The sequence below is a fragment of the Nonomuraea sp. NPDC003804 genome, from assembly GCF_040610675.1.
Classification (GTDB): Bacteria; Actinomycetota; Actinomycetes; order Streptosporangiales; family Streptosporangiaceae; genus Nonomuraea.
The window spans coordinates 56357-170303 of record NZ_JBEXMT010000015.1; the positions used below are offsets into that span (position 1 = coordinate 56357).

Below are 113947 nucleotides of genomic sequence, written 5' to 3' on the forward strand. Positions count from 1 at the left end.
CACAACGTGCGCGATGGCCTGCTCCAGATTCTCCCCGGCTGCGGCGCGCATCATGTCTGTGTCGGTGGCACCGGGGGACACGCTGTTGACCGTGATACCCCTGGGACCGAACTCGCGGGCGGCGACCGCGGTGATCGTCTGCAGTGCCGCCTTGCTGGCGAAGTACAAGGCCAGACCCGGCACCGCACCGGTAGAGGTGATGTTGACGATTCGCCCACCTTCGCCGAGCCTTTCGGCAGCGGCTTGCATGACGAAGAACGGCCCCTTGGTGTTGATGGCCATCACCTCGTCGAAGTCGCTCTCAGTGGCGTCGCAGATGTTCCCCATTGGATTGATCGCCGCGTTGTTGATCACCACGTCCAACCCGGCCAGGCTTCGGTCGGCCTCACCGAAGAGGTACTTCAGGTCCTCCAGGCGCCCCTGGTCCGCTCGTACCGCGATCGCCTGCCCGCCAAAGGCCGCCACTTCAGCCACCACGTCCTCAGCCGCCGCCTGGTCGCGGTTGAAGCTGAACATCACTGCCGCGCCCTCACGAGCCAGCCTCACCACGATCGCTCGCCCGATCCCCCGCGACCCGCCGGTCACCAGTGCCTTCTTCTTCTCCAACGTTCCCATGTCGACTCCTTGCCATCGGCCGCTCCCCTGATGGGAGCGCCTCACAGCAGAGTCGTAACAACAGCGTCAGTCTTGACATCCGCGCCGAAGAAAATCCAGGAAAGGGGACAGAGGCACCGGGCCCTGCCGCAACCGAGGGCGACCAGGGCATCGGTCGCGACAGGAAGACTCCGGGGCTGAGCAGCAACCGTGCGGCCAGTGGCGGGACGGTTCCGGTACTGCACCGCCGACCCCCGCGCAGGCAGGGTGGTGGCGGTAGCTGGTGTCCAGTGCGATGATCCGTCGGCTGGCGGGCAGCCATTGCGTGGCTCTTAAGCATCGCCCGTTTGGTCACACCTTGGCGGCAGTCATCCAGTTGCCCGACAAATCGGCGACCAGTACGCCTTCGCCGCCACTACCTTCGGCACCCGCGGCTCCGACGTCCCCCAGCCCGACACCCTCGAAGGGCTGCTGTCGGCCCTCCCTGACACTCGCACCGTCATCGATCCCGTCCGCCTCGCCGCCGTCCTCGACCGGAAGCCAACGCCCCGCGTCCCGGCCGACCACACATGTTCCCCCTCGACCCGGCCACCACCGACCAGACCGACGCCATCGTCTTCCTCAAGGAAATCTGAGCCACCCCTTGGCCAGGATGTCCACTCGCGGGTTGTTCCGTTAGGGGATCCCCCACCGGAACACCAGCCGCCCGGGCAACCGCCCCAGGTCAGAGTGTTCCGTACAGATGTTCCGCAAACTGTTCCGGTGAAGGCCCCCTATCCGGAACGCTTGAGCGAGTGAATGGAACCCGCGTCGGCTATGCCCGCTGCTCCACCGACGAACAAGACGTCGTGATCCAGACCGAGCAGCTGCTCTGCCGCCGCTGCTGCTCGACGACGAGGAGGCCGTGGCGGTGGCGATCAGCCTGCGTACGGCCGCGACGGGCAGCGTCGCCGGCCTGGAGGAGGGTGCGGTGCGGGCGCTGGCCAAGCTCCAGCAGCTCCTGCCCTCCCGGCTGCGGCACCGGGTGGAGGCGTTCCGCGCGGCGACCGTGGCGCTGCCCGGGGCGGCCGATCCGGAGGTCAGCGCCGATCTGCTGGCCGCGATCGCCACCGCGTGCCGCGACCGGCGCCGGGTGCGGCTGCGCTACCGGGGGCGCGACGGTGTCACCGCGCGCGAGGTCGAGCCGCACCGGCTGGTGCACACCCCGCGCCGGTGGTACCTGGTGGCGTGGGACGTGGCCAAGGACGACTGGCGTACCTTCCGGGTCGACCGGATCGAGGAGCCACTCGGGCCACCGGGGGCGCGCTTCACGCCGCGCATGCCGCCCGAGGAGGACGCGGCCGCCTACGTCTCGCACGCCATCACCTCGGCGCCGTACACGTACCAGGCCCGCGTCCTCTTCCACGCCCCGCTTGAGGCGGTGGCGCCGCGCACGTCGCCCGGCGCTGGACGGCTGGAGGCCGTGGACGCGCGCACCTGCCTGTTCACGGCCGGCTCGAACTCGCTGCGTGAGCTGGCGGTGCACGTGGCGGTGAAGGGGTTCGACTTCGAGGTGCTGGATCCGCCGGAGCTGGTCCCGGTGCTGCGCGAGGTCTGCGACCGCCTCGACCGGGCCGCGACCATGTCGGACCCGGGTTCCGGCTGAAGGAGGTTCCGGTAGCAACGGCGGAAAATCGAGACGCCCTCACATCAGGGCAGGTCAGGGGTACATCCGTTGGATTTTCCGCGATTACTACCGGGACCCCGGGCACGGCGACCAGGGTTTTCGGACTATTCGGGCCCCTCTATGCGCGGGCGCGCGTGGCGCCCCGGCCCGGCCGGCAGGCACTCGACTACGCTGCGAGATTCGTCGTGTCCCCGTGCCGTCGGGAACGGCCCGCTGCGGAGGCCGCTTCCCAGCCCAGCCAGTCGTGAGGGCCGGCGTGGAAAGGTCCGGCTCTCGCCCGGCTGGCTGGGGCACGGGCACGACGCACACCCCTGGCCTCTGGCACGTCGCTGGTGTCATGGGCCGCCGCTGACGCTGAGACGAGTGATGGGTTGATTCGCGGCCGGCGTGCGACGTGCAGTGTGGGCGTCGGTCCCAGCCGACCGCACCCGGGTGCCCTCCACGAGGGTCTGCCCGAAGGCGAAGGCGCTCCACTCTCTTCCACTGCCGTGATCATCGATCACCCCCCGAGCCGGTCGTTCCTCGGTCGGCCTGGTGGTCGTGCTTGTCGCGCAGCTGATGCTCGCCATGGACGCGACCATCGTCAATGTCGCCTCCCGCAGATCGCGTCCAACCTGGGCTTCACCCCGGCCGCGCTGTGGGTGCTCAACGCCTACACCTGGCCTTCGGGCCGCCTCCTTCTACTGGACGGCCGGCTGGGAGACACCTACGGCCGCCTGTGCGTCATGGAGCTCGGTCTGCCGTGTTCACGCTCGCCTCGCTGGCCGGCGGCTTCGCGTAGGAGCCCGCCTAACTGATCATCGCCCGCACGGTCCAGTGCTTGGGCGCCTCGCTGGCCGCGCCCGGCATCTCGCGCTGCTGACCACCAGCGTCTCCGATGGGACAGGCAGGCACTGCGCCCTCGCCCTCTTCTCGGCGGTGAGCATCAGTGGCGGCACACTCGGCCTCGTGCTCGGCGGTCTGGCCACCGAGCACGGCACCTGGCGCTGGACCATGTTCGAGGTCCCGATCGAGCTGGTGGTGCTGCTGCTGGCCCGCCGTACCGTGACCGAGACGCCGCGCCGTCCCGGGCGCCGCCATCGGCGCGGCCGGGACGATCGTTTGGGCACTCAGCGGCGCGCCCGATAACGGACGACCGACCCGCGCACGATCTTCGGCTTCGCCGCAGGCGCCGCCGGCTCCACTACGCGCCGTCCCGGATCCGATCATGATCCAGCCAGAGTGGCCAACCTCAACGTACGCCGACAAGAACGGCTCGGCGGAGCTCTGCACGAATACTCACATGTCGCTTGAACTGTATGAATGTAATTTTCGGCAGGCGCAGATCCCGCCGTATGCGCCGATCATCGACGCGTGACTGCAGGCCCAGATCCTGCTGAAGGGTCGGTGGTCCACAAGCGGCTGGTGGAGGAGTGCGGCTTCATCGGCAGCTGCCAACGGGTCATGCTCTGCCTGCGGCAATCGCGTGGTCAGCCGCTGCTTGCTCGAGCATGGGTTTCATGCAGTGGTGGTCTTCGGGTAGTACCGACGAAGGCCCGCTGCGAAGATGCGGTGTGTCCGGCACCCGGACGGCCACCCCGACGGGCGCGCCCGCGTCCGCCTCCCGCTGTTCCCGGCTGGCCCGCGGGAAGTCCGAGTGCAGAAATCAGCGGTATGAAACTCGACGCCGCACGTGCGCTCTACGCCACGGCAGGGCCGCACCAGCCGATCTGCGGCCCGCCGCCACCGTGAGGTGACGTGCCCGATCGTGGCGAACCTCTGCCTGATCCCGCCCACTCTCCGTCATCGTGCGCACGGAGCCCGTCCGGCCGCACGGCGCCGGTTATTCTCGCCGCACCACCGACGCCGTGAGGGACCTGTGGCCATAGTCGAACTCGTCGGCCGGGAGGCCGAACTGGAACAGCTTTCCCGCTTCCTCTCCGTCGTGGAGGGCCGGGGACGGGCACTGCTGCTGGGGGGCGATCCGGGAGTGGGCAAGTCCGCGCTGGTGGCCGCCGCGGCGGAGCTCGCGGGCGCGTCGGGCATGCGGGTGCTGCGCGCCGCCGGCTCCGAGTTCGAGGCCGACGTCAGCTACTCCTGTCTCAACCAGCTCCTCCTGCCGCTGCACGCCGACATGGAGCGGCTGCCGCCCCCGCTGCGCGAGGCGCTCTCGGTGGCGCTGGGGTTCGGCGTCGGAGCGCCCACGGACGCCCTGCTGGTCGGCAACGCGGCGCTCCTGCTCGTCAGGACGGTCGCCGCCGAGACGCCGCTCGCCCTGCTCGTGGACGACGTCCAGTGGATCGACCGCGCGAGCGCCGCCGCACTCGGCTTCCTCGCGCGCCGCGTGGAGGGGGCCGGGGCGGCGCTACTGCTCTCCGCGCGGACGGGCGCGGAGAGCCGGCTCGACCCGCGCGGGCTCGCCGAGACGGTCGTCGGACCGCTCGCCCACGAGGCTGCCGAGAAACTGGTGGAGGGCCGCTGCCCCGGCCTGCCTGCGCGGATCCGCGAGCGGCTGCTCGACCTGGCGCGGGGCAATCCGCTGGCGCTGACCGAGTTGCCTGCCACCATGCGGGGGACCGTGCGGCAGGCCGTGCCACACGCCGAGGTCGTCCCGCTGAGCGACCGGCTCCAGTCCGTGTTCGCCTCACGGATCGCGGACCTTCCGCAGGTGACCCGCGCCCTCCTGCTGCTGGCCGCCTTCGAAGGCGCGGGCGACGTGCGGGTGCTCAGAACGGCGCTCGGAGAAGCGGCAGGGCTGGCGGATCTCGCCCCCGCCGAACGTGCCCGGCTGGTGCGCGTCGACGACGGCGCGGCGCGGATCGAGTTCGGCCACCCGCTGATCCGCTCGGCCATCGTGGCGGGGTCCACGCACGAGGAGCGCAGGAAGGCGCACCTCGCCCTCGCCGCTGCCCTCCCTGACGACCAGGAGCGGCGCGCCTGGCACCTGGCCGCGGCGGCGACCGGCCCCGACGAGCCGGTGGCGCGCCTGCTCGAGGACTCCGCGCACCGGGTCATGCGGCGCGGCGACGCGTTCGCGGCGGTCGCGGCGCTGATCCGCGCCGCCGAGCTGAGCGCCACGAGCGCCGACCGCGGCCGCAGGCTGTCGGAGGCGGCCTACATCGGCGCGGAGGCGAGCGGCGCGACCGACGACGCGATGACGCTCCTCGCCAACGCCCGCCGCGCCGGCTCCGACCCGGCCGGTTCGCTGCACGCGGCCAACGCGGCCGCCTTCCTCATGCTCAACGGGGACGGCGACGTGGCCACCGCCCACCGGCTCCTGGTCGGCGCCATAGAGACCGCCGGGCACGGCTACCGGGCCGAGGACCCCGCGCTGGCCGAGGCGATGCACACGCTGATGCTCCTGAGCTGGTACGGCGGCGCCCCCGAGTACTGGGAGCCGTTCTACCGGGCGCTGCACAGGATGAAGCCGGAGCCGCCCGAAGTGCTGGCGCTGGTGAGCGCGACCTTCCCCGACCCCGTCCGCACGGGCGCACCGGCCCTGGCCACCGGCGAGGCGATCCTTGCCACGCTCGCCGACGAGACAGACCCGACCCGGATCATGCGCATCGGCACCGCCTCGGTCTACCTGGACCGCCTCGGCGACTGCCGCGAGTCCTCCTGGCGGCTGGTCCGGCAGGGCAGGGACGGCGGGGCCCCGCGCCGCCACCTCGGCGCCCTCATGCACCTGTGCCTGGACGACTATCTGACCGGCCGCTGGGACGAGGCGGAAGAGCTCGCCTTGGAGGGCCGCCGCGTCTGTGCCGCGAGCGGTTTCTCGTTCTTCGCTTGGTACTTCCTCTACAACGGCGCGATCGTCGCGGCCGGGCGCGGCCGCGCAGACGAGGCCGTCTCGCTGGCCGAGGAGATGGTTCACTGGGCGCTGCCGCGCGGCGTGACGGCCGCGACGCTGTTCGCACGCCATCCGCGGACGCTCGCCGCGATGGCGCAGGGCGACTTCGACGCCGCCTTCCGCCATGCGGCGGCGATGAGCCCGCCCGGGGTACTCGCCTCGCACGTCCCGCACTGCACGTGGGTGATGTTCGACCTGGTCGAGGCGGCCGTGCGCACAGGGCGGAGGGCCGAGGCCCGGGCGCACGCCGAGGCGATGCGCGCCGCGGACGTCGCCGCCCTGTCGGGCCGCATGGCGCTGCTGCAGGCCGGGGCCGACCTGCTGGCCTTCGACGACGACCGGGCGGTGGGACGGCTGGAGTCGCTGCTGACGCACCCCGACGGGGAGCGATGGCTGTGGGACGCCTCCCGGGTCCGGCTGGTCCTCGGCGAGAAGCTCCGCCGTACCGGCGCGGCCGCGGGGGCCCGACGTCACCTGCTTGCCGCACGCGACGGCTTCGCCGCCATGGCCGCGGAACCGTGGCTGGAACGCGTCCGCCGCGAGCTGCGCGCCGCGGGCCACCGCCAGGCCGACCCGCCCTTCGGCGGCCCCGACGCGCTGACCGCGCAGGAGCTGCAGATCGCGCGGCTGGCGGCGAGCGGGCTGACGAACAAGCAGATCGCCGCCCGGCTGTACCTGTCGCACCGGACGGTCGGCGCGCACCTGTACCGCGTCTTCCCCAAGCTGGGCATCACCTCCCGCGCCGAGCTCAGGGACGCCCTGCCTCAGTCATGAGCGGCTAAGTCACGGCCCCGCGCACCGGAGTCATCTGACTGATGTGACGGCGTGGCGCGCCGACGACAGTGGTGGAACCGACCCGCTCCACGAGTCAGGAGTCCCGATGACCACCATGTCCGCCCGGCCCGGGCTCGATCCCGAGGTGGGCGCGTTCCTCGCCGAACTGCCGCTGGCCGTCGAGCTCACGGCCGAGTCGCTCGCGCGGCTCCGCGCCATCCCGCCCACTCCGCTCGACGTCCTGCTCGACGGCCGCGACGCGGTGCACAGGGAGGTCGCCGCTCCCGTCCCGCTGTCACTCTTCAGCCCGCCCGCGCCCCGGCTGGCGCCGTGCGTCTACTGGATGCACGGCGGCGGGATGGTGATGGGCGACCGGTTCTCGCAGATCGACATCCCGCTCGAATGGCTCGACTCGTTCGGGGCCGTCGTCGTCTCCGTGGAGTACAGGCTCGCGCCGGAGGCCACCGGCACGGCCCTGGTCGAGGACTGCTACCGGGGCCTGCTGTGGGTGGCCGAGCACGCCGCCGACCTCGGCGTCGACCCGGAACGGATCGTCGTCGCGGGCGTCAGCGCAGGTGGCGGGCTCGCCGCCGGGGTCGCGCTTCTGGCACGCGACCGAGGCGGCCCGCCGATAGTCGCGCAGCTGCTGATCTGCCCCATGCTCGACCACCGCAACATCACCACCTCCAGCCACCAATACGCCGGGGAGCCCGGCGTATGGACCCGCGAGATGAACGAGTACGGGTGGCGGGCGGTGCTCGGCGACCTCGGGGCCGGGGCAGTGCCCGGATACGTCTCCCCCGCGGTCGCCGACGACCTGTCCGGGCTGCCGCCCGCCTACGTCGACGCCGGGTCCGCCGAGGTCTTCCGCGACGAGGACGTCGCCTACGCCACCCGGATCTGGGCCGCCGGTGGACAGGCCGACCTGCACGTGTGGGCGGGCGGGTGCCACGGCTTCGACGCGCTTCTCCCGCAGGCCGGGATCTCGGCGGCGGCTCGCCGTACCCGGCACGACTGGCTCGCGCGGATCCTGGAGGCGGGGCGATGAGCGAGCGCACCACGTTCCTGCGCGAGTTCCTGCGCGCCCCGCTGACCGTCGGCGCGGTCGCCCCCAGCGGCGGGCCGCTGGCCGAGCTGGTCACCTCGCCGGTCACGGGCGAGGGCGACCCGCTGGTCGTCGAGCTCGGACCCGGCACCGGCGCGTTCACCGAGGCCGTCCAGCGGCGGCTCGCGGGGCGCGGCAGGCATGTGGCCGTCGAGGTCAACGAGCGCTTCGCCGAACGGCTCGCCGCCCGCTTCCCGCAGGTCGAGGTGGTCTTGGCCGACGCGCGGGAGCTCGACAGGGTGCTGACCGAGCGCGGGTGCGGCCGAGCGGACGTGATCGTGAGCGGGCTGCCGTGGGTAGCGTTCAGGGCCGACGTGCAGGACGACCTCCTCGCCTCCGTCACCGGGGCGCTCGCCCCGCGCGGGGTGTTCACGACCTTCGGCTACTCCCACACCCGGTGGGCTCCCCCGGCGCGCAGGCTGCGCTCGGCCCTCGGCGGGAGGTTCGAGGAGTTCGTGGCCAGCCGTACGGTGTGGGCCAACCTGCCGCCTGCGTTCACCTACTTCTGCCGCCGGCCGCACGTCGCGGCGCCGGCCGTCTCCGGATAGGCGGCGTCGTGCGGCGGAAGGACGCGCGGCGGAAGGACCTCCGGTGGAAGGCGGAAAGCGTCCGCCCGACCGCCGAGGACCATCGGGCCACGCCGTTCGAGCTCTTCTTCGACCTCGTCTACGTCTTCGCGATCACCCAGGTGACCGGCTTCATGGCGGGCGAGCACGACGCGCGCGGCGAGCTGCGCGGACTGCTCGTGCTCGCCCTGCTGTGGGGCACCTGGTCCGGCTACACCTGGCTCGGCAACCACTCGCGGGCCGACGAGGGGCCGCTGCGGGCGTGGATGGTCGTGGCGATGGGCGCGATGTTCGTGGTCGCGCTGACCATCCCCGAGGCGTGGAACGGCGGGGCCGCGCCGCTCGTGCTCGTCGGCGCCTACCTGCTGGTCCGCTGGGTGCACCTCACGGCCTACTCCGTGGCCGCGGCGGGCGACGCGGGGCTGCGCCGCCAGATCGCCGTCACCGGGCTGCCGATGCTGGCCGGCGCGGTCCTGCTGGTGTCGGGGGCGCTGCTGGGCGGGTGGGCGCAGGTGGCGCTGTTCGCGCTGGCGCTCCTGGTGGACTGGGCCGGTATCTACCTGACCGCCAGGCGCGGCGCGTGGCGGCTGCACAGCCCATCCCACCTGGCCGAACGGCACGGTCTGTTCATGATCCTGGCCATCGGCGAGTCGGTGGTCGCGATCGGCGCCGGGGCCGCGGGCCGTCCCGTCGGCGCGACGCTGCTCCTGGCGGCCGTCCTCGGCATCGCGATCGCGGTCTGCCTGTGGTGGCTGTACTTCGACCAGGTCGCGGGGCCCGCCGAGCGGCGGCTCGGGGCGGCCGGGGGCGAGCGGCGGGTCCTGCTGGCGGTCGAGGCCTACACCTACGGCCACTTCCCGCTCGTCGCCGGGATCGTGCTCACCGCCCTCGGCGTCGAAGGCGTGGTCGCCCACGCGGACGTCGCCGACCCCCTCGGGACGTTCTCGGCGCTCGCCCTGTGCGGCGGCGTCGCCCTGTACCTGGCCGGGCACGTGCTCCTCGGGCTACGCCTGTACGGCACGCCGGACCGCCGGCGGCTCATCGCGGCCGCCGCGGCCCTGGCGCTCACCCCGGTCACCGCCGCCCTCCCACCCCTGGCCGGCCTGGCTGCCGTCGCCGCCCTCCTCATCGTCCTGATCGCCGTGGAATCGCGGCCGAGAAAGGAAACACCATGACCGATCCCACAAGCAGCACGATCTCGCTGCGGGTCGACGAAGTGACGCACGAACTCACCGTCGACAACAGACGGACGCTCCTCGACGCCCTGCGCGAGGACCTCGACCGCACCGGACCGAAGAAGGGCTGCGACCACGGCCAGTGCGGCGCCTGCACCGTCCTGCTCGACGGCTGCCTCACCCTCGCCGTCGCCGCCGAAGGCGCCGAAGTCACGACCGTCGCGGGCCTCGACCATCCGCTCCAGGCCGCCTTCGTGGCACACGACGGCTTCCAATGCGGCTACTGCACCTCGGGGCAGCTCTGCTCGGCCGTCGCGATGCTGGCCGAGCACGCGGCCGGCTGGCCCAGCGCGGTGAGCGGTGACGTCTCCCCCGACGGCCCTCCTGCCACGCTGGACGCGGCGGAGGTACGCGAGCGGATGAGCGGCAACCTGTGCCGCTGCGGCGCCTACCCGTCGATCGTGCGCGCCGTCCTGGAGGTGACGCGATGAGGGAGTTCGCCTACCGGCGCGCGAGCGACGTCCGCGACGCGCTCGTCGCCGGCAGCACCGGCGCCCGCTACCTGGGTGGCGGCACGAACCTCGTGGACCTGATGAAGAGCGGCGTGGAGATCCCCGACCGGCTGGTCGACGTACGGCGCCTGCCGCTCTCGGGGATCGGCGAACTACCGGACGGCGGGCTGTCCGTGGGTGCCACGACGACCAACAGCGACCTCGCCGCCCACCCCGAGGTACGGCGGCGCTACCCGGCGGTGAGCCAGGCGGTGCTGGCCGGAGCTTCCGGCCAGCTGCGCAACATGGCCACGGTCGGCGGCAACCTGCTGCAACGGACCCGGTGCGGCTACTTCGCCGACGTGTCGCAGCCATGCAACAAGCGGATGCCCGGCAGCGGGTGCCCCGCGCTCGCCGGGGAGCACCACAACCACGCCGTCCTCGGCCGCTCGCAACACTGCGCCGCCACCCACCCGTCGGACCTGGCGGTGGCGCTGGTCGCCTTCGACGCCGTCGTCCGGTACGAGACGCTCGACGGGGTGGGCGAGATCCCGCTCGAGGCGTTCTATCCGCCGGTGGGCCAGACGCCGCACCGGGAGACGGCGCTGCCGCCCGGCGCCTTGATCACGGCGGTACTCCTGCCTGGATCGGCGCTCTCGCCGCGCTCGCGCTACCGGAAGGTGCGCGAGCGCGCGTCCTACGCCTTCGCGACGGTCTCGATCGCCGCAGGTCTGGACGAAGCGACGGGTTCGGCGCGCATCGCCCTCGGCGGCGTCGCCTCTCGTCCCTGGCGCGCCCGGACCGCCGAGGCCGTCCTGCGGGACAACCCCGGCGACCGACCCGAGGCCGGAGGGCGCTTTTGGGACCCCGACCTGCTCCGGGCCGCCGCGGAAGCCGAGCTGGCCGCCGCCGACCCACTGCCCGGCAACGGCTACAAGGTGACGCTCGCCCGCAACTTGATCGTCGCCGCCCTCACCACCCTGTCCCGAGAGGAGACCCGCCGGTGAACACGACGACCGGCGCCGTCGGGGCGTCCCGCCCGCGCCTGGAGGGACAGGACAAGGTCACCGGCCGGGCCCGCTACGCCGCCGACGTGCCCGTGCCCGGCCTGCTCTTCGGCGCGCCCGTGCTGTCCACCGTGTCCCACGGGCGCATCCCGCGATCGACCCGACGACGGCCCGGACCATGCCCGGCGTGATCGGCGTGATCGACCACACCGATGCGCCGCGTCTGAGCCCAAAGGCGGGCGGCTTCTTCGGTCCCGACGGCAACCTCCAGCTCCTCCAGGACGCGGCGATCCCCTTCGCGGGCCGCCCGATCGCGCTCGTGATCCCGAGACCCCGGAGCAGGCCCAAGCGGCCGCCGCCGCCCTGACGGTCACCTACGATGCCGCACCGCACGACACAGCCTTCACCGCGTCCCACCCGGCCGCGAGACCCGCAGCGACGATCTTCGACGGCCCCGCAGACGTCGGCGACGTCGAAGCGGGACTCGCCGCCTCCGCGGTCGTGGTCGAAGAGCGCTACCGCACGCCTGAGGAACACTGCTGCGCCATGGAGCCGCACGCGGCCACCGCCTGGTGGGAGGACGGGGTTCTGCACGCGATCGACTCCAACCAGGGCCCGTTCGCCGTCGCCGCCACCCTGGCCGCGCTGTTCTCCCTCCGTCTCGACCAGGTGCGCGTCCGCACCGAGCACGTCGGCGGCGGCTTCGGGTCGAAAGGGCTGTGCGGGCCGCAGCTGATCCTGGCCGCGATGGCCGCCACGCGTTTCCAGCGGCCGGTCCGGGTCACGCTCACCCGCGCCCAGGTGTTCCTCGCAACCGCGATGCGCCCGGCGACCGACCAACGAGTCACGCTCGGAGCCGACACCGACGGCCGGCTGCGGGTGATCCGGCACGAGGCGGCATTCGAGATCTCGCCACTGGCCGAGTACATCGAGGGGTGCACCGAGCTCACCAAGACGCTCTACGCCGCTCCCGCGATCCGGACCCGGCTCAGCGCGGTGCCGCTCGACATCCTGCCGCCGTACTCGATGCGCGGGCCCGGCGCCGCGCCCGGCTCGTTCGCCCTCGAATCGGCCATGGATGAGCTGGCCGAGCGCCTCGGCATGGACCCTCTGGAGCTGCGGCTGCGCAACGAGCCGGAGGTCGGGCCCGTGTCCGGCCTGCCGTACAGCAGCAGGAACCTGGTGGCGTGCCTGACCGAAGGGGCGCGCCGGTTCGGCTGGGAGGGCCGCGACCACCGGCCGCGCCGGCGACGGGAGGGTGCGCTGCTGATCGGCACCGGGATGGCGGCCACGTCGTTCAGCGCGGGCGCCTTCCCGTCGTCGGCGTCGATCACCGCCGAACCCGACGGGACCTTCACCATCGCCATCGGGGCCACCGACCTCGGCACCGGGGCGCGCACCGCCCTGACCGCGATCGCAGCCGACGCGCTCGCCACCGGCCTCGAGCGGATCCGGCTGAGGATCTCTGACAGCGTCCTCGGCCCCGCCTGGGGTGCGGGCGGCTCCCGGGGGACGACCTCCTGGGCCTGGGCGATCACCGAGGCCGCGGCCACGCTGCGCGACCAGGGCCTGCGCGGGACCGCCACCGCCGACACGACCTTCTCGCTCGGCGCACTCGCCGCCCGCGAACGGCATGCTTTCAGCGCTGTCTTCGCTGAAGTGGGCGTCGACCCGGATACCGGTGAGGTGCGCGTGCGCCGCCTGCTCGGGATGTTCGCGATCGGACGGGTGGTCAACCCGCTCCTGGCCCGCAGCCAGGTCGTCGGCGGGATGATCGGCGGCCTGTCGATGGCCCTGCACGAGGAGGGACTGCGCGACCCCGTCTCAGGACGGCACGTCAACGCCGACTTCGCCGGCTACCACATCGCCGCGCACGCCGATGTGCCCGACATCGAGGCCGGGTTCGTCCCCGACCACGAGCCGGGCATGCCGATGGGTGTGAAGGGCGCCGGCGAGATCGGCAACGTCGGCACGGCAGCGGCCGTCGCCAACGCCGTCTGGCACGCCACCGGAGTGCGGCAGCGGACCCTGCCCATCCGCCTCGACCGGGTCATCGAAGAACCGCGTCCCGGCTGGGCGGAATCCCGAACTGGCGGCGGTACTCCCGGCTGAACTGCGACGGGCTGTCATACCCCACCCGCCGCCCGACCGCCGCGACGTCGGCCGGCGCCGCGGCGAGCTGCAACCTGGCCTGCTGGAGGCGGATCTGCTTCTGGAAGCGGATCGGGCTCATCGAGGTGACGGCCAGGAAGTTCCGGTGGAACGCCGAGACGCTCATGTTCGCCCGCCTGGCGAGGTCTTCGACGCGGAACGGCTCGGCGTAGTGGTCGCGGATCCACTGCACGGACCTGGCGATGTGGCTGAGGCTGCTGTCCGGCAGGCCGAACTGGCGCACGATCGCCCCCTGCTCGCCGGTGATCAGCCGCCAGATGATCTCCCGCTTGATCAGGGGCGCGAGGACCGCGATGTCGCGCTGCCGGTCGAGCAGGCGTAGCAGGCGGACGACGGCGTCCAGGAGGTCGGCGGGGGCGGTGCTGACGGCCAGGCCGGGCGGCGCCCCTTCGGGGAGCTCGGGCAGGTCACCGCCCGCCTGCAGCAGCACGTCGGCCACGTCCGTCCGGCGCAGCGTCAGCCCGAACCCCAGTCCGGGCAGCTCGGGGGCAGCCTCGGCGAAACAGGCCGTGACTGGCAGGTCGACGGAGGCCACCAGGTACTGACCCGCCCCGTACTCATGGACCCGGTCGCCGAGTGCAAAGCGTTTCGTCCCCTGGGCTACGACCGCCAGTACCTGGCCGTACGTCGTCGGCGTGGGCGGCCCGGGGCGCTCGGCTTTGAAGACGAGGACGTCCTCGATCGGTGTCCGCAGGTCGGGGCGGGCATGGCGGCCAAGAAGGTCACGCAGCTCGTCGAGTGCCATGATCTCCATCAAACCTCCCGGCGCTCCGCGCGGCAACGGCACGCCCGCGGGCGGCGGGAGGGCCTGCCCAGTGGCGCAGCGTCATTTCCGTGACGCTGCGCCTGGTCAACCCCGACGAGACGCCACGTCGCGTTCAGCCCCGTGGTGGTGGAGCCTTCCGACTCACCGTTCGCCCATTGGCTCGCCGAGGGCCGCGCAGCTGTACGTCTCCGCAGGCAGGGACGTCGGCGACGGTTGCTGAAAGTTTGCCGCCCGGTTTGTGGAAGCAGAGACAGGACGAGGGCCGCTGGAGGCGGCCGAAGAGATTCTGCTGGGGACTGTCACAGGTCGGCAGACTGCCCTGTCCTGGCGTGCGACCAGTTGGCAAGAGGTGCTTCGGGAACAGGAAGGTTTGTCATGAAGATCGTGGTCATCGGCGGGACTGGCCTGATCGGGTCGAAGCTCGTGACCAAGCTCGGTGAGCACGGTCACGAGGCGGTGGCGGCGGCACCGAGCACCGGCGTGAACACCCTCACCGGCGAAGGGCTGGCCGAGGCGCTGGCGGGCGCGTCGGTGGTGATCGATGTGTCGAACGCTCCCTCCTTTGAGGAGACGGCCGTGCTGGAGTTCTTCGAGACCTCCACCCGCAACCTGATCGCCGCGGAGGCGGCGGCCGGCGTCGGCCACCACGTCGCGCTGTCGGTCGTGGGAACGGAGCGGCCGCCCGGGAACGCCTACTTCCGGGCGAAGATCGCCCAGGAGCAGCTGATCGAGAAGTCGTCGATCCCGTTCTCGCTCGTGCACGCCACCCAGTTCTTCGAGTTCGTCTGGAGAATCGCCGACGCGGCCACGGACGGCGACACCGTGCGGATGGCGCCCGTGCTCTTCCAGCCCATCGCGGGAGATGACGTCGCGCAGGCGATCGGCAGGGTCGCGGTGGGGACGCCGTTGAACGGCAGAGTCGAGGTGGCCGGGCCCGAGCAGCTCAGGATGGACGAGTTCTTCCGCGACGCGCTGGCCTCCTGGGGTGATCCGCGCGAGGTGGTCACCGACCCGCACGCGCACTACTTCGGCGCGGAGCTGCTCGAGCGGTCGCTGGTGCCGGGTGACGGCGCCACCCTCGGCCAGATCCGCTACAGCGACTGGCTCAGCCGGAACGCCGCAGACAAGTAGCGCGCCCCGCCCAGGCTCCATTCCCATAGGTCACGGAGGTAGTTCCCATGCCCGATCACGAGTCGGCAACCGCTCAGCCCAAACCGAGATCGACCGCATGGCAGACGGCGATCACCATGCTGCAGGAAGCAGAACCGCCCTTCATCCCGCCGGGCGCGCACGCGATGACCGTCGTCGTCGAGTTCCCGCCGGGCGACCCCGGGACGCCGCCGCACCGGCACTCGGGGCCGGCGTTCGGCTATGTGGTGGAAGGCGAGATGCTGCTGGAGCTGGAAGGCGAGCCGGAGCGCGTCGTGCGCGCCGGTGAGGCGTTCTGGGCGCAGGGTGGCGATGTCATCCACTACCAGGACGGCAACAACCGCGACGACATCCCGGTTCGCTTCACCGTCACCATGCTGTGCGAACCCGGCAAGCCGATGCTCACCTTGGTCGACGACGAAGAACTCGCCCAACGCCAGGACCGCCGCGCCCCTCGCCCGTCCTGAGCACGGGATGCTTCCCAGATCGAGGCAGGTGACACAGCTCTCAGCACCCACACGTGCTCACCGCGCTGGTGTGGAGATCATCGCCCTTGCCGGAGTGGTCTCAGAGAGTCGTGACCAGGCCGCCATCGATGTGGAAGTCGCTGCCGGTGATGTTCGCCGCCACGTCCCCGGCCAGGTAAAGGACCAGGTCGGCGACCTCTACCGGGCTGATGAAGCGACCCACGGCGGAGGTCGCGGCGACGTGCTCGGCGACATCACCGGGGGTGCCGCCGGTGGCGCCCGCCACGGTTTCCGCGACCCCGCCCGCTCCCATCCACAGGTCCGTCGCGACCGGGCCTGGGCTGATCGTGTTGACCCGTACGCCCCGGTCGGCGACCTCCTTGGACAGGGCCTTGCCGAAGTTGGCCAGGGCGGCCTTGGCGCATGACACTAGGCGGTGCCGCCGCGCAGGAAGAGCCGGCCGACGTCGCGCAGGTAGTGGCGGAATTCGGGCGGATCGATGACGTCGAATTCCGCGCCTACGGCGGCCAGAACGAGCACCGGCCAGTCGAAGGCGTCCACCTGCAGGCGCAGGCGGCAGGAGTCGTCGTCAACGGCCTCGACCCACCCACCGGTGACGGCGACGACCGGCTCCACCGTGCTGGCCGGCGTGTGGAGGAGGACGGTGACCTCGTACCGGGTGGGACGGGAGCCGAGCCGTTCGGCGACGAACGCGGCGGCGTCCTCGGCGGGCAGGTCGCGCGGGCGGAAGCGGGCTCCGGTGGCGGCCGGGCCGGTGAGGCGGTCGAGGCGGAAGATGCGCCAGTCGGCGCGGTCGAGGTCCCAGGCGACCAGGTACCAGCGGCGCTTGAGCGAGACGAGCCGGTGTGGCTCGACCAGCCGGGTGGCCGGCTCGCCGGATGGGGCGGCGTAGGTGAAGGTGAGCCGTTCGTCATCCCGGCACGCCTGGGCGATCGCGGTGAGCGTGGTGGCGTCGATGTGAGGACCGCCCGCCGGGGCGGTGACCGTATAGGTGCGCAGCGCGTCCACGCGGCGGCGCAATCGGGGAGGCATGACCTGGACGACCTTGGTCAGCGCGCGCAGCGAGGACTCCTCGACGCCTTCGACGGTGCCGCCGGCGGCCGTGCGCAGGCCGACGGCGATGGCGACGGCCTCCTCGTCGTCGAGCAGCAGGGGCGGCATCGCGGCGCCGGACCTGAGCTGGTAGCCGCCGGCGGAGCCGCGGCCGGAGTGGACCGGGTAGCCGAGCTCGCGCAGCCGGTCGATGTCGCGGCGCAAGGTGCGCTCGCTGACGGCGAGCCGGTCGGCCAGTTCCAGGCCGGGCCAGTGGCGGTGGGTTTGCAGCAGGGACAGCAGTCGCAGCATGCGCGCGCTCGTGTTCGCCATGTTTCCAGGTTCTCTCACCTTCCGGTCAGGAAGTGACCGGAAGCCGCTCTAGCGTTGCCTTCGTGAACGACACAGCGGAAGGAACGCAGATGAAGATCCTGGTGACCGGGGCGACGGGGATCGTCGGCCGCCACGTGGTGGACCAGCTCGTGCGGGCGGGCGCGGAGGTGCGGGCGCTGACCCGCAACCCCGCTGCGGCCAAGCTGCCGCCGCAGGTGGAGGTCGTCCAGGGCGACCTCACCGAGCCCGCGAGCGTGGCCGCCGCACTTGACGGCGTGGAGCGCATGTACCTGTTTCCCGTGGAGGAGCGCGCCCGCGAGGTCGTCGCGCTGGCCCGTCAGGCCGGTGTACGGCGCGTCGTGGTGTTGTCGGCGGCATCGGTGACCGCCGGCCTGCACGTCAACCCGGTGGAGCAGGCGGTGGAGGAGTCCGGGCTGGAATGGACGCATGTGCGGCCGTGCGGGTTTATGACGAACATGCTGCAACTGTGGGCGCCGTCCATCAGGGCCGAGCGGGTGGTGCGCTATCCCTTCGCGGACGAGCCGATGAACCTGATCCACGAGGCCGACATCGCCACGGTCGCCGTCGCCGCGCTGCTGCGGGACGGCCATCACGGTAAGGCGTACACCTTGACCGGGCCCGGCTTGGTCACCGTGCGCGAGCAGGTCGCGGCGATCGGCGACGCGCTCGGCGAACCCGTCCGCTACGAGGAGGTCACCCGCGAGCGCGCCCGCGAGCTGATGAAGGCACAAGGCGGGTTCGCCGCCGCGTCGGCCGACCTCATGCTGGGCTTCGTCGAGTACGGCGGCGACGACCCCGACGGCGGCGGCTACGCCGACCAGGACTGGTCGGCGCTGATGCGGGTCTGGCCGGACGTGGAACAGGTCACCGGACGCCCCCCGCGCGGCTATGCCGAATGGGCACGCGACCATGTCGCGGACTTCCGCTGACCGGCACCGGCCTGCCTGGGCGTCCTCTCCCACCTCGAACGGGACGCCCCACCTCCGCGCAGAATGAGGAAACCCATCAAATGGCCGACGCCCTGATACCGCCGACAACATCCGCGGCGACACCATCAGCGCCACCGCCCCCGGCCGCATCTACGTCCTACCGGTGGCGGTGGCCGGCCCTGGCGGTGATCCTCACCGGCTCGGTGATGGAGATGCTGGACTCCACCGTCACCAGCATCGCAGGCCCGGCCATCCGCGCCGACCTCGGCGGCGGCACCTCCCTGATTCAATGGCTCGGGGTGGCCTACACCCTGGCCATGAGCGCCGGCCTGCTGGTCGGCGGCAGGCTCGGCGACATCGCCGGCCGCAAGCGCATGTTCCTCATCGGCGTCGGCGGTTTCGTGGCAGGCTCCCTGCTGTGCGCGATCGCGACCGGGCCGGAGATGATGATCACCGCTCGTGCGATACAGGGCCTGTTCGGCGCCTGCATGATCCCCCAGGGGCTCGGCATGCTGAAGGAAATGTTCCCGCCCCGGGAACTGCAGGCGGCCTTCGGCGCGATGGGCCCGGTCATGGGATTGTCGGCGGTGGGCGGCCCCACCCTGGCGGGGTGGCTGGTCGACACCGACTTCCTCGGCATCGGCTGGCGCATGATCTTCTTGATCAATCTGCCCATTGGGCTGGCTGTCCTGGTCGCCGCGATCATGTTCCTGCACGCGGGCCAGCCGGTTTCAGAAGTTCGGCTCGACCTGCCCGGCGCGGTCCTCGCCTCGTGCGGAGCACTGCTGTTGCTCTTCCCGCTGGTGCAAGGCCGCGAGCATGGCTGGCCGGCCTGGACCTTCGCGATGGTGGCGGCCTCCGTCGCGGTGTTCGCCGCCTTCGGATGGCACGAGGTCCGCAAGAGTCGTAGCGGCGGCGATCCGCTGATCCTGCCCAGTTTGTTCCGCAAGCGGGCGTTCCTCGGCGGTATGGCCACCGGGACGATCTACTTCGCCGCCTTCTCGGGGTTCGGCCTGATCTTCAACCTGCACCTTCAGCTGGGCCTCGGCTACAGCCCGCTACGGGCCGCGGTGGCGGGCATTCCCTTGTCCATCGGCATGGTGGTCGGCATGGGCGTGGTCCAGGTGGTCATGCGTCATGGCCGCAAGGTCCTGTACGCCGGGGCCGTGACGATGACGGCCGGTGTCCTGGCCCTGGTGCCGATGCTCGGCTCGGAGGCCGGATTCTGGCGGCTCGCTCCTGCTCTGCTCATCACCGGGATGGGATCCGGGCTGATCATGGGGCCCTACTTCGACATCGTACTGGCCGGTGTCGAGCCGCACGAGACCGGCTCGGCTTCCGGCACGCTCACCACGCTGCAGCAGGTCGGCGGCGCTCTGGGGACAGCCGTGCTCGGGACGGTGTTCTTCAGCGGGCTCAGCGCCGGGCCCGCCGCAGGAGCCGACACGTTGTGGATCGTCGCCGCGATGATCGCGCTGACCCTCCTGGCCAGCTTCCTGCTGCCCAGAAAGGCCCGCGAGGCAGAACCCGCCCTGTGACTCGAGCCTGAGGCGCGATGCCGTCATCACGGGCTACTAGTCGTATCGGCTGCTCGCACCGGCCGAGGCCTGCAGCGCGCAAGCGGCGGTGCAGGCGGTCACCGACAGCATCGGGGATCCGGGCAACGTGCGCATGCTGCTGGTGGTGGACGCCGGCCAGCTTGACCCGCACGACGACGCTGAGGCGCTGACGGAGCTCCGGCGGGCCGAGCTCGAACGCCGCCTGGGCCACGCCAACGACCGCTACCTGCGCCTGTACGCCAACCCGCCCGACGACATCGCGGCCGGCTACATCGAGGACCTGGTGACCCGGCGTTGATTCCCAGCGGACCACGCCCTGGGGCGAGCCAACCGCGGCCGGTGCAGGCTACTGGGGAGGATCGGGTGCCAGGCTCCCGTCGGGGGCGATGTGATCGAAGATCTGCCGAATCAGCGTGATCACATGCGGGTCCTCCACCGCGTACAGGGTCCGGCGGCCGTCCCGGCGTGCGCTGATCAGGCCGGCCAGGCGGAGCTTGGCCAGGTGCTGGGAGACCGTGGCGATGCTGCTGCCCGCGTGTGTGGCCAGCGTGCTGACGTCGTAGGAGGCGTGGGTGATCAGCCACATCAGGTGCAGCCGTACCGGGCTGGCCAGCAGGGCGAAGGTCTCGGCCGCCGCCCTCAGTTGCGCAGGGGTCGGCGGTGGGTGCTCGGCGCCGGGTGAACCCGGAGCTGGGGAGGTCGACATCGTCTGTCCATTGTCTCGCGCCGAGGGCCTGCCGCTCACCCTATGTTTCGACACTTGCGCGATTTCCGAAACATGTGGAAGATGGAGGGCACTCCGAAGGGGAGTAGTCCGCAACGCCCGCACGTCGACACGCTGAGAACCTCGCGTTCTCCGGCAGCGGGGACCGGTCACCGGCCGGTGGACGAGACCTTCGGCCACGCAGTCATGCCTGGCCGAGTCCTCCCCGTGGGTGCCCGGCCGGGTTGTCCACCGCCCGGGAAGGACTTCTCCACGTGGTTGCCACCAAGCTGCTACGCCCGCTGCTGACCTGCGCGCTGCTCACCCTGCCCGCGCTCAGCGCCCGCATGGCGGGCGTCCATCTGCCGCCGCCGGTCCCAGGTGCCTGCCCTCGCCGCGCCGTTCCGCCCGGCCACTGAGCGCAGCGCCGGCTCAACCCGCGCCCGGTAGACGCCCGGGGCACCGACACCGTGACTCCTGCCGGGCCTTGCCTGCGCCAGGCCACGCCTGCTGGGCCTGTCTGTCGCGCCACGCCTGCCCCATGATCACCACCGCCCAGCGGCGCCGCGGCGCCGCCGACCATGAAGGGACACCACAGCACCATGAACACCTCGACGTTGCGGCTGCTGGCCGACGCCCGTTCCGCCAAGGCGGGCGGCGAGCAGGCGATGGCCGCCCGGCAGCGGGCCCGCCTGACCGAGCTCGCGGCCTGGGCGCGCACCCGCTCCCCCTACTACCAGCACCTGTACCGGGACCTGCCGGCCGGAGTTGCCGACCTGGCCCTGCTGCCGCCCACCAGCAAGCGCGAGCTGATGGCCGCCTTCGACGACTGGGTCACTGATCCCGCCGTCACCATCGCCGAGGCCAGGGCGTTCGCCGACGACCCGGCGCGCATCGGGCAGCCGTTCGCCGGCCGCTACACGCTGTCCACCACCTCCGGCACCACCGGCACGCACGGCATCTTCCTACAAGACGCCCGCGCGACGGCGGTGACCTCCGCGATGATGGCGCGGATGCTGGCCGGCTGGCTGAGCGTGCGGGACGTGGCCCGCATCGCGCGCGGCGGCGCCCGGATCGCGATGGTGATACCCGAGGGCGGGCATTTCGCCTCCACCGTGGCCGCCGCACGGCTGCGCGGCCGATCCCGCGTGGCCGCCTTCAGCGTGCACCAGCCGCTGCAGGACCTGGTGGCCGAGCTCAACGCCTTCCGCCCGGCGGTGCTGGCCCCCTACGCCAGCGTCGGCGCGCTGCTGGCCGGCGAGGCCGAAGCCGGACGGCTGCACATCAACCCCGCCCTGGTGATGCTCACCGCCGAAGGCCTGCCCGTCGGCGAGTACGCGCGCATCGCGGCCGCGCTGGGGGCGAAGGTGCGCACCAGCTACGCCTGCAACGAGTGCCCGTTCCTGTCCTACGGCTGTTCGGAGAGCTGGATGCACCTCAACGCCGACTGGGCCGTCCTCGAACCCGTCGACGAGCAGTACCGGCCGGTGGCGCCGGGCGAGCCCTCGCACACCGTGTTGCTGACCAACCTGGCCAACCGCGTGCAACCGATCCTGCGCTACGACCTCGGCGACAGCGTCCTGCTGCGGCCCGATCCGTGCCCGTGCGGCAGCCCGGGCCCGGCCGTCCGCGTCCAGGGCCGCGCCGCCGACCTGCTCACCTTTCCCGGCCCCGGACCGGAGGGGGAACAGGCGCCCGTCACCCTCGCCCCGTTGCCGCTGGCCACCCTGCTGGAAGCGGTGCCCGGCCTGGAGCTGTTCCAGATCGTCCAGACCGCGCCGGCCACGCTACGCATCCGGCTGCACCCCGCTCCCGGCAGCGACCCCGCAACCCTCTGGCATCGGGTCGAGACCCGGATGCGCGACCTGCTGTCCCGCCACGGCCTCGGCCATGTGCGCCTCGAACGCGGCAGCGAACCGATCCAGCACAGCGCGGGCGGCAAGGTACGCGCCGTCATCCCGCTGCCCGCCACCGGCAGGGACCCGGCCGGTTCCGCACGCCCCTGACCACCTCACACCACCCCACCGGGGCCGTGGCCGCCCACCACTGTCGTTCCCCCAGGCTCGCATCGAAGGGCGGGCCGATCGCCCCCGCCCTTCCCCACCCGCCTCCCCTTCCACCGAACGGAGACGTCTTCGTGCTGTCCGACCTCCTGGCCTACAGGGTCCGGATCCTGCCTGGCCTGCTGGTCGCCAGCGGCGGGCGAACTCGATCTCCGCCGGTGTGGCGCCAGGCTGCTGGTCGGCGGTCGGCCAGTAGGAGCTCATCGTCTCCCCCAATTGCGCCCGTACAGCGCCAGGCCGGTCACCCCACCCGGTCGGACCACCACTGGAACAGCTCGTCGTTCGGTACGCTCCAGCCGAGGTCGTCGCCGGGCGCGGCGACGTAGCCGTCCAGGCTCAGGTTCATGACGAAGGTAAGTTTCCGCATGGCGTCATGCCTCCTGTGAGTCGATACTCGGCGTACAGACCAGCACGGCGCGGAAAAATCATCGGTCAGACCATGCCAAGGGCCGGTTCACCACCACGCCAGTCCGCCGCGAGAACACCAGCCGGTGCCTGCCTGACGGGCGCAGGCCATGAACACCCGGAACCCGGCTCGGGCCGCCGTCGTTATCTTGGGCTGTTGTCCTCTTTCCGCAGGCCAACGTTCGACGATCTTGTCTGGGACGTCAGGCACGTTCAAGAGGTGACAAGGTCGTGACGTGCGCCGTGTCGCCGGGCGTGCTCGGTCGGGTGAAGCGGATCAACAAGGGGCACCACCTGTAGATAGCGCGCGATGACCGCCGCCTTCGCATTGCGCACCAGATGAGGCGAAAGGGCGTGCACGATGATGGCGGCTTGTACCCTGATCAACTGTTCGTGCCAAGCGCGATGGCGGGAGACGGGGCATGACTTCGAGGCTGGCCGGTGACGTGGTCGGCGGGCGCTACCGGCTGGCCGCCGAGCTGGGGTCCGGTGGTTTCGGGCGGGTCTGGCGGGCCCGCGACCAGACCCTCGACGTGGACGTTGCGATCAAGGAACTGCAGCTGCCGACAGGACTGCCGGAAACCGAACGAGCTGAGCGGCTGGCGCGGGCCACGCGCGAGGCCCGCAATGCCGCCCGGTTACGCAAGCACGACGGCATCGTCGCGATCCACGACGTCGTCATCGACGACGGCCTTCCCTGGATCGTCATGGAACTGGTCGACGGCTGCTCGCTGGACGAGCACATGCAGGAGCACGGACCTCTTCCGGTGGGCAGGGCCATCGCAGTCGCCGTGGCACTGCTGACGGCGATCGGCGCAGCACACCGGGAAGGTGTCGTGCACCGCGACATCAAACCGGCCAACGTCATGCTCGCCGAGAACGGGAAGGTCCTGCTCACCGACTTCGGGACCGCGATCCATTCCACCGACACCGCACTGACCGCCACCGGAATGCTCATCGGCTCGGCGGAGTACACGGCGCCCGAGCGGCTGCGCGGCACCGACGGCCTTCCCGCCGGGGATCTGTTCTCCCTCGGCGTGACCCTTTACCAGGCCGTCGAGGGCGTCTCACCGTTCCGCCGCGATACCCAGGAAGCGACGTTGGCCGCAGTGCTACTGGAGAAGGCCCCGGCGCCGCGACGAACCGGGCCGCTCACGCAGCTCATCACCCGGCTACTGGACAAGGACCCGGACCGCAGGCCGACGGTCGACGAAGCGCTGGCCATGGCAGGCGATATCGCCGGTGAGCAGCCCGCAACCACAGTCCACGTGCGGCGCGACACCAAGATCCTGCCGGCTTGGTCGAAGAAGCGGCCGCCCGTTGGTGTTGCCGCGCCGGTGGTGTTCATGTTGGCGATGGCGGTCCTGACGGCGCTCGGCGTCGCCGGACTCCCTGATGCCGGCGGAACGTGGGAGCAGTTCGAGAAATACGGGGACAATGACGTGCTCGGCGTCGCCATAATGATCGCCGCCGTTGCCGATGTCGTTCTCGTCGGCTTGCTTTGCGCCAGTTTCGCGCGGTTCCTGCCGGCGAACGTCGGCAAGATCGTCACCGCTGTCGTCGGTGTCGCCGGGCTCGTCTTCGGCTGTGGCGCGACCGCTTTCGCCTTCCATGGCGCCGGTGAGATCTTGGGGAACGCGATGGAGCTCTCCGGGCGGGAGTCCGCGGAAGCGCCGCTGGCCTTGATCAGCATCGTCGTCCTCGTCGCTGTCGGGTCGGCCTGGCGCTCACAGCACGCAGACCGACGCGAAACGATCAGAGGTCGAACATGATCATGACCGCCCGCCCGATCCCATCAGCGTCGGATGCCGGGATGATCCGGCCGATAGACCCCGGCAGCATCCACGATTGATGTGCCTGGCCGCTTGCCGGGGCTGCGACCCGGCCGGCCCAGCGGGCCGCGAGCCGCGCCAGCGCGCCCGTCACGGCAGGACCACGCCCGGTGATGGTGTTCACGACGGCGCTCACGGCGGTCAGTTCCCACGAACAAAATCACGAAGACCTGATCGCCGCATGGCGGGCCTACAACGAGGCCGACGCCCGCGTGCAGGAGGTCACCGCGGCGCTCCCCTCGTCGGTGGCGGTGCTCGACGGCAAGGCAGAATTCACCGATGAGCAACGGGCTGAACTGGCCGAGGCCCGAGCGGCACGACTGGCCTGCCTGGAGGCTTTGATCGATCACCCTGAGTGGCAGAGCGTCGACAACAAGCTCGCCGCCCAGAAGGAACTCCGGCTCGCTGCTCGCACCGGCGAGTGATCTTCCGGCGCGGCCGCGCGTCAGCTAAGGTCGCCTGACCGGCCGGGGCAGGACCCCGAGCAGATCACCGACTGCTCGGGCTGGTCGCGGGCCCGCCAGACCCGCCCGAAGCTACCGGACCCCAGCTCGGCGGCCAGCCGGTAGCGCCCGCCGACCACGTCACCGGCCAGCCTCGAAGTCATGCCCCGTCTCCCGCCATCGCGCCTGGCACGAACAGTTGATCAGGGTACAAGCCACTACTGACGGCGCGTTCCTGAGCAAGCAGCGCATCACGCAACGCATCGTGGAGCTGGGGATCGACGCGGTGTCGGTGTCGCTGGATTCGGCCGACGCCGTTTACGACGACACCTGGCCTCCCCCGCTGAACAAGCGCGACGGCTGGCAGCGCGTCGTCGACGGCGTGCGCACACTGCCGACCGCGCGCGATCCCTCCATAGGGCCGCGGGTGGGCCTGTACACCGTGGTCACCCGTCTGAACCTGCCGGACATCGTCGCCATCCCTCGCCTTGCGGCTGAGCTCGGCTGCGACTACGCCGTGCCGCAGCCCGTCTCCCTCGACGACGACCACGCCCTGTCTCCCACCCTGGCCCTGACCCGACAGGAGCTGCCGGAGCTGCGCTCGCAGTTCGAGCGGCTCTATGCGGCCGACCTTGCCGGCGTGCGGCTTCCTGCCGCTGACTATCCCGGGCGGGTCGCCGCCGCCAGCGAGCGCCCCACCGCTTTGGTGCGCGGATGCTTCAGCGGGCACACCCAGTTCTTCATTGAGCCGGACGGATCGGTCTGGGACTGCCCGTCCTCCCTTGGCCCGCGACCAGACCGCCACCGGTCCACCCGATCGCCGCGGCGAGGTGACCGGCGGCACGTCGGCGGGTAGCAGACGATGATGAGAGCGCCGGCGTCTCCTCGCGTCGCCTACCCGGTGATGTACCACCACTGGTCGACGATGACCTTCCTGCACTGGCGGTACCCGCCCGCCGTCGTCCGGCCCCTGGTGCCCGACGGGCTGACGGTCGAGACCTTCGACGGCACGGCGTGGGTCGGGCTGACCCCGTTCCTCATGGAGGGGGTGCGGACGCCGGGACTGCCCGCGCTGCCGTGGCTGTCGCGCTTTCCCGAGACGAACCTGCGCACCTACGTCCGTGACGAGCGGGGCCGCGGCGGGATCTGGTTCCTGTCGCTGGATGCGGGACGGCTTCCCGCCGTCCTCGGCGGCCGGGCAGGCTACGGCCTGCCGTACTTCTGGTCGGACATGTCCGTCCGCGCCGACGAGGCGCGCGTGCGGTACCGGTGTCGCCGCCAGTGGCCCGAGCCGAGCGGGGCGCGCTGCGACGTGGACGTGGCGCCGGGCACGGAGCTGGCCGAGCACGAGCGCGACGCGCTCGCCCACTTCCTGACCGCCCGGTTCCGGCTGTTCACCCTGATCGCGAACCGGGTGGCCGCGGCCGAGGTCGAGCATCCGCCGTGGCCGCTGCGCAGCGCCCACCTGGTGCGCCTGGAGCAGGATCTCGTCGAGGCGGCGGGGCTGCCCGCGCCGGACCACTCGCCCCTCGTGCACGCCTCGCCAGGGGTGCCGGTGCGGGTGGGGATGTGGGGCTGGTGAACCGCCGATTCTTCACTGTGTGACCTGTATCGCATACTTTGTCGGGTAATTTCGGCCAATCTTCCACTCAGTACATTTTTCGCGCTCCTGTTGTCCGGCCCGGCCCGGGACCGGCCCCCGGAGCTGCCCTACCGTCGTAGCCCCGAGACGAGGAGGCGGCACCGGTGAACTGGCACATCCATGACTACCGCGAGGACGATCTCGCGGCCGTGGTCCACCTGATCGACACCACGGCCGGGCTCGGCCAGGAGTCGGTGTTCTCCCTCGCCGAGTGCATCGGGGCGCTGACGTCGCGGCAGCCCGCCGTCGTGGCCGTCCACCGCGGCGTGCCCATCGGCGCGGCGCTCTCCCACGTGGCGGGCGAGCGGGCCTGGGTGATGCGGATCGCGATCGCCTCCGCCTGGCGCGGGCGCGGGCTGGCCAGCGCGTTGCTGCGGGAGCTGGAGCGGCGGCTGGTCGACGCGCGGGTCCGGCGCATCGCCTACGTCCTGCCGGAGGAGGAGCTGATCGGCGAGGGGCTGGTCAACGCCGGCTACACCCGGCGCCCCGCGGTGGCCTACTTCGAGAAGGCCGAGCCGGCCGGCGGCCTCGGCGCCCACTGGCTGGCCGAGCTCGGCGGCCGCTTCCTGCCGAGGGACCTGTGGGACAAGGTGGCCGGCATGGAGGTGGAGAAGGACCTGATCGAGCGGCGCGTCGTGCTGCCGCTGGCCGAACCCGAGCGGGCCGCCAGGCATGGCGTGCGCCCGCCCAGGGCGATCGCCCTGTTCGGCCCGCCCGGGACCGGCAAGACGACCTTCGCCCGCGCGATCGCCTCCCGGCTCGGCTGGCCGTTCGTGGAGCTGCTGCCGTCCCGGCTGGCCGGTGACGGCAACCTGGCCGAGGCGCTGCGCACCGCCTTCGCGCGGATCGCCGAGCTGGAGCGGGTGCTGGTCTTCATCGACGAGGTCGAGGAGATCGCCGCGGTGCGCGCCGAGCGCCCGGAGGCCGGCAGCCACGGCATCACCAACGAGCTGCTCAAGCTGATTCCCGGCTTCAGGGAGCGTGACGAGCGGCTGCTGGTCTGCGCCACCAACTCCATCCGGTCGCTGGACCCGGCGTTCCTGCGGCCGGGCCGTTTCGACTACGTGGTGCCGATCGGCACGCCCGACGCGGCCGCCCGCTCGGCCATCTGGACGCGGTACTCCGACGGGCGGCCCAACGTGGATCTGGACAGGCTGGTCGCGGCGAGCGAGCTGTTCACCCCGGCCGACATCGAGCACGCCGCCAGGACCGCGGCACAGGCCGCCTTCGAGCGGGACCTCGCCGGCGCCGCGCAGTCGGCGGACCTGCCCGCGGGCGCGGGTACGGCCGACTACCTGGTGGCGATCGGCCAGTGCAGGCCCACCGTCACCGCCGAGATGATCGAGGAGTTCGGCGCCGACATCACCACCCACGCCAGGCTCTGAACGGCGGGCGCCAACCGATCGCCACCGAATCGCCGCCCTGGGCGGACCGTGGCCGGAGGAAGGGTTAGCGCAAAGGCGCCCCTGGTGAGAACAGCTCCGCGGCGGCCGTCCCTGCCCGGGGCCGCCACGCCCGCGGAAGGAGATGAACTCATGCGCGCCGTCACCTACGACGCCTACGCCGCCGACAACTCGCGGCTCAGGGTCGGCGAGATCCCCGACCCCAAGCTGGGGCCGGGCGAGGTGCTCATCGAGGTGCGCGCGGCCGGGGTCAACCCGGTGGACTGGAAGGTCATGGCCGGTCTGCTGGACGGGATGATGCAGACGATCTTCCCGGTCGTGCCGGGCTGGGACGTCGCCGGGGTGGTGCGCGCGGTCGGCCCCGACACGCCGGAGTTCGCGCCCGGCGACCAGGTCATGGCCTATGCCCGCAAGAGCGTCGTGCAGGCCGGGACGTTCGCCGAGCTGGTCACGATGCCAGCCCCCGGGGTCGCGCGCAAGCCGTCCGCGCTCGACTGGAACCAGGCCGGAGGGCTGCCGCTGGCGGGGATGACCGCGCAGCGGACCCTTGACCGGCTGGAGGTCGGTCCCGGCGACGTCCTGCTGGTGCACGGGGCGGCGGGCGGCGTCGGCGGTCTCGGCGTGCAGATCGCCCGCGACCGGGGCGCCCGCGTCATCGGCACCGCCTCCGAGGCCAACCACGGCTACCTGCGCGAGCTGGGCGCCGAACCGGTGACCTACGGGGAGGGCCTGGCCGGGCGGGTACACGAGCTGGCCCCGGACGGTGTGACGGCGGTGGCCGACTTCGCCGGCGGCCAGCTCGCGGCGACCCTCGCCGTGCTGGCCGAGGGCGGCCGGCACGCGTCGATCGCCGACAACACCGTGGAGCGGCACGGCGGCCACTGGATCTGGGTCCGGCCGGACGGCGCCAAGCTGGCCGGGCTGGCCGCCCTGGCCGACCGGGGCGCGCTGACGGTCAAGGTGGCGCAGACCTTCCCGCTGGAGCAGGCCGACGCCGCCTTCGACGTCAGCCGCAGCGGCCACGGCCGCGGCAAGCTGGTGATCACACCCTGACCCGCCCGGCCGCCGGGGTTCCGGACGGCCGGGCGGATCAGGGGCGATCTACCGGAGTCCGGCGCCGGCCACGATGTCGGCGACGGTCGGGTCGTCGCCGAACGCCTCACCCTCCAGGGTGGTGTTGGCCGCGAGGATCACACCCTCCGGGGGCCGGCCGGGGTCGGCGTCCCAGACATTGCCGATGAAGGCCACGTGCTCCAGCGGCGGTGACACCTCCAGCACCACCGGCTTGTCGGCCTTGTGGACGACGTTGCCCTGGACGGTGACCCAGGTGGCGCCGTAGTCGGTGTAGAGGCCGAAGTTGTAGGGCGTGATCGTGTCGCGGACGACGTTGCCGCGGACCAGCGCGCCGGTGGCGTACGAGCCGCCCTGCCTGCCCGAGATGTAGATGCCGCCGCCGTCGGCCAGCACCTGCATGGTGTCGTGCACCAGGTTGTGCACCAGCTGGGCGCCGCTGCCCTCGTAGACGACGATGCCGTTGTGCGGCACGTCGTTGATCTGGTTGTGCGCCACGACGGTGTCGGTGGTGCCGGACACCAGCATGGCCGGCGAGCCGCTGTAGTCGCGGCCGATGTGGTGGATGTGGGTGTTCTCCACCCGGTGGCGACGCGCCCCCGCGCCGATCACCACGCCGCCGCCCGACACGTCGTCGACCACGCTGTCGCGCAGCACGTTGTCCTCGCCGTCGCCGCGGAACTCCAGCGCGACCCCGCCCAGCCGGGTGAACCGGCAGCCTTCGAGCGTGACCCGCGAGCAGCTCTCGAAGATCACGTTGCCGGACATGACGGCGCTCTCGCCGGGGATGGTCACCTGTGCCTGGCCGTCGGCGAAGGTGACCGTCTGGAGCGGGCCGCCGTCGTGGTAGCCGTTGCCGTGGTAGTGCAGGAACCCTTCGGGGGCGCTCGGGCGCAGCCAGGTCGCCTCCGCGAAGGTGATGCCGCGGAAGGCGACGTCGCGTACGTCGCGGGCGTGCACCAGGGTTTCCAGCACCGGCGCGACCACCTCGTCAAGCCGCTCGCCGGGCCGCGGCAGGTAGTGCAGGACGCCGTCGGCCAGCGCGAAGGCGCCCTCGGTCAGGAAGGCGGGGCTGTTCTCGGCCGAGGTGGGATTGTCGGCGCCGTTGGACTCCCCTGCGCCGGGGCCGTCCCAGGAGATGACCGAGTGGTAGAGCCGTACGGCCCAGCCGAAGGCCGGTTGCGCCATGGTGACGGCGCTCGACCGCTCGTCCCCGGTGATCCCGGCCACCTGGCAGCGGGCCTCGGACCAGGGGTAGACGCCCCGGTAGACGAACTCCACCTGGCCCGGCCACGACTGCGGCCGCAGGTCGCCGGTGACGTAGCCGGTCTCGGTCCTGGTCAGGCCGTGGTCGAGGGCGATGGCCGCCCGCGCGGCGCGGCGCCCCGAGACGTAGAGCTGGCGGGTGGCCAGGCCGGGGACGTCGGCCGTGACGGCTCCGTTCGCGTCCTCGCGCCAGCCGGTGATCCGCCGGCCGCCGCTGATCACCACCGTCTCCTGGGCCGCGGTGCCGTAGCCGTAGGCCTGGTAGACCACGCCAGAGTCGGCGGCCGACAGCCGCAACGGTTCGGCGAGGCGGTAGGTTCCGGCTCTGAGAGTGATCGCAGTGCCTGGGGAGGCCGCCGCGCGGGCTCGCTCGAGCGTGGCGAACGGGTGCTCGAGCGTGCCGGGGCCTGAGTCGTCGCCCGACGGATCGACGAAGAACATGACAGTGCTCCTCTCCGGTAATGTGTACAGCATATACACGGGAGAGATCATGACAGATCCGGAACGCAGCACCGAACTGCTGTGGGGCGCCAGGAGCCGGCTCAGCCTGGAGCGGATCGTGCGCGCCGCGGTCGAACTGGCCGACGCCGAGGGGCTGGCAGCGGTGTCCATGCGCAGGGTCGCCGAAAGCCTCGGCTTCACGACCATGTCGCTCTATCGTCACGTGCCCGGCAAGGGCGAGCTGGTCGACCTCATGCGCGACGAGGTGATAGGCGAGCAGGACGCCGCCGACCCCGATCCCGACCAGGGCTGGCGTGCGGAACTGGAGTCCTGGGCGCGCGGCATGCTGGCGCTCTACCGGCGGCACCCCTGGCTGCTGGAGTCGACCGGAGCGCGCCACGTGCCGGGGCCGAACGCGCTGGCCGGCTTCGAGCGGGCACTGGCCACGGTGGTGCGCACCGGCCTGGCGCCCGCGCAGGTGGTGGCGGCGGTGACCCTCGTCGGCGGGTTCGTCGAGAGCGCCGCCCGGCAGGTGGCGGCGGCCGAGCAGGCCGAGCGGCGCACCGGGGTCAGCGAGGAGGACTGGTGGGGGCAGCGCGACAGCCTCTTCCAGCACCTGGACCGGTATCCGACGCTGAGCCGGATCTATCTGGCGGGCGGGTACAACGAGCCGCTGGACCTGTTCGAGTTCGGTCTGGAGCGGGTGCTCGACGGCATCGAGACTTTGGTCCGTTACGAAATTCGTGATGAAAATCGGTGCTTGGTGTGCGGCCGGGCCGTGGAGGGCGCCACCAGGGGCCGGCCGCGGGCATACTGCTCGCCGGCCTGCCGGCAGCGCGCCTACCGAACCCGCCAGAGCTGATCGCGGTGGGGCTCAACCCCGACGGCACGCTGGACGCCTTCCCCACCCCTGCGCGGGTAAAGGGGCGCGCCATCCGCCCGGTCACCTGCGGCGGCGGCTTCGACCGCGCGTCCCGTCACTACCCATCACCTTCGGCCACCTGACGTCGATCAGCTGACCTGCGGCCACAGGCTCGCGGAGCTTCACGCGCTCCCCTTCAGGTCCAGGACGGGAGCGAACGGGTCGTCGAAGCGGTCCCACTGCCCGGCTCCCGGCAGGGCGTCGCCCTGGTCGATCAGGCAGGAGTCGAGCAGGGCGTGCAGGCGGTGCCGGTCGAGATCGGGGCCGGTGAACACCAGGTGCTGGACCCGGTCGCCGATGATGGGGTTCCAGTCCAGGGCGGCGGCCGTACGGCGGGCCGGCGCGACCAGTTCCCAGGCGGCCTCGGGCAGCGCGGCCAGCCAGGGCCCGGCGTCCTCCACGGAGACCACTCCGGCCACGGCGTCCCAGGCCAGCATCCGTTCGTGCCGGTTGGCCAGCCAGAACCGCCCGCGGGAGCGGACCGAGGTGGTGACCAGCTCGTCCATGGCCTCGAACAGGCGGCCCGGATGCAGCGGGCGCAGGCGGCGCCAGACGACCGTGGTGATCTCGCCGGTCCACGCGTCGCCGGGCAGCTGGGCGGTGGCCGGATCGACACGTTCGGCCAGCTCGTGCACGCACAGGGGGGAACCGGTGGCGTCGGGATCGACGGCGATCGGGGTGTGCGGTGCCAGATGGGCCAGGACGGCGGTCGAGAGCTCGACGTCCTCGTCGTCACCGCCGTGCAGGGACAGGGCGGTGGCGTATTCGATCTGCCGGGCCAGCACCTCCGCGAGATAGCGCTGGTCGCCGGCGGCGGCGGCCTGGTGGCCGGAGGCGGTCAGACGGTCGCCTCGGCAGATGTCCACGGGCATGCACTCCGCGTCCAGCGCCGTCAGGACACAGGTCAGGCGGAGCAGGTCGGCCGCCTCCCCGCCGGCCAGCGCCTCGGCCACCGAGCGCGGCTCCACCGAGTCCCACAGGTCGACCACCAGCAGGGGTGCGGTCGCGGCGTGCCGTACGAGCTCGGGGAGCAGGTCCTCGCGGACGGCGCAGGTGACGCAGCCGTGAGCCAGGCGCACCTCCGTCCGGTCCAGGACGCCGGAGCTGTCGCGGACCACGCGCTCGACCCGGCCGGCGGCGACGTCGCGCAGGTCGTGATGGATCGCGATGGCTCCGGGATGCCGGTGGAGCAGCCGCTCGACCGCGGCGGCCCGGGCGCCGCCGTACAGGCCCGCGACGAGGACGACGGGGGTGTGCACAGGACCTCCTGAATGCAGAATGAAAATGGTTGTCGTTATCATGGCACACGCCGTCAACCCCGAAAGGACTGAGGATGGCCAGAAACGAGCTACGCCCGGTGATCAAACTGCGCTCCATCGCGGGCACCGGCTACACGTACGTGACCACCAAGAACCGGCGTAACGACCCCGACCGGCTGACGTTGCGCAAGTACGACCCGACCGTCCGTCGGCACGTCGAGTTCCGGGAGGAGCGATGAGGAAGGGCATCCACCCCGTCCACACCGGCCGCAACCGGGTTCTCGACACGACCGGCCAGGTCGAGCGCTTCCGGCAGCGCTACGGGAGGACCTCGTGATCTGCCAGCTCACCGGAGTCAGGCCGGCCTTCGGCAACAACGTCTCCCACTCCCATCGGCGCACCCGGCGCCGCTGGAACCCCAACGTCCAGCGGCGGCGCTACTGGCTGCCGAGCGAGAACCGCCATGTCCGGCTCGCGCTCAGCGCCCGCGCCATCAAGACGGTGGACAAGATCGGCATCGAACGCGCCGTGGCCCGCATCAGGGCCCGGGGAGAGAAGGTCTGATGGCCAAGAAGAGCAAGATCGCCGCCAACGAGCGCAGGAAGGAGATCGTCGCCCGCTTCGCCATGCGGCGGGCCGAGCTGAAGGAGGTGATCCGCACCGGCACGCCGCAGGAGCGGGCCGCGGCCGTGCGAGAGCTGAACCGGCAGCCCCGCGACGCCAGCCGTACCCGCGTCCGCAACCGCGACGCCGTCGACGGCCGGCCGCGGGGACATCTGACCAGGTTCGGGCTGTCCCGGGTGCGCTTCCGCGAGATGGCGCACCGGGGCGAACTGCCCGGCGTCACGAAGGCGAGCTGGTAGGCATGGCCGTTCCCAAGCGGAAGACCTCGCGCGCCAACACCCGGCACCGGCGGTCGCAGTGGAAGGTGAGCGCGCCCGACCTGGTGCCGATCGTCGTGAACGGCAGGCAGGTGCTGGTCCCCCGCCGGCTCGTCCGGGCCTACCAGCGCGGCCTCCTCACCATCCGATGAGCTGATCGACGGTGGCCCGGTGAACGCGACCGGGCCACCGTCGCCGCCGCATGGGAGCCGCCCACCCACCTTGGACGCGGTCGCGCAATCTGGTCGAATGGTGCTTCGCCAAGCTAAGCAGTGGCGAGCCGTCGCCAGCCGCTTCGACAAGCTCGCCGGCCGCTACCTCGCAGGCGTCGCCATCGCGTCGATCATGCTCTGGCTTGGCCACACCGAATCAGCAGACAGGTCTTAGCGCAGCCACCGCAGAGCTGCGTCGGCGCAGTCCTCGGGGCTGCTGTTGAAGGCGATGGCCGCGTCGGGCGCGTGCTGCCGGACCAGGTTGACCACCTTCTCGAAGAATTCGAGCAACGGCTCGTGCTTGCGGATGCCGCCCCCGATCACCGCGCAGACGTAGTCTTCGCGGGTCAGCGCCTCCACGATCGCTTCTTCGGGGTTCTCGTCGAGTGCCACCAGGCACCAGTCGGCCTCGATACCATGATCGTCGAAACGGGCCTGACCGCGTGCTATCGCCGCCTGGACCGGCTCCGGGTCCCAGCCCTGGATCTTGGCCGGGTCGAGACCGACCACCAGTACTCGTGCCGCTGTCACGGGTCCTCCTCGCAGAACATCTCTCCGCCGGCGCGATGGTTGACGGTGGTGCCCGGGACCATCGGCATGTCGATCGCCTCTGGAGGGCGCCACGTTATCCCGATCTTGCCACGGGCGCTTCTTGATGTGCTCTCGTCAGAGTGACAGGACGTTGCGCCAAGGCCCGTAGCGTTCAGGAACCTCTCGCCAGGACGCGCCGGTCCGCAGCCTCCCACAAGATCCCGTTGATGACCTCGCGATGATCGCGCCAGGAGGTCCCCTGCCGGTCGGGTGGCGGGCCGGCGTCGTGGCCGGGCCGGCGGGCGGCGGGCGCCCCCCTGCCGGCCTTGCCCTGGACATACTCCGGTGCTCCCGGCGCGGAAGTGGGCTATGGTCGGCCTCATGGCGACCTTCTGGCGCACTCGCGGTTCGACCGCCTTCATGGCGGCGGTCGGCCTGCTTCTGCTTGCCTTGGGCCTGGTCGCCGTCACTCCCACCTGGGCCGGCGGCATCCACCATCGCGCCGCCTTCGCCATGGAAGTCGTGACGCCGGGGGCCGAGGTGTCGACGCTGTCGACGCTGCCAACGGCCGCGGTCAGAGGCACCGAACACCTGCCGCGCCTGTGGCCGGCAGGGAACCGGACGCAATCCGTTCCCGAGACGCCGGGTCTGACCTGGCCCGCCTCCGGCTCCGCGGCCATCTGCGACCCCCAGCAGTCCGGGCATCGCACCGCGGGGTCGCGTAGCCCGCCGCTGGTCTAGAGCCTCTCCTTTCTCTTCACGCGTCGTGTCCCGCGACGCTCTGCTCAGAGCGTGGCGGGACACGACGCGATGTCGCCGTGCCACGCGTCCCCGACGCGACGTCGCCATGTCGCCCATCTCACCCATGACGCATGTCGCATGTCGCATGTCGCTGTCGCATGTCCGCTGTGCCGCGCCCGGGATGCGGGCAGGCGTGTCCGCTCGCCCGCGGTTCGGCGCCGTTTGCCGGTGGTTCGGCGCCGCTTGGCCGCGGTTCGGCGCCGCGGCTCATGGGCCGCCGCCGCGCACTCCCGGCCTGGGCCCGTGGAGTCGGCGACCTGACCGCATGCGCGATGCCGCGCGCCCCGAGAGCAGCGACTGCGGCATCCGCGATCTGACCGACGGCGTCAGTGCCGTCCCCTCGACCCGTACAAGGAAGCACTCATGACTCACGACAACGAATCCGTCCTGCTCAGCGACGTCCAGGTCCAGGCCATCACCGAGGACCTGCGGGAGCAGCTGATGTGGCGCACGTCGCGGCTGGACGAGCTCAGGGTCCTGGCCGAGAACATCGACAAGGGCGACGGCTCCCTGCAGGGCGTGCTCGCCGATCTGGCCGCGACCGAGCGGAGCATCGCCGAGATCCAGCTGTGCCTGGAGCGGGTGTCCGGCCGGTCCTACGGGCAGTGCGCCGACTGCGGCACGGCCATCCCGTTCGAGCGGCTGAAGATCCGGCCGCTGACGCGGCACTGCGTGGCCTGCCGTCGGCGGCAGGAGACCCGCTGACCGGCAGCGCCCGGCAACCAAGGGGCTCCGGCGATCAAGGAGCCCGGTGACCCCGGTGACCACACGGGCCAGGCGACCAAGCGGGCCCGACAAACCGGGCCCGACAAACCGGGCCTCACGAAGCGGGCCTCACAAACCGGGCCTCACAAACCGGGCCTCACAAACCGGGCCTACGAAGCGGGCCTCACGAAGCGGGCCGATGACGGCCAAGCGGATCCGGTGAGGACCGATGAGGACCAAGGGGTCCGGTGAGGGCCAAGGGGTCCGGTGAGGGCCAAGGGGTCCGGTGAGGGCCAAGGGGTCCGGTGAGGGCCAAGGGGTCCGGTGAGGGCCAGCGGGTTCGGTGACCCCCGCTGGTCCGAAACCGGCCTGGGGGGCCAAACAGGTCCGGTGACCGAGCAGGCCCGGTGGCCCAGCGGATTCGGTGACCGGGCGGGCTCGGTGACGGCCGCCCGTCAACGTGGCGGCCGTCACCGCCGCCGTCGCCGTCGCCCGGACTGCCGTGGCCGTCACTATGGCCGGCCAGAGCACCTCGACGGCCGGCCAGACCACGTCGCTGGCCAGTCAGAACACCTGGACGCCGGTCAGACCACCTCGACGGCCGATCAGAGCACGTCGACGGGCGGTCAGAGCACCTCGACGGGCGGTCAGAGCACTTCGATGCCGATCAGGCAGGTGTCGTCGTCGGTGTCGGAGTTGCTGTGCGTGAGGAGCCGGTCGAGGCTGTGCTCCAGCGTGGTGCTCAGCTGCTCCAACGTGGCGAGCAGGTGTTCCTGCGAGCGTTCCAGGGTGACGTCGCGCCGTTCGATCAGGCCGTCGGTGTACATGAACAGGGTGTCGTCGCGCTCCAGCTGGACGACTCCCTCCTCGTAGTCGGCCTCCGAGATCACGCCGAGCATCAGCCCGTTGATCAACGGAAGCTCGGCCGCCCCGCCGTCGCGTACCAGCACCGGCGGCAGGTGGCCGGCCCTGGCCCAGCGGAGCACGCGGGTCTCCGGGTCGTACAGGCCGCAGATGGCCGTCGCGGTGACGCGTTCGGTCAGGTGGTGGGTGACCAGGTTGAGCCAGCCCATGAGCTGCGCCGGGCCCGCTCCGGTGGTGGCCAGGCCACGCAGCGCGTTGCGCAGGACGACCATGCCGGTGGCCGCCTCGATGCCGTGCCCGGCGACGTCGCCCACCGACAGCAGGACCTTCTTCGACGGCAGCACGACCGCGTCGTACCAGTCGCCGCCGACCAGGTGGCCTTCCTCCGCGGGCCGGTAGCGGACGGCGATGTTCAGGCCGAACGCCTCCACCGGCCCCTGGGCCGGCGGCATGATGGCGTGCTGGAGCTGCAGCGTGAGCCGGTTGCGTTCGGCCGCCTGCTGCTCGGAGTGGGCCAGCTGGTCGCGGGTGGCGGCCAGCGCGACCTCGGTCCAGTGCTGGGCGGAGATGTCCTGATAGGCCCCCCGTACGGCCAGCAGCCGGTCGTCGGCGTCGAAGACGGGTTCGGCGACGACGCGGATGTGCCGGGTGCTGCCGTCGGGACGCTGGAGCCTGAAGGTGGTGGAGGCGGGCCGCCGGTGGTGGAGCACGGTGCGCAGGAAGCGGCCGAGGGCGTTGGCGTCGTCCGGGTGGGCGTGCTCGCGCAGGTGCTCCAGCGGGATCGGCCGCTCGCCCGGCTCCAGTCCGTGCAGCTCGTGGAGTTGGCTGTTCCAGGTGATCTCGCCGGTCTGGGCGTCCTCCTCGAACCCGCCGATCCGGCCGAGCCGCTGGGCGTGCTGCAGCAGGCTGGCCAGGCGCAACGACTCGTCCCGCATCCGCCAGATCAGCAGCACGCAGTCGCCGTGCCGGGTGATGCTCACGCCGGCCACGCTGGTCAGCGGTACGTGCTCGATCAGCGCGGTGAGCGTCATCCGCTCGGTGCGGAAGGCCTCGCCGGTGGCGTGCACGTGCTCGATCTTCTCGAACAGGCCGTGTTCCTCGGCCGCCGTCGGGTAGGCCTCCAGCAGCAGGGCCCCGGCGACCACGGTGCGGGGCCGGCCCGCGGGGTCGGCGAAGCGCGGGTTGGCGTGGTGGATGCGGAAGTCGGTCAGCAGCCCGCCGGCGTCCAGTTCGGGGCGCAGCACGAGGGCCGGGTCGGCGAGCGCGTCGGCCAGTTCGACCAGTTCGGCCAGGTCGGGCGCCGGAGCGGGCGTGGCCGCGCGGTCTTCCAGGGTGCGCGCGCACAGCTCGGCCAGGGCCTCCACCTGGCGGTGGACCGGTGCCGGCTGCCGTTGCAGCGGCTGCGGCCAGCTGATCTCCAGGACGCCGAGGATGCGGCCGCCGGTGCCGGCGGGCACCACGACGCGGCCGGCCGGCACGGCCTGGCGGTGGCCGATGGACGGCAGGCCCGACTCGCCGAGGTCGGCGAACCACACCATGCGCCGTTCCATGAGCGCGCGCCGGGCCGGCGTGGCCACGCCGGGTGGCACGTAGCGCCACCTCCTGGCCTCCTCCACGCTGTGCCCGGCGAAGCCCACCAGGGTCAGCGAGGCGTCGGCGCCGGCCGACCACAGCGCGACCGCGGTGGCGCCCAGTGGCGTCAGCGCGTGTTCCAGCAGGGACTCGGCCACCATCTGGCTGTCGGCGGCGCCCAGCATGCCGCTTTCGGCCTCGCGCAGCTGCACCGCGACCGAGCCGCCGCCGTCACCGCCGCCGTCACCATCACCGCCGCCGTCACCATCACCGCCGTCATCATCTTCGTCGCCGCCGCCGTCGCCGCCGCCGCCGCGCCGCGGCCGCTCGGCGAGCAGCTCGCGCGCGACCTGCGTCAGCCGGTCCTGCGCGGCCTGGTCGATGAGGTCGGCGGCCAGCTCCAACTGGGACAGTCCGGCCTGCTCGGCGAGCGTCGCGAGCTGCAGGGCCGCCTCGGTGGGGCCGCAGTGCAGCCGCTCGACCAGGATGCCCTTGGCCAGCTCGATCAGCGCCCGCCCCTCGGCCGCGTGCTGGGCGCGCGCGATCTCGTCGCGCAGCCGCTCGATCGTGGCGGCCAGCCTGCCGACGGTGCCGGCGTGGCGCGGGGTCGGCTCATCGGGCCGGGTAGGGGTCGGCACGCTCTGCTCTGTTCCTTCCACGGGGACGGCCTCCACGGGCTAGCGTGCGATCCACTGCTGGATGCGGGCCAGCAGGCTGTCGGAGTCGACGGGTTTGGTGACGTGGCCGCTCGCCCCCGCCGCCAGGCTCTTCTCCTGGTCGCCCGGCATCGCCTTGGCGGTGACCGCGATGATCGGCAGTTCCGCGTACTGCGGCATGGCCCTGATCGCCGAGGTGGCCGTGTAGCCGTCCATCTCCGGCATCATCACGTCCATCAGCACGAGGTCAATCTCGGGGTGGGCGATCAGCGTGTCGATGCCCGCGCGCCCGTTCTCGGCGTGCAGCACCCGCATGCCGTGGATCTCCAGGATGCTGGTCAGCGCGAACAGGTTGCGCGCGTCGTCGTCGACCACCAGCACGGTACGGCCGGCCAGCGTGTCGTCCTGCTCCCGGCCGGCGGGCCGGCCCACCTTCTCCGAACGCACCAGCGGCAGCACGTCGCCCGGCTGGTCGGCGGTCAGGTGCAGGGCGATGCGCTCGCGCAGCTCGTCCAGGCTCGACAGCAGCTCCAGCGGCTGGCAGTCGGCGCGGGACCGCAGTTGCCGTTCCTGCGCCAGGTCCATGCGCCAGTTGTTGTAGGCCAGGATGGGCACCCCGCGCAGCGCGGTGTCGCCGTCGATGGCGTCCAGCAGCCCGAAGCCCGCCCTGCCCGGCATGTCGAGGTCGAGGACGATGCAGTGGCAGGGCTCGGCGGCCAGCGTGGCCGCGGCCTCCTGCGCGCCCGCGGCGGTCACCATCTCGATGGGGCCTTCCATGGGGGCGGTGCCGACGTCGCGGCCGGCCAGGTCCGCCAGGACGCTCTCGGCCACCAGCGACAGCAGGCCGCGCGGCCGTTCCTCCACCACCAGCAGCCTGCGCTGCGGGTGCGGCGGCTGCTGGGGCGGGGGCTGGTCCTGCTGCCGGCCGGCGAGGCGCTCGGCGTCGCCGCGGCCGGCGTGCGGCGCCGCGGGGTCGGCGGGCCGCTCGGTGAAGTCGGGTCTGGCGACCGGCAGGAACAGCGTGAACGTGCTGCCCTCGCCCTGCGCGCTCTGCGCGGTGATCGCGCCGCCGAGCAGGTAGGCGATCTCCCTGCTGATGGACAGGCCGAGCCCGGTGCCGCCGTACTTGCGGCTGGTGGTGCCGTCGGCCTGCTGGAAGGCGCCGAAGATGGCTTCCAGCTGCTGCTCGGCGATGCCGATGCCGGTGTCGATGACGCGGAAGGCGACGGCGGGGCCGTACGGTCTGACCGAGGCGGGGAGCTGTGCCCGGGGAACCGGTTCGATGCGCAGCTCGACGCTGCCGGTCTCGGTGAACTTGACCGCGTTGGACAGCAGGTTGCGCAGCACCTGGCGGAGCCTGGAGTCGTCGGTGAGCAGGCCCTCGGGCACCCCGGGCGCGGTCGTGACGCGGAACTCGAGGCTCTTGTCCGTGGTCATCGGCCGGAAGGTGGCCTCGACGTAGTCGAGCAACTGGCGCAGCGACACCCGTTCGGGGCTGATGTCCATCTTGCCGGCCTCCACCTTGGACAGGTCGAGGATGTCGTTGATGAGCTGCAGCAGGTCCGATCCGGCCGAGTGGATGACGCTGGCGTACTCGACCTGCTTGGGGGTCAGGTTGCGGGTGGGGTTCTGGGCCAGCAGCTGCGCGAGGATGAGCAGGGAGTTCAGCGGCGTCCGCAGCTCGTGGCTCATGTTGGCCAGGAACTCGCTCTTGTACGTGGAGGCCAGCGACAGCTGCTGGGCGCGGTCCTCCAGCTCCTGCCTGGCCTGCTCGATCTCCAGGTTCTTGGTCTCGATGTCCTGGTTCTGCGCGGCCAGCAGCGCCGCCTTCTCCTCCAGTTCGGCGTTGGAGCGCCGCAGCTCCTCCTGCTGGTTCTGCAGCTCCTCCGAGCGGGACTGAAGCTCGGCGGTCAGCCGCTGCGACTCCGCCAGCAGCTCGTCGGTGCGGGCGTTGGCGACGATGGTGTTGACGTTGGCCCCTATCGTCTCCATGAGCTGGTCGAGGAAGGCCCGGTGCACGGGGGTGAACGCGTACAGCGAGGCCAGCTCGATGACGCCGAGCACCTGCTCCTCGACCACGATGGGCAGGACGATCAGGGACGTGGGCACGGTCTGGCCGAGCCCGGAGGAGATCCTGACGTAGCCGGGCGGGATCTCCTCCATCGCGATCGTCCTGCGGGTGCGGGCGGCCTGGCCGACCAGCGACTCGCCCATCCTGAACCTCGTGACGGAGTCGCCCGCCGGGTGGCCGTAGGCGCTGATGAGCTGCAGCTCGGTGCCGGCGGGCGACTCCTCGGCCAGGTAGAAGGCGCCGACCTGGGCCGAGACCAGCGGCGCGAGCTCGTTCATCACCAGCTCGGCCACCGTGGACAGGTCCCGGTGCCCCTGCATGAGGCCCGACATCCGGGCCAGGTTGGACTTGAGCCAGTCCTGGTCCTGGTTGGCCCTGGTGGTCTCGCGCAGCGACTTCACCATCGAGTTGATGTTGTCCTTGAGCTCGGCCACCTCGCCGGAGGCGTCGACCGTGATGGAGCGGGTCAGGTCGCCCGAGGTGACGGCGCTGGTCACCTCGGCGATGGCGCGCACCTGGCGGGTCAGGTTGCCGGCCAGCTCGTTGACGTTCTCCGTCAGCCGCTTCCACGTGCCTGACACGCCCTCGACCTCGGCCTGGCCGCCCAGCCGTCCCTCGCTGCCGACCTCGCGGGCCACCCTGGTCACCTCGGCCGCGAAGGACGACAGCTGGTCGACCATCGTGTTGATCGTGGTCTTGAGCTCCAGGATCTCGCCGCGGGCGTCCACGTCGATCTTCCTGGTGAGGTCGCCCCTGGCCACGGCGGTGGTGACCTGGGCGATGCTGCGCACCTGGTTGGTCAGGTTGTCGGCCATGGAGTTGACGTTGTCGGTGAGGTCCTTCCAGGTGCCCGCGACGTTGGGCACGCGGGCCTGGCCGCCGAGCTGGCCTTCGGTGCCGACCTCGCGGGCCACCCTGGTCACCTCGTCGGCGAAGGCGGACAGCGTGCCGACCATCGTGTTGATCGTCTGCGCGAGCGCGGCCACCTCCCCCTTGGCCTCGACGATGATCTTCTGCGACAGGTCGCCCTTGGCCACCGCGGTCGCCACCTGGGCGATGCCGCGCACCTGGTCGGTCAGGTTGGAGGCCATGAAGTTGACGTTGTCGGTGAGGTCCTTCCAGGTGCCCGACACGCCCCGCACGGTGGCCTGTCCGCCGAGCTGGCCCTCGGTGCCGACCTCGCGGGCGACGCGTGTCACCTCGTCGGCGAAGGCGGACAGCTGGTCGACCATCGTGTTGATGGTCTCCTTGAGCTCGAGGATCTCGCCGCGGGCGTCCACCCTGATCTTCTGCGTCAGGTCGCCCTTCGCGACGGCGGTGGTGACCTCGGCGATGCTGCGCACCTGCGCGGTGAGGTTGTCGGCCATGACGTTGACCGACTCCGTCAGGGCCTTCCAGGTGCCGGAGACGCCCTTGACGTCGGCCTGGCCGCCCAGCCGTCCCTCGGTGCCCACCTCGCGGGCCACCCTGGTCACCTCGTCGGCGAACGACGACAGCTGGTCGACCATCGTGTTGAGCGTGTTCTTCAGCTCCAGGATCTCCCCGCGCGCCGAGACGGTGATCTTCTGGCTGAGGTCGCCGCGCGCCACCGCGGTCGCCACCTGCGAGATGTTGCGCACCTGGGCGGTCAGGTTGCCGGCCATGGCGTTCACGGAGTCGGTAAGATCTTTCCACGTGCCTGACACACCCGGCACATCGGCCTGACCGCCCAGCCGTCCCTCGGTGCCGACCTCCCTGGCCACCCTGGTGACCTCCGAGGTGAACAGCGACAGCTGGTCGACCATGCCGTTGAAGACGTGGGCGATCTCGCCCAGCAGGCCGTCGGCGTCGCCGGGCAGTCGCGTGCCGAAGTCTCCGTCCCTGACGGCGGTGAGCCCGGCCAGCAGCTGCCGCAGCTCGAGCTCTCCCGTCTGGCCGACCTGCCGCGCACCCGACCGGCTGCCGCTCACGCTGTCGCCCGCCCCCTCAATATCGTTGCCATGAGACAAATATTGACAGGAGGCTAGCGCAGAGGATCATGTATCGACAATCCGTAGCGGTGACCAACTATTTGCTATGGTGCAAAGAACCTCTCCATCCGCTAGGAATGGCACGTGGCACTCCGAAACGGCCTGAACGCCGTCTACCAAGCGATGCGCGCCGCTGCGCCGTACGCTCTGGCCGAAGCGGTCCGCGATGCGCTCATCGGGCACGGATCCGCGCGGAGCGTGGAGCTCCTGCTGGCCGACTACGCGCTCGTGGCACTGCGACCGGTGCTCGCCGACCCCGACCCGGCGACCCCCGAGATCCGCATCGACTCCAGCGCCGCCGGGCGCGCCTTCGCCTCCCAGCAGCCGCTCTGGGAGGACGCCCACAGCACCCTCTACCTGCCCGTCACGGCCTGCGGCGAACGGTTCGGCGTGCTCGGCGTCCGCCTGCCCGCCCCGCCCGAGCACGACGAGATGCCCGACTTCGGCGAGGTCGCCGCCGCGCTCGCGCACGGCCTGCTCGGCGCGGACCGGCTCACCGACCGCTACCAGCGGGCCCGCCGCCTGGCCCGGATGACGCTGGCCGCCGAGATGCAGTGGGGCCTGCTGCCCGGCTACGGCCACCGCGGTACCGGCTACCGGCTCGCGGGCCAGCTCGAACCGGCCTACGCCGTCTACGGCGACAACTTCGACTGGAGCTGCGGCCCCGGCTCACTGACCGTCTCGATCACCAACGGCATGGGCGAGGGCATGCGCGCGGCGCTGCTCACCACGCTGGCCGTCACCGCGCTGCGCAACGCCCGCCGTTCGGGGGCGAACCTGGAAGAGCAGGCCGGCCTCGCCGACGAGGCGGTCTACGCGCAGTACGGCGGGCGCGAGCACGTCTCGACCCTCCTGCTCCACTTCGACGCCGTCACGGGGCAGCTGTCCGCCGTCGACGCCGGCTCCCCGCGCATGATGCGCCTGCGCGGCACCGACGTCGAGACGATCAAGCTGGAGCAGCAGCTTCCCCTCGGCATGTTCGGCAATACCGCCTACACCGAGCAGAGTGTCACGCTCCAACCCGGCGACCGGCTCGTCGTCATGACCGACGGGGTGTACGACGCGCGGTCGCGGCAGGACGGCTCCTTCGGCGAGGCACTGCTGGAGTCCGCCGTCAGATCCACACGCCTCCAACCGGCCGACGAGGCGGTCCGTACCATGATTCGTGGCATGCTGACCTTCAGAGAAGGCGTGGACGTCTTCGACGACGCCGTCGTGGTCTGCCTTGACTGGACGGCCGAGCAGCAGGCTGATGACCTTCCCCCCGCCAGGGGCGACGTCATGTGACGGACGCGCCCTCGGCTCGAACCTGGATTGCCGCATGAACGACCATCACGAGCTCGGTCACCTCGACCCCGCCACCGGGGCCGCCGTCGAAAGCGCCGCCGCGGCGCTGATCGCGGTCTGGGCGTACTCCCGCCACTCCGCGGCCACCCAGGTCTCCTCCACCCAGCTCCAGGCGCTGCTGACCATCGAGCGCCACGGCGAGATCAACCTCGCCAGGCTGGGCGAGGCGCTGGGCGCGCTGCCGTCCTCCACCAGCAGGCTGTGCGATCGCCTGGAGGCGACGGGGTGGGTACGCCGCGCGGCCTCCCGCGACGACCGGCGCGAGCTGACCATCCGCCTGACCGCCTCGGGAAAGGCCCTGCTGGAGGAGCTGCGCAAGCGGCGCCGCGACGACCTGGCCCAGGTGATGGACCAGATGCCGCCCGCGGCCCGCAAAGCTCTCCTGCGCGGGCTGCGGGCCTTCACCGCGGCCGCCGACCGGGTCACCGACCAGCGGGTCGACCGTTCCGACGAGAACTGGACCCTCATCGCGGGACGGTTCCTGGCCTGACCGGGACGGCGTCAGCTCACTGGAGCAGCCGGGCCGAGCGGACGGCGGGGGCCAGCGGCCGCCCCACCCTGGCGGTGGATCCGCAGCCCCTCGGCCGCGATGCGGGAGTCGTCGAAGGCGAACACCGGCTCGTCGGGCACCGGGCAGATCCAGGTGTCGGACTCGAACCTGCGGAGGAAGGCGCCGCCTTTACAAAGTAGATCTCATGTGACGCCCGACCGGGCGACCGGTGCGCTCCAGGGCGTAAGGACTTCGTGAGAAATGCCGGCCGAGAGCGGCCTTACGGTGATCACGACCCCCTCCCGCCCCTCCCGAAGGGACCTTCAGCATGCGCCGATACCTCCGCCGTCTCACAGCGACGGCCGTGGCCCTGGCCGCGACCACGTCATTAGCCTCGATCACCTCTCCGCACGCCGCGGCGGCCGACACAGCGGCACCCCTGCGCGCCGTCCACCTCGGCACCCTCGGCGGCACGTGGAGCATCGCCCGCGGTATCAACAACCACGGCCACGTCGTCGGCGACAGCCCGGTGGAGTCCGGGCTCAGCCACGCGTTCCTCTGGAAGAACGGCAAGATGACCGACCTCGGCACGCTCGGCGGTGAGACCAGCTTCGCCTCCGACGTCGACGATGACGGCCGCGTCGTCGGCTGCAGCGAGTTGCCTTCGGGTGAGTGGAGTCCCTTCCTGTGGCAGAACGGCACGATGACCGATCTCGGGGCGCACGGCGCACCCGGCTTCTGCGGCGCGGACGTCGCCCGCGGGCACATCATCGGCACTTTCGCCCCCACCCCCGGCTTCGCCGAGCAGCGCGCCTTCCTGCTGTCCGGTGACATCAAGACCGTCATCGACCGCCGTCCCGGCCTGACGGCCAACGCCGTCAACGACAGCGGCCAGGTGGTGGGCGCCGACAACTACACCGTGGACGAGAGCGGCTTCCCGCTGTCGACGTACCGGGCGTACCTGTGGCACGACGGCACCGGCCGGGAGCTCGGCACGCTGGGCGGGATGAGCTCCCCCAGCTCGATCAACAACCTCGGCCAGGTGGTCGGCAACTCGGACACGGCCGACGGCCGCCGCCGCGGCTTCTTCTGGGACGGCTCCTCCATGACACCCCTTCCCCTGCCCGCCGACGCTTCAGGCGCCGGCGCCGAGGCCATCAACGACCGCGGCCAGATCGTCGGCTCCTCCATCAAGGTCGGCGAGGTGTACGGCTTCGCCACCCTGTGGGCCGGCCCCACCGCCCCGCCCCGGACCCTGCCGCTGCCCGCCGATGTGAGGGTGGACTCCTCCCAAGCTTTCGACATCAACAACCAGGGCTGGATCGCCGGCTTCATCGACTACCACTGGAACACCGGCCTCAACACGCAGGCCGTCATCTGGCGCTGACCCTGGCCTCCACGGTGGGCGGGTGGGTACCTCCGTGCCCGCCCACCCTGGTCGCCCTCCGTGACCTCGGGTCTTGGACGAATCGCCGCTTGGGTCTTGCGCGCGCGCCGGAAGGACCTTACCCTGCGGCGTTAGTTAGGAAGTCTTCCTAACTATCCCCCTGGAGGACCCGCGCATGACATCTCGTCTGAGAGCCGCCGCCCTGGCCGCCCTCCTCGTCCACCCCATCCTGTCAGCACCCCCGGCAGCGGCCGCCACCGCGCGGGCGGACGTCCTGCTGTCGCAGGGCAAGCCGGCCACCTCCTCCTCCGTGGAGGGCAGCGGTTTCGGCGCCGGCCTGGCGGTCGACGGCGACACCGGCACCCGCTGGGCCAGCGCCGAGGGCCACGACCCCGAATGGATCAGCGTCGACCTCGGCGCCGCCGCCACGATCAGCAGGGTGCGGCTCACCTGGGAGGCGGCCTACGCCAAGGCCTACCGGATCCAGACCTCCGCGGACGGCTCCACCTGGACCGACGCCTACTCCACCAGCACCGGCGACGGCGCCGTCGACGACCTGGCCGTCACCGGCACCGGCCGCTACATCCGCCTGTACGGCACGACCCGCGGCACGCCCTACGGCTACTCGCTGTGGGAGTTCGAGGTCTACGGCAGCACCGCCGGCGGCGACACCACCGCCCCGACCGCCCCCGGGAGCCTGCGCGCCACGGCCACCACCTCCAGCAGCGTCTCGCTCGCCTGGAACGCCGCCACCGACAACGTCGGCGTCACCGGGTACGACGTCTACCGGGACGGCACCCGGGTCGCCACCGCCACGGGCACCACCCACACCGACACCGGGCTGAGCGCCTCGACCGGCTACTCCTACACCGTCAAGGCCCGCGACGCCGCCGGGAACACCTCTCCGGCCAGCACCGCGATCACCGCGACCACCCAGGCGAGCCAGGGCGGACCCGCCGTCCCCTTCGGCAGCCACACCATCCCCTACGCCGCGGGGATGCTGCGCCCCTCGGGCGACCAGGCCGCGCTGGACCAGAAGGTGATCGACTACTACCGGCGGTGGAAGGCCGCCTTCGTCCGGCAGAACTGCGGCAACGGCTGGTACCAGGTCATCTCCCCCGACGCCGACCACCCCTACGTGGGTGAGGCCCAGGGCTACGGCATGGTGATCGCCGCGACGATGGCCGGAGCCGACCCCGACGCCAAGAAGATCTTCGACGGGCTGGTCAAGTGGATGCTGGACCACCCCTCGTCCATCAACCCCGACCTGCTGGCCGCCGAGCAGGACACCTCCTGCCAGAGCGTCGAGGGCGGGGACGCCGCCACCGACGGCGACATGGACGTCGCCTACGGCCTGCTCATGGCCGACCGCCAGTGGGGCAGCTCCGGCACCTACAACTACCGCAACCTCGCGATCAGGCACATCAACGCGATCAAGCGCGACGAGCTGAACCCGTCCACCAACCTCCTCAAGCTGGGCGACTGGGCCGATTCGGGCGACCAGCGGTACTACGTCTCCCGCGCCTCCGACTGGATGGTGGACCACTTCCGCGCCTTCCGGAAAGCGACCGGTGACGCCACCTGGGACACCGTGCGCACGGCGCACCAGAACCTGATCGCCTCGATGCAGGCGAACTACGCTTCGGCCACCGGCCTGCTGCCCGACTTCGTGGTCAACACCAACACCACGCCCAAGCCGGCCTCTGGCAAGGTCCTGGAGCACGTCAACGACGGCTACTACTGGTGGAACTCCTGCCGCGTCCCGTGGCGCATCGGCGCCGACGCGGTGACCAGCGGGGACGCCAAGTCGCTCGCGGCGGCCCGCAAGCTCAACTCCTGGGTCAGGAGCAAGACCGGCGGCGACCCCGGCAAGATCGCCATCGGCTACCGGCTCAACGGCGCGCAGATCTCCAGCGGCAGCGACGCCGCCTTCTTCGCCCCGTTCGCGGTGGCGGCGATGACCGACTCCGGCAGCCAGGCCTGGCTGGACGCCCTGTGGAACAAGATGGTCGCCACCCCGATCGACGCGGAGAGCTACTTCGCGGCCAGCATCCAGCTCCAGGTCATGATCACCGTGACCGGCAACCACTGGGTCCCCTGACGGCCGGCCCCGGCCGGTGTGGGTGACGCCGGACCCCACCCACGCCGGCCCCGGCCGGACTCGCCGTCAGTCGCCGGCTCCGGCCGGCGCCGCTGCCGACGCGGACGCCGCGGAGGTGAAGTCGACGATGGGCGCCCGGCGCCGACCGGATCCCACCGCAGCGCGTGCCCGTCCGGGAGGGCGGCCGGGTCGTGGAACGCGACCTGGCCGAGTTCCTGCGCGCCACCAGGACGACGGCCTTCATCGCGATCAAGGATGACACCATCCTGTTCGAGGGCTACTTCCAGGGCTACCGGCACGAGTCCGCGGTCCCCTCGTTCTCCGTGGCCAAGCCCTTCGTCTCGGCCCTCGTCGCGATCGCCCTCGACGAGGGCCTCATCGGCTCCCTCGACGACCCCGTCACGACCTACCTGCCCGAGCTGGCCGTGCGGGGGGCCGCCTTCGGCCCCATCACGCTGCGCCATCTGCTGACAATGTCGTCAGGGCTGGCCCACCAGAACCCCTACTACGACCTCGACCTGCGCGTGGCGGCCCTGGAGGAGACCGAGATCGCCGAGCCGCCCGGCCGCCGCTTCCACTACAACAACATCAACACGGTCCTGCTGGGCCTGGTGCTCGAACGGGTCACCGGTGGCCCGGTCTCCGCCTATCTGGAGCGCAAGCTGTGGGGCCCGCTGGGCATGGAGGCGGACAGCTTGTGGAGCATGGACGGCGAGCGGTCGGCCGTCGAGCGGATGCAGGCCGGGATCAACGCGCGGGCCGTCGACTTCGCCAAGTCCGCCACCCATGCACTTGGGATCCTGGCGGGGCGAGCAGCTGATCCCCGCGCATGGGTGGCGGACTCCACCCGGGTGGACACCCCGAGAACGTGTCAGGCGCCGTGCCACCGCGGCCGTGCAGGCGCCCTCGGTCACCACCACCTGATCGCCGACCTCGGACACCCGCCGCCCGGCCACCAGGAGGCACGGAGCCAACAGGACGCGAGCGAGTGCCGGCGGTACGGCAGGCTGCCGGTGAGATGGCGCCGCCCGCATCGGTGGAGGCGTCACCCGAGTCTGCCGTCGACCACACCGTCCGTGTCGCCGCCCCAGACGTCGTCATCCTCGAGAAGCCAGATACCGGATTCGCGGTCCTTCTCCTCCGGGCCGCCCATACCGCCCGCCCCGCCCATTGGCATGAAAGGTGAGCCCATGCCGTTCGAGGCGGTGGCCCCGCGGTTGACCGTTCCCGATCCGAGGCTCGCGCCGGTGCCGGGAACGCTGAAGGTGGTGGCCGGGGAGTGGTTCGGGTTCGTGGGGGTGGAGTGGATCGGGTTCGTCGGGGTGTAGGGGATCGAGGTGCCTTGCGAGTCGATGGAGCGCTGGAAGTCCGCCAGCTCGGTATGCGGGTCAGCGGGCTGGCCGAAGGCACGTGTCGGCTGATCCAGGGCAACGGTGGGATCGTTCGGGCCACGGGTGGAGTCGCTGGGCGATGAGGCGTCGCCGTTCGGGCCCTTGGCTCCCGGGTCGGCGCCAGGCAATGGCGTGTCCGGCTCTCGGCCGAGATCCGGCCCGCTCCGATCGTCGGGACGAGCAGGAATGTCAGGGCCTTCGTGATGCGGGAAGCTTGGGAAGGTGGAGTCCTTGACAGCAGGGCTGCCGCCCGAGAGGCCGGTCGGGCCGGTATGGTCGGGGCCTGTGCCGAAAGGATACGAGGTACCGGCGAACCGGGGTTTGCCGAAAGGAGAAAGGTCGAGCGAATTGCGTTTCTCGGACGGCTCCACCGGATAGGTGATGGCGGGCAGTTCCTTCTCCACCTTGTCGGGCATCCTGTCGTAGACCGCCTGAAGGTCCTCGCTGAACGTCTTGAGATGCAGTCCTGCCAGCTCATCCCGGGAACTGTCGAAGGGCGCGGCGAAGCTATGCCCGCCTTGCTTCATGACTCCGTCCTCGTATCGCGGCATGGCTCCATCGAAGGTGACGTAGCCGAACAACCGCGAGTGGTCGTCATCACTCCAGGGGGCCAGGCGCGCGTCGCCGTTCGCCGAGCCCTGAAGGTTGCCGTCGAGGAACTCCTGGTGTTGGCGCACCACATCGGCCAGAGTCACCAGCGGGTCGCCCATCTCGAGCAGCTTCTTGGCGAATTCGCCGAGCGCCACATAGAGGGTCCTCAGGGCCTTCTGCGCCGCTACGGAGGCTTTCCCCTCCCAGACCCTCGTGAGCGCCAGGGCTTCCTGAGCCAGCGCCCACTGGACGTCGGTGACGGCCCTGTACGCGTCCTTGTAGGCGGCTCCGGCAGCCTCGATCTCCTTGACCCTGATGCCGTTGATGAAGTCCCTGACCTCCGCCACGCTGCGATCGTCGTGTTCGACTGTCCACTCGCCGCGGGAGGGCTTGAGCACATGAGTCTTCTTGATGCTCTCCTCGACCATAATGCTAGACCCCGCCCATGTTCACGTCGTCGCTCACCGACCTGTAGTTGCCGGCCCCGGCGTCAATCAGCGCGATGGCGGTGTCGAAGGCCTTCTGGACATCCCGGTAAATCTGGACGAACTCCTGGTGGCTGGTCTCCAGCATCTGAGCGAAGGTGAGACCGCCCTCCCACCTGCGAACGCTCTGCAACTGCGTCCTGAGCTGATCGAGGGTGGTGTACTGAGTCAGATCGTCGATGGTGCCCTGGCCGGCGAGAGAGTCGCTCCTCTCGTTGCTCCCACCTTCGCCGGTCAAGCGCCTCAGCGCATCTCTCAGCGCCTGAGCGGATCCCGCGATCGCTTTCTCGTCGAAGACGACGCCATCTCGTTCCGCGTCCATGCCTGGCCAGTTGTCTTCGAGTGGTACCGGTTCTCGAGGCATGCTCGCCCTCCTCGGGGGTGTTCGATCATTCGAATGCTGAAATGCATGGGCGCGGACCGCTGACAGCCGTGTTCGGTGACGCCGCAGTGTTCGTTCACGGCCATCTGAACCGGGTGGACGCCGGGAAGTGCGTGACGCATGCCAGTGACGGCGGTGGCGTCCCTACGGGGTGTCGCTTTCGGGTGGTGATGAAGGCCTCCCGGTCACCGCCCAGGACGTGTTAACGCACTTCCCGGTGGGCGAGCGCGGCGACGCCGCGCGTTCCCAGACCGGCTCGATCGAGGGAATCGTGAGTTGACGCCGTGCGCCCGTGGCCACGTGGCTTTCGGTCCACCGTCGGCGACCCGTTCCCGCTTCAGTCACGGGCCTACAGCAGCGCATCTGGTGCGCGTGAGGCTGGACCTGGAAGCCCGGACTGAAACGGAAATTCAAGCATTTCCTTCGACCATGCCGAGGGCTTGAGTGACAGACTCCAGCAACCTTCGGGAACTTGATCGTGATCAAGTCCGATCAGCTGGTTACTGAGCGCACTTCCAGCTTGCTTGCTCAGCCTCCTTGTCTTCCTTGCCGAGGCCCTTGACGTCATCAATCGATTTGACAGAACCGTCGACGTAACCTTGAAGGCTCTTCTTGTCGCCGTACTTCAGTGCGACGTCCGCGATGCAGGACACAGTCGACTCGGGTATGCCCTGGATGTCCGGCTCGGTTTTCATCTTCTCAATGAGACTCGCCTTGTCCACGCCGCTGCCAGCGGTGTCACCACCTTGTTCGCCTCCGCGATCAGCGCCGCCGCAGGAGGCGAGGGCGAGAGTCAGAGCTAACGCCACACACCCCAGCGTGGCGGAATGAGCGATTTTAGAGAAACGCATGTCGTAACCTTTCGGACTGTAGGAGGGGTTGCGGAGATCGGCATCTGCCCGGCTGTTGACCTGCATGAGGAACAGCTTTCTGCTGAGCCTCTCGGGGTAAGCCCGCCGTGATCACGCCCGCGCCGCCAGTCGAAATTTGGCCGGTAGCCGCCTGGGTCAATCACCTGCAGGAGAGCGGGCCCAGACAAACCCGCCGGCCCCTGACGTTCGACGCAAGGGAGATACCGTTCTCCGGCGACCCCATCTGTTCAATTCCCTGCTTGAAGACACGCACGGAGAACCCTCATGATTACCTGTACGGCGAAGCCTCTCTACGCGCCGCCAACGGTGCCCCACACACGACAAACGGGCCCAACCTTCCGTGGGCCGGCCGTGAGCGCCGCGACAGTGGGGTCTGCGGCGTCGCCGCGACGCTGGTGACCACCATCCGTCGTTTCGCCCTGCCTGTCATGGCGGTTACGCCTACCGAATACAGATCGATCGGGCTTCGTGACCCCGACGAGCGCTTCACTGAACTCTCCTCCTGCAACGAGCACCGCCGGTGTAGCCGCCCTCGCCCGTGAGGTCGCGGGCGAGCCCGTGCAGCACCGATTCAAGTGATCGCTATGGTGGCCGTACAGATCATTCGAGTAGCATCGAAAGCCCAGTCATGATTCAGCTGCGTTTGAGCGCTGCGGCGCTGGAAGCCACCCGATTCGCGGTGTCACCGTTGATGGAGACCGCCATCGCGTTGCAGTACCGGTGGTTCGCACCGAGGATCTCCTGGCAGGAACCCGCGTGGGCGCGGATGGCCCGCGCCCCCCGCACATGGCAGCGATTTCCCCTGCTCTCGCTCCTGTGGGGCCACCGCGACCCAGCCGATCTACCTCTTGATCCCGTTCAGGACGGCGTGGCCGTACCAGCGATCACTCAGGAGCTGAAAGTCCTCCTGGAGGGTCTGAGCTGGTCGGCGTCGTCAGGCTCGAAGGTCGCGCGGGCCGCGAGAGACCTGATGACGTCGGAGGATCATCCGCTCAGGCGCCGCTTGGTCGATGAGACGGAGCGTTTCTACCGACTATGCCTCGCCCCCCACTGGCCAGACATCGAAGACTGGGTGCGGGCTGACATCCGCCGCAGGACGGCCACGCTGGCCGACGAAGGGCTGGGTCGAGGGCTGCGTTCACTGCATCCGACGGTCACCTACCGCGACCAGAGGTTGCGCATCGAACACGAGGACGAGTTGGACATCGCGTGGGATCAGCCGATCGTGCTCGTCCCCTCGACGTTGGCACACCGCTGTTTCCTGGAATTTCATGCTCCCGAGAACGGCGGGCTCCGCCTGGTCTACCCGGCGCTCAGGCCCGACGCCCTTGGGAATCCCGAACCGCTGCACCGCGCCGAGCAGAGCCTCGGTGAGGTGCTCGGGCACACCCGTCTCATGCTGCTCCGTAGCCTTGTGCGCCCACGTACGACCACCCAACTCGCGGCCACACACCATCTGAGCCCGTCCACCGTCTCCTACCACCTGACCCGCCTCTTCAAGGCGGGCCTGCTCGAGCGTTTCCGCGATGGGCACGCCGTCCGCTACCAGCTCTCTCTCCGGGCCAACCAACTCTTCTACGAAGACCACCTACTGATGTCGCGTACAGACAGTTGGAGACCCGGGGATTCCACAACCAGCGGCGGACCTGATGATGAGGGGAGCGACGCCCGATGACCGAAACCACCGTCGCGCCGTTGTCAGTGGAGGAGCCCGCGTCAAGACCTTCGCAAACCCGACGTCCCGCGCTGGGTCCAGCTGGCCGATGCGATCAAAAAGGCGGCCGACGGTGATGCCTCGGGGTTCGCCGACTACGTCGGACAGGCCTCGGGCAGCCCCAAGTTCCCTCACTCGCCTGGCAGAACATGACGCACCGCATGGACGGCGCGGGGTACGGGAGCTACGCCGCCTACCGCGAGGCGCTCCGGAGGGCGGAAGAGCTGTCGCCGAACTTCGCGGGGCAGCGGGCGTGGTGGCCGCTGGCCTGCGTCGGCTGGCCTGCGCCCGTCACCAACCCGTCCGCGCCGCTGCCCACCCGTGGGCTGGCGCCGTTTCTGGGGGTCGGCAGCTGGAAGGACTACGACGAGGTTGCGAGCATCATCCGCCATGTGCCGGGCTCGGTCATTGTGCCGGACAGCCTGTGGGAGCGGATTGAGCCGCTGTTACCGAAGGTGGAGCGGCGTCGACGCCATCCGGGCCGCAAACGTCTGGATGACCGGCTCGCCTTGCAGGGCATCTTGTTCGTGCTCTACACCGCGATCCCGTGGGAGTTCCTGCCTTAGGAACTGGGCTTCGACTCGGGCGCATGACCTGCTGGCGACGCCTGCGCGACTGGCACCAGGCCGGAGTGTGGGACAAACTGCACCAGCTCCTGCTCGCCGAACTGCACGCCGCCGGCCAGCTGGACTGGTCCAAGGCGGTGACTGACAGCTCGCATGTCCGGGCGCTCAAGGGCGGCCCAAAACCGGGCCGAGCCCGGTCGACCGTGCCAAGCCGGGCTCGAAACACCACGTCATCACCGACGGCAACGGGATACCCCTCGCCGTGTCCCTGACCGGCGGCAATCGCAACGACGTCACCCAGCTCCTGCCGCTGATCAAGGCGATCCCGCCGGTGCGGGGCCGAGTGGGACGGCCCCGCAAGCGGCCCGACTGGCTGTACGCCGACCGCGGATACGACCACGACAAGTACCGCCGCCTGGTCTGGCGCACCGGCATCAAACCGCACATCGCCCGCCGCGGCACCCCGCACGGCTCCGGCCTGGGCCGGTTGGGTGCCCGCCATAGCCATGGCGGGCGTGGCGTTGCCGTTCCTGTTGCTGATCATCCCAGGTTCACCGACCGCGACACGCCGCAGCCCCACTGATCTCAACTCCTTACCGCCCTTCGCCGACGCGCTTACGAGCTGACCGGAACTGCGATGGTGCCTTGCGCCACGGCACACAGGGTCTCGAGACCATCAGGGCCCACGGTCGACAGCTCGCACTGGCAGACGACGCGGGTCCGGCCGGCGCGGACGACATGCGCGCGTGCGCGCAACGTCGCGCCGACGGCGGGCCGCAGATAGTCGATGGTGAACCCGGAGGTGACCAGGTTCGCGCCGGCCACAGTGCCGGCGGCGAAGGTCAAGGCGTTGTCTGCGGCATAGGCCAGGACTCCACCGTGAAGGAAACCGTTCTGCTGGCGCAGGTCGTCGCGAATGTCCAGCTCCAAGGTTGCCTTTCCGTCGCCGAAGGCGACCAGCCGTGCGCCCAGTAGAGCGCTGAACGGCTGGGCCGCCAAGACCTTGCGGGCGATCTCTATGGAGGGCAATGCTTCTCCATTCTCAACGTCGGCCATAGGTACTAACGAGAGGCCAGAATAGGAGCGGTACGAATCGCCGCGGTCTGGCCCTGGCGCAGACCCTCGCGGTCGAGCAGTCCGGAGATCGACATCGTCCCGCCACGTGATCCCGACGGCCCTGACGGCCGAGCCTCTTCACCTACCGCCGTGACTCGGCATGGGTAGCCATGCTCCCGACTCCGGGACCTCTTGAGCCCGGAGCCCAGGATGCGTGTTGGCTCGGTGAAGGGGCCAGCGGTCCGCCAGCACGAAGCCAACCTCGAACAGCACCAACGAGACGCCGACGCCCAGCCCTGCGCTGTCGAAGCCCACGACCAGCTGGGCGATGACCCGAACCGCGCAGCCCGCGGTGGCGGCGTAGGCCGCCCCTTTCGCCCACCTCGGCGCGTGCTCGGCCCGCGCGACCTCCGGCGTGCGGCCACAGGCGAGGCAACCGCCGCGCAGGCGCCGCGCGTGCATCAAGGCCACAGCGGCTACCAGCGCTCCTCCCGTCAGGCACGCGGTACGGCTGAGGAAGCCCAACGGAAAGAACGCACGCCGATGCCGGGCAGCAGCCCACCGACCACGTCCAGCAGGAACAGGGCCGCGGCCACGATCAACGCCCCGCTCACGATCCACGCCCCGGCCAGCAGGACGCGACGGGCCACAATCGACCGCCGCAGCCGCGCGAGCCCGACCGTGACCGCCACCGCGGCCAGACAGAGCACGACCGCCTTCCACCCGGAGAAAGCGGTCAGATCGACGCCTACCGGAGACATCTGTGGCGGGCTGTCGACGAACGCCCAGTGCGCCTGGAGCGTGCCGTACAGCAGGGCCCAGGCAAGCACCGCGCGCGGCGCCCACGAGTTCCAGGCCGGCGCCGGCCCGTCCTCGGCGGAGGTCATCGGGGCACCGCCCGCAACGGGAGCTCGCGCGTCGGGCGGCGCTGCAGCTCGCGCGTGCTCAGGAACAGCAGGACGGCCCACACCGAACAGTAGCCGCCGAACAGCGCGCCGCCCCGGTCAGTGAACAGCCCGGTGACCAGCATGCCGACGCCGCCCACGGCTGCCATCGCCGTGACCAGCCAATGCAGCGCGAGCAGGATCCTGCGCGGCCACCGCCCCGGCAGGCTGAGCCGGCCAATGATCAGGACCGCGATGATGAGCAGCGCGCTCCCGGCGTTGGCCCACTGCGCCAGCGCCACCTCCCCAGGCCCGTACACCTGGTAGCTGTCAGGCGACACGCGCGGCCCGCCCGTGACGCCGAGCCGCCCATCCAGGGCGTACGACACCTTCGACGCCACGTACAGGCCCGTCCATGCCATCGCCGCATACGCGATCCTCATGACCCCTCCTCGGCTACCACTGTGCTGCGACGTCCACCAGACGGGTCTCCCCCGGCAAGGGGATCCGCCTCCCTCACGTGGGGGGCATCTCATCTGCACAGGGTGGGAATCCGCTCATGTGGGCAGATGAATCTGTACGGCACCAGGTCGGACGCGGTCACAACCATTGCGCCCAGTGAGCCAAGCATGCTCTTCTTGAACTCGATCCCGACGGGCGCCTGTCGTTGAGCACGCCGATCGGATGCCGATCAGCTCCTGAGTCGGCACGGCGGCGGAGGACAGGCTTCAAGTCAATCACCCGTCGAATGAGACCGCGCGGATACGGCCTTCCGCTCGCCGGGTAGGACCGCCGCGTTGCTGCGTCGACGTGACCCACACCGCCGACCGCGACAACTAAGCAGCCGATCTTCGGAGCTCGAGCGCTGCGCCGAGGCCGGTGCGCCGGGCGTGGGAAGGCCACGACTCCTTCCCGTCCTTCTGAACACCTCGTCGTGACGCGGTCTTTCGGCTACGCGACGACGAGCTCAGACCAGCGGAGAACGAACAGCACCCCGTCTTCGCCGCTGAACACCCCGCGGGCCGCCCCCTCCCCAGCGCGGTGCACGACGATCTCATCCTCGGGATCGAGGCTTCCGAGGATGCCGCGGAACGTCACGGCCACCTCGTCACTGGCATGGAGGCCCTGGTCTGGCAGGGCGAGCTGCACGGCATCCCGGAGGAGTCGTCGTCAGCAATACCTTATTTCATCTAGGTAAGATAGATCTATGGCGGGCGTTGAACGAGTCACACAGCCCACGTTGGACGTCCTCGAAGTGCTGGTTCAGGCCCAGCAACGGAGTGAGGAGATGCACGGCTGGGCCATCATGAAAGCCACCGGCCGCGCCGGTCCCACCGTCTACAAGGTCCTCGACCGGCTCGAAGACGCCCACTGGGTCAAGGGGAGATGGGAAGAACTCGCCGACGACCAGCCCGGCCCGCGTCGCCGGTTCTACGAGCTGACCGGCGAGGGTGTGCCCGCCGCCCGCGCTCTCCTGGCCCAGCGCCGCCCGTCCGCGCTCACGACCCGCCCGGCGCTCGGCTTCGCGCCGCTCGCCTGGCTGAACACGCTACTGGCCGGAGGAGCTCGTTGAGCGGCTGGGAGATCATATTCGCCTTCGTCGCGGGCCTGGTCGTCAACGAGATGTGCGACGTCTCGCCGTGGCTGGCGAAGAGGCTCGTCCGCTGGTCCGCTCACCTTCGGTATCGGGACTCCATACGCGCGCAGGTCCGCGCCGAGGAGTTGATCGCGCTGATCGACTCGCGGCCCGGCAAGCTGCTCAAGCTGTTCACGGCCATCGGATTCCTAGGTGCCGGCACGGGGGTTCGCGTCTGGGATCACCTCCGAGACCTACGAAGAGGCGCAAGGTTCCGGAGAAGCGACCCCGGGCTGGTTACTCTCACGCTCGAGAGAACGGTGAAACTAACCTGGGGCCGCCGCCGCAGCCCGTTTCCGTCGCGGAGGAGAGTTGGCGCCGTGCCATCAAGCGATTGAAGGCGTGAGATGAGGCGAGCAGATCTTCCCCAACCGGGCCGCGATCATCCGGCTGGTCGGGGCTGTGCTGGCCGAGCAGACCGACGAGTGGGTCGAAGCACGCCGCTACATGGGCCTGGACATCCTCGCCAAAGCCCGCGTTCGGGTGATTCCCGGCGACACACCAGCCCAGAACCGGAAGCACCGGCCCATGGTCGAACGCTCCATCGCCTGGCCGATTGGGCCTGCAGGCCGCTGCCGCCGTCTGCGCCATCGCGACACCGCCGCCGCCCACTGGTGGCTGCGCACCCGCATGGCCGCGCTCAACCTCCGCCGTCTGCTCAACCTTGGCCTGCGCCGAGTAGCCGGCAGCACCTGGATCCTGCCCACCTCCGCCTGACCCTCCAACCGAGGACAGCCCGGCCACGCCAGCGCGCTTGACCGCTCCTCTCGCGCACCCATTCCCAGGTCCAAACCCAGACGGCCGGTCCGGTCGGCCTGCAGGGGTGGAGCGCTCTCCAGGTTTGTCCTCCCTCGTCTTCACCACCAACGCCTTCGCGCTGCTGGGCCTGCGGGCGCTGTCCTTCGTGCTGCGCGGCGCGCTGGCCAAGCTGCGGCATCTCAACTACGGCCTGGCTGTCATCCTGGCGATCATCGGGGTCAAGCTGGTCCTGCACTGGGCGCACGGCATCTGGACGTGGGTCCCGGAGATCCCCACGCTGGCCGCGACCGGCCGGCCGAGCCGCCGCGCCGCCTCCAGCCCCACGAGCGTCTTGCCGGCTCCGGGCGGCAGCACCAGCCAGGCCCGACGGCGCCCCGCCGCCAAGAGGCGCTCCAGCTCGTCGAGGGCGTCACGCTGGTGACGGCGCAGCTCCCACGGGGGCCGCATGGCGGCGAAGTCGTGCTCGGCGGGGCGGGACATGGGGAGCCTCCTCAGGTCCGCGACCGCGGCCGGGGTGGGGTCCAGGCAAGGATAGACAACTCCCGCTTCGTCCGTTCCTTCACCGCGTACGGGCCGCGGCGATCACCTCCTGGACGGCGTCGAGGACCAGGCCGGGCCGCGCGATGTGCACGTAGTGGTCGGCCGTGTCGGCGACCACCAGCCGGCCGTGCGTCGACAGGGCGGCGAGGTCCGCGGCGCGTGCCGTAGCGGTCGTCTCCTGGCCGGACGGGGAGATCACCACGACCGGCAGGTCGCCCCACGCCCGCGGCCGGACCGTCGCGCGGACCTGCGCGGCGCCGTCGGCGGCCGCCCACGCCTCGGCCCGGGCGGCCGCCATGCTGCCGGAGCCGTAGACGACGACGGCGTGCTCGCGAGCCGCGCCGGTGGCCGAGGCCGGCACGAAGGCGTCGCCGAACAGCCGGAGCAGGCCCAGGCGGGCGGCGAGCTGGTAGGCGGTGAACTGGACGGCCAGCAGCGGCCGGGAGACCTCGATCGCCCCGGCGGCCGTCTCGTCGGTGACGTCGACCAGCACCAGGCCGGCGGTGAGTTCCGGCCGGCGGTCGGCGAAGATCCGCACGCTGTTGCCGCCGAAGGAGTGCGCGACCAGGACATAGGGACCCGCCTCGCCCGCGGCGGCCAGCAGCGCGTGCAGGTCCTCGGCGGCCCGCTCGGCGGTCGGCGGCGACGGGCTCTGCCGGCTCCACGCGTATCCGGCCCGGTCGTAGGAGCACACCCGGTTGCCCTCCGACAGCCGCCGCTGGATCGGCTCCCAGCTCGCGCTCGACTCGGCCAGGCCCGCCTCCAGGACGACGGTGGGCGCGCCGGTCCCTGTGCAGTGCAGATGCAGGCGGTGGCCGCCGACGTCGACCAGCCGTCCCGGCATCCGGTGGCGTGCGGCGTCGTCCTGCCGGGCGACCGTCTCGTACAGGAACCCCCCGCTCGCGGCCAGCGCGAGCAGGCCCGCGGCCCACAGGGCGCCCCGCCGCAGCAGCCGCCGCCGCGGCCGTGCCGCCGGCGCATCTCCACGCGTCATGCCTCGAACCTAGGGACGCGGCCCGCCCGTCACCTCCTCCGCGCAGACGGAGCCGCCGCTACGACCCGCGCCCCGGCCGCCGCCGCCCTCTCCTCCGGCAGGACGACGCAGCCGTGGGAGCGCGGTCCCACGGCCGGTCGCGACCGCGCCGGTCGCCGGTGCGGAGCGGCCGGCGGCTCTAGACGCAGCGTCCGGCCAGCCAGGCCCGGTAGTCCTTGGTGTAGTTGGTCATCACGCTCTTGGGAACCTGGTTTGAAGGGGGCCAGGACCGCGCTGACGTTCGGCGACCTGCGGCCCCTGACCGAGCGAACAGCCCGGTGAGCGTGGCCACCAGGGCCAGGGTGTGGCTGCTGCCCGCGCCGTGGACGCCGCGCGCGCCGTGGGCCGGCGAGTGGCTGGACCGTCCGCGCCCGGCCGGAGAGGAGGACCTGCTGGCGATCGCCTCGCAGTACCTCGCCGAGGCGCCCGGCAGGACCAAGGACGGCCTGCGCTACGCGGGTGACGCCGACTACGGGCCGCTGCTGCCCGACGGGACCCGTCAGGAGGGCTCCGACTTCAACGACTACCTCGGCGTCTCCTGGTCCTATCCCGGCAGGACGGACGCTCCGGAGGCGAAGCAGAAGGGCGCGCTGGACTGCTCCGGCTTCGTCCGCATGGTCTTCGGTTACCGCGGCGGGCTGCCGCTGGGCGTCGAGGGCGCGATGCCGGCGGGCGCGCTGCCACGCAGGGCGGTCGGCATGGCCGCCGGCACCGCCCCGGGCGTGACGGTCGTCGACGGAGGAGGCCGCAAGCCCGGCTCCTACGCCGACCTGCAGCCCGGCGACCTGCTGTTCTGGGACGCCGCCACCAACGACGGCACCGCCATTGACCATGTGGGGATCTACCTGGGCATCGACTCCACCACGGGCAAGCACCGGTTCGTCTCCAGCCGCAAGTCGGTCAACGGTCCCACGCTGGGCGACGTGGGCGGACCCTCGACGCTCGACGGCGACACACGCTGTACGACAGGTCGTGGCGCAAGGCCCGCCGGATCTGATCGACGCCCCGGCGGCGTGCGCCCGCGTGCTCAGGTGGCGGCCGTCATGGAGGAGGCGCCCTCCGCCGGCCGCAGGCGGCGCCGGGCCGGTTCGCGCCCGCGCGGCTGGCGGGGCGCGGCGGTCGCCGGCGGCGGCGCCGGAACGGGGCAGGTGACGGGCGAGCCGTGGGCGACCGTGATCGGCTTGCCGTGGTGCAGGAGGGGCAGCGGGTCGCCGTCGAGCAGCGTGTAGGTGGCGCTGCCCTGGTCCACCCGCACCGCCAGCCTGCTCCCCCGCATCACGATGGTGAAGCCGAGCCGCGACAACCCGTCGGGAAGGCGCGGCGCGAAGGTCAGCCCGCCGCGCCGGCTACGCATGCCGGCCAGGCCGTTGACCAGGGCCATCCAGCTGCCCGCCAGCGAGGCGATGTGGAGCCCGTCGCGGGTGTTGTGCTCCAGGTCGTCGAGGTCCATCAGCGCGGCCTCGGCCACGTAGTCGTAGGCCAGCCGCAGGTGCCCGACCTCGGCGGCGAGCACCGCCTGGACGCCCGCCGACAGGGAGGAGTCGCGGACGGTGAGCCGTTCGTAGTAGTCGAAGTTGCGGGCCTTCTGCTCGGGGGTGAAGGCGTCGCCGCGCCGGAACATGGCCAGCACCAGGTCGGCCTGCTTGACCACCTGCTTGCGGTACAGGTCGAAGTAGGGGAAGTGCAGCAGCAGCGGGTACTGCTCGTCGGTGGTGGCCGCGAAGTCCCACACCTCGTGGCCGGTGAACCCGGCCGCCTGGGGGTGGACGCCGAGCGTGGCGTCGTAGGGGACGTGTATCGCCTCCGCCGCGTCGCGCCAGCCGGCCATCTCCTCCTGGTCGACGCCGAGCTCGCGGGCGCGTTCGGGATGGCGGCCCGCGGCCTCGGCGGCGGCCACCAGGTTCTGCTGGGCCATCAGGTTGGTGTAGACGTTGTCGTCGGAGATGGCGCTGTACTCGTCGGGTCCGGTCACCCCGTCGATGTGGAAGCGGCCCTGGGCGTCGTGGTGCCCCAGCGACCGCCACAGCCGCGCGGTCTGCGCCAGCAGTTCGAGCCCGATTCCGCGGTCGAAGTCCTCGTCCGCCGTGCAGTCGACGTAGCGGACGACCGCGTCGGCGATGTCGGCGTTGATGTGGAAGGCCGCGGTGCCCGCCGGCCAGTACCCCGAGCACTCCTCGCCGTTGATCGTCCGCCACGGGAAGCCGGCGCCGCGCAGGCCGAGCTGGCGTGCCCGCTCCATGGCCAGCGGCAGGGTGGAGTGCCGCCAGCGCAGCGCGTGCGCGGCGCTGTCCGGCAGAACCTGGGTGAGCAGGGGCAGCACGTACGCCTCGGTGTCCCAGAAGCTGTGCCCGTCGTAGCCGGGCCCGGTCAGCCCCTTGGCCGGGATCGCCCTGCCCTCCGCCCGAGCGCCGGCCTGCAGCACGTGGAACATCGCGAAGCGCACCGCCTGCTGGACCTCGCCGTCCCCGTCGACCTGCACGTCCGCGTTGCCCCAGAACGTGTCGAGGTAGGCGCGCTGCTGGGCCAGCAGGCCGTCCCATCCGGTCTGCACCGCGCCGGTGAGCGCGGCGGCCGCCTGGTCGCGTACGGCAGGCTCCGACCGCACGGCCGACCAGCCGTACCCGACGAACTTGACCAGGCGCAGCCGCTCCCCCGGGCTGAGGAACACCGTCACCGTCACCCGGCCGAGGTCGGGCCCGCTCTCGGCGCTGACCAGCACGTTGTCCGGCCCCTCGACGACGTGGTCCATGCCCGCCGCGACGATCAGGCGGCTCTCCCTGGTGCGGTGCAGCAGCCCTGCGCGAGCGTCCTTGGCGCCGTGCTCCAGGCCGAGCAGCGGGGCCTGCAGCGCGGCGGCGACCCGTGGATCGCCGCCGGGCGGCGGGAGCGGCTCGTTGGCGACGAGCTCCGACTGCACCACCAGCCGCACCGGGCGGGCCAGGGTCTCCACGTCGTAGCAGATGGCCGCCACCGAGCGCTGCGTGAAGGACACCAGCCGGGCAGAGGACACGCGCACCACGTCGTCGGAGGGCGAGGCCCATTCGGCCCGGCGGTGCAGCACCCCGGCGCGCAGGTCGAGCAGCAGCTCGTGCGAGCGCAGCTCCCCGTAGCGGACGTCGAACGGCTCGTCGTCGACGAGCAGCCGGATCAGCTTGCCGTTCGTCACGTTGATGACGGTCTGGCCGGACTGCGGGTAGCCGTAGCCCGCCTCCGCGTACGGCAGCGGCCGCAGCTCGTAGACGCCGTTGAGGTAGCAGCCCGGCAGGCCGTGCGGCTCGCCCTCCTCGAGGTTGCCCCGCCAGCCGATGTGGCCGTTGGACAGCGCGAACAGCGACTCGTAGTGGGCCAGGACGTCCAGGTCGAGGTAGGTGGCGCGCAGGCACCACGGCTCGGTGGGGAAGGCGGCATGGCTGATCACCGGTGCTCCAGGAGCTCGGCCAGGTCCTTCACCACGACGTCGGCGCCGTGCGCCCTGAGCTCGGCCGCCTGGCCCGCCCGGTCGACGCCGACCACGAACCCGAAGCCGCCGGCCCGGCCCGCCGCCACTCCCGCGAGGGCGTCCTCGAACACCGCGCAGCCGGCCGGGTCCATCGCGAACGCCCGCGCGCCCGCCAGGTACATGTCCGGCGCCGGCTTTCCCGCCAGGTGCTCCCGCTCCGCGGTGAGCCCGTCGACACGCACCTCGAACAGGTCCTCGATGCCCGCGGCGACCAGCACGTCGCGGCAGTTGGCGCTGGAGGAGACCACGGCGCGGCGCAGCCCCGCCTCCCGCGCCGCCTTGACGTAGCGCACCGACCCCTCGTAGGGCCGCACGCCGTCCTGCTTCATCCTGCGCAGCAGGATCACGTTCTTCCTGTCGGCCAGCCCCTTCACGGTGTCGGCCCGCTGCGGGTCGTCGGGGCCGCCCTCGGGCAGTTCGATGCCGCGGGAGGCGAGGAAGGCGCGGACGCCGTCGGCGCGGGGCCTGCCGTCCACGTAGTCGTCGTAGTCGGCCACCGGGTCGAAGGGCACGTACGGCTCGCCGCGCGCCCTGGCCCGCTCTCTCAGGTAGCCGTCGAACATCTCCTCCCACGCGGCGGCGTGCACCGTGGCCGTCCGGGTGAGCACGCCGTCCAGGTCGAACAGGCACGCCCGCACGCCGCCGGGCAGTCCCAGGTCGTTTCCCTTCACCGCATTCCCCGTTTCCCCGCCCCCGGCCCCCGTGGCGTGATCCCCTTCCGCGCCGGGCGGCCGGTGGCTGCCCGGCCCGCTCAGAGCTGCTGCGACGGCAGGACCTGGTCGTAGTCGATCTCGACGTGGCGCGGCCCGCGCAGTACCGCGCTGGGGCGGTAGGGCGGCGGGTCGGTGACCAGCCGCGGGTTGACCAGCCGGCTCACCAGCTCGCGCAGGGCGATCTGGGCCTCGAGCCGGGCCAGCGGCGCGCCGAAGCACTGGTGGATGCCCCCGCCGAAGCCGAGGTGCTGGATGTAGGGGCGGTCCGGGTCGAAGCGGTCGGGATCGTGCACGTGCGCGGGGTCGCGGCTGCCCGAGGCGAGCGCCAGGATGATGGAGGAGCCCTTGGGGATGTCGACGCCCGCGACGGTGATGTCGTCGAAGGCGACGCGCTGCGGCAGGAAGTGCACGGGCGGCTCGAAGCGCAGCAACTCCTCGACGGTGTGGATGATCAGTTCGGGCTCCTTGCGGAGCCGGTCGATCATCCACGGGTTGCGCAGGATGGTGAGCATGCCGTTGGCGATGAGGTTGACCGTGGTCTCGTGCCCGGCGAGCAGCAGCAGCGCGCAGGTCGCCATCACGTCGACGTCCGACATCGAGCCCTCGGGACCGCTGTAGGTGACCAGGCCCGACATGAGGTCGTCACCCGGATCGCGGCGGTGGGCCTCGGCGAGCTCGCCGAGGTAGCGGCCGAGCTCGAGCCTGGCGGCCTGGTGTCGCCGTTCCCGCTCCTCCGCGTCCCCCTCGCCGGGGCCGATGCTCTCCACGATTGCCGTGGCCCAGGTGTGGAAGCGAGGCTCGTCCTCGCGCGGTACGCCGAGCAGGTGGCAGATCACCGTGACGGGGAAGGGGTAGGCGACGTCGTCGACGACGTCGGCCCGCGTGCGGCCGTCGAGGCCGTCGACCAGGCCCGTGACGATCCGCTGGAGGTCCCCGCGCAGGTTGTCGACCACGCGCGGCGAGTGCGGCGGTCCGAAATGGCGCATCGCCAGGCTCCGGAGCCGGTCGTGCTCGGGCGGATCGCGCATGATGAACGAGGGCGGCAGCCCGCCGGTGGGCGGCGGCTCGTTCAGGTTCTCGGCGTCGGAGCTGACCCGCGGGTCGTGCAGCAGCGCGACGATCGCGTCGTAGGTGCTGACGACGTAGCTGCCGTCCTCCTGGCGCGCCACGGGCGTCTTGCGGAGTTCGGTGTACAGCGTGTACGGGTCGGCCCGGTTGGCGAACTGGAGGATCTGCTCGTAAATGCTTGCCGGCGCCACGAAGGTGCCTCCCTGTCTTGTCGTTCGAGGGTGCTACTGCGAATGCCGTACGAGCGTGACGCGGCGTTCGGCCGGGTCGTGCCCGGTCACCACCACCGTCGCGCCCTCGGCCGGGGCCAGCCGCTGAGGGACCCCGGCGGGCACCGGCCGCACCTCCTGTGTCCGGCCGACCATGCGGGCCTCGGGCGGGAACGGCGCGGCCCGCTCGATCTGGTCCCGGTAGAAGTCCAGCCACATCGCCTGGTCGAAGGTGACCGCGGCGGTGATCCTGCCGCGGAAGCCGTAGACGGCGACGAACCTGCGCCGGTCCACCGAGCCCTGCACGATCGCGATCTCGTCGGCCACGGTCGGCACGCCGACCGACTTGATGTTGACGCCGAACTGGATGGACCAGAAGACCGGCAGCGACAGGTGCGGCCAGCGGTGGGCCTGGTCGCTGAGCATGTTGTGGGCGGCGATCTCGGCCTGGGCGACCGCGTTGCCCCAGTGCTCCAGCGCCATGAACTGGTAGTGGTAGACCGGGTGCGGGAAGCGCGCCACGTCACCGGCGACGAAGACGTCGTCGGTGACCAGGCCGTTGATGTCGAAGGCGCGGCAGCCCGCGTCGGTGGCCACACCCCAGGGTCCTGCCGCCAGCCCGGAGCCCTGCAGCCATTCGACGTTGCGGATGGCGCCGAGCGCGACCACCGCCACGTCGGCCTCGACCCGGCTGCCGTCGGACAGCTCCGCCCCCACCAGCCGGCCGGCGGCGTCTCCTTCGAGCGCCCTGACGGTGACCCCGCACCGCAGGTCGACGCCCGCCTCGCGCTGCATGTCGGCCGCGACGGCGCCGATCACCTCGCCCATCGAGCCGTGCAGCGGCGCCTGCCCGGCCTCGACGAGGGTGACGGGCAGATCGAGGTCGCGGCAGACCGAGGCCACCTCGCATCCGGTGAACCCGCCGCCGATGACCAGCACCCTGCCGACGCCGGCGGCCAGCCGGTCCCGCACCTGGCGTGCCTCTTCGAGGGTGCGCAGCACGTACACCCCGTCGAGCGCGGCCTCTTCCGGTTTCGGCCACGGCCTGGCCCGCGCGCCGGTGGCGATCAGCACCTTGTCGAAGTCGATCGTCCGGCCGTCGGCGAGGCGGACCTGCTTGGCGCCGAGGTCGAGCCCGGTCGCGGGGGTTCCCGCCACCCATTCGACGTCGATCTCCCGCAGGTGGGGCAGCATGGTGTGCTCGGCCTCGACCATGCCCTTGAGCACCTGCTTGGACAGCGGCGGCCGGTCGTACGGCTGGTACGGCTCGTCGCCGACCAGGGTCACGGTGCCCTTGAAGCCGTCCCTGCGCAGGACGCCCGCGGCGCGGCCGCCGGCCAGGGACGCGCCGACGATGACGATGTGCCCGCTGCGCTTGAACTTGCCGTCGCTGTCACTCGTCGGATGCGACAGCTCGGGGTCCACGGTCCGGTGCTGGGTGGCCATCCGGTCGAGGTGGATGGCCTGCACGGGACAGGCGGCCGCGGCCTGGAGCACCCGCTCGCGCTGGCCGTCATCGGGGTCGGTGTCGTAGAGAAGCGCTTCCTGGCCGAGCATGACGAACGCGTCCGGCGCCAGGAAGGCGCACTGCCCGTATCCCTGACAGCGTGTGAGGTCAACGACTACGCGCACGGCGACTCCCCCCGTCGTTCCAGGCGGGCATCCGCCGCCCAGGCCGATCTGACACCTCCTTACCCGGCGCTTCGTTGGCGGTAAGTGAAGAAAAGTCATCGTTTGGGCATTTTCGCCGCATCGATGCGCCCGGTGGGGATGGTCGACAGGGGCGGGCCCTCCGCGCCTGGAATCTTGAATGTGCGTTCCAGATATGGGGTAGAGTGAGCCGCGTGGCGAGAACGAGGGAGTTCGACACCGACGCGGTGGTCGAGGCGGCGATCGGCGTCTTCTGGAGCAAGGGCTACGCCGCCACCTCCATCCAGGACCTGGTGGAGGCGACGGGGATCGGCCGCGGCTCGTTGTACGCCGCCTTCGGCAGCAAGGAGGGGCTGTACGAGGCGGCGCTCACGCGCTACGCCGAGCGCTCCTCCGCCGACATCGCCACCCGCCTGGACAGCGCGGCACCCATCCGCGAGGTGCTAAGGGATGTGCTGATCGCGCTGGTGGAGGCCACGGTAACCGATCCCGGGCGGCGTGGCTGCCTGATCACCAACACCGTGACCGAGCGGCTGCCCGCCGACCCGGTCGCCGGCAGGGTGGCGGGCGGGGCGCTCGACCGCAACGCCACGGCCTTCACCGCCGTGCTGCGCCGCGCCAGGGAGCGCGGCGAGTTGCCGCCCGACGCCGACGTGACCGCGATGGCCGACCTCCTCGTGACCACGATCCAGGGCCTGCGCGTCCAGGGCAAGGCGGGCGCCGACCGGCGGCGGCTGGTGGCCGTCGTCGAACTGACGCTTTCTGTACTGTTCATTCACGATTGGAGTTCGATATGACCAGGGTCGCAGTGCTGGGCACGGGGATCATGGGCGCGGCCATGGCGCGCAATCTGGCGAGGGCGGGCCACGAGGTGGCGGTCTGGAACCGGACGAGGGAGAGGGCGCTGCCGCTGGAGGCCGACGGCGCGGTCGTCGCCGCCGGCCCGGCCGAGGCCGTGGCGGGCGCGGACGTCGTGATCACGATGCTGAACGACGGTGACGCGGTCCAGGAGGCGATGTCGGCGGCCGTGCCCGGGCTGCGCGCCGGGCAGGTGTGGGCGCAGATGAGCACCGTCGGCGTCGCCGCCATCGACCGGCTCGCCGATGTCGCCCGGTCACACGGGCTGGTGTTCGTGGACGCGCCGGTGCAGGGCACCCGGCAGCCCGCCGAGGCCGGGACACTGGTCATCCTCGCGGCGGGGCCCGCCGACGAGCGACTGGAGCCGGTCTTCTCCGTGATCGGCGCCAAGACCCTGTGGGTCGGCGAGGTGGGGGCGGCCACCCGGCTCAAGCTCACGACGGTCGGCTTCGGGATCTCGCTGACCTCGGTGGTCGCCGAGGCGCTGGCGCTGGCCAAGGGGCTCGGCGTGGATCCGGCGCTGTTCGGCGAGGTCATCACCGGCGGGCCGATGGACAACCCGTACCTGCAGGCGAAGGTGAAGGCCATCCTGGCCGGGGACTACACGCCCAGCTTCACCGTGCGCAACGCCGAGAAGGACACCCGGCTGATCGCCGAGGCGGCGGCGGGCGCGGGCGTCGCGGTGGACCTGGCCGAGGCCGCGGGCGAGCGGTTCAGGAGGGCGGAGGCTCAGGGACACGGGGACGACGACATGGCGGCGAGCTACTTCGCGAGCTTCGCCCCGAATGCATCCGATGACCAGGGGCCGCTCCCCGCAGGCGCGTGAAGTCGCGCGGCGAGGAGACCATCTGGCACAAGCCCGACCACCAGGTGGTGGAGGCCTCGATGGAGATGTCGGCCTGCTTCCTGGCCACCGGGTAACCGAGAGCGCCGCGATGCGCCTCCTCCGGTAGCCACCGCTCATCCGGTGGCCCCGCTCCTCCGGTGGCTCTCGCTCCTCCGGTGGCCCTCGCGCAGTCCGGAAGCCCGCGCCCGCAGGGCTTCCGTGCGCATTTGTCGGTGGATGCCGCTAGCGTTCCGCGCATCATCACAGCCGCGGGAGCTGCGTCCCGCGTCTTCGGCATGGGCGAAAGGCGGCAGCGTTGGGTTGGCTGGCGGCGGGCGACGGATATGAGGTCGCCCTCATCGAAGGCCGGGTGGCGGCGAGAGCCACCGCCGGCAGGGCGGCGGGACGTCAGCTGAAGTCGCTGCCGAAGGCGTTACGAGACCATCCCGAGGTGGACCGGCTGCGCCGCCTCGCCGAGTGGCTCGACCGGCACGCCGCCTCCTGCGTCGCCCAGGTCGACGCGTGGATGGTCTCGTCGCTGCCCGTCCCCACCGAGCTGCTGGCCCGCGTGTGGCCCGACGAGGCGTGGCAGTCGGCGCTGCGCGACCTGGTCGTGGTCGGCGACGATCCCGACGAGGTCGGCTTCCTGCGCGACGCCACCGACACGGGCGAGCTGCGGGTGGTCGACCTCGACGGCGAGACCGTACGGCTGTCGCCGCGGACGGTGACCCTGCCGCACCCGGTGCTCCTGCAGGACCTGGAGGAGCTGCGCGAGTTCGCCGCCGAGCTCGGCGTGGTCCAGAAGGTCGAGCAGATCCACCGCGCCACCTGGCGCAAGCCCGCCGAGCTGGGCGAGCGGGACAGCGCGGTGAAGGAGTTCGCCGGCGGCAGCTTCGACTCGCGCTTCGGGCTGGCCGCCCGCGCCACCTCGCTCGGCTACCGGGTGTCCGGCGGTTACGCCACCTGCAGGGTGCGCGACGCCGGGCGCATCACCGAGGCCGCGGTGTGGATCGGCGAGCCGTACTGGGACGACGACGTGGCGACGGGCGACCTGCGGTGGAGCGACCAGGACGGCCGCACGCTCGCGCTGCGCGAGGTCGGTCCGGTGGCCTGGTCGGAGGGGATGCGGATGGCGGCGGCGCTCTACGCGGGGCGGCGGGTCGAGGAGGGGAAGGGCGCGTGACCATGGAGATGTCGCCGGCGGAGGAGCTGCTGAAGGCGGGGGCGGTGCTGCCGCCGGACACCGAGGGGGCGGGCGAGCGGGCGGTGCCGCTCACCACCAGGGCCTACCGCCACCCCGGCCTGGACGACCGGGTGGTGGTCCGTCTGGTCGCCGCGGAGCTCGGCGCGGCCGAGGACCTGGCCGCGGGCTTCCTGGGCCTGATCCCCGACGGCGAGCCCGCCGTCGTCGGGCTCGGCTCGCGGCGGTCCCTCGGCTTCCCCGAATGGGTGCTGGTGCACCACCCGGAGGACGGGCAGCACGCGCTCGCCGTCGTGCCTGAGCTGGAGCGCGCGGCGCGGCAGGCGAAGTCCAAGCCCAAGGCCGCGCTGGAGGCCTACCACGAGCTGGCCGGCAGGCTGGCCGCCGCGGTCCCGCACTTCCTGCCCACGTTCTACGAGCAGGCCGGCCGGGTGTTCCTGGAGGTGGAGAACGCCACCTACGCCGCCCAGCTGTTCGGCCACGCCCGCAAGGCCGAGGCGCGGCACGGGCTCGCCATCGACGAGGACCGGCTCGACGCGGTGTTCCTCGAGTTCGCGCTGGCGGGCGCGCTGCCGGTGAAGGTGCTGTCCGGCTACGCGAAGGAGCTGGCCGCCCGTCTGCCGGCCGACGAGGCGCTGCGCAGGTTCGCGCGGCTGTGCGTGCGGCGCACCGCGGGCGGGCTGCCGCCCTCGACGCAGATGGCGACCGATCTGCGCCGGCTCGCCAAGGCGGCGGGCGCCGACGCCGACGCGGAGGAGCAGGCGTTCCTGGGCCGGCTGCTCGACCTGTCCGCGACCCTGCTGGCCCCGGCCGGCTGGTGGAAGGCGCACCGCGCGGCGATCGTCGCCCTGGGCCGGCGCGAGCCCGAGGTCCGCGGCAGGCTGCTGAACGTCGTGCCGCAGGCGAACGACCACGAGCTGCCGGCGGTGTGGCTGGACATCCTCGAGGCTTGCGGCGCCACCGCCGGCCTGGCCGGTGGCGAGGTGCCCGAGGGCGAGCGGCCCGGCGACGGCACCGCCGGCTGGCTCGAGCGCTTCCTGAAGGCCCGCGACGACGCCTGGGGCGTCCCGCCGCGGCTGCCCGCCCTCTACCTGCTGGTCGAGCGGCTGGCCGGCGTCGTGCGGGCCGAGCTGGCCAGCTCCGGCCGCGCGCTGCGGGTCCCCTACGACCTCGACCTGCTCGACCTGCTGCTCGCCCTCGACATCCCCGTGGCCGAGCCGAACTCTCTGCTGCTGGAGCAGTGGGCGCGCGGCGAGGGCCAGCGCGACCTGCTCGCCCTGGCCGCCGACGACCGCTTCCACCTGCCCTTCCAGCGGGCGGCCGACCGGTTCACCGACGACGAGGACGGCAGGCGCGCCGCCCGCCTGCTGGCGGCCTCGCCCGGCGGGCGGCCGCTGCTGGCCGCGTGGGTGCGCTCGGTGGCCGCCCGCTCCTCGGCCGCGGGGCTGCCGGAGCTGCCCGACGCCATGCGGCGGCTGTCCTGGCTGCCGGGTGAGGCGCTGGCCCTGGCCGAGGAGGAAGTGCGGCGGGCCGCGCGCGCCGACGTCGCCGAGGTGCTGGCCCGCACGCTGCGCGCGGGGCTGTTCGACGAGCTGGGCTGGCCGGCGTGGGAGGAGGCGGCCGCCGCACTCGTGCGCAAGGAGGACGTCGACGACCTGATCGTGGCCGACGCCTGGCCGCACCTGATCGTCGCCGGTTCCGCGCAGGCGCGGGTGCTGACGGCCGACGGCGCGGTGCTCACCCACGACCTGCGCCGCCCGGCCGACGACGACTGGGGCGACGCCGGATTCCACTACGTGGACGGCGAGCTGCTCGTGTATTGGCAGTCCCGCCAGCTTGACGGCGAGCTGCGCGGATACTGGCACACCTCACCCGGCCGGCTCCACCACGTGGAAGGCGATCACCCCCGCGGCACCCGGCTCGACTGGTACCGCGGCGACGATCCCTTCACCCTGCCGCTGCCCGGTGGCGGGCGCACGACCGGCCACGCGCCGCTGCGCAAGGGCGACACGGCGGTGCCGTCCGAGCGGTCGGTGATCACTGACGGCACCTCCCACTGGGTGTGGACGTGGGACGGCGGCGACGGCACCACCACCGGCTGGTACGAGTTCGACCCCGCCGACGGGCAGGTGGGCAGGAAGGCCATGCCCGGCTTCCTCGCCGACGCGTTGCGCGCCGCGCCGACCGGCAGCACGTTCGCCTCGGGCTGGCTGCTGCCGGCGCCCTCGGACGAGCCCACCCCCGCAGCCGTTCCGGTGCGCGGCCTGTACGGCTGGCGGGTGGTGGTGCTGCCCGACGGGTCGCTGCGCGGCGAGGACCTGTCCGGCCGTACCGTCACCGTGCCGCCCGGCACCGACGCCGTGCTGCGCGCCCTGACCTTCCCCGGCGACGACCGGCTTAGAGCCCTGGTGCGACCGAGCAGCTACCGCGTCGCCCTCTCCGACCCCGACGGTGTCGTCACGGCCGTGGCCAGGACCGACGCCGCTCCCGGCGTCTTCGCCGAGGGCACGCTCATCCTGCCGCCGGTGCGCTACTGGCACTGCCTGCGGCCACGGGACCCGGAGGGCTCGGCCGCCCTGCGCCGCCTCGACAGGGACACCGCGGCCGCCCTGCTGGCGGCGGGCGAGAGCCGCGACGTCGACCTGCCCGCGCGGATCCGCGCGGCGATACCGCAGGTCAGCCATGACGCGCTGGTCGCCGGCATCGCGGGGGTGGTGCGCTTCGCCGCCGTTCAGCAGGCCGCGCTGCGCGGTGTCGAGGCGCGGCTCACGGCGGTCCTCGACGGCCGTTCCCAGGACGAGGGGCCGGCCGGCCCCTCGGACGATCTGCTCGAAGCGGCGCTCAACGGGCTCATCGGCACCGTCAGGAACGTCTGGAACCGCCGGCACACCGACGCCGCCTACCGGCGGATGCGGGCCATCGGGGAGGCGGTGGCGGCGGGCGCCGAAGCCGCGGCCGCCGGCCGCCTGCACCTCGACCAGCCCGAGCTGGCCGTCACGGGCCTGCCGTGGGATCGCCTGCTCGACCACCTCGCCGCCGTGGCGTTCCGAGCCGCCGCGGAGGTGAGCGAGCCGGAGCACCGCGCGGTCCTGCGCGAGCTGCTGCGCCACTTCGGCGAGTTCGGGCTGCCCGTCGCGGCCGATCAGGCCCGCTGGCGCACGATGACGCTGCGCCTGGACCAGAGCCACCTGCTCGCCCCGGACGGCGACAGGCGCGAGATGCGGGACGCGCTGCTGCCGCTCGGCGGCGGCGCGGTGCTCGCCTTCCTGTTCTGCGAGTCGCTCGACGACACGGGCGCCTCGTGGTCGGCGCTGTTCCACGACCCCACGGGCCGGTTCGAGGTTCCCGCCCCGTACACCGTCGTCGCCTCCGGCCCGGTGGGCGAGGCGAGGCGGGCCGACTGGCTGGAGGCCTTCCTCGCCGAGCTCGACGCGCGCGGTCCCGCGCCGTGGCTGCCTGCGGCGGCGGAGGAGTTCGCCAGGCTCACCGGTGTCTCGCTGACGCTCGCCCGGCTGGTCGTGTCCGGCATGCCGTACGTGGACAGCTACGAGCGCAGCTTCCTCCCCAAGGACGCCCGCACCACGCTCGGGGTGAAGGTCGGCGACGCCGCCATCGCCAAGGAGGAACTGCGCGGGACGGACCACGGGCTGCGGCGGGCGGTCGTCTCGGCGCTCCTGCCCGACGACCCCGCCCGGCTCTGGACGGACGGACCCGACGTGGCCCGCGCGGCCGCGATCTGGAGCGGCGCCATGGGACGGCAGATGCCGATCCCCGAGTGGCTCACCGCCGACGCCAACCGCGACCTGCGGGGCGTCGGTGCGCCCGGCACGGCGCTGCGCACGCTGGCCGAGCCCGCCGCCGCGCCCGAGCTGACCCGCGACCTGGTCTGGACGGTGCGGGGCGACCGGGTCAGGCCCGCCGACGAGGAGGCCACCGGCTTCACCGGGCACACGCTCGCCATGGCCGTCACCACGGCGGGCTGGCTCGCCCACCGGCTGCCCGCGGGAGACCCCATCCGCGCGGCGCTGCCCGAGGCGCTGGCGGCGGTCAGGGCGCGGCTGGCCAACCCGGAGCTGATGCTCGACCTCGACCGGTACGTCGACCTGCCCGCGTTCAGGACGGCCGCCGGAGCGCCGACCGAGGTCGGCACGGGCTACGAGAGGTACGGCGCGCTCGTCATGGCGACCTACGACGAGCGGCCCGCGCCCGGCATCCGCACCTCGCTGCTCGACCCGTCCGGCGCCGACCCCTACCTGCGCGCCCTGCTCGGCATGGAGCAGCCGTTCCCCGTCGAGACCGCCCTGCGCACCGCCCTCGACCCGCGCTTCGCGGCGGTGCTGGCCGACCCCGGCGATCCGGTGGCCGGCACGCGTGACGCCGACGGCACGTGGTGGCCGCAGGACCCCACCCGCTCGGTGCCCGACCTGGTGGTCGAGGCGGCCAAGGAGTACGGCCTCGGCGAGGACGCCGCGGCCCTCTACCTGATGCTGCTGGCCATGCCCGACCCCACCGATCGCCACGTGGCCCGGTGGACGGGCTGGAAACCGGCCCGGTTCAAGGCGGCCCGCGCCGAGCTGGCCGCCACGGACCTGGTCGTCGAGGCCGCCAGGAACCGGGCGGGCCGCTCGCTGTTCCTGCCCGGCGGCTGGAACGAGCTGCGGTCCCCGTGCCTGCCGCTGGAGGAGTGGAAGGCACCGCTGTTCGGCACCACGGCCGGGCGCACCCCGCTCGTGCCCGCCGAGCCGGCCGCCGACCTGTACGCAGGGGCCTGGCGGCGGGTCAGGGACGGCGACGCCCCCAGGTTCGCCCAGCTCCAGATCAGGCGCGGCAAGCGCCGCTGACCGACATCCGTACCGACGAGGACGTGTATTCATGACCCTGACACAGGACCAGGCGACCGCGCCCAGGCAGGTGCTGCCCGCCGAGGAGCGTCACGCCGCCGAGCTCGCCTTTCTCGCCGCTCACGACGACGGCCCCCGGCCGCCCGGCTGGAGGCTGACACCCCGCGCGGTGGTGACGTTCATCTGCGGCAGCGGCGACGAGACGCTGGAGCTGCCGAAGAACCGGCGGCCCGCCGACGGCGCGCCGGCCCGGCTGAAGATCGCCGCCAAGTTCGTCGGCGAGCGGGCGCTGGTCGAACGATGCGTGGTGACGCTCGCCGGAGAGCGCGGCCTGCTGCTGGTCGGCGAGCCGGGCACCGCCAAGTCGATGCTGTCGGAGCTGCTGGCGGCCGCCGTGTGCGGCACCAGCGCGCTCACCGTGCAGGGCACCGCGGGCACCACCGAGGACGCCTTCCGCCACGGCTGGAACTACGCCCTGCTGCTCGCCCAGGGGCCGAGCCCCGCCGCGCTGGTCGACTCCCCCGTGCTCACGGCCATGCGCGCCGGGCGCGTCGCCAGGGTGGAGGAGATCACCCGCTGCCTGCCCGAGGTGCAGGACGCCCTGGTGTCGATCCTGTCCGACCGGCGGGTCAGCGTGCCCGAGCTGGCCGGCACCCCCGATGCCCAGGTGGCGGCCGCGCCGGGCTTCACCGTGATCGCCACGGCCAACCTGCGCGACCGCGGGGTCTCGGAGATGTCGGCCGCGTTGAAGCGGCGCTTCAACTTCGAGACCGTCGACCCCATCGCCGACGCCGCCGCGGAGACCTCGCTGGTGCGCCGGCAGGCCACCGCGGTCGTGCAGCGGGCCGGCGCCGCCTTCGCCGTCGACGACGCCGTGCTCGAGGCGCTGGTCACCGTCTTCCGCGACCTGCGCTCCGGCCGTTCGGACGAGGGCTGGGACGTGGAGCGGCCCGGCACCGTGATGTCCACCGCCGAGGCGGTGCAGGTCGCGGCCTCCCTCGGCGTCGCCACCGCCTACCTGCCCGGCGGGGACGTCCTCGACCTGGTGCCCGGACACCTGCTCGGGGTGGTCCGCAAGGACGACCCGGCCGACCACGGGCGGCTGCTCGGCTACTGGGACGGCCCGGTACGGCGCCGCGCCGAGGACGGCTCGGCGATGTGGCGGCGGCTGTGGGACCTGCGGGAGACCCTCCGGTGACCGTCCAGGACCACGACACCCAGGACCACGACACCCAGGACCACGACACGGTCGGCCCCGACCCCAGGGAGGCGGTCGCCGCGCTGGCCGCCTCGGCGGTGCCGTACGTGGTGGGGGTGCGCCACCACAGCCCCGCGCTGGCGGTGGCGCTGCCAGCGCTGCTCGACGCCGCCGACCCCGAGGTGGTGTGCGTCGAGCTGCCCGCCGACTTCCAGCCGTGGCTGCAGCACCTCGCCGACCCCGCGACCGTCGCGCCGGTCGCCCTCGCCGGGTCCGGCGAGGACGGGCGGCTCGGCTTCTACCCGTTCGCCGACTTCTCGCCCGAGCTGGTGGCCGTCCGCTGGGCGTGGAAGCGGGGAGCCGAGGTGCGCTGCTGCGACCTTCCGCTGTCGGACCCCGGCTGGCAGGCAGCCGACCCGCCCGGCCTGCCCGCTCCTGACCCGTCCACGCCCGGCCCGTCGAAGGCGGGTGTGGCCTTCGCCGACGCGCTGGCCGCCTCGGGCACCGGACGCGAGGGCGACGACCTGTGGGACAGGGCCGTGGAGGTCCTGGCGCCGGGCTGCGAGCCGGAGGCGGTGCGCCGTGCCGCGCTCGGCGTCGGCTGGGCGCTGCGGCGCGACGCCGAGACAGGCACGGAGTCGGCGGGCGGCGTCCCGGCCAGGGACCTGGCGCGGGAGGCGCACATGCGCCGCGTGCTCGCCGAAGCAGCGGCCGGCGGGCGCCGCGTCGCCGCGGTCGTCGGCGCCTTCCACGCCCCGGCCCTGCTCGGCCTCCAGCCCGGCACCCAGGTAGAGGCGCCGGCGGCGGCCGGCACGCCCGTCACCTCGCTGGTGCCGTACGCCTTCGACCTGCTCGACTCGAGGTCCGGATATCCCGCGGGCATCCGCGACCCCCGCTGGCAGCAGGCGGTGTTCGCGGCGGGCGGCGATCCCGGGCGGGTCAGGGACGGCGCCGCCCGCGCGATCACCGAGGTGTGCCGGCAACTGCGCGCCGCCGGGCACACCGCGGGCACCGGCGAGGCCGTCGAGACGCTCCGGATGGCCTGCGACCTGGCGCGGCTGCGCGGCCTGCCCGCCCCCGGGCGCGGCGAGCTGGTCGAGGCGGTGACGGCCGTGCTCGGCCAGGGCGAACCCCTGGGCAGAGGACGAGCCCTGGCGCAGGCCATGGAGACCGTCCTCGTCGGCGCGGAACGGGGCAGGATCGCCCCCGGCACGCCCCGTTCCGGCCTCGGCCCCGCCGTCGAGGCGGAGCTCGCCGCGCTGCGCCTGCCGTGCCCCGACGATCCCGACCATCGGGAGGTACGGCTCGACCCGCTCCGCTCCGAGCTGGACGCGCGCAGGGAAGTGGCCCTGCGACGCCTCCTGGTCTGCGGGGCGGGCTACGGCGAGCCGATCGAGGTGGCGGGAACGGGCGACGCCAGCGCGCTCACCACCAAATGGCGGCTGGCGTGGACGCCTGCCGTCCCGGCCCGGCTCGACCTGGCCGGCGTTCGCGGGGTGACCCTCGCCCAGGCCGCGGCGGGCACGCTGCGCGACAGGTTCCGCCGCGAGTCCGCCGACGGCGGGCCCACCTGCGCGCTGATCCTCGACGGCCTGCGCGCCGCGGCCCGCTGCGACCTGCCGGAGCTGGTGGCGGCTCGTCTCGACGACGCCGCGGTCACGCTTCCCGCCGCCGCCACGCTCGCCGAGCTGCTCGAGGCGCTCGACGTCTTGGAGGCACTGCGCCGCGAGCATCTGCCCGGCACCACCCCGCAGGGTCGCGAGCAGGCCGCCGAACTGGCGGGCACCCTGCTCGAAGCCGCCGTACGCGCGCTGCCCGGCCTGGCGGGCAGCGACCAGCCGGAGGACGCGGTCGCCCTGGTCGCCCTCGCCTCCAGGGCCGGGGAGGAACGCCTTGGCCTGCGGATGGACGACACGCTGGCGGGGCTCGCGCGCACCGCCTCGCCGCTGATCCAGGGGGCGGCCATGGCCGCACGCGTCCTGCTCGACCTGGACGGCCCGGACGCTCTCGGCGCCAGGGCGGCGGGGTGGGTCGACACCGCGACCGACCTCGACAGCCGCAGACGCCTCAGCCGCCTGCTGAGCGGCGTGCTCACGGCGGCGGCGCCGCTGCTGCAGTCGGCCCCGGAAGCCCTCGTGCCGCTCATGGACCGCATCGACGCGCTGGCCGACCAGGAGTTCCTCGATCGGCTGCCGGCGTTGCGGGGCGGGTTCGACACGCTCGCGCCCGCGGGCCGTACCCGGTTGCTGAGCGAGGTGTCCGCGCGCCTCGGCGGGCGGCTCGACGTGACGCTGGAGGCTCCGCCCGCGCTGCTCGCCCTGTGGGCCGCCGCCGACACGGCGGGGCTGGGCGCGCTGCGTGCGCTCGGGCTGCCGTTCGCACCGGACCAGGCGACCGGTGACCTCCTCGTGGCACGGCAGGACCGGACGACCCCCGGGCCCGCCGCCTCGGACGACGGAGCCCGGGCCCTGACGATCCCTGAATCCGCAGCCTCAGGCGACGCTTCGCGCAGGTTCGCGCCGACAGACCGGTGGCGGCTGCTGCTCGGGCGGGAGTCCGAGCAGCTCGCGGCGGGCGCCCGTTCCTACGCGCGAGCGCTGGACGAGCTGTACGGCACGGGCCGCGGCGAAGGCGCCGACGACTTCGGGGAAAGCGACGGGCCCGGCGGCACCGGCGACTCCTTCCCCACCGCACGCGAGTGGGCGGAGGAGCTGGAGGCCCTGTTCGGGGCGGACGTGCGGGAGGAGGTCCTGGCGCGAGCGGCCGAGGCCGGGAGGACCGACGTCCTCGACGTTCTGCGGCCCGGCGCGGTGCGGCCGTCGATCGAGCTGCTGACCTCGGTGCTGACGCTGGCGGGCGGCCTGCCCGAGCAGCGGCTGGCCACGTTGCGGCCGCTGGTCCGCCATCTGGTCGCGGAGCTCACCCGCGAGCTGGCCACCCGGCTCCGGCCGGCGCTGACCGGGGTGGCGAACCCGCGTCCGACCCGCCGTCCGGGTGGCAGGCTCGACCTGCCGCGCACGCTGCGGGCGAACCTGGCCCACACGCGCCGCATGGGCGACGGGCGGCTCGTGGTGGTCCCCGAACGGCCGGTGTTCAACAGCCGGGCCCGCCAGGAGGCCGACTGGCGGCTGATCCTCGTGGTGGACGTGTCCGGCTCGATGGAGGCCTCGGTGGTGTGGTCGGCGCTGACCGCCGCGGTCCTGGCGGGCGTGCCCACGCTCTCCACCCACTTCCTGGCGTTCTCCACGCAGGTGATCGACCTCACCGACAGGGTCGCCGACCCGCTTTCCCTCCTGCTCGAGGTGCAGGTCGGCGGGGGTACGCACATCGCGGCGGGGCTGTCTCACGCCCGCTCGCTGGTCACCGTGCCGAGCCGTACGCTCGTCGTGGTCGTCAGCGACTTCGAGGAGGGATACCCCCTGGGCGGCCTTCTCGGCGAGGTGCGTTCGCTCGTCGGGTCGGGCGTCCACCTGCTGGGCTGCGCCGCCCTCGACGACGAAGGCGTTCCCCGCTACTCGTTGCCCGTCGCCCAGCAGCTCGTCGCGGCCGGCATGCCGGTCGCCGCCCTCAGTCCGCTCGCCCTCGCCCGCTGGGTGGGCGACCGCCTCCGCGGAGAAGCCAGGTGAACTCCCCCACGCCAACCGTTCCCCCCGCCCTGCCGCCCGTGGCGCCGCACGTGGTGGCCGCGGCCGTCGAGGTCCTGACCTCCAGGCTGCGCAAGAAGCTGGACGCGGCGGTCGAGCAGTACGCCGCCGTGTCCCCCGTCGCCGACGGCGACGGCATCACGATCCGCTGCGGCGAGGACGCGGTCGTGACCCTCTCGCCGGGGACGTCGGGTGCGATCCTCGAGGAGGACCAGGCGCGGTGCAGCTGCCTGCTGTCGCCGCGGTGCCTGCACCGCGCGGCCGTTCTCAGCGCCTGCCCCGTGGCCGACGCCGCCGGAGAGACGGCCGGCACCGGAGAGACCGACACCGGAGAGGTCGCCGCCGGAGAGGTCGCCGCCGGAGAGATGGCCGACACCGGCACGGATGCCGACGCGAACTCCGGTGCGGTACCGGCCGGCGGCGCCCACTCCGGCCCGAGTCCGACCACCCACGCGGACTCCGGCACGGCACCGGCCACCCGTGCGGGCTCGGGCGCGGAGGCGACGGCCGGCGGGAGCGCGGGTTCCGGGCCCCCCACCGGGACGGACGGCTCCGCCCAGCCCGACGATCCATCCCGCGCGGGGCCGAGTGCGGCGCAGGTGGCCGCGGCGGCCGGGCTGTGGGCCGCCGCCGCGGCGGTGCTGTCCGCCGGGGTGCCCGCCGCGGGCGCGGTTCCGCAGGCCGAGTTGCTCAGGGCAGCGCACACCGCCCGGCTGGCCGGCCTGCCCAACGCCGAGGCCGCCGCCGTACGCGTCGTGCGCGGTCTGCGCGCGGCCCGCGAACGCCACGACGGTCACCGTCTCGCCGACCTGGTGTCCGCGCTGCGCGAGCTGCTGCTCACCGCCGGCCGGCTGGCTTTGGCGGACCCGGATCCCGCGCTGGTCGGCAGCGTTCGCCGGAGCTACCAGCAGGGCGGGAGCCTGCGGGCGCACGGCGTCTTCAGGGAGCCGGTGATCAGTGCCACCGGCTACGGCGGCGTGGTCACCCACCTCGTCGCGGAGGACGGCCGGTGGTTCTCGGTCGCCGACGTCAAACCGGGCGGGGCCGCTCGGGCGCGCGGGGCGGCCACCGCGACCGTGGCCATCGGCTCGGCCATGCTGAGCCATGCCCAGCTGGCGCGGGCGGGCCTGTTGATCGTCGGAGCGACCGTTTCGCCCGACGGCCGCCTCGGCGCGGGTCGCGGGGTGCGCGCCACCCCGCTCACCGGCATCCCGTGGACGGCCGGTCCGCTGGCCGCCCTGTTCGCGCGTCCGCTGGCCGAGTCCGCCACCGCCCGGCTGTCCGACGACGGGTGGAGCGAGGCGGAGGCGGCCCGCGAGCCGGTCGGCTGCGATCTGGTGATCGTCGGTACGGCCGGCGACGCCGTCCTGGCCCGCGAGCTGTGGCCCGCCGCCGCCGCGGGCGCGGATGCCGACGGTCCCACCCCTCAGGCACCACCCGGCGGCCCGGCGGACGGTGATCGGGTGTGGCGGGCCCCGTCGAGCGGCCTGGCCGGTGACGATGTCCGGCCGGCGCGGCCCGGCGGCCCGCTCATCCGGCTCGTCCCCGCCGGCCGGCACCCCGGCCTGGCCCACCTCGACAACCTGCGACGTCTCGCCTCGCGCCCCGGCATGCTGGTGCGCGTCGTGGGCCGGGTCGATCCGGACAGAGCGGCCACCCTGATCCCCTTGGCGGTGGGTCCGGTGCCGGGCGCCGAGGCGACCCTGCGCCTTCCCGCCGACTGGCACGATCGGGCCGACCTCGGCTACGACCGCCTGCAACGCTCGCACCTCCCTCCGGATGACGCCTGCCTGCCGTACCGGATGGAGGGGGCGGAGGACCGCGTCGATCCGGTGGCGGGCGCGCCGCTCTGGCGGGTACGCCGGCTGGTCGAGCTGGCCGTCGCCGGCGGCCGCAGGGCGGTGGCCGAACCCGCGCGCAACGGCGACGCCCGCGCGCAGGCGGCCGCCCTGCGTGGTGCGGGGTTCCTGGCCGCGGCGGACCTGGTGACCGCGCTCACCGCCGAGGCCGACCGCAGGGCTCGCGACGTGTTCGGCCGGTTGGCCGAGTCGGACACCGATCGTTACGCGTGGGCCTGGCTGGCCGCCGCGGCCCACCTGGCCGCGACCGAGCGGGCCCTGGTGCGGGCGTCCTGGCAGGCCGGTTGATCGCCGGACGGCATGGGCCGGGCCCGGAGCGCCCCAGCGGCTCCGGGCCCGGCCGTTCCTCCCCGTTCGTGCCGGTGCAGACCGAGGGGTCCTGGGTCATCGCCCCGGCGGGCGCTGCTGGTCGGGCGGCGCGGGTACGGGCGCCCGGTCACGACCGCTGGAGTTCGGCCTGCCGCCTCCAGGGGGCCTGGTAGGCCCACTGCCAGGCCAGCTCCAGCGGTCCGCGGTCGAAGCGGCGCAGCCAGAGGGCGGCCAGCGTCATGAACAGCAGGCAGATGGCCGCCCATGCGACGGGCACCCACCAGGGCCGCAGCCCGTCGAGCCGGACGGCCAGGCCGAGCCCCCAGCCGTAGCAGAGCACGCTCGCCGCCAGGTTCTGAAAGACGTAGCAGGACAGCGCGGTACGGCCGACGCCGGCCAGCCCCCTGCGCATGACGCCCGGCGCGCCCTTCATGCCGAGCACGATCGAGGTGAGCAGCGCGAGCAGGCCCAGCGCGACCAGCGGCGGCAGGATGTAGCGGTCCACGGCGAACCACGCGGGGCCCGCGAAGGACGTGACCAGGTTCAGCGGGGCGGCCACCCCGAGCCCGGCGAGAGCCAGCTTCCTGCGCAGGCCCGCGCCCCGCTCCTCGAACACCCCGGCTCGCAGCAGCCGCGAGCCGAGCAGGAACAGCACGACCCCCATGGGCACGATGAAGACCAGCTCCGCGCGCAGGAGAAGGACGTGCTCCAGGCGCGCGGCCACCTGGTCGGTCCAGCCGCCCCGGCTGTAGAGGGTGACGGCCCCTGAGCCGCCGGGGGCGTCCTCCGCGAGCAGGGCCAGCGTCAGCAGCGCGACCAGGGTGACGTGCACCGTACCCGCCGCGACCATCCAGATCCGCACCGTGCGCTCGCTTCTGCCGATCAGGTACGCGACGACCATGGAGGTGATCGCGTACCCCATGAGCACGTCGAACTCGAAGATCAGGATGTAGTGCAGCAGTCCCTCGGCGAAGAGCAGGGCGGCCCGCCACAGGTATCTTCCCGGCCAGGTGAGGCCCTTGCGCACGGCGCTGCGGTACTGGAGTTCGAGCCCGATGCCGAACAGCAGGGTCAGCAGCCCGAGGAACTTGCCGTTGGACAGGAACCGCAGGAGGGTCTCCGCCGTGCCCGGCGCGCCGCCCATGGCGAGTATTCCGGCGGGGCCCGCCGGAACGGTGAAGATCCAGATGTTCGTGCCGAGGGTGCCCATGATGGCGACACCCCGCAGCACGTCCAGCGCGTCGATACGTGTGGTCACGCATCAAGCCTTCCAGCGGCAGGAGACCGTGATCTCCTACCGCCAGACGAACCTGCGTGTACATCCATCGATGGACACGCGTCGCCTTCGGTCGTCTGGTGCTCGCCGCCGCTGGGCGGAACGAGCGGAACGAACGGAACGAGCCGAGCGGGCGAACGGGGGGACGGCGGAGCGGGCGAGCGGACGGAGCGGGTCGAGGTGAGTGATCGGCGCGCGCAGGGCGGATCAGGGATGCGCGCGCAGGGCGGCGGCGAGCCAGCCGTGGTCGTCGAGCCGGGAGGACGGCGCCGCCTCGCCGTTCACGGTCGCCAGGAGCTGCCGGTACCGCTCGACCCGCCTGTCCTGCCCGTCCTCCAGGCGCGCCAGCACCTGCGCGCGGTCGGCGGGGCCGAGCAGCCGATCCAGCACCTGGGCCGCTTCGGCCGAGCCGGGATCGATCCCCCGCTGCCGGGCCTCGCCGACCATTCCGGCGATCTTCTTGGCGAACCAGAGGAACGCCCCGGGCTCGCGGCCGGGGCCCTCCTGCCCGCGTCCGGCCGCGTGCTGCTCGGCCATGACGCGCATCCGCCGCCGGAAGTCCCTGTCCTGGACCAGTTCGGCCAGCTCGATCCAGGCCTCGAGCTGCTCGGGTGTGGGATCGGCGGGCAGTTCCACCGGGGTGTGGCGCAACCGCGCCTTCAGATGGGGGTCGGCGTCCAGACCGGCGAAGACCTCCTCGAGGAAGTCCTCGACGATCTGACGGCGCTCGTCGGCCGAAAGGCGTGCCAGCTTGTCCAAACGAATCAGCTCCTCTGGTCTGGGCCGTCGCCGGGCGAGGGCGCTCAGCACCGCCCGGCGCAGCCGCAGGACGCGGATCTGCGCGTCCAGTGCCATGACGTGGGTTTCCGCGACGTCCGCGATCGTGGTCCGCTGCTCCAGCACCCGGCGGACGTCGCTCAGCCCGAGCCCGAGCTCGCGCAGGGTGCGGATGAGGTCCAGCCTGACCACCGACCGGGCGTCGTAGAGCCGGTAGCCGCTCTCGCTCCGCCCGGCGGGCGGCAGCACCCCGATGTCGGACCAGTACCGGATCGTGCGCACCGGCATCCCGGTCCGCCGGGACAGCCGGCCGATCGTCAGCGGTTCCCCGCGGTCGTCGTCCATGACCACGAGTGTGGGGCTTCCAGCCGCTGGAGACTCAAGCCCTCCCGGCACAGCGATCAACGCGGCGTCCGCCCGCGTGGAGAATCGCCGGTCGTTCCGCTGACGGCCCATGCCGGGCGGGATTTCTCGGCGAACGTGGCGGAAGGTGGTTAGATCGGCCGCCGAGGGTGCATGGTGACGGTATGGGCATCACCACTCTCGCCGGGTGTGCACGATGAACGATCCGCACCGACGACGCCTGGTCGTCCTCGGCTCCCAGGACGCGGACGACACCGGAGAGCTGCTCGACAGCACGCCCGGCCTGTGGGTCGATGATCGCGACGATGACGACCCCAGGCTGTACCGCGCGGACGGCACGCAGGTCGACACCTGGCGCCAGCACTACCCCTATCCGGCACGCCTGCCGCGGCCGGCGTACGAGCACGACAAGCGCTTGCTGCAGATCGAGCTGCTGAAGCTGCAGTACTGGATCAAACGGACCGGCCTGCGACTCGTGGTGCTGTTCGAGGGGCGCGACGCCGCCGGTAAGGGCGGCACCATCAAGCGCTTCATGGAACACCTCAACCCGCGCGGCGCGACCGTGGTCGCGCTGGAGAAGCCCAGCGAACGCGAACGGAGCCAGTGGTACTTCCAGCGCTACATCGCCCACCTGCCGGCCGCGGGCGAGATCGTGCTGTTCGACCGGTCCTGGTACAACCGGGCGGGCGTCGAGCGGGTGATGGGCTTCTGCACCGAGGAGGAGTACCTGGAGTTCATCGAGCAGGCGCCGCGGCTCGAACGGCTCCTGGTCGAGTCGGGCCTGCATCTCATCAAGCTCTGGTTCTCGGTCTCGCGCGCCGAGCAGCGCACCAGGTTCATCATCCGCCAGGTCGACCCGGTCCGGCAGTGGAAGCTGTCGCCGATGGACCTGGCCTCGCTGAACAAGTGGGACGAGTACACCCGGGCCAAGGAGGACATGTTCCTGCACACCGACACCGACGCGGCGCCCTGGACCGTCATCAAGAGCAACGACAAGAAGCGCGCCCGGCTGGAGGCGATGCGTCACGTCCTGAGCCGGTTCGACTACGCCGACAAGGACGCCCACGTCGTGGGCACCCCCGATCCCCGGATCGTGATCTCCGCCGCCGACATCTTCGACGAGGATCACACCACCGACCAGGTACGGTGACCGGCCGGCACACCCGAACCCGGCCCAGCCCGCGCACGACGCCCGCACCACGGAGAGCGGCCCGACAACCCCGGCACCCCCCCGCAGCGGCGATTCCCGACAGCGAGTTTCTGCCCATCGAGGGAATGGGGCACGGGTTCCCGCCGCCGGTGATTCCTCGTATCTCCGCGGCGATCCTTCGGCACACCGGGCGATAGCCGACAACCGCGCCTCGACCACCTCCGGGTCCGGTGCTCACCGCTCTGGGGGTCGACAGCGCGGCGGTGTGCGGGCACTCCTACGGCGGATGGCTCGCGCTGACCCGCGCCCCGCACGCGCCCGCGCGGGTCCGGCAGCTGGCGCTTGAGCACCCCAGCTGGGACGACGCCGAGGGTCGCCGAGGGGCGCGCCGTTCGCCGAAATCCCGGGATCGGCTGACGGCAGGACGAGCGTTCACCGGTTGACGATCGGCTGTCCATGGCCGCGGTGAAGGCTGTCGTGACCCATAGCGACAGCACGGAGGAAAAGCCATGTCCTTGTCCAAACTCGCCCTGAGCGTCTCCGCTCTCCTGTTCCTGACCCTGAGTACGGCGGCCTGCGGCTCGGGAGGCGAGACTGCCGCCGTGGCCGACACCAAGGGCTGCAAGGAGATACGAACCATCATGGCGAGTACGGTGACCCAGCTCCAGAGCAAGGCCGAGGACCTGGAGGCGATGAAGCAGTTCTACGGCGACAGCGCACAGAAGATCAAGGAACTGGACGTCGACGAGAAGGTCAAGGAGGCCCAGGGCGCGGTCGTCTCCCTTTACGAGGAACTGGCGGGCATCAGCGCGCCAGAAGAGGCGGACCAGTACACCGACCAGGCCAGTGCGACCGTGTCGAAACTGAACTCGGCCTGCACCGCCTGAAGAACGACGTCGAGCAGGCTCAGGCCGGCGGTGAAGGTCACCGTACCGTTCCTGATGGACGGCCTTGAGCCGCACCTCATGGGGACTGCTGACCGACTGCCGCCGGTTGCCCGGCCCAGGCGGCCCGCCTAGGAGAAGAGCTGTGCGGTTATAGATCGTTCATCAACCGTCAAAGTCGGGTTCGTAGGCTCTGACGCCATGAAGAAGATTGTGATGACCATCGCCCTGATGACCGCCGTACCCTTCCTGACCAGTTGCGGCTCCGCCTCCGCCGACGCGTGCAACGCCGCGGCGGCGGCCAGTGCGACCTGGGAAAAGGAGCTCGGCTCCGCTCAAGGCGCGGAGGCGGTCAAGGGCGTCAACACCACGTACAAGGCGGTGCTGGTCGAGCAGGCAGGCAAGGTGGACGGCACGGTCAAGTCTGCCATGGACGAGATGGCCGCTTCGCTCGACGCTGCCAACGCCGCCATCGACGCAGGCGACGAGGCGGGCATCGACGCGGCGCAGAAGGGCACGGACGCGAAGACGACGGCGCTGAACACCGCCTGCCAGGCGGGCTGATCCCCTCCCACACGCATCGAGCGGGTACGCCCCGCCGTGGAAGTCCACGACGGGTCTGAGCATCTCCGGGGTCCGCGCCCACCCCGGAGACATCCTCGCCTGCCGGCCGACGCCGCCGGCTCCGCCGCGCTCGACCGCCTCACCGGCCGCCCCCGGCGCCCTCCGCCCCGTGAACGGCTGACGCTCCCGCAGCTCCTCGGCACCTCAGCGGCCTGCGTCGATCAGCGCGCTGATCGGGTTGTCGTCGACCGACGGCCACTTCAGATCGTCGAAGTCGACGACCTCGCCGGCCGGAGGCGCCGCGATCGCGACCTTCGCGCCCCAGCCGCTGTAGCGCGTGTCGACGATGTCGTGCTCCGTGGCCTTGACCAGCTTGCCGTTCTTGGGCACCTCGGTTCTCAGGGTGTATTCCGTGATCAGACGGACAGGCAGCCGGTCACGGTCGACGAAGAGCCTGAAGGAGATCTTGCCCACCTCGGAGTTGCCGTACTTCTCCTTGTACAGCTGCTTCCCGCTGAGAGTGCCGCGGTACTCGCCGGCCCTGGCGAACGTGCTCTTCGAGATCACCAGCTTCAGGATCGCCGGGTTCAGGACGTCGACACGCTGGTCGCCGCGCTGCCCGTCGTTGTTCCACGCGGAGCTGCCGCTGAACCGGACCCAGTGCTTGCCTTCGGGCATGTTCCCCCACTCGAAGCCCTTCACGTAGGTGGCGCGGCCCACCTTGACCGCACGGAGCGTGGCCGGTTCGTAGTCCTCGCCTAACCCGAGAGCCGCCTTCTGCTCGTCGGTGAGCGTCGTCTTCGACGTGAGGTCGTAGTCCACGGCCGCGGACTTTCCGAACCCGATCACTCCGCTGGTGCGGGTGAGGAAGACTCCCTTGATCCCGCTGACGGTGATCCGGTTCGCCTCGGACACCCGGACGCCACGCCCAGGGGCGAACTGCTTCTGCACGGCCGTGACCGGGTCCTCGGGCGCGGCGGCCTGAGCTTGTCCGCCACCCGCGACGAACGCGGTGACCACGGCCGTGACGGCAACGACTGCGACACGTTTCATGCGGAGGATCTTGTCGCTCCGGCGTCACGAAATGATCTCGAGCCGCGTGCCGGCGAGCAGGGCGGGCTGTCCGTGCGCGGCGAGCTGGGCCTCTGTTGTCGCACACCAGGTGGAGCCGGTACGACAGGTACGGACTCGGCGGCGCCATGGACGATGACGACGCCCGCCGGTTGCCCGAACTCGCTCCTCAGACCGTCTACCGCCGCATCGACGCCAGACATGTCATCCACGACGACAAGCCCAGGGAGTTCATCGCCGCCGTCACCGATTTCGCCGACACGCTCGTCCCGTGAGCTGACCCTCGGGCGGGATCCCGAGGTCTCCAGGGGAGGCAGGGTCGCTCCCTGGCCCGCCGCGCGGGACGCCCAGGGCCCGGAGAGCGCACGCATCTGCTGTGAGGAATCGATTGCAGCTACGCTTTCCCTCCAGAGGATCCGAAACGGGGACAGGATGACGACGATCTACGATGTGGCTCGCCACGCGGGGGTGTCCGCCGCGACGGTCTCGCGGGTGGTGAACGGCCGGCCGAACGTGGATCCGGTGCTGGCCGAGCGGGTCAGGCGGGCCCTGACCGAGCTCGAGTACCGCCCCAACGCCGTGGCGCGCAACCTGCGCAAGAGCCGGACCACGCTGTGGGCCGTCATCATCTCCGACGTGGGCAACCCGTTCTTCACCGCGATGGTCAGGGGCGTGGAGGACGTCGCCCAGAAAGCCGGTTTCTCGGTCGTGCTGTGCAACAGCGACGAGGACCCCGCCAAGGAGGGCAAGTACGTCACCGCCGCGCTGGACGACCAGATGGCCGGTGTGATCATCTCGCCGTCCGGGCGGGCCACGCATGTCAACCGGCTGGTCGACGCCCGGGTGCCGGTGGTGGTCATCGACCGGCAGCTGCGCGGCATCGCCGTCGACACCGTGCTGGTGGACAACGAGCACGGCGCGGAGCTGGCCACCGCTCACCTCATCGACTCGGGGTATGAGCGCATCGCGTGCATCACGGGGCCGCGCAGGCTGTCGACGGCCGTCCAGCGGCTGCGCGGCTACCAGCGTGCGCTGCGCGGGCACCGCCGTGCCGTACGGGAAGAGCTGGTCAGATATGCCGACTTCCGAGAGCAAGGCGGGTATGCGGCGATGGAGGCGTTGCTGCGGCAGGACTCCCCGCCGGACGCCGTGTTCGCCGCCAACAACCTGATGACGGTCGGCGCCGTGGAATGCCTGGTCGACCAGGGTGTGCGCATCCCCGAGGAGGTCGGCGTGGTCGGCTTCGACAACATCCCGTGGGCGCATCTGGTCAGGCCGTCGCTGACGACCGTGGGGCAGCCCACCTACGAGCTGGGCCGTACCGCCGCCCTGCTGCTGGCCGAGCGGATCGCCGAGCCGTCCCGCCCGGCCGGCAGCGTCACCCTGCACACCCAGCTGCACGTCCGCGAGAGCTCCCGCCGCTGACCCCATCGACTGTCGCCGCACCAGCGAACTGTCACTGACCCCAGCGAACCGCCGCCGACACCATTGACTCCGGTGTCTGCGTTCATTACGTTCTGGGCAATCAGCAATCGATTTCTCAGGGGTGCGCATGTCTGTGCCCGTCGTGCTCGGGGTCGACATCGGGACGTCCAGCAGCAAGGGAGTGCTGGTCGGCCTGGACGGCACGCTGATGCGGTCAGCGGTCCGCGAGCACGCGGTGGACTGCCCCGGCCCCGGGCGCTTCGAGATGGACGGGCGGCTCTGGTGGGAGGAGTTCCGCGAGCTGGCCCGCGAGCTCGGCCGGGACGCCGAGGTGGTCGCGGTCGGAGTGAGCGGGATGGGGCCCTGCGTCCTGCTCGCCGACTCCGCCGACCTGCCGGTGCGGCCCGCCATCCTCTACGGCGTCGACACCCGCTCCACCGCCCAGATCGCCAGGCTCGAACGCGAGCTCGGAGCGGAGGAGATCCGCCGCAGGGGCGGCTCCGACCTGTCGAGCCAGGCGGCGGGCGCGAAGATCGCATGGGTGGCCGACGAGGAGCCCGAGCTCTACGCGAGGGCGCGGCGGCTGTACATGCCCAGCTCGTGGCTGGTGCGCCGGCTCACCGGGGCGTACGTGCTCGACCACCACTCGGCCAGCCAGTGCACCCCGCTCTACGACGTCGGCCGCCTCGACTGGCACCGGCCGTGGGCGGACACGGTCGCGCCGGGCATCGAGCTGCCCCCGCTGCGCTGGCCGGGCGAGCCCGCGGGGACGCTCACCCGGCAGGCCGCCCGGGAAACCGATCTCCCGGAAGGCATCCCCATGATCACCGGGACGGTCGACGCCTGGGCCGAGGCGCTCAGCGTCGGCGCCCACCACCCCGGCGATCTCATGCTCATGTACGGCACGACCATGTTCCTGGTCCACACCACGCCGGAACACCGGACCTGGCCCGGTCTGTGGGGGACCGTCGGTGCCCTGCCGGGCACCTACAACCTGGCCGGCGGCATGGCCACCTCCGGCGCGATCACCACCTGGCTGCGCGACCTGTTCGGGGCCGCCTACCAGGAGCTGCTCCAGGAGGCCGACGCGTCCGGCATCGGCGCCAACGGGCTGCTGATGCTGCCCTACTTCGCCGGAGAGCGCACCCCGGTCATGGACCCTCAGGCCAGAGGCGTGATCGCCGGGCTCACTCTCTCCCACACCCGGGGCGACCTCTACCGGGCGGCGCTGGAGGCCACCGGCTTCGCCGTACGGCACAACATCGAGACCATGCGGGCGGCCGGCGGCGACATCCGGCGCATCGTCGCCGTCGGCGGCGGCACCCAGGGCGGCCTGTGGACGCAGATCGTCTCCGACGTCACCGGCGCACCCCAGGAGGTGCGTGCCACCTCGATCGGAGCCTCGTACGGCAGCGCCTTCCTGGCCGCCCGGCTCGTCGGTGAGGCGTCGATCGACGCGTGGAACCCCGTCCGGCACCTGGTGACCCCGCGGCCGGACGCGGTCACCCAGTACGACCAGCTCTACCGCCTCTACCAGCAGCTCTACCCGAGCACGGCCGGCATCGCGCACGCCCTGGCCGGCCGCCAGCATCGTTGATCCCCCCACGTGAAGGGCAGCCCATGTACCGATTCCCCGAGCTCAACGAACCGCCCGCGGCGGAGCCCGGCGTCGTCTACACCGTCGCCAGCGGCGACCTGCGTCAGAGCGCCAACCAGATCTGCTGGCCGGTGCAGGAGAAGCTGGAGAACGATCTCGCGGCCACGCTGCGCGACCTGGGCTGGTCGGTCCGGCGCGGCCACGACGTCGATCCCGACAAGGGACACGGCTTCATCGACAGCCAGCGTGCCGGCATCGAGGTGTTCAAGACCCTGCCGCCGGACGCGCCGCTGATCGTGGTGGAGGCGGTCTGGCAGTACAGCCACCACGTGCTGGCTGGGCTGCGCAGCCACCGCGGGCCGATCCTCATCGTGGCCAACTGGAGCGGTCAGTGGCCTGGCCTGGTCGGCCTGCTGAACCTGGCCGGCAGCCTGACCAAGGCGGGCAGGCCGTACTCGGTGCTGTGGAGCGAGGACTTCACCGACGAGTGGGCCAGGCACGGGCTGAAGACCTGGCTGGAGAACGGCGAGCTGACCCACGACACCAGCCACGTCACCAGGCTCGGCGAGCTGCCCCCGACCCCCGAGTCCGAGCTGGGCCGGGCGCTCGCCCGCCAGCTCGCCACGGAGAAGGCGATCATCGGCGTCTTCGACGAGGGCTGCATGGGGATGTACAACGCCATCATCGACGACGAGCAACTCAACCCGCTGGGCATCTACAAGGAGCGGCTGTCGCAGAGCGCGCTCGTCGCCGAGATGAACCGGGTCGGCGACGCCGAGGCGCTCGCGGTGCGCGCGTGGCTCGACGAGGCGGGCCTGACCTTCCACACCGGCGCCGACGAGGCCACCGAGCTGACCGAGTCGCAGCTGATCAGCCAGTTCAAGATGTACGTCGCGGCGCTGCGCATCGCCGACGACTTCGGCCTGGACGCCGTGGGCATCCAGTACCAGCAGGGGCTCAAGGACGTGGTACCGGCCAGCGACCTGGTGGAGGGGCTGCTCAACAACGTCGAGCGCCCGCCGGTGCGCAGCCGCGACGGCTTCCGCGAGCTCTACGCCGGCCGTCCGCTGCCGCACTTCAACGAGGTGGACGAGGGGGTCGCGGTCGACTCGCTGATCACCAACAGGGTGTGGAGCGCGATGGGCCTCGACCCGGCCACCACGCTGCACGACATTCGATGGGGCGAGGAGTACGAGGGGCGGTTCGTCTGGGTTCTGGAGATTTCGGGGTCGGTGCCGGCGTCGCACAACGGCGGTTACGACAAGTCGTGGAGCATGCGGCAGCCGCCGATGTACTTCCCCCTCGGCGGCGGCACGCTGAGCGGCGTCTCCAAGCCCGGCGAGATCGTCTGGTCGCGGGTGTTCATCATGGACGGCGAGCTGCACGTCGACCTCGGCCGGGCGAGCGTGGTGGAGCTGCCGGAGGAGGAGACCAGGCGCAGGCTCGACGCCACCACCCCGCAGTGGCCGATCATGCACGCGGTGCTGCACGGCGTCACCCGCAACCAGTTCATGGCCCGCCACCGGGCCAACCACCTCAACGTGGCCTACGCCCACGACGCGGACAGCGCCGACAGGGCGCTGACGGCCAAGGCCGCGGCCTTCGCCGAGCTCGGCGTGCACGTGCACCTGTGCGGAATCTCCGCGCCTGTCCCAGGGGGGAGAGAGCGGTGAAGCTCTTACGCGTCCCGATCGCCATGGTTCTGCTGTCCGGTCTGGTGGCAGCGGGCCCCGCCCAGGCCTCGTCGGCCCACTCACCGGCCATCGTGGTGAGCAAGATGACCGGACCCGGCTCCGTCAGCGCCACCGACACCAACTGGAAGATCAAGGCCACCGATCTCGGTGTCATGTGGGACAACGGCAGCGGCGAGATCCTCGCCGCGTTCGGCGACACGTTCGGCGACACCTGGCAACCCCCTGGCGCCAACGGCGACGACTGGCGCAGCCAGGTGCTCCTGCGCAGCACGGACCCCGACCTCGCCGACGGCATGTCGTTCAGCAGCGCGGCCACCGACGCTCCCGGCCACGCCAAGGAACTCATCCCCAGCAAGAAGATCGACGGTGACGAGATCACCGTGATCCCCACGGCGGGCGTGTCGGTGGGGACACGGCAGTACCTCGCCTACATGTCCGTACGGCACTGGGGCGAGCCCGGAGTCTGGACCACGAACCACTCCTCGATCGCCTACTCCGACGACAACGGCCAGAACTGGGTCACCGGCGGGCCCCGATGGGACAACCCCGGCGGTGACAACCACTTCCAGATGGCGGCGTTCGTCCGGCGTGACGGCTTCGTCTACATGTACGGCACGCCGAACGGCCGGGGCGGCGCCGCCTACCTGGCCAGGGTCCCCGAGGCCGCCGTGCTGGACAAGGCCGCCTACCGGTACTGGACGGGAAGCGCCTGGCGGTCCGGCCCCGACACGCTGGCCACCCCGGTGGTCGCGGCGCCCGTGTCGGAACTGTCGGTGCAGTTCAACGCTTTCACCGGTAAGTGGCTGATGACCTATCTGAAGGGCAGCGACGTGGTGCTGAGGACCGCGCCCGCGCCCACCGGCCCGTGGAGCGCCCCCGCGGTGGTGGCCGGCTTCGCCGACTTCCCCGGCCTGTACGGCGGCTTCATGCATCCCTGGTCGTCGGGGCCGAACCTGTATCTGGCGCTGTCGGAGTGGACGCCGTACAACGTCTATCTGATCCGTGTCACGCTGAACCGCGACGGGAGCATCACCAACCCGAACCTCGTCCGGGACCCCAGCTTCGAACGCCAGACCACGGGCACGGTGTCGGCGCCGTGGGCGGTGACCGGCAACGGCGGCATCGACCAGGCCACCTGGGCCTTCACCGCGGATCGCAACGGCTTCGTCAGGTACAACCGCGGCTGGCACGACCTGCACCAGACCGTCTCCGTCACCCCGCACACGGCCTACACGCTGAGCGGCTGGCTCAGGACCTCGCCCAACAACGACAACGGGTTCTTCGGCGTGCGCAACCCGGGCGGCCCGCCGTTCGCCGAGGTCAACTTCGGGGCCGTCGGCGGCTGGACGAAGTTCACCGTCACTTTCAACAGCGGCAGCCGCAGCTCCGTCGAGGTCTTCGCCGGGATCTGGACCGACAACGGCGACATGTGGCTCCAGCTGGACGACTTCGCCCTGACCAGGACCTGAGCTCATCGACGTAACAGTCATCTTCTCGCTTCTCACAGGAGGACCCGTGACCTACGGTCAGCACGGCAGCAGCCTGCGCGACCTTCCGCGCCTGCGTTCGCACCGCCGCAGGAGGGCGTCGAGCTGGGACCGTTCGGGCGGCAACGACGACCGTGTGACGGTCGCGCCGGGAGAGACGGTCACCCTCGCCGACATCCGCGGCGCCGGCTCGATCAACCACATCTGGATGACCGTGGCGCCCCGCGACCCCGGCACGCCCGAGACCCACGACCGGGACTTCCTGCGCAAGCTCGTCCTGCGGGTCTTCTGGGACGACAACGAACACCCCAGCGTGCTCGTGCCGCTGGGCGACTTCTTCGGCATGGGCCACGCCCGCACCGCCAACTTCGTCTCGGCACCGCTCCAGATGAGCCCGCAGGACGGCAAGGCCTTCAACTGCTGGTTCCACATGCCGTTCAGCAGCCGGGCCAGGTTCGAGCTGACGAGCGAGTGCGAGGAGGAGGTGCTCTGGTTCTACTACTACATCGACTACGACGAGTTCGACGAGCTCGGTGAGGGGCTGGGCCGCTTCCACGCCCAGTGGCGGCGCGAATGCCCCGCTGACGGTCTCGACCAGGGGCAGATGTCCAACGCCGAGTACCTGTTCGGCGGGACCAACCTCGACGGCGACGGCAACTACGTCATCCTCGAGGCCGAGGGCCGCGGCCACTACGTCGGCTGCGTCCTGAACGTCACCAACCTCCGCCGCACCTCCGACTGGAACTGGTACGGCGAGGGCGACGACATGATCTTCATCGACGGCGAGGCGTTCCCGCCGAGCCTGCACGGCACAGGGACCGAGGACTACTTCAACACCGCGTGGTGTCCCAGCCAGCCGTACCACGCCCCCTACCACGGGCTCACCCTGCCGGGCGGCGAGAACTGGTCGGGACAGATCTCGATGTACCGCTTCCACGTCGAGGACCCGGTGCCGTTCACCACCTCGATCAAGGTCACCATCGAGCACGGCCACGCCAACCGCCGCCAGGACGACCTGTCCTCGGTCGCCTACTGGTACCAGGAACTCCCGCACCGGCCGTTCAACCTCCCACCCGTCAGCGCGCGGCTGCCCATCTTGTGATCACCCGGGCCGTGCGCTTCCCGCACCCGGCGCCGTTCTCCGCCGGCGGCCGGGTGTCCTCCAACCTGTCGCTCTGCGAGCCGTACCTCGATCCGCGGCGCATCGACAGGGCTCACCCCCCACGTCACCGAAGGAGACGACGTGCGCACACAACTCATCCGGCTGATCGCGGCCGTGGCCGGCACCGCGGTGCTGGCCGTCGGCTGCGGGTCGGGCGGCACGGGCCAGGGCGCGGCAGGCGGCAAGGCCGAGATCACGCTGTGGCAGCAGAAGTTCACCGACCAGGAGGACGCCTGGTACAAGAAGGCTGTCGCCGCGTTCAACAAGTCGCAGGACAAGGTCGTACTCAAGCATGTGATCGTGCCGGCCGACGTGTGGGACCAGAAGATGAAGGCCGCCCAGGCCGCCGGCAAGGCGCCCGACATCTACACCGTCAACTACAGCAAGGTGCCCGGCTTCGCCCGCACCGGTCAGATCCAGGCGCTCGACCCGCTCATCCCGGCCGGCAAGTGGGCCGGGCTGCAGGAGTCGGTGGTCGGCTCGGTGGAGCACAAAGGCAAGAAGTACGGCTACCCCATGCTGGTCGAGCCGTCGGCCGTGCTCTACTACCGCAAGGACCTGTTCGCCAAGGCCGGGCTCGACCCGAACAAGCCGCCGGCCACCTGGCAGGAGCTCATCGACTACGGCAAGAAGCTGACCACCAAGGACGTCGCGGGTGTCGTCACCGCCGCCAATCAGATCGACATGGCCTGGTCGACCTGGGGTCTGCAGTGGAACGCCGCCGGGCACCTGCCGATCAGCGACGACTGGTCCACGCCGCAGGCGGCCGACGCCAAGTACAGGCAACTGCTGCAGGTCTACCAGACGCTGTACCAGCAAGGGATCATGCCCAAGCAGCCGCTGGCGCCCTACGCCGACGCCAACCCGCTGGGTCAGGGCAAGACCGCGATGATGGTCTGCGGTTCGTGGGCGGCCAGCGTGCTGCTCCAGGACTACCCGAAGATGGTCGCCGACATCGGCGCCGCCGCGCTGCCCTCCTTCGACGGCGACACCACCAAGCCCACCGCCACGCTCGGCGGTTGGACGCTGGTCGTCGACGCCAAGTCCAAGAACGCCAGGGCCTCGGCCGACTTCGTCTCCTGGCTGCTGGCCGGTGACCCCACGCTGCTGGTCGAGTTCTTCAAGAACACCAAGTTCTCCAAGTACTCGCCGCGGGCGGCCGTGGCCGACGCGATCAAGGACGACCCGGCCGCGGCGGAGAACCCCTGGGCCCGGACGATCGAGGAGCAGGTCGTGAAGTACGCCAAGCCGGAGCCCGCCTATGACTGGGCCATCAGCCTGGCCTTCGGCAAGGCCATCGAGAAGGCGCTGCAGGGCAAGGACATCGACCAGGCACTCCAGGCGGCCGACGCCGAGATCAAGGACGTGATCGCCAAGAACAACCTGGCCGGACAGGGTTCCTGACCAGTGAGCCCGCTGCCGGTCCCGCACAGGACCGGCAGCGGAGAAAGGAGCGCCCGTGGCTGTCACGTCACTGCGGGCGGCACGCGTGGAACGCCGCGCCGGCGTCCGCGCCCGCCCAAGGCGGGAGAGCAGGGCGGCGTTCACCATGCTGGCGCCGCTGCTGGTCCTTCTCGCGGTCTTCGTGATCTGGCCGCTGATCCACGCGGTCTACATCAGCTTCTTCACCTGGAGCTTCTACGACCCGGCGGTGTTCGTCGGGCTGGAGAACTACATCAACGTGGTCACCGACGAGGAATTCGTCAACTCGGTGGTGCGCGGCCTGCTGTTCTCCGCCATGGTGGTCCCCGTCCAGGTCACGATCGCGTTCGTCTTCGCCAACCTGGTCAAGACGGTCAGCCGCCGGATGGCCGCCGTCATGAAGGTGACGATCTACGTCCCCGCCGTGATCTCCGAGGTGATCGCCGCCATCGTGTTCGCGCTCATCTACACCCACCGCGGCGGCCTGCTGAACTGGTTCCTCGACTTCTTCGGCATCGAGGCGATCCCCTGGCTCGGCGACACCGCCACCGCGCTGCCGGCGGTGGCGATCCCCGCGATCTGGATCGGCATGGGTGTGGCGTCCCTGATCATGCTGGCCGGCCTGCTCGACATCCCGGAGGCGTACTACGAGTGCGCCTCGCTGGACGGGGCGGGGCCGTGGACCAAGATGTTCCGCATCACCCTGCCGCTGATGAAGAACGTCATCCTGTTCCTGCTGGTCACCGGCTTCGCGGCGTCGCTGCAGTTCCTCATCCTGCCGTGGCTCATGACGCAGGGCGGGCCGGTGAACTCCACCAACCTGCCGAACCTGTTCATCCTTCAGCACTTCAACACCGACCTGTACGTCGGCTACTCGATCGCCGCGGCGCTGCTGCTGTTCGGGGTGCTCGGCGCGGTGTCGGCGGTCATCTTCCGGCTGGTCAGATCAGAGAAGGCGATGGACGCATGAGAGGCGCGCTCGGCTGGATCATCCGGTACGGCCTGGCCGTGGCGATCATCGTCGCCGCGCTGTTCCCCCTGGCCTGGCTGGCAGTGGCCGGCTTCAAGGCCAAGACCGAGGTGGCGGCCACCCCGTTCCAGTTCTTCCCCGAGGTGTGGCGCTGGGACAACTACGCCCAGCTGCTGGCCGACGAGGCGTTCGTGCGCGCGCTCGGGGTGACCTTCGCCGGGGCCGCCCTGTTCGCGGTGCTGAGCCTGGTGGTCAACGCGCTGGGCGCCTATGCCTTCGCCAGGCTGGAGTTCGCGTTCAAGCGGACGATCTGGGCCATCGTGATCACCACCATGTTCATCCCCGGCATCGCGATCATGCTGACCTCGTTCATCGTGGTCACCGAGCTGGGCATGCTGGACAGCATGGCGGTCCTGGTGGTCCCCGGCGCGGCCTCGGCCGTACAGGTCTTCTTCCTGCGCCAGTTCTTCCTGGCGGTGCCGACCGCGCTGGAGGAGGCGGCGCAGCTCGACGGCGCGGGGCCGTGGCGGATCTTCCGCCACATTTTCATCCCGCTGTCCAAGGGCGCGTTCGTGGTGGTCGGCGCCACCTCGTTCCTGCTGTTCTGGAACTCCTACGTCTGGCCGGTGCTCACCGTCACCGACCCTGAGCTGTTCCCGATCCAGCAGTACCTGGCCACCTTCCGCTCCGAAAGAACCAGCGAGCAAGGCCTGCTCATGGCCGGATCCACGCTGGCCGCCCTGCCCGTCATCATCCTGTTCCTGATCTTCCAGCGGCACATCATCCGCGGCGTGCGCCTCTCGGGACTCAAGTGAACGCCCACCTGGGCAACGCCCGGCCGATACCCCACGACGAGGGCAGGCACGTGGCCATGCCCCTGGGCGGGATCGGCACCGGCAATCTGGCGATCTGTGCCGACGGCGCGCTCCGGCAGTGGCAGCTGCAGAACGTCGGCAACCATCGCGGCGTCCTGCCGTACACCTTCTTCGCCCTGCGGGTGAGCACGTGGGAGCCGCCCGCGAACGAGGTGTTCGTCCTGCAGGCGCAGGCCGCCGACGCCCCGGCGACGCCGCTGGTCGACGACGACCACGTGCCGGGGTGGCAGCGCGAGCTGCTGCGCGGCCATCGGGGGGTGGCTGGGACGACCTTCCGAGGGCTCTACCCCTTCGCCCACGTGGAGTATCACGGGTTACCCGTCGAGGTCGGGCTGGAGGCGTTCAACCCGCTGATCCCGCTGGACGTGGACGACAGCTCGCTGCCCGCCGCGCTGTTCACCTTCACGATCAGCAACCCGGGGCCGCTTCCCGCGCAGGTGTGGCTGGCGGCGGCCGTACAGAACCCGGTCGGGCACGACGGCACCACCCCTGTCGACGGCGTGCGCGCGCTCGGCTACGGCGGCAACACCAACCGGGTGCGCCGCGAGCGCGGGTGGACCTCGCTGGTCATGGACAACACCGCGGTCGACCCGGCGGCGCCCGGCGCCGGTCAGGCGGTGCTGGCCGTGGACGCGGCCGACGCCGTGACGATGCCGCAGTGGACGCATCCGGACGAGTTCCTCGCTTTCCTGGCCGGGCGCGCGGTCTACGCCGACGCCGAGAAGGCGCGGCACGCGCCGTGGCTGGCGGACTACCAGGGCAGCGGGCCGCAGCAGGGGTACGGCCCCAGCCCGGCCGGTCGGACGTGGAACGGGGGCGTGGTCGCCCCGATGATCCTCCAGCCCGGCGAGTCCCGAAATATCCGGATTTGTCTGGCGTGGTATTTCCCCAATCGCTACGCCGACTTCGTCCAGTTCGGGCCGCCGAACCCGCAGTGGGGGCCCACCAGGTTCTGGCTGGGCAACGCCTACGCGACCAGGTTCGCCGACGCCGTCGACGTCGCAGGACACGTGCGCGAACAGTGGGCGCGGCTGCGTGACACGTCGCTGAGCTGGGTGGACACGCTGGCCGGCAGCAGTCTGTCTCCGGCAGCGGTCGAGCACCTGGCCGCGCAGGCGGCGATCCTGCGCAGCCCGTCCTGCTTCCGCACGGCCGACGGCGCGTTCTTCGGCTTCGAGGGAGTCCTCGGAGCCTCGACCGTGATGTGGTCGGGCGATGTCGGCGGCTCCTGCCCGCTCAACTGCACCCACGTGTGGAACTACGCGCAGGCGGTGGCCAGGCTCTTCCCGTCGCTCGAAAGGAGCATGCGCGCCACCGAGTTCGACGTCATGCAGGCACCGGAGGGCTACCTCCCGCACCGGGTGATCGCACCCACCTACCTGCGTCAGCTCTGGGAGGTGCCCATCGGCGGCCCGGTCGAACCCGCGCTCGACGGCATGCTCGGCACGGTACTCAAGACCTACAGAGAGGTACGGCACGGCGCGGACTGGCTGCAGCGGTACTGGCCGAGGATCAAGCGCCTGCTGGCCCATATCAGGGGAAAATGGGACCCCGACGGCAGCGGTGTGCTGCGCGGCGTTCAGCCCTCCACCCACGACATCGACCTGTGCGGGCTCAACCCGTTCATGGGCACGCTCTGGCTGGCGGCGCTGCGCGCCGCCGAGGAGATGGCGATCCTGATGGGCGAGCCCGCCATGGCGGCGGAGCTGCGCGAGCTGTTCACCAAGGGCGGCACGCGCTACGACGAGGCGCTGTTCAACGGGGAGTACTACACGCAGGTGCTGGAGGAGGGCGACTCGGCCGAGTTCCAGTGGCTGGAGGGCTGCCTGGCCGACCAGCTCATCGGCCAGTGGTGGGCCCACCAGCTCGGCCTCGGCCACGTGCTGCCGCGCGAGCACGTGGTGAGCGCGCTGCGCGCGGTCGTCAGGCACAACCTGCGCACCGGGTTCGACGGCTTCGACCACCCGTACCGGGTGTTCGCCGACGGCGCCGACACCGGCCTGCTCATGTGCACCTGGCCGCGCGGCGGCAGGCCGCGGGTGCCGACCCGCTACTGCGACGAGGTGTGGACCGGCAGCGAGTACCAGGTCGCGGCCCACTGCCTGTGGGAGGGGCTGGAGGAGGAGGCCGGCGCGATCCTCGACGGGGTGTGGGCCCGATACGACGGCCGGCGGCGCAACCCGTACAACGAGATCGAGTGCGGCGACCACTACGTGCGCGCCATGGCCGGCTGGTCGGTGCTCGACGCGCTGTCCGGCGCCACCTACGACGCCGTCACCCAGCGGCTCACCGTGTCGCCCCGTGGGCACGGGCGGTGGCCGCTGCTGCTTCCGACGGGATGGGGGACCCTCATCCGCGACGACGACGGCGTGCGGGTCTCCTGCTCCCACGGGGACCTGAAGGTTCACGTACAGGAGTGTTCGTGATTGCCGGCCGCTGAGTGAGTGATGAGGCGCGGGATCGCGGTGACGCTGTGTGCCCTGGAGGGGTGGACACACCGCTGACCGACACCGTCGAGATCGCCGGGGTGGACCAGCGCCCCCGCCGGCCGGGTCACCCGGACGGCTGGTGATGCGGGTCGGCCACTATGAGATGCTGGCGACGTTCATCGGGACCCTGCGCATCGCGCGCCCGACGCGCACCGGAGCGTTCGTGACCGACCTGCGGCCCCTGCCCAGCGGACGGCATCAGCTGACCCGCGAGGAGGTCGTGTCCTCCCAGCGCGCCCGCATGCTGAAGGCGATGTGCGAGTCGATGCTCGAACGCGGTTACGCCGGCACGTCGGTGACCGACATCGTGCGCCGCGCCGGGGTGTCGCGGGAGACGTTCTACCAGCAGTTCGCCTCCAAACAAGGCTGTTTCGTCCAGGGCCTCGACGAGGCGATCGACCTGCTGACCGCGCTGCTCGACGCCGCGCGCAATCCCCGGCTCCAGCCGCTCGAACGCTTCCGCGTGCTGCTGCGGACGTATCTGCGCGCCCTGGCCGCCGAGCCGGCCCGCGCCCGGTTCTTCCTCGTCGAGGTCTACGCCGCCGGTCCCGAGGCGGTGGCCAGGCGCATGGAGATGCAGCGGCGCTTCGCCGCCGAGATCGGCGACATCTTCGAGGCGCGGACCGACGACGACAGGTTCGCCTGCGTGACCCTGGTGGCCGCCGTCGCCCAGCTCGTCACCGCGCACCTCATGGCAGCCGACCTCGACGGCCTGGTGGCGCTGGAAGAGCCGCTGACCCGGATGGCCGAGCGGCTCCTCACGGTCAGCAGTCGGGGATGACGGCGCCGTCGTTGTCCCTGGCCTCGTCGTTGCCCCACCGGCTGAGGTAGTAGGCCGACACGTAGGCGCCCCAGCCGTTCTTGCCCGCGTACACGATGTCGAGGTCGGTCTTCAGCCACCAGTGGTTGTAGTTGCCCGAGCCGTCGCGGATCTCCTGGCCCCAGACCTTGCAGTACACGTAGTTGGTGCCCGCCTTGAGCACGCCCTGCGCGTCGGCGGTGTTCGGCTCCGCGTAGCCGGTGGCGTCGGCGAACGTGTCCACCCAGGACCGGCCACCGCCCGAGCACCCGTTGTCGCTGGTGAGGTAGCGCTGGTTGTAGTACGGGGGGTAGGGCGCCAACGACTGGCCGTTGATCACGATCGTCTGCCCGGCGCCGTTGTAGAGCTGCTCGTAGTGGATGTGCGGGCCGCTGGAGCCGCCGGTCGTGCCCGTCACGCCGACCTGCTGGCCCTGCGACACGAAGGCGCCGTGCGGCACCGAGAAGGAGGCCAGGTGGAAGTAGTACGTCTTCCAGCCGCCGCCGTGATCGATCACCACGTAGTTGCCGGCGCCCCCGGCCTCCCAGTAGCGGTAGGCGGTGCCCGAGGCCGAGGCCAGCACCGGGGTCCCGCCCGTCGCGCCGCCGTCCGACCTGACGAAGTCGAGCGCGAGGCGCACCTCGGTGGAGTGGTGGCTGTAGGTCCAGGTCTGGCCGCAGGGGAAGGGCGCCTTGAACAGCGGCGCCGCGTGGGCGGGGAGGGCGGGTGACAGCGCCAGCAGCAGGACGACGGCCGACAAGGCGAGACGTGCGGAACGCATGGGCGACTCCTAGGCGACCGGCAACCAGGGGAACTCGTGGAGGCGGTCGCGGACCGCCGCCGGCAGGACGGGCCCTATCGCCGCCCGGTAACCGGCCACGGCGTCCGCGGCCCGCCGGCGATCGCCGTTGAACAGCTCGTACGGGGTGGGGATCGGCAGCGGGAGCGGGGGACCGTACGGAACCCTCGGGGGTTGCGCGATGACGACGTCACCGGAGCCGGTCACCGCGTTGGGGTCGATGTCGTAGGCGTGGTCGCCGAGGAAGTAGCCGGCGACGCCGTTGGCGAAGCCCAGCAGGTTGGTGATCGGGTTCTCGGAGTGGCAGATGCCGTCGTTCTGGTTGCAGATCTGCTTCACCCGCAGGTCGCCGAAGCCGCGCGGGCCCTTCATGGTGATGCCGGGCACCACGGTGGGCAGGTTGGTCTCGATGCCGCCGGGCCCGCCGTTGACGCCGATTCTGCGCGGGTCGCCGTACAGGACGCCGTTGATCAGTTGGTGCGGGATGTCGCCGGACCCGGACAGGGCGTGGAGCACGTCCCCCGCGACGATCGCCCCCTGGGAGTAGCCCGAGATCGTGATGCGGCTGCCGGGGCAGGCCGCGTGGAAGGCCCGCACCGCCCGATCGAGGGTGGCGATGCCCTCGGCGACCGAGTCGTCCAGCGAGACCGGGTCGCCCGGGTAGGGGGCGATGGACGCCGAATAGTGGATCTTCGTGAAGCCGACGCCGGGGGGCAGGGTGGCGTTCGTCCGGTCGTAGACGTTGGCGTCCGGATCGAGGTGGCCACCCACCTCGAAGATCATCTTGGTGTCGCAGGTGGCGGCCGCGGCGGGCGAGGAGATCCCCACCAGCCCGGCCGCGACTAACACTCCCGCTAACGCAGCTCTCATGACAGCCTCCTTGCCGCGAAAGTAATCGATTTCCCGACTCGTGTACACGGTCGTTCGCGAATCATCCCGGGCCACTGTGGGAGGCGCGCCGACGGGGGGACGCGGCGGTGCCGTCCAGCCGCAGTGGCTGTTCAGACCGGAGGCTGCCGGATGGCCGACTCACAGAAGTCTTCAGGGGGCGCGGGCGCAGGTGGCACCGGGGGCCTCGTCGCTCTCGGCTTTCTCCCAGACCATCAGATGGTGGCCGACCAGGAACTACGGTCAGGCACAAGTGATCCCCAAGTCGGCGTGCTGATGCTGCTGCCATGCACGTCAGAAAGATCGTACGGTCGGCGACGTTGCTCGCCCTGACCGCGGCGCTCGTGTTCCCCGCCGGTCCCGCACATGCCGTGGCCGCGCGGAACACCGACTTCAACGGCGACGGCTATAACGACGTGGCCCTCACCTTCGCGTACCGGAGCTCGGGCGGGGTCGCCGTGCTCTACGGCGGACCCAACGGGACCAGTGGCCACCACCTCATCCGACCTCCGGCCGGATGCACCACGGTGGACAGGTGGGGCTCTACCGTCCCGTGCCAGTCCTGGGGGCTGACGATGGCTGCCGCCGACGCCAACGGCGACGGCAGGACCGACCTGTACTTCGCCGGGTTGAGCGAGGCGCAGGCCATGTCCTGGCAGTCCGGAGGGTTCGGGACGGTCGAGCGGCACGTGTCCACTGTCATGTACAACGGCAGGATGGAGGTCGGCCAGTTCGGCGGCCAGTTCGCCAACGACGTGGTCATGGCGGACACCGTCGTCCGCGGCGTCACCCCGCCGTGGACGGGCATCAGCGGCTGGTACGACGGCCAGGGGCAGTACAAGTCCTTCCCCTTGCCCGACACGGACGTCCGGGTCACCCGCAATGAGCCGACGCACACCGCCTCCGGCAACGTGGACGGCGGCTATGACAAGGAGATCGCGATCGTTCAGGCCAGGTCGATGCGCGAGCCCTCGACCGGTGAGCAGTGGGTGGAGCACCACCTGGTGCTCGCCGACGACCTGGAGGAGAGCCCCGTCCGGATCATCGAGCTCGGCTCTCCGGCGACCTGCACCGCCTCGCCGTATCCCGCTCTCCGTGTTTGCCCGGAGTCGGACTCACAGGTCGTGACCGGCGACGTCAACGGAGACAAGTACGACGACGTCATCATGCTCACGCCCAGCAAGCGCACCCTGCACGTCTTCTACGGCTCGTCCTCCGGTCCGAGCACCGTTCCCGGCTTCACGGCGCGGGACGTGGACTGGGCGGGCGGCGTGCTGTGGCGCGGAGTGACCACCGGGGACGTCAACGGCGACGGGGCCGAAGACATCGTTCTCGGCAGGCCCGACGTCGGCGGCTCCACCGCTCCCGCAGGAGGCGCGGTCGTGCTGATCCCCGGGTCCCGCAACGGCCCGGCGATCGCGGCCGGGCAGGTGATCACGCAGGACGGCGTCCGGCCGCTGTCCGGATCGGCTCCCACGCCGCTGCCCGATCCGATCAGCGAGCAGTCCGTTCGCGGCGACGCCTTCGGCGCGGCCGTCTCGGTCCTGGACGTTACCGGCGACGGCAAGGCTGAGCTCATCACCAGCGCGCCGGGTAAGAACGCGTGGCAGGGCATGCTGGCCATCGTCCGCGGCACCCCATCGGGGCTTTCCGCCACCGAGGCGCAGGTGATCCACCCATCGCAGATCGGGATCGACGTCGAAACCCCGGAGATGGGTCTGCATCTGCTGCGGTGAAGCCCAAGGCAGTTTGCGAGCGGTGATGGGACCTGCCTGTCCCGTGGGAATGACCCCCGCGGCACTCACGGGCCTTGAGGCAGGTCGCATGGCGCTGACGCCGCATGTCGGGACGACGACAGCCCGCTCCGGCTCTAACACCTGGAATGGTATGGACCGCCATCCCCCCGTGGGATGGCGGTCACCCAGCCACGCTCCAGCGACAGCACCAAGCGGGTCAGACCCGAGCCGCCTGAGCACTCCTGCCCCGCAGATCGAGACTCGTGCGACTTGACGCACGTGCTGATCCGGATTTGACCCTGACGTTGCGTCAGGCACCACGATGAACGCATGACCGACTACTACGAGGCATTCGATATCAGCCCTGTCCCCCCGCCCGGGCCCGACGCGACGCCACCTGAGATTTACCGGGGCATCTACGGCATGCCGATGTTCGTCACCGTGCCGACGCCGGACCTGGCCGCGTCCGTGGATTTCTGGACCCGCGGACTCGGTTTCATCGACCTGTTCACGGTCCCGGGCCAGGTCACGCACCTTCGACGGTGGGCGTTCCAAGACGCCCTGCTCGTCCCGACCGGCGCCCTGCCGGCCCCTTCGACGGTGGGCATCGGCTTCAGTTGCGTGCTGAGCCAGGTCGACGAGATCGCGCAGGCGTGCACCGCACTGGTGCCCGGATGCACGACAGGACCGCGACAGACACCGTGGAACACCGTGGAACTGGAGGTCATCACGCCGGAGAACGCTCGCGTGATCATGACTGCGGCCCGTCCCCTCGACCTCGACAGCGCCGAGGCACGCTACCTCGAAGCAAACGGCTTCACGCTCCCCAAGGGGTGAAACCGCGCAAGTCAGACGCGCATGTCAGACTCGGCAGCGTGACCGACACCGCGATGGACGATGCCGCGGGACCCGGCGGGCTGACCATCGGGGCCGCGGCATCGCACGTGGAAGTCACCGTCCGCACCCTCCATCATTGGGACGCGATCGGGCTCGTCCGCCCGTCCGGGCGAACCACCGGCGGTTACCGGCTCTACTCCGCGGCCGACATCGCACGCATCCACCGGGTGCTCATCTACCGCGAGCTCGGTCTGTCGCTCGACGACATCGGTGAACTTCTCGATGCTCCGACGGTCGACATGACCGTGCCGCTGAGCCAACAGCGCGCCCAGCTCCTCGATCGCATCTCCCGCTTGCAGGCAATGGTCGACGCGGTCGATCGCATGATCGAAGCAGCATGCACCGGCATCCTGCTCTCCGCGGAGGAACAAGTCGCGATCTTCGGGCAGCGCTGGAAGCCGTCACTGGCCGCGGGCGCACGTGACCGGTGGGGCGACACAGCTCAATGGGCACAGTACGCCGAGCGCGCCGCGGGCATGGCCCCCGAGGACTGGCAGCAGATCGCCGACAACATCGCAACGCTCGAGCACGACCTGGCAGCAGCCAAGCGCGCCGGCGTCAGTCCAGGCAGCGCCGAAGCCAACGCTCTGGCGGAACGACACAGGGCCTCCATGGACGCGTACTTCGACTGCACCCTTTCGATGCAGGTCTGCCTGGGAAGGAAGTACGCCGCCGATCCTGGCTTCACGGCCTACTACGACGCAATCGAGCCAGGCCTGACCATCTGGCTCCGTGACATCATCGACTCCAACGCCCGCGATCGAGGCATCGACCCGGATGCGGCGACCTGGACCTGACGCACCCACTGTGGCGCCGGCGGTAGCCGGCGGGCCTGGTCCCCGGCGCTGACGAGCAGGGCGGTGGCGGCATCGAGCGCGGCGACGGTGTCGGCGGCCTCGACGGTGGTGCTGGCCGGCACCGCGAGCAGGGCCTCAGGGACGGCGGCCACGGTGGTGGCCCGGTCCCACATCCGCACCGGCGGGGAGGCATCCGGGCCTGCAGGTCGCAGTCGGCGGCGTCACGGTCGGCCACCGACCGGCCCAGCCGCGCCAAGATCGCCGTCAGCGCGCCGACGTCGCGCCATCAGTCACAGCCCTCCTGGGCATCGCAGCCGCCGTCCTCGCGCTGGTGTCCGCGCCGCGCGTCGCGGTCGAAGATGCCCAGGATCTCGACACCCCCAGGTGGTGACCGCGTAAGAGCTGAACCGGCTCGCGCAGGGCCTTCTTCGGCCGGTGGTTGGGCGCCGCAGCCGCCCGCGCGAGGCCGGCCCGGCCGCTGGTGACCTGGCGGTGGTCGTCGGCCGCCAGGAGGCCAGCCGGTCGGGGGACGGGTTCGATCGGGAACCGGCGCGGCTTGCATGTCACGCTCATCGAAGCCCGGCCTGAGGCGCGGGGTTGTCCTGGCGAGCGGCGCGGCGGGCTCCGACCAGCAGCAGGACGTTCGCGAGCAGGAGGATCGGCCAGGGCGTGAACGCGAGGACCACAGCGCCGGCCACGGTCCAGACCCCCAGCGTCCACGCGATGAACGGCGGCGGCACAATGCCGCGGCGGTCCAGCCACAGCACGATCAGGCCGACCACGATGAGCGGAACGCCGAAGCTGGCCAGACTCAGCCAGTACGCGCTGTTCGCCGGGCCCATCGCGGCGAAGTCCTCGCCCCACAGCTCCCCGCTGAACCATGCCCCGGCGTGGCGCGCGGCGCCCTCCAGTGTCAGGGCGCTGAGCGTGTGCGCGGCCCCGAAAAACGCGATGAGCCAGCCGGCCCACTTGATCATCTGAGTTCTCCGTTCTTTCGCGGAGTCACGCGCATCCGGGCGAACTCCAGTTTCGGAACTCTGGTTTCGATACTCGCGTTCCGTATAATGCAGGCGTGGCAGCGAGAAAGCAACGGGGAGGACGCCCCCGCGACAGTCGTGTGGATCACAAAATCCTGCAGACCGCCCGTGAGCTGATCGACGAGATCGGCTACCCGGCGCTGACCGTCGACCAGGTCGCGGCCCGCGCCGGGGTAGGCAAGGCGGCGATCTACCGCCGCTACACCTCCAAAGCCGAGATGGCGTTCGCCGCCACCGTGCACGGACAGCAGCTGCCTCCACCGGCCGACACCGGCTCCCTGCACGGAGACCTGCTGGCGCTGGCCCGCGCGTTCCATGTCCGCCTGGCCGCCCCGGCGACCCGAGATCTGGGACCGGCCCTGATGAGCGAACTCGCCGTCAATCCCGAACTGGTGACCCGGTTCCAGGACACCTTCCTGGCCGCCGAACACGCCGACGTTGCCCGCATCATCGAACAAGCCGTGGCCCGCGGCGAGCTGACCGGGCCCGTCGACCCCACGATCGCCCACGTGCTCCTGGCCGGCTCCCTCACCGCCGCCCTGTACATTCTCCAGTTGCCCGTCGACGATGCGATGGTCGCCGACCTCGCCACCGCCGCCGTAGCCGGCATCATCGCCCTGGCCAACCGGCACAACAGCGACCCCGGCAGAGCCACGCAGCCGTGTTGACAGGGCTGTTCCGCCTGGTCGGCCCGCGCAGGACCGGGAAGCCGGCACGAACACGACGCGCCACGGCTCCGTCCGCGTGGTCAGCCGCGTGGGAGGAGCTCCTGGCGCTGCCCAAGGCGGGCGACACCCTGTAGTTCTGGAAGTCCGACCGGCGGGGCCGCTCGGCGGGGCACGTGGTGGCCACGGTCAACGAGCGCCGAGAAGCCGAGCGTGAGCTGGGTGTCGTCTCCAGGCCGGTCATGGCGTGTTCCTGAAGGCTGGGCTGCGGGCGCGATGGCGGCGAGCAGGGCGCGCAGGGGTCTTCGGCCTGCTGGATCGCTGCGGCGAGGGCATCCGCGTGGGCTGTCCCGGCCCCGAGGTTTGCGACGGCGAGCACGGCCGTGACTTCCCGCTGCTGCTCGTGGGACATCCGGGAGCCCGCGCGACCTTCTGCCGGCTGACGGTGCTTCCTGGTTCGTGGGGCACGGCAGCGGCTCGGGCCGGTCGGTCCCGGCCGCCCGATACGCCTATCGCGCTGCCGCTCGGCTGATGCGCCTCTGGGAAAAGGTTGCACGACGCGGGGTACCCCCTGCGGATGTGACGCTCCGTGATGTGTTGTACTCAGATGACCCCCGCCTTCTGTACATCCGTTTCAGCATGGGTTGGAGGCAGGTATGTCCGTGAGTCGTGGACCTGTGTGTCAGGTCGTCCCCCACGGTGATCGTCTGACCGTCACCGGGTGGGAGCCCCAGAGACACGTCCCCGTGGTGGACGGTGAGGGGCGCGACACGCTCACCCGGCAGGTCGTCCAGGCGTCGGTGATGGTGATCTGCGAGGTCCACGGCTGGTGCGGGCGGGTGCCCGTGGACTCCGACTACCGGCCTCCAGGCTACGAACCCTGGCCGCTCTGATTTGTATGGTCCCCCGTGGCGGCTGACGTGTCCGTCTCTGAAGGGGCGCGCCAGGCGCCGCGGCGGGCCGGTTTCGGCGGCCGTCATGCCGTCTCGGCCATCAGCGCGTCGCGCACCTTCCGCAGCCCCGGCAGCCCGGCCGGCACCGCCGCGGCCCGCCGCCGCATCTCCTCCGGGGTGCCGACGCCAAGGTCGTCGAGCAGGTCCTGCAGGGCGGCCGTGCCGTACGGGCTGAACGTCAGGCAGCGCGCGAACGTGACCACGATCCACCAGACCGCCTCCCGGTGCAGGCCCTGCTCGATGAGGTCGCGGGTGCCGTCGATGGAGATCTGCCGGGCCTCGGGGGTCAGGTCCGTCCCGTACGGCTTCGCCGGATCGTACGGCACGCGGTCGTAGACGTCGGCCAGCCGGTCCAGGTGCGCGGCGACGCGGGAGGCGTCGAGGTGGGCGCACCCGAGCCAGTCGAGCAGTACGTCGTGGAAGCCGGCGTGCCCGTGCCTCAGCAGGACCTCCCGGGCTGCCACGTACCGGCGGCGGACGGTCGGGTTGGCGCGGGCGGCGGTCAGGATCACCAGCGTGGGCAGGCTGGCCGGGAACGCCCAGGAGAGCACCCGGTCGGCCAGCGGCCGGCCGACGTCGAACCGGGCCAGAGGGGAGATCCGCTCCTCCAGCGCCGCGCATCGGATGCGGACCCAACGGGAGCGGCCGAACTCCCCCGCCACCGCGGCGTGCAGCGCGGCGAGCCGCCCGTCCGGATCGGCCAGCAGGACGCCCCTGCTCAAGGCGGGCGCCAGCGCCGGTGAGGACAGCACGTCCGCAGCGGACTCCAGCGGGGCGTAGCCGACCTCCAGCAGCACGCCCTCGTGCCGGAACTTGCCCAGCTTCGGCGGGGCCTCGCCGTCGACCACGATCACGAGATCGACGTCGGAGGCGGCCGGAAGCTCCGCCTCGGCCGGAAGCCAGGCCGCGGACCCGCTGACGTAAGCGCCGACGAATCCGGGGACCTGATGCTCCGCCACCCATCGCGCCGCCACAGCCCGCGCCTCTGCGATCTTCATGGTGCGACCCTAGGGGATCCGGACCGGGCGGCCGGGACGCGGACGGGGGCGCACGCGTCAGACCACGAGGACGAGGAGCGCGACGATCGCGGCGTCGATGGCGAGGCTGAGCAGGGCGGGCAGCCAGCGGCTGCGATGGCGGGCCGTGGGCAGCTCCCGCCAGCGGGCCAGGTGGACGGCCGTGCCCGCCGCGGTGACCGCCGCCACGAGGATGAACGCCGCGAACGGCACCGTGCCCCAGGCCCCGGCCATCCAGGCCACCCACAGCAGCAGGGCGGCGTTGGCCGTCGCGTTGACGGCGCCGAGCCGGTCGGCCTGCGGACGGCTACGGCTCGGCCGCCGCCGGGTCGCCGGCTCCCACGTGATCAGGACAGCGGCGGCGAGCAGCCCTGCGGTGATCGTGAGGAGGAGCGGGTCGGTGGACGCGGGCGTGGGTTCCTCGTGGCCGAGCAGCCGCAGGCCCACGTGGTCGACGTCCTTGTCGGTGTTGCCCAGCACGACCACGCCGCGCCGCCCCGCGCGGTCGAACCCGACGTATGACCGGAAGCCGCCGGTGCCGCCGTTGTGCCAGGTGACCTCGCCTTCCGCGGTCTTCGTCGTGAACCAGCCGTAGCCGATGCGGCTGGTCTCGTCGTCCGTGAAGCGCGGCGTCGCCGCTTCGGCCCCAGGGGCGTCACCCTTGAGCATGGCGTCGACGAGGCGGGCGAGGTCGGCGCTCGTGGACCAGATCCCCACGCCCGCCGGGGCGTAGCCATCGCTTGTCCACGGGTCCGCCTCGTGCCCGGCCCGCACGTAGCCGTGGGCCCTGCCCGCCGGTGGGACCGAGGTGGTGGTGGCCCTCATGCCGAGCGGGTCGAGCACCCGCCGCCTCAACAGGTCGCTGTACGGCTGCCGCGCGCGTTCGGCGAGCGCGTGCCCGAGCACCGCCATGCCGAGGTTGGAGTAGGCGACCGTGCCGCGTCCGGAGAGCGTGGCGGAGTTCGCCGCCGCGCGCACGCCCGAGACGCCCTGGCCGGAATAGGGGTTGCCGTGGGTGTAGTTCGCAGCGGCTGCCCGTACCAGCGTGCCGAGACCGCCCGCGAGCCGCGGCAGGCCGGATCGGTGGCCGGCCAGCTCCTCGTAGGTGATCGAGCCCTGCAGCCCCGGCACCGGGGACCGCGGGTCGAGGCCGTCCCTCGCGGCCATGTCGGCGAGGAGCATGCCGGTGAGCGCCTTGGTCACCGAGCCGATTTCGAACGAGGTGGACGCGTCGACCGGACGCGGGACGGGGCCGCCCGTGTCGCCGACGCCGGCCGTACGGACGGCGCCGTTCTCGATCAGCGCCACGGACAGCGCGCGGTAGCCGTCGGAGCCGGCCGCCTGGCGCACGGCCTGGGCGAGCGCACGGTCACCCGTGGTCACGGACCCCAGGCGCGGCGGCCCGGGCGCGACGGCGAAGGCCGCGACCGCGGCCAGCACCGCCGCGACCAGGACGGACGTCAGCCGGCCCGGTGTCAGCACCAGGCCGCTCCGCTGGAACATGGAACGCATCCCCTCTCAGGGTCGGATCGGATCGCTTGCAAACGGTGTGACCGGTTCCGCGTGGGCCCCCTCGCCTGTCAGGTTCGGATCGGATCGCTTGCAAACGGTGTGACCGGTTCCGCGAGGGCACCTCGCCGTGTCCCGGGGATCCGGGGAACGGCATGGCGGCACCCACGCGTGACCGGCCGGACCACGAGGGCGGTCAGGGGGCACGCCCGGGAATGACGAGCGGGATCCCGGCGACGGCATGAGCACTCCCCCAACGGGGCCGCAGGTGGACCCATCCCCAAGGACGACCGCGCAGCCGGTGCGCACCCGTCCCCTCGAAGGGATGGCCACCGCCCGCACGGATGAGCGCCGGTTCGTGAGGGACGGCACCCGACCGCCACCCACGGCGCGGCCCCTGCCGGGGGCGGCGCACACCGCCAGACCCGGTGATCGTCCTTGTCGGGCCGGAAGCCGGGGTTGGGGCACGGCGCCCACCAGCGCGAGCCCGAGAGCCCGAGAGCCGGGGTGCGCCGGCGGACCGGGCCAGCGGCCGTCGCGACCGAGCTGGGCTGGTTGGCCGGGCCGAGTCGGTTGGGCCAGCCTGAGCCAGGCTGGCCAGGCTGGCCCGGCTGAGCCAGACTGGCCCGCTGGGTCGGCTGGGTCGGCTGGGGCGGCTGGGTCGGTTGGGTCGGTTGAGCCCGTCCAGGCTGGGTCGGTCGGCTGGACCCGCCCAGCTGGCCCGCGGGTCGGCTGGGACCACCCAGGTCGGGTCGGTCGGGTCGGTCGGGCCGGGGAGGGCCTGGGCGGGTCGGTCGGGTCGGCAGGGCCAGGAGGGGCTGGGTCGGTGGGGCAGGGCTGGGTGCCGGGTTTTGTCGCGGAACGCGGCGGATGAGCGGATCCGGTGGTCAGCCCCGGCGGGAGAAGTAGACGAGGGCAGCCACGTAGGACACGCCCGCGACGGCTCCCAGTAAGGCGAACGGCATGGGATCCTCCCCGCGCCAGACCCGCACGAAGAACCCGCCGACCACGACCATGCTGAGCACGTGGGCGGTGGCGCCGCGGGCGCGCAGCTCGTTGAGCTTGCGCCGCTCGTCGCCCAGTTCCCCGCTCAGCATCGCGGTGGTCTCACTGGCCTTGCGCGTCAGC

General features: G+C 71.6%; 103 protein-coding genes and 6 pseudogenes (2 of these 109 cut by a window edge). 72 read left to right on the forward strand and 37 right to left on the reverse strand.

Annotated elements, in window-relative coordinates; genetic code table 11:
* Both ABZX22_RS21335 and ABZX22_RS21340 read right to left on the reverse strand, forming a co-directional pair.
* Positions 1 to 615 carry the 5' portion of a glucose 1-dehydrogenase gene (locus ABZX22_RS21335; RefSeq protein ID WP_354911611.1) on the reverse strand. 129 nt of this gene lie to the left of the window's left edge, so the window shows 615 of its 744 coding nt (coding positions 1–615); it begins with the start codon at positions 613 to 615; its stop codon lies beyond the left edge, outside the window.
* A gap of 330 nt (positions 616 to 945) precedes the next feature.
* The gene (locus ABZX22_RS21340; protein WP_354911612.1) at positions 946 to 1161 is read right to left on the reverse strand and encodes a hypothetical protein; all 216 of its coding nucleotides are present in this window, start codon (positions 1159 to 1161) and stop codon (positions 946 to 948) included.
* A gap of 343 nt (positions 1162 to 1504) precedes the next feature.
* On the opposite strand from ABZX22_RS21340, the gene ABZX22_RS21345 reads away from it, so the two are divergent.
* The 11 genes from ABZX22_RS21345 to ABZX22_RS21395 all read left to right on the forward strand — a co-directional run bounded on the left by ABZX22_RS21345 (position 1505) and on the right by ABZX22_RS21395 (position 13319).
* Entirely contained in the window at positions 1505 to 2239 is a 735-nt protein-coding gene (locus tag ABZX22_RS21345; RefSeq protein ID WP_354911615.1) for a WYL domain-containing protein, read from the forward strand.
* A gap of 939 nt (positions 2240 to 3178) precedes the next feature.
* Positions 3179 to 3388 (forward strand): hypothetical protein, encoded by a 210-nt coding sequence (locus tag ABZX22_RS21350; protein ID WP_354911618.1) that lies wholly within the window; start codon positions 3179 to 3181, stop codon positions 3386 to 3388.
* 730 nt (positions 3389 to 4118) lie between these two features.
* Entirely contained in the window at positions 4119 to 6863 is a 2745-nt protein-coding gene (locus tag ABZX22_RS21355; protein ID WP_354911620.1) for an AAA family ATPase, read from the forward strand.
* A 106-nt stretch (positions 6864 to 6969) separates the two neighbouring features.
* On the forward strand, positions 6970 to 7911 hold the full coding sequence (locus tag ABZX22_RS21360; RefSeq protein ID WP_354911623.1) for an alpha/beta hydrolase: 942 nt from the start codon (positions 6970 to 6972) through the stop codon (positions 7909 to 7911).
* Complete coding sequence (locus ABZX22_RS21365) at positions 7908 to 8516, forward strand: methyltransferase domain-containing protein (protein ID WP_354911625.1); 609 nt, start codon at positions 7908 to 7910, stop codon at positions 8514 to 8516. The genes ABZX22_RS21360 and ABZX22_RS21365 overlap by 4 nt, the downstream gene beginning before the upstream one ends.
* 8 nt (positions 8517 to 8524) lie before the next feature.
* Positions 8525 to 9709, forward strand: a complete 1185-nt coding sequence (locus ABZX22_RS21370; RefSeq protein WP_354911628.1) for a low temperature requirement protein A — start codon at positions 8525 to 8527, stop codon at positions 9707 to 9709.
* Positions 9706 to 10200, forward strand: a complete 495-nt coding sequence (locus tag ABZX22_RS21375; protein ID WP_354911630.1) for a 2Fe-2S iron-sulfur cluster-binding protein — start codon at positions 9706 to 9708, stop codon at positions 10198 to 10200. The genes ABZX22_RS21370 and ABZX22_RS21375 overlap by 4 nt, the downstream gene beginning before the upstream one ends.
* Positions 10197 to 11207 (forward strand): xanthine dehydrogenase family protein subunit M, encoded by a 1011-nt coding sequence (locus tag ABZX22_RS21380; protein ID WP_354911633.1) that lies wholly within the window; start codon positions 10197 to 10199, stop codon positions 11205 to 11207. Before ABZX22_RS21375 ends, ABZX22_RS21380 begins: the two co-directional genes overlap by 4 nt.
* Positions 11204 to 11398, forward strand: a complete 195-nt coding sequence (locus tag ABZX22_RS21385; RefSeq protein WP_354911636.1) for a hypothetical protein — start codon at positions 11204 to 11206, stop codon at positions 11396 to 11398. The genes ABZX22_RS21380 and ABZX22_RS21385 overlap by 4 nt, the downstream gene beginning before the upstream one ends.
* Positions 11395 to 11574: a hypothetical protein gene (locus ABZX22_RS21390; protein ID WP_354911638.1), complete on the forward strand. Its 180-nt coding sequence runs from the start codon at positions 11395 to 11397 to the stop codon at positions 11572 to 11574. Before ABZX22_RS21385 ends, ABZX22_RS21390 begins: the two co-directional genes overlap by 4 nt.
* Positions 11575 to 11708: 134 nt before the next feature.
* Complete coding sequence (locus ABZX22_RS21395) at positions 11709 to 13319, forward strand: xanthine dehydrogenase family protein molybdopterin-binding subunit (protein WP_354911641.1); 1611 nt, start codon at positions 11709 to 11711, stop codon at positions 13317 to 13319.
* Here ABZX22_RS21395 and ABZX22_RS21400 read toward each other — a convergent pair.
* Positions 13258 to 14133 carry an AraC family transcriptional regulator gene (locus ABZX22_RS21400; protein WP_354911643.1) on the reverse strand — a complete coding sequence of 292 codons (876 nt, stop codon included), beginning with the start codon at positions 14131 to 14133 and terminating at the stop codon, positions 13258 to 13260. The genes ABZX22_RS21395 and ABZX22_RS21400 overlap by 62 nt on opposite strands.
* A gap of 387 nt (positions 14134 to 14520) precedes the next feature.
* Between ABZX22_RS21400 and ABZX22_RS21405 the strand changes: the two genes are divergently transcribed.
* Positions 14521 to 15276, forward strand: a complete 756-nt coding sequence (locus ABZX22_RS21405) for an SDR family oxidoreductase (protein WP_354911645.1) — start codon at positions 14521 to 14523, stop codon at positions 15274 to 15276.
* A 47-nt stretch (positions 15277 to 15323) separates the two neighbouring features.
* Positions 15324 to 15761, forward strand: coding sequence for a cupin domain-containing protein (locus ABZX22_RS21410; protein WP_354911648.1), 438 nt, complete (start codon positions 15324 to 15326; stop codon positions 15759 to 15761).
* Between the two features lie 100 nt (positions 15762 to 15861).
* Here the strand turns inward: ABZX22_RS21410 and ABZX22_RS21415 are convergent, their stop codons facing one another.
* Positions 15862 to 16191: an SDR family oxidoreductase gene (locus ABZX22_RS21415; protein ID WP_354911650.1), complete on the reverse strand. Its 330-nt coding sequence runs from the start codon at positions 16189 to 16191 to the stop codon at positions 15862 to 15864.
* Positions 16191 to 17147 carry a YafY family protein gene (locus ABZX22_RS21420; protein WP_354911651.1) on the reverse strand — a complete coding sequence of 319 codons (957 nt, stop codon included), beginning with the start codon at positions 17145 to 17147 and terminating at the stop codon, positions 16191 to 16193. Before ABZX22_RS21420 ends, ABZX22_RS21415 begins: the two co-directional genes overlap by 1 nt.
* Positions 17148 to 17209: 62 nt before the next feature.
* Here ABZX22_RS21420 and ABZX22_RS21425 point away from each other — a divergent pair, with 62 nt between their 5' ends.
* From ABZX22_RS21425 to ABZX22_RS21435, 3 genes are all read left to right on the forward strand, one after another.
* Positions 17210 to 18097 (forward strand): NAD(P)H-binding protein, encoded by an 888-nt coding sequence (locus tag ABZX22_RS21425; protein WP_354911653.1) that lies wholly within the window; start codon positions 17210 to 17212, stop codon positions 18095 to 18097.
* Between the two features lie 80 nt (positions 18098 to 18177).
* A complete protein-coding gene (locus tag ABZX22_RS21430; RefSeq protein WP_354911655.1) occupies positions 18178 to 19635 on the forward strand; it encodes an MFS transporter in 1458 nt (485 codons plus the stop codon).
* 88 nt (positions 19636 to 19723) lie between these two features.
* Complete coding sequence (locus tag ABZX22_RS21435; RefSeq protein WP_354911657.1) at positions 19724 to 19954, forward strand: hypothetical protein; 231 nt, start codon at positions 19724 to 19726, stop codon at positions 19952 to 19954.
* A 48-nt stretch (positions 19955 to 20002) separates the two neighbouring features.
* On the opposite strand, the gene ABZX22_RS21440 is transcribed toward ABZX22_RS21435, so the two are convergent.
* Positions 20003 to 20362, reverse strand: coding sequence for a metalloregulator ArsR/SmtB family transcription factor (locus ABZX22_RS21440; protein ID WP_354911658.1), 360 nt, complete (start codon positions 20360 to 20362; stop codon positions 20003 to 20005).
* Between the two features lie 272 nt (positions 20363 to 20634).
* Here ABZX22_RS21440 and ABZX22_RS21445 point away from each other — a divergent pair, with 272 nt between their 5' ends.
* Together ABZX22_RS21445 and ABZX22_RS21450 are read left to right on the forward strand one after the other, a co-directional pair.
* Positions 20635 to 20778, forward strand: a complete 144-nt coding sequence (locus tag ABZX22_RS21445; RefSeq protein WP_354911661.1) for a hypothetical protein — start codon at positions 20635 to 20637, stop codon at positions 20776 to 20778.
* 183 nt (positions 20779 to 20961) lie between these two features.
* Positions 20962 to 22365, forward strand: coding sequence for a hypothetical protein (locus ABZX22_RS21450; protein WP_354911662.1), 1404 nt, complete (start codon positions 20962 to 20964; stop codon positions 22363 to 22365).
* 298 nt (positions 22366 to 22663) lie between these two features.
* On the opposite strand, the gene ABZX22_RS21455 is transcribed toward ABZX22_RS21450, so the two are convergent.
* Complete coding sequence (locus ABZX22_RS21455; RefSeq protein WP_354911664.1) at positions 22664 to 22789, reverse strand: hypothetical protein; 126 nt, start codon at positions 22787 to 22789, stop codon at positions 22664 to 22666.
* Positions 22790 to 23249: 460 nt separating this feature from the next.
* Between ABZX22_RS21455 and ABZX22_RS21460 the strand changes: the two genes are divergently transcribed.
* Positions 23250 to 24599 carry a serine/threonine-protein kinase gene (locus tag ABZX22_RS21460; protein ID WP_354911667.1) on the forward strand — a complete coding sequence of 450 codons (1350 nt, stop codon included), beginning with the start codon at positions 23250 to 23252 and terminating at the stop codon, positions 24597 to 24599.
* On the opposite strand, the gene ABZX22_RS21465 is transcribed toward ABZX22_RS21460, so the two are convergent.
* On the reverse strand, positions 24583 to 24783 hold the full coding sequence (locus tag ABZX22_RS21465; protein WP_354911669.1) for a hypothetical protein: 201 nt from the start codon (positions 24781 to 24783) through the stop codon (positions 24583 to 24585). The genes ABZX22_RS21460 and ABZX22_RS21465 overlap by 17 nt on opposite strands.
* On the opposite strand from ABZX22_RS21465, the gene ABZX22_RS21470 reads away from it, so the two are divergent.
* The gene (locus tag ABZX22_RS21470) at positions 24773 to 25084 is read left to right on the forward strand and encodes a hypothetical protein (RefSeq protein ID WP_354911672.1); all 312 of its coding nucleotides are present in this window, start codon (positions 24773 to 24775) and stop codon (positions 25082 to 25084) included. The genes ABZX22_RS21465 and ABZX22_RS21470 overlap by 11 nt on opposite strands.
* Positions 25085 to 25104: 20 nt before the next feature.
* On the opposite strand, the gene ABZX22_RS21475 is transcribed toward ABZX22_RS21470, so the two are convergent.
* Positions 25105 to 25266 (reverse strand): hypothetical protein, encoded by a 162-nt coding sequence (locus ABZX22_RS21475; RefSeq protein WP_354911675.1) that lies wholly within the window; start codon positions 25264 to 25266, stop codon positions 25105 to 25107.
* A 35-nt stretch (positions 25267 to 25301) separates the two neighbouring features.
* Between ABZX22_RS21475 and ABZX22_RS21480 the strand changes: the two genes are divergently transcribed.
* The 4 genes from ABZX22_RS21480 to ABZX22_RS21495 all read left to right on the forward strand — a co-directional run bounded on the left by ABZX22_RS21480 (position 25302) and on the right by ABZX22_RS21495 (position 29200).
* Positions 25302 to 25958 (forward strand): hypothetical protein, encoded by a 657-nt coding sequence (locus ABZX22_RS21480; RefSeq protein ID WP_354911676.1) that lies wholly within the window; start codon positions 25302 to 25304, stop codon positions 25956 to 25958.
* A 6-nt stretch (positions 25959 to 25964) separates the two neighbouring features.
* Positions 25965 to 26684: a DUF2071 domain-containing protein gene (locus ABZX22_RS21485; RefSeq protein WP_354911678.1), complete on the forward strand. Its 720-nt coding sequence runs from the start codon at positions 25965 to 25967 to the stop codon at positions 26682 to 26684.
* A gap of 164 nt (positions 26685 to 26848) precedes the next feature.
* Positions 26849 to 28129, forward strand: a complete 1281-nt coding sequence (locus ABZX22_RS21490; RefSeq protein WP_354911682.1) for a bifunctional GNAT family N-acetyltransferase/ATP-binding protein — start codon at positions 26849 to 26851, stop codon at positions 28127 to 28129.
* 150 nt (positions 28130 to 28279) lie between these two features.
* Positions 28280 to 29200: an NADP-dependent oxidoreductase gene (locus ABZX22_RS21495; protein ID WP_354911685.1), complete on the forward strand. Its 921-nt coding sequence runs from the start codon at positions 28280 to 28282 to the stop codon at positions 29198 to 29200.
* 48 nt (positions 29201 to 29248) lie between these two features.
* Here ABZX22_RS21495 and ABZX22_RS21500 read toward each other — a convergent pair whose 3' ends face one another.
* Positions 29249 to 30925, reverse strand: coding sequence for a right-handed parallel beta-helix repeat-containing protein (locus tag ABZX22_RS21500; protein ID WP_354911687.1), 1677 nt, complete (start codon positions 30923 to 30925; stop codon positions 29249 to 29251).
* Between the two features lie 49 nt (positions 30926 to 30974).
* On the opposite strand from ABZX22_RS21500, the gene ABZX22_RS21505 reads away from it, so the two are divergent.
* Positions 30975 to 31787, forward strand: coding sequence for a TetR/AcrR family transcriptional regulator (locus ABZX22_RS21505; protein WP_354911690.1), 813 nt, complete (start codon positions 30975 to 30977; stop codon positions 31785 to 31787).
* A 182-nt stretch (positions 31788 to 31969) separates the two neighbouring features.
* On the opposite strand, the gene ABZX22_RS21510 is transcribed toward ABZX22_RS21505, so the two are convergent.
* Positions 31970 to 33106, reverse strand: coding sequence for a GTP-binding protein (locus tag ABZX22_RS21510; RefSeq protein ID WP_354911693.1), 1137 nt, complete (start codon positions 33104 to 33106; stop codon positions 31970 to 31972).
* 74 nt (positions 33107 to 33180) lie between these two features.
* Between ABZX22_RS21510 and rpmG the strand changes: the two genes are divergently transcribed.
* The 6 genes and pseudogenes from rpmG to ABZX22_RS21540 all read left to right on the forward strand — a co-directional run.
* Complete coding sequence (gene rpmG, locus ABZX22_RS21515; RefSeq protein WP_354911696.1) at positions 33181 to 33345, forward strand: 50S ribosomal protein L33; 165 nt, start codon at positions 33181 to 33183, stop codon at positions 33343 to 33345.
* Entirely contained in the window at positions 33342 to 33443 is a 102-nt protein-coding gene (locus ABZX22_RS21520; protein ID WP_354911699.1) for a 50S ribosomal protein L31, read from the forward strand. The genes rpmG and ABZX22_RS21520 overlap by 4 nt, the downstream gene beginning before the upstream one ends.
* The gene (rpmB, locus tag ABZX22_RS21525) at positions 33440 to 33670 is read left to right on the forward strand and encodes a 50S ribosomal protein L28 (RefSeq protein WP_354911701.1); all 231 of its coding nucleotides are present in this window, start codon (positions 33440 to 33442) and stop codon (positions 33668 to 33670) included. Before ABZX22_RS21520 ends, rpmB begins: the two co-directional genes overlap by 4 nt.
* Positions 33670 to 33969, forward strand: a complete 300-nt coding sequence (rpsN, locus tag ABZX22_RS21530) for a 30S ribosomal protein S14 (RefSeq protein ID WP_354911704.1) — start codon at positions 33670 to 33672, stop codon at positions 33967 to 33969. The genes rpmB and rpsN overlap by 1 nt, the downstream gene beginning before the upstream one ends.
* Before the next feature lie 2 nt (positions 33970 to 33971).
* Complete coding sequence (gene rpmF / locus ABZX22_RS21535) at positions 33972 to 34139, forward strand: 50S ribosomal protein L32 (RefSeq protein ID WP_354911706.1); 168 nt, start codon at positions 33972 to 33974, stop codon at positions 34137 to 34139.
* Positions 34140 to 34222: 83 nt separating this feature from the next.
* Positions 34223 to 34374 (forward strand): annotated as a pseudogene (locus ABZX22_RS21540) (IS5/IS1182 family transposase); the annotation flags it as partial.
* Here ABZX22_RS21540 and ABZX22_RS21545 read toward each other — a convergent pair.
* Positions 34371 to 34730 (reverse strand): hypothetical protein, encoded by a 360-nt coding sequence (locus ABZX22_RS21545; RefSeq protein ID WP_354911709.1) that lies wholly within the window; start codon positions 34728 to 34730, stop codon positions 34371 to 34373. The pseudogene ABZX22_RS21540 and the gene ABZX22_RS21545 overlap by 4 nt on opposite strands.
* A 381-nt stretch (positions 34731 to 35111) precedes the next feature.
* On the opposite strand from ABZX22_RS21545, the gene ABZX22_RS21550 reads away from it, so the two are divergent.
* Positions 35112 to 35471 carry a hypothetical protein gene (locus ABZX22_RS21550; RefSeq protein WP_354911711.1) on the forward strand — a complete coding sequence of 120 codons (360 nt, stop codon included), beginning with the start codon at positions 35112 to 35114 and terminating at the stop codon, positions 35469 to 35471.
* 423 nt (positions 35472 to 35894) lie between these two features.
* Positions 35895 to 36236 (forward strand): TraR/DksA C4-type zinc finger protein, encoded by a 342-nt coding sequence (locus ABZX22_RS21555; protein ID WP_354911714.1) that lies wholly within the window; start codon positions 35895 to 35897, stop codon positions 36234 to 36236.
* A 647-nt stretch (positions 36237 to 36883) separates the two neighbouring features.
* Here the strand turns inward: ABZX22_RS21555 and ABZX22_RS21560 are convergent.
* Both ABZX22_RS21560 and ABZX22_RS21565 read right to left on the reverse strand, forming a co-directional pair.
* Positions 36884 to 39310 (reverse strand): SpoIIE family protein phosphatase, encoded by a 2427-nt coding sequence (locus ABZX22_RS21560; RefSeq protein ID WP_354911717.1) that lies wholly within the window; start codon positions 39308 to 39310, stop codon positions 36884 to 36886.
* A gap of 39 nt (positions 39311 to 39349) precedes the next feature.
* Positions 39350 to 43348: a HAMP domain-containing protein gene (locus tag ABZX22_RS21565; protein WP_354911720.1), complete on the reverse strand. Its 3999-nt coding sequence runs from the start codon at positions 43346 to 43348 to the stop codon at positions 39350 to 39352.
* 144 nt (positions 43349 to 43492) lie between these two features.
* Here ABZX22_RS21565 and ABZX22_RS21570 point away from each other — a divergent pair, with 144 nt between their 5' ends.
* Both ABZX22_RS21570 and ABZX22_RS21575 read left to right on the forward strand, forming a co-directional pair.
* Positions 43493 to 44695, forward strand: a complete 1203-nt coding sequence (locus ABZX22_RS21570; protein ID WP_354911723.1) for a PP2C family protein-serine/threonine phosphatase — start codon at positions 43493 to 43495, stop codon at positions 44693 to 44695.
* Positions 44696 to 44729: 34 nt separating this feature from the next.
* The gene (locus ABZX22_RS21575) at positions 44730 to 45245 is read left to right on the forward strand and encodes a MarR family transcriptional regulator (RefSeq protein WP_354911726.1); all 516 of its coding nucleotides are present in this window, start codon (positions 44730 to 44732) and stop codon (positions 45243 to 45245) included.
* A gap of 11 nt (positions 45246 to 45256) precedes the next feature.
* Here ABZX22_RS21575 and ABZX22_RS21580 read toward each other — a convergent pair whose 3' ends face one another.
* Positions 45257 to 45385: a hypothetical protein gene (locus tag ABZX22_RS21580; RefSeq protein WP_354911728.1), complete on the reverse strand. Its 129-nt coding sequence runs from the start codon at positions 45383 to 45385 to the stop codon at positions 45257 to 45259.
* Positions 45386 to 45573: 188 nt separating this feature from the next.
* On the opposite strand from ABZX22_RS21580, the gene ABZX22_RS21585 reads away from it, so the two are divergent.
* From ABZX22_RS21585 to ABZX22_RS21595, 3 genes are all read left to right on the forward strand, one after another.
* A complete protein-coding gene (locus ABZX22_RS21585) occupies positions 45574 to 46632 on the forward strand; it encodes a hypothetical protein (RefSeq protein WP_354911731.1) in 1059 nt (352 codons plus the stop codon).
* A gap of 175 nt (positions 46633 to 46807) precedes the next feature.
* On the forward strand, positions 46808 to 48733 hold the full coding sequence (locus ABZX22_RS21590; RefSeq protein ID WP_354911733.1) for a glycosyl hydrolase family 8: 1926 nt from the start codon (positions 46808 to 46810) through the stop codon (positions 48731 to 48733).
* 191 nt (positions 48734 to 48924) lie between these two features.
* Complete coding sequence (locus tag ABZX22_RS21595; RefSeq protein WP_354911736.1) at positions 48925 to 50061, forward strand: serine hydrolase domain-containing protein; 1137 nt, start codon at positions 48925 to 48927, stop codon at positions 50059 to 50061.
* A gap of 740 nt (positions 50062 to 50801) precedes the next feature.
* On the opposite strand, the pseudogene ABZX22_RS21600 reads toward ABZX22_RS21595, so the two are convergent.
* From ABZX22_RS21600 to ABZX22_RS21610, 3 genes and pseudogenes are all read right to left on the reverse strand, one after another.
* A pseudogene (locus ABZX22_RS21600) lies at positions 50802 to 51143 on the reverse strand (WXG100 family type VII secretion target); the annotation flags it as partial.
* Positions 51144 to 51147: 4 nt separating this feature from the next.
* On the reverse strand, positions 51148 to 51564 hold the full coding sequence (locus ABZX22_RS21605; RefSeq protein WP_354911738.1) for a hypothetical protein: 417 nt from the start codon (positions 51562 to 51564) through the stop codon (positions 51148 to 51150).
* Between the two features lie 518 nt (positions 51565 to 52082).
* Positions 52083 to 52499: a hypothetical protein gene (locus ABZX22_RS21610; RefSeq protein ID WP_354911741.1), complete on the reverse strand. Its 417-nt coding sequence runs from the start codon at positions 52497 to 52499 to the stop codon at positions 52083 to 52085.
* 583 nt (positions 52500 to 53082) lie between these two features.
* On the opposite strand from ABZX22_RS21610, the gene ABZX22_RS21615 reads away from it, so the two are divergent.
* Both ABZX22_RS21615 and ABZX22_RS21620 read left to right on the forward strand, forming a co-directional pair.
* Entirely contained in the window at positions 53083 to 54129 is a 1047-nt protein-coding gene (locus ABZX22_RS21615; protein ID WP_354911744.1) for a winged helix-turn-helix domain-containing protein, read from the forward strand.
* A gap of 431 nt (positions 54130 to 54560) precedes the next feature.
* Positions 54561 to 55221 (forward strand): annotated as a pseudogene (locus ABZX22_RS21620) (IS5 family transposase); the annotation flags it as partial.
* Between the two features lie 128 nt (positions 55222 to 55349).
* Here ABZX22_RS21620 and ABZX22_RS21625 read toward each other — a convergent pair.
* The 4 genes from ABZX22_RS21625 to ABZX22_RS21640 all read right to left on the reverse strand — a co-directional run bounded on the left by ABZX22_RS21625 (position 55350) and on the right by ABZX22_RS21640 (position 57823).
* Complete coding sequence (locus ABZX22_RS21625; RefSeq protein ID WP_354911747.1) at positions 55350 to 55790, reverse strand: PaaI family thioesterase; 441 nt, start codon at positions 55788 to 55790, stop codon at positions 55350 to 55352.
* Between the two features lie 494 nt (positions 55791 to 56284).
* The gene (locus tag ABZX22_RS21630) at positions 56285 to 56677 is read right to left on the reverse strand and encodes a hypothetical protein (protein WP_354911750.1); all 393 of its coding nucleotides are present in this window, start codon (positions 56675 to 56677) and stop codon (positions 56285 to 56287) included.
* Positions 56674 to 57117, reverse strand: coding sequence for a hypothetical protein (locus ABZX22_RS21635; RefSeq protein ID WP_354911753.1), 444 nt, complete (start codon positions 57115 to 57117; stop codon positions 56674 to 56676). The genes ABZX22_RS21630 and ABZX22_RS21635 overlap by 4 nt, the downstream gene beginning before the upstream one ends.
* Positions 57118 to 57625: 508 nt before the next feature.
* Positions 57626 to 57823 carry a hypothetical protein gene (locus ABZX22_RS21640; RefSeq protein WP_354911756.1) on the reverse strand — a complete coding sequence of 66 codons (198 nt, stop codon included), beginning with the start codon at positions 57821 to 57823 and terminating at the stop codon, positions 57626 to 57628.
* Positions 57824 to 57914: 91 nt separating this feature from the next.
* Between ABZX22_RS21640 and ABZX22_RS21645 the strand changes: the two genes are divergently transcribed.
* The 4 genes and pseudogenes from ABZX22_RS21645 to ABZX22_RS21660 all read left to right on the forward strand — a co-directional run.
* Positions 57915 to 58247 (forward strand): helix-turn-helix transcriptional regulator, encoded by a 333-nt coding sequence (locus tag ABZX22_RS21645; RefSeq protein ID WP_354911758.1) that lies wholly within the window; start codon positions 57915 to 57917, stop codon positions 58245 to 58247.
* Positions 58244 to 58648, forward strand: a complete 405-nt coding sequence (locus tag ABZX22_RS21650; protein WP_354911760.1) for a hypothetical protein — start codon at positions 58244 to 58246, stop codon at positions 58646 to 58648. The genes ABZX22_RS21645 and ABZX22_RS21650 overlap by 4 nt, the downstream gene beginning before the upstream one ends.
* Before the next feature lie 22 nt (positions 58649 to 58670).
* Positions 58671 to 58787: pseudogene (locus tag ABZX22_RS21655) on the forward strand (transposase); the annotation flags it as partial.
* Between the two features lie 346 nt (positions 58788 to 59133).
* Positions 59134 to 59292, forward strand: a pseudogene (locus ABZX22_RS21660) (hypothetical protein); the annotation flags it as partial.
* Here ABZX22_RS21660 and ABZX22_RS21665 read toward each other — a convergent pair.
* Both ABZX22_RS21665 and ABZX22_RS21670 read right to left on the reverse strand, forming a co-directional pair.
* Entirely contained in the window at positions 59253 to 59549 is a 297-nt protein-coding gene (locus ABZX22_RS21665) for a DEAD/DEAH box helicase family protein (protein WP_354912003.1), read from the reverse strand. The pseudogene ABZX22_RS21660 and the gene ABZX22_RS21665 sit on opposite strands and share 40 nt — an antisense overlap.
* Before the next feature lie 79 nt (positions 59550 to 59628).
* Positions 59629 to 60603, reverse strand: coding sequence for an alpha/beta hydrolase (locus ABZX22_RS21670; protein WP_354911763.1), 975 nt, complete (start codon positions 60601 to 60603; stop codon positions 59629 to 59631).
* A 341-nt stretch (positions 60604 to 60944) separates the two neighbouring features.
* Between ABZX22_RS21670 and ABZX22_RS21675 the strand changes: the two are divergent.
* A pseudogene (locus tag ABZX22_RS21675) lies at positions 60945 to 61487 on the forward strand (NlpC/P60 family protein); the annotation flags it as partial.
* 182 nt (positions 61488 to 61669) lie between these two features.
* On the opposite strand, the gene ABZX22_RS21680 reads toward ABZX22_RS21675, so the two are convergent.
* The 4 genes from ABZX22_RS21680 to ABZX22_RS21695 form a co-directional block, all read right to left on the reverse strand.
* Positions 61670 to 64060 (reverse strand): glycosyl hydrolase family 65 protein, encoded by a 2391-nt coding sequence (locus ABZX22_RS21680; RefSeq protein WP_354911765.1) that lies wholly within the window; start codon positions 64058 to 64060, stop codon positions 61670 to 61672.
* Positions 64057 to 64812 carry an HAD-IA family hydrolase gene (locus ABZX22_RS21685; RefSeq protein WP_354911767.1) on the reverse strand — a complete coding sequence of 252 codons (756 nt, stop codon included), beginning with the start codon at positions 64810 to 64812 and terminating at the stop codon, positions 64057 to 64059. Before ABZX22_RS21685 ends, ABZX22_RS21680 begins: the two co-directional genes overlap by 4 nt.
* Before the next feature lie 80 nt (positions 64813 to 64892).
* Positions 64893 to 66113 (reverse strand): cytochrome P450, encoded by a 1221-nt coding sequence (locus ABZX22_RS21690; RefSeq protein WP_354911769.1) that lies wholly within the window; start codon positions 66111 to 66113, stop codon positions 64893 to 64895.
* Positions 66114 to 66146: 33 nt separating this feature from the next.
* Entirely contained in the window at positions 66147 to 67763 is a 1617-nt protein-coding gene (locus ABZX22_RS21695; protein WP_354911772.1) for an FAD-dependent oxidoreductase, read from the reverse strand.
* Between the two features lie 212 nt (positions 67764 to 67975).
* Here ABZX22_RS21695 and ABZX22_RS21700 point away from each other — a divergent pair, with 212 nt between their 5' ends.
* The 7 genes from ABZX22_RS21700 (at position 67976) to ABZX22_RS21730 (ending at position 82496) form a co-directional block, all read left to right on the forward strand.
* Positions 67976 to 68578, forward strand: coding sequence for a TetR/AcrR family transcriptional regulator (locus ABZX22_RS21700; protein WP_354911774.1), 603 nt, complete (start codon positions 67976 to 67978; stop codon positions 68576 to 68578).
* Entirely contained in the window at positions 68575 to 69465 is an 891-nt protein-coding gene (locus ABZX22_RS21705; protein ID WP_354911777.1) for an NAD(P)-dependent oxidoreductase, read from the forward strand. The genes ABZX22_RS21700 and ABZX22_RS21705 overlap by 4 nt, the downstream gene beginning before the upstream one ends.
* Before the next feature lie 316 nt (positions 69466 to 69781).
* Positions 69782 to 70648: a DUF4132 domain-containing protein gene (locus ABZX22_RS21710; RefSeq protein WP_354911780.1), complete on the forward strand. Its 867-nt coding sequence runs from the start codon at positions 69782 to 69784 to the stop codon at positions 70646 to 70648.
* 2 nt (positions 70649 to 70650) lie between these two features.
* Entirely contained in the window at positions 70651 to 75507 is a 4857-nt protein-coding gene (locus ABZX22_RS21715) for a DNA-binding protein (protein ID WP_354912006.1), read from the forward strand.
* Positions 75508 to 75538: 31 nt separating this feature from the next.
* A complete protein-coding gene (locus ABZX22_RS21720) occupies positions 75539 to 76705 on the forward strand; it encodes an AAA family ATPase (protein ID WP_354911783.1) in 1167 nt (388 codons plus the stop codon).
* Complete coding sequence (locus ABZX22_RS21725) at positions 76702 to 80331, forward strand: DUF5682 family protein (protein ID WP_354911785.1); 3630 nt, start codon at positions 76702 to 76704, stop codon at positions 80329 to 80331. The genes ABZX22_RS21720 and ABZX22_RS21725 overlap by 4 nt, the downstream gene beginning before the upstream one ends.
* Complete coding sequence (locus ABZX22_RS21730; protein ID WP_354911787.1) at positions 80328 to 82496, forward strand: SWIM zinc finger family protein; 2169 nt, start codon at positions 80328 to 80330, stop codon at positions 82494 to 82496. The genes ABZX22_RS21725 and ABZX22_RS21730 overlap by 4 nt, the downstream gene beginning before the upstream one ends.
* Positions 82497 to 82644: 148 nt before the next feature.
* Here the strand turns inward: ABZX22_RS21730 and ABZX22_RS21735 are convergent, their stop codons facing one another.
* Both ABZX22_RS21735 and ABZX22_RS21740 read right to left on the reverse strand, forming a co-directional pair.
* Positions 82645 to 83775, reverse strand: a complete 1131-nt coding sequence (locus tag ABZX22_RS21735; protein WP_354911790.1) for a DUF418 domain-containing protein — start codon at positions 83773 to 83775, stop codon at positions 82645 to 82647.
* A gap of 225 nt (positions 83776 to 84000) precedes the next feature.
* Positions 84001 to 84915 (reverse strand): MerR family transcriptional regulator, encoded by a 915-nt coding sequence (locus ABZX22_RS21740; RefSeq protein ID WP_354911793.1) that lies wholly within the window; start codon positions 84913 to 84915, stop codon positions 84001 to 84003.
* A gap of 214 nt (positions 84916 to 85129) precedes the next feature.
* Between ABZX22_RS21740 and ppk2 the strand changes: the two genes are divergently transcribed.
* From ppk2 to ABZX22_RS21760, 4 genes are all read left to right on the forward strand, one after another.
* Positions 85130 to 86083, forward strand: a complete 954-nt coding sequence (gene ppk2, locus ABZX22_RS21745; RefSeq protein WP_354911796.1) for a polyphosphate kinase 2 — start codon at positions 85130 to 85132, stop codon at positions 86081 to 86083.
* Positions 86084 to 86313: 230 nt separating this feature from the next.
* A complete protein-coding gene (locus ABZX22_RS21750; RefSeq protein WP_354911799.1) occupies positions 86314 to 86526 on the forward strand; it encodes an alpha/beta fold hydrolase in 213 nt (70 codons plus the stop codon).
* 66 nt (positions 86527 to 86592) lie between these two features.
* Entirely contained in the window at positions 86593 to 86970 is a 378-nt protein-coding gene (locus ABZX22_RS21755; protein ID WP_354911802.1) for a hypothetical protein, read from the forward strand.
* Positions 86971 to 87183: 213 nt separating this feature from the next.
* Positions 87184 to 87531, forward strand: a complete 348-nt coding sequence (locus ABZX22_RS21760) for a hypothetical protein (protein ID WP_354911804.1) — start codon at positions 87184 to 87186, stop codon at positions 87529 to 87531.
* 204 nt (positions 87532 to 87735) lie between these two features.
* Here ABZX22_RS21760 and ABZX22_RS21765 read toward each other — a convergent pair whose 3' ends face one another.
* The gene (locus tag ABZX22_RS21765) at positions 87736 to 88584 is read right to left on the reverse strand and encodes a hypothetical protein (RefSeq protein ID WP_354911805.1); all 849 of its coding nucleotides are present in this window, start codon (positions 88582 to 88584) and stop codon (positions 87736 to 87738) included.
* 146 nt (positions 88585 to 88730) lie between these two features.
* On the opposite strand from ABZX22_RS21765, the gene ABZX22_RS21770 reads away from it, so the two are divergent.
* The 11 genes from ABZX22_RS21770 (at position 88731) to ABZX22_RS21820 (ending at position 102504) form a co-directional block, all read left to right on the forward strand.
* Positions 88731 to 88877 (forward strand): hypothetical protein, encoded by a 147-nt coding sequence (locus ABZX22_RS21770; protein ID WP_354911808.1) that lies wholly within the window; start codon positions 88731 to 88733, stop codon positions 88875 to 88877.
* A 157-nt stretch (positions 88878 to 89034) separates the two neighbouring features.
* Entirely contained in the window at positions 89035 to 90027 is a 993-nt protein-coding gene (locus ABZX22_RS21775) for a LacI family DNA-binding transcriptional regulator (RefSeq protein ID WP_354911811.1), read from the forward strand.
* 127 nt (positions 90028 to 90154) lie between these two features.
* Positions 90155 to 91624, forward strand: a complete 1470-nt coding sequence (locus tag ABZX22_RS21780; protein WP_354911814.1) for an FGGY-family carbohydrate kinase — start codon at positions 90155 to 90157, stop codon at positions 91622 to 91624.
* 23 nt (positions 91625 to 91647) lie between these two features.
* Positions 91648 to 93297 (forward strand): hypothetical protein, encoded by a 1650-nt coding sequence (locus ABZX22_RS21785; RefSeq protein WP_354911815.1) that lies wholly within the window; start codon positions 91648 to 91650, stop codon positions 93295 to 93297.
* A complete protein-coding gene (locus tag ABZX22_RS21790; RefSeq protein ID WP_354911818.1) occupies positions 93294 to 94787 on the forward strand; it encodes a DUF4185 domain-containing protein in 1494 nt (497 codons plus the stop codon). The genes ABZX22_RS21785 and ABZX22_RS21790 overlap by 4 nt, the downstream gene beginning before the upstream one ends.
* Before the next feature lie 46 nt (positions 94788 to 94833).
* The gene (locus tag ABZX22_RS21795; protein ID WP_354911821.1) at positions 94834 to 95907 is read left to right on the forward strand and encodes a glycoside hydrolase family 172 protein; all 1074 of its coding nucleotides are present in this window, start codon (positions 94834 to 94836) and stop codon (positions 95905 to 95907) included.
* 141 nt (positions 95908 to 96048) lie between these two features.
* A complete protein-coding gene (locus tag ABZX22_RS21800) occupies positions 96049 to 97371 on the forward strand; it encodes an extracellular solute-binding protein (protein ID WP_354911824.1) in 1323 nt (440 codons plus the stop codon).
* A 55-nt stretch (positions 97372 to 97426) separates the two neighbouring features.
* On the forward strand, positions 97427 to 98359 hold the full coding sequence (locus tag ABZX22_RS21805) for a sugar ABC transporter permease (RefSeq protein WP_354911827.1): 933 nt from the start codon (positions 97427 to 97429) through the stop codon (positions 98357 to 98359).
* Complete coding sequence (locus ABZX22_RS21810; RefSeq protein ID WP_354911829.1) at positions 98356 to 99174, forward strand: carbohydrate ABC transporter permease; 819 nt, start codon at positions 98356 to 98358, stop codon at positions 99172 to 99174. Before ABZX22_RS21805 ends, ABZX22_RS21810 begins: the two co-directional genes overlap by 4 nt.
* Positions 99171 to 101660 (forward strand): GH116 family glycosyl-hydrolase, encoded by a 2490-nt coding sequence (locus ABZX22_RS21815; protein ID WP_354911832.1) that lies wholly within the window; start codon positions 99171 to 99173, stop codon positions 101658 to 101660. Before ABZX22_RS21810 ends, ABZX22_RS21815 begins: the two co-directional genes overlap by 4 nt.
* 166 nt (positions 101661 to 101826) lie before the next feature.
* On the forward strand, positions 101827 to 102504 hold the full coding sequence (locus tag ABZX22_RS21820; protein ID WP_354911835.1) for a TetR/AcrR family transcriptional regulator: 678 nt from the start codon (positions 101827 to 101829) through the stop codon (positions 102502 to 102504).
* On the opposite strand, the gene ABZX22_RS21825 is transcribed toward ABZX22_RS21820, so the two are convergent.
* Complete coding sequence (locus tag ABZX22_RS21825) at positions 102488 to 103303, reverse strand: M23 family metallopeptidase (protein ID WP_354911837.1); 816 nt, start codon at positions 103301 to 103303, stop codon at positions 102488 to 102490. The two genes, ABZX22_RS21820 and ABZX22_RS21825, sit on opposite strands and share 17 nt — an antisense overlap.
* A 9-nt stretch (positions 103304 to 103312) precedes the next feature.
* Positions 103313 to 104191: a PE-PPE domain-containing protein gene (locus ABZX22_RS21830; protein WP_354911840.1), complete on the reverse strand. Its 879-nt coding sequence runs from the start codon at positions 104189 to 104191 to the stop codon at positions 103313 to 103315.
* A gap of 305 nt (positions 104192 to 104496) precedes the next feature.
* On the opposite strand from ABZX22_RS21830, the gene ABZX22_RS21835 reads away from it, so the two are divergent.
* The 3 genes from ABZX22_RS21835 to ABZX22_RS21845 all read left to right on the forward strand — a co-directional run bounded on the left by ABZX22_RS21835 (position 104497) and on the right by ABZX22_RS21845 (position 107639).
* Positions 104497 to 105945, forward strand: coding sequence for an FG-GAP-like repeat-containing protein (locus ABZX22_RS21835; RefSeq protein ID WP_354911842.1), 1449 nt, complete (start codon positions 104497 to 104499; stop codon positions 105943 to 105945).
* Positions 105946 to 106275: 330 nt separating this feature from the next.
* Complete coding sequence (locus ABZX22_RS21840; RefSeq protein WP_354911844.1) at positions 106276 to 106782, forward strand: VOC family protein; 507 nt, start codon at positions 106276 to 106278, stop codon at positions 106780 to 106782.
* 38 nt (positions 106783 to 106820) lie between these two features.
* Positions 106821 to 107639 (forward strand): MerR family transcriptional regulator, encoded by an 819-nt coding sequence (locus ABZX22_RS21845; RefSeq protein WP_354911847.1) that lies wholly within the window; start codon positions 106821 to 106823, stop codon positions 107637 to 107639.
* Positions 107640 to 108208: 569 nt separating this feature from the next.
* On the opposite strand, the gene ABZX22_RS21850 is transcribed toward ABZX22_RS21845, so the two are convergent.
* Complete coding sequence (locus tag ABZX22_RS21850) at positions 108209 to 108616, reverse strand: DUF6463 family protein (RefSeq protein WP_354911849.1); 408 nt, start codon at positions 108614 to 108616, stop codon at positions 108209 to 108211.
* A 140-nt stretch (positions 108617 to 108756) separates the two neighbouring features.
* Between ABZX22_RS21850 and ABZX22_RS21855 the strand changes: the two genes are divergently transcribed.
* Positions 108757 to 109344, forward strand: a complete 588-nt coding sequence (locus ABZX22_RS21855; protein ID WP_354911852.1) for a TetR/AcrR family transcriptional regulator — start codon at positions 108757 to 108759, stop codon at positions 109342 to 109344.
* A 743-nt stretch (positions 109345 to 110087) separates the two neighbouring features.
* Positions 110088 to 110234 (forward strand): hypothetical protein, encoded by a 147-nt coding sequence (locus ABZX22_RS21860; RefSeq protein WP_354911855.1) that lies wholly within the window; start codon positions 110088 to 110090, stop codon positions 110232 to 110234.
* Positions 110235 to 110317: 83 nt separating this feature from the next.
* Here ABZX22_RS21860 and ABZX22_RS21865 read toward each other — a convergent pair whose 3' ends face one another.
* The 3 genes from ABZX22_RS21865 to ABZX22_RS21875 all read right to left on the reverse strand — a co-directional run.
* On the reverse strand, positions 110318 to 111292 hold the full coding sequence (locus tag ABZX22_RS21865) for a hypothetical protein (RefSeq protein WP_354911858.1): 975 nt from the start codon (positions 111290 to 111292) through the stop codon (positions 110318 to 110320).
* 57 nt (positions 111293 to 111349) lie between these two features.
* A complete protein-coding gene (locus tag ABZX22_RS21870; RefSeq protein WP_354911860.1) occupies positions 111350 to 112813 on the reverse strand; it encodes a serine hydrolase domain-containing protein in 1464 nt (487 codons plus the stop codon).
* Positions 112814 to 113706: 893 nt separating this feature from the next.
* Positions 113707 to 113947 carry the 3' portion of a hypothetical protein gene (locus tag ABZX22_RS21875; RefSeq protein WP_354911862.1) on the reverse strand. The gene runs 140 nt beyond the window's last position, so 241 of the gene's 381 nt are visible here — the last part of the coding sequence; its start codon lies beyond the right edge, outside the window; it ends in the stop codon at positions 113707 to 113709.

What these genes read in the sequence shown, in the direction of transcription:
- ABZX22_RS21475 (WP_354911675.1), bottom strand. Translation starts at nt 25,266, where the DNA reads ATGACTTCGAGGCTGGCCGGTGACGTGGTCGGCGGGCGCTACCGGCTG.
- ABZX22_RS21715 (WP_354912006.1), top strand. Translation starts at nt 70,651, where the DNA reads ATGGAGATGTCGCCGGCGGAGGAGCTGCTGAAGGCGGGGGCGGTGCTG.
- ABZX22_RS21760 (WP_354911804.1), top strand. Translation starts at nt 87,184, where the DNA reads ATGACCATCGCCCTGATGACCGCCGTACCCTTCCTGACCAGTTGCGGC.
- ABZX22_RS21610 (WP_354911741.1), bottom strand. Translation starts at nt 52,499, where the DNA reads ATGCAGGTCAACAGCCGGGCAGATGCCGATCTCCGCAACCCCTCCTAC.
- ABZX22_RS21740 (WP_354911793.1), bottom strand. Translation starts at nt 84,915, where the DNA reads ATGGACGACGACCGCGGGGAACCGCTGACGATCGGCCGGCTGTCCCGG.
- ABZX22_RS21400 (WP_354911643.1), bottom strand. Translation starts at nt 14,133, where the DNA reads ATGGAGATCATGGCACTCGACGAGCTGCGTGACCTTCTTGGCCGCCAT.
- rpmF (WP_354911706.1), top strand. Translation starts at nt 33,972, where the DNA reads ATGGCCGTTCCCAAGCGGAAGACCTCGCGCGCCAACACCCGGCACCGG.
- ABZX22_RS21365 (WP_354911625.1), top strand. Translation starts at nt 7,908, where the DNA reads ATGAGCGAGCGCACCACGTTCCTGCGCGAGTTCCTGCGCGCCCCGCTG.
- rpmG (WP_354911696.1), top strand. Translation starts at nt 33,181, where the DNA reads ATGGCCAGAAACGAGCTACGCCCGGTGATCAAACTGCGCTCCATCGCG.
- ABZX22_RS21865 (WP_354911858.1), bottom strand. Translation starts at nt 111,292, where the DNA reads ATGAAGATCGCAGAGGCGCGGGCTGTGGCGGCGCGATGGGTGGCGGAG.
- ABZX22_RS21835 (WP_354911842.1), top strand. Translation starts at nt 104,497, where the DNA reads ATGCACGTCAGAAAGATCGTACGGTCGGCGACGTTGCTCGCCCTGACC.
- ABZX22_RS21850 (WP_354911849.1), bottom strand. Translation starts at nt 108,616, where the DNA reads ATGATCAAGTGGGCCGGCTGGCTCATCGCGTTTTTCGGGGCCGCGCAC.
- ABZX22_RS21585 (WP_354911731.1), top strand. Translation starts at nt 45,574, where the DNA reads ATGCGCCGATACCTCCGCCGTCTCACAGCGACGGCCGTGGCCCTGGCC.
- ABZX22_RS21590 (WP_354911733.1), top strand. Translation starts at nt 46,808, where the DNA reads ATGACATCTCGTCTGAGAGCCGCCGCCCTGGCCGCCCTCCTCGTCCAC.
- ABZX22_RS21495 (WP_354911685.1), top strand. Translation starts at nt 28,280, where the DNA reads ATGCGCGCCGTCACCTACGACGCCTACGCCGCCGACAACTCGCGGCTC.
- ABZX22_RS21575 (WP_354911726.1), top strand. Translation starts at nt 44,730, where the DNA reads ATGAACGACCATCACGAGCTCGGTCACCTCGACCCCGCCACCGGGGCC.
- ABZX22_RS21785 (WP_354911815.1), top strand. Translation starts at nt 91,648, where the DNA reads ATGTACCGATTCCCCGAGCTCAACGAACCGCCCGCGGCGGAGCCCGGC.
- ABZX22_RS21380 (WP_354911633.1), top strand. Translation starts at nt 10,197, where the DNA reads ATGAGGGAGTTCGCCTACCGGCGCGCGAGCGACGTCCGCGACGCGCTC.
- ABZX22_RS21770 (WP_354911808.1), top strand. Translation starts at nt 88,731, where the DNA reads ATGGACGATGACGACGCCCGCCGGTTGCCCGAACTCGCTCCTCAGACC.
- ABZX22_RS21775 (WP_354911811.1), top strand. Translation starts at nt 89,035, where the DNA reads ATGACGACGATCTACGATGTGGCTCGCCACGCGGGGGTGTCCGCCGCG.
- ABZX22_RS21430 (WP_354911655.1), top strand. Translation starts at nt 18,178, where the DNA reads ATGGCCGACGCCCTGATACCGCCGACAACATCCGCGGCGACACCATCA.
- ABZX22_RS21520 (WP_354911699.1), top strand. Translation starts at nt 33,342, where the DNA reads ATGAGGAAGGGCATCCACCCCGTCCACACCGGCCGCAACCGGGTTCTC.
- ABZX22_RS21505 (WP_354911690.1), top strand. Translation starts at nt 30,975, where the DNA reads ATGACAGATCCGGAACGCAGCACCGAACTGCTGTGGGGCGCCAGGAGC.
- ABZX22_RS21410 (WP_354911648.1), top strand. Translation starts at nt 15,324, where the DNA reads ATGCCCGATCACGAGTCGGCAACCGCTCAGCCCAAACCGAGATCGACC.
- rpsN (WP_354911704.1), top strand. Translation starts at nt 33,670, where the DNA reads ATGGCCAAGAAGAGCAAGATCGCCGCCAACGAGCGCAGGAAGGAGATC.
- ABZX22_RS21820 (WP_354911835.1), top strand. Translation starts at nt 101,827, where the DNA reads ATGCTGGCGACGTTCATCGGGACCCTGCGCATCGCGCGCCCGACGCGC.
- ABZX22_RS21500 (WP_354911687.1), bottom strand. Translation starts at nt 30,925, where the DNA reads ATGTTCTTCGTCGATCCGTCGGGCGACGACTCAGGCCCCGGCACGCTC.
- ABZX22_RS21450 (WP_354911662.1), top strand. Translation starts at nt 20,962, where the DNA reads ATGAACACCTCGACGTTGCGGCTGCTGGCCGACGCCCGTTCCGCCAAG.
- ABZX22_RS21625 (WP_354911747.1), bottom strand. Translation starts at nt 55,790, where the DNA reads ATGGCCGACGTTGAGAATGGAGAAGCATTGCCCTCCATAGAGATCGCC.
- ABZX22_RS21405 (WP_354911645.1), top strand. Translation starts at nt 14,521, where the DNA reads ATGAAGATCGTGGTCATCGGCGGGACTGGCCTGATCGGGTCGAAGCTC.
- ABZX22_RS21605 (WP_354911738.1), bottom strand. Translation starts at nt 51,564, where the DNA reads ATGCCTCGAGAACCGGTACCACTCGAAGACAACTGGCCAGGCATGGAC.
- ABZX22_RS21375 (WP_354911630.1), top strand. Translation starts at nt 9,706, where the DNA reads ATGACCGATCCCACAAGCAGCACGATCTCGCTGCGGGTCGACGAAGTG.
- ABZX22_RS21840 (WP_354911844.1), top strand. Translation starts at nt 106,276, where the DNA reads ATGACCGACTACTACGAGGCATTCGATATCAGCCCTGTCCCCCCGCCC.
- ABZX22_RS21440 (WP_354911658.1), bottom strand. Translation starts at nt 20,362, where the DNA reads ATGTCGACCTCCCCAGCTCCGGGTTCACCCGGCGCCGAGCACCCACCG.
- ABZX22_RS21755 (WP_354911802.1), top strand. Translation starts at nt 86,593, where the DNA reads ATGTCCTTGTCCAAACTCGCCCTGAGCGTCTCCGCTCTCCTGTTCCTG.
- ABZX22_RS21825 (WP_354911837.1), bottom strand. Translation starts at nt 103,303, where the DNA reads ATGCGTTCCGCACGTCTCGCCTTGTCGGCCGTCGTCCTGCTGCTGGCG.
- ABZX22_RS21360 (WP_354911623.1), top strand. Translation starts at nt 6,970, where the DNA reads ATGACCACCATGTCCGCCCGGCCCGGGCTCGATCCCGAGGTGGGCGCG.
- ABZX22_RS21670 (WP_354911763.1), bottom strand. Translation starts at nt 60,603, where the DNA reads ATGACGCGTGGAGATGCGCCGGCGGCACGGCCGCGGCGGCGGCTGCTG.
- ABZX22_RS21870 (WP_354911860.1), bottom strand. Translation starts at nt 112,813, where the DNA reads ATGTTCCAGCGGAGCGGCCTGGTGCTGACACCGGGCCGGCTGACGTCC.
- ABZX22_RS21780 (WP_354911814.1), top strand. Translation starts at nt 90,155, where the DNA reads ATGTCTGTGCCCGTCGTGCTCGGGGTCGACATCGGGACGTCCAGCAGC.
- ABZX22_RS21705 (WP_354911777.1), top strand. Translation starts at nt 68,575, where the DNA reads ATGACCAGGGTCGCAGTGCTGGGCACGGGGATCATGGGCGCGGCCATG.
- ABZX22_RS21485 (WP_354911678.1), top strand. Translation starts at nt 25,965, where the DNA reads ATGATGAGAGCGCCGGCGTCTCCTCGCGTCGCCTACCCGGTGATGTAC.
- ABZX22_RS21720 (WP_354911783.1), top strand. Translation starts at nt 75,539, where the DNA reads ATGACCCTGACACAGGACCAGGCGACCGCGCCCAGGCAGGTGCTGCCC.
- ABZX22_RS21550 (WP_354911711.1), top strand. Translation starts at nt 35,112, where the DNA reads ATGGCGACCTTCTGGCGCACTCGCGGTTCGACCGCCTTCATGGCGGCG.
- ABZX22_RS21635 (WP_354911753.1), bottom strand. Translation starts at nt 57,117, where the DNA reads ATGAGGATCGCGTATGCGGCGATGGCATGGACGGGCCTGTACGTGGCG.
- ABZX22_RS21630 (WP_354911750.1), bottom strand. Translation starts at nt 56,677, where the DNA reads ATGACCTCCGCCGAGGACGGGCCGGCGCCGGCCTGGAACTCGTGGGCG.
- ABZX22_RS21420 (WP_354911651.1), bottom strand. Translation starts at nt 17,147, where the DNA reads ATGGCGAACACGAGCGCGCGCATGCTGCGACTGCTGTCCCTGCTGCAA.
- ABZX22_RS21615 (WP_354911744.1), top strand. Translation starts at nt 53,083, where the DNA reads ATGATTCAGCTGCGTTTGAGCGCTGCGGCGCTGGAAGCCACCCGATTC.
- ABZX22_RS21810 (WP_354911829.1), top strand. Translation starts at nt 98,356, where the DNA reads ATGAGAGGCGCGCTCGGCTGGATCATCCGGTACGGCCTGGCCGTGGCG.
- ABZX22_RS21470 (WP_354911672.1), top strand. Translation starts at nt 24,773, where the DNA reads ATGGTGTTCACGACGGCGCTCACGGCGGTCAGTTCCCACGAACAAAAT.
- ABZX22_RS21555 (WP_354911714.1), top strand. Translation starts at nt 35,895, where the DNA reads ATGACTCACGACAACGAATCCGTCCTGCTCAGCGACGTCCAGGTCCAG.
- ABZX22_RS21460 (WP_354911667.1), top strand. Translation starts at nt 23,250, where the DNA reads ATGACTTCGAGGCTGGCCGGTGACGTGGTCGGCGGGCGCTACCGGCTG.
- ppk2 (WP_354911796.1), top strand. Translation starts at nt 85,130, where the DNA reads ATGAACGATCCGCACCGACGACGCCTGGTCGTCCTCGGCTCCCAGGAC.
- ABZX22_RS21830 (WP_354911840.1), bottom strand. Translation starts at nt 104,191, where the DNA reads ATGAGAGCTGCGTTAGCGGGAGTGTTAGTCGCGGCCGGGCTGGTGGGG.
- ABZX22_RS21455 (WP_354911664.1), bottom strand. Translation starts at nt 22,789, where the DNA reads ATGCGGAAACTTACCTTCGTCATGAACCTGAGCCTGGACGGCTACGTC.
- ABZX22_RS21765 (WP_354911805.1), bottom strand. Translation starts at nt 88,584, where the DNA reads ATGAAACGTGTCGCAGTCGTTGCCGTCACGGCCGTGGTCACCGCGTTC.
- ABZX22_RS21665 (WP_354912003.1), bottom strand. Translation starts at nt 59,549, where the DNA reads ATGTCCCGCCCCGCCGAGCACGACTTCGCCGCCATGCGGCCCCCGTGG.